This window comes from Vibrio penaeicida (genome assembly GCF_002933855.1).
Classification (GTDB): domain Bacteria; phylum Pseudomonadota; class Gammaproteobacteria; order Enterobacterales; family Vibrionaceae; genus Vibrio; species Vibrio penaeicida_A.
Window position 1 is genome coordinate 70,172 of sequence record NZ_BFAQ01000009.1, and the last position, 91,814, is coordinate 161,985.

Annotated in this window: 67 protein-coding genes; 18 read left to right on the forward strand and 49 right to left on the reverse strand. The window is 44.2% G+C overall.

Features of this window, described 5'->3' with window-relative positions; all coding sequences use genetic code 11:
• Positions 1 to 18: 18 nt before the first annotated feature.
• Both VPNCDNU1_RS03170 and VPNCDNU1_RS03175 read right to left on the reverse strand, forming a co-directional pair.
• On the reverse strand, positions 19 to 2,493 hold the full coding sequence (locus tag VPNCDNU1_RS03170) for a putative bifunctional diguanylate cyclase/phosphodiesterase (protein WP_104399022.1): 2,475 nt from the start codon (positions 2,491 to 2,493) through the stop codon (positions 19 to 21).
• On the reverse strand, positions 2,490 to 3,608 hold the full coding sequence (locus tag VPNCDNU1_RS03175; protein WP_104399023.1) for a substrate-binding domain-containing protein: 1,119 nt from the start codon (positions 3,606 to 3,608) through the stop codon (positions 2,490 to 2,492). Before VPNCDNU1_RS03175 ends, VPNCDNU1_RS03170 begins: the two co-directional genes overlap by 4 nt.
• Before the next feature lie 145 nt (positions 3,609 to 3,753).
• On the opposite strand from VPNCDNU1_RS03175, the gene VPNCDNU1_RS03180 reads away from it, so the two are divergent.
• Positions 3,754 to 4,803: a substrate-binding domain-containing protein gene (locus tag VPNCDNU1_RS03180; protein WP_104399084.1), complete on the forward strand. Its 1,050-nt coding sequence runs from the start codon at positions 3,754 to 3,756 to the stop codon at positions 4,801 to 4,803.
• Between the two features lie 135 nt (positions 4,804 to 4,938).
• On the opposite strand, the gene VPNCDNU1_RS03185 is transcribed toward VPNCDNU1_RS03180, so the two are convergent.
• The 3 genes from VPNCDNU1_RS03185 to VPNCDNU1_RS03195 are packed head-to-tail and all read right to left on the reverse strand — an operon-like array spanning position 4,939 to position 31,533.
• Complete coding sequence (locus VPNCDNU1_RS03185) at positions 4,939 to 14,145, reverse strand: non-ribosomal peptide synthetase (RefSeq protein ID WP_104399024.1); 9,207 nt, start codon at positions 14,143 to 14,145, stop codon at positions 4,939 to 4,941.
• Positions 14,138 to 26,323: a non-ribosomal peptide synthetase gene (locus VPNCDNU1_RS03190; protein ID WP_104399025.1), complete on the reverse strand. Its 12,186-nt coding sequence runs from the start codon at positions 26,321 to 26,323 to the stop codon at positions 14,138 to 14,140. Before VPNCDNU1_RS03190 ends, VPNCDNU1_RS03185 begins: the two co-directional genes overlap by 8 nt.
• Positions 26,323 to 31,533 (reverse strand): non-ribosomal peptide synthetase, encoded by a 5,211-nt coding sequence (locus VPNCDNU1_RS03195; RefSeq protein WP_104399026.1) that lies wholly within the window; start codon positions 31,531 to 31,533, stop codon positions 26,323 to 26,325. The genes VPNCDNU1_RS03190 and VPNCDNU1_RS03195 overlap by 1 nt, the downstream gene beginning before the upstream one ends.
• A gap of 178 nt (positions 31,534 to 31,711) precedes the next feature.
• Here VPNCDNU1_RS03195 and VPNCDNU1_RS03200 point away from each other — a divergent pair, with 178 nt between their 5' ends.
• Positions 31,712 to 33,028, forward strand: coding sequence for a hypothetical protein (locus VPNCDNU1_RS03200; RefSeq protein WP_104399027.1), 1,317 nt, complete (start codon positions 31,712 to 31,714; stop codon positions 33,026 to 33,028).
• Between the two features lie 18 nt (positions 33,029 to 33,046).
• Here the strand turns inward: VPNCDNU1_RS03200 and VPNCDNU1_RS03205 are convergent, their stop codons facing one another.
• A complete protein-coding gene (locus VPNCDNU1_RS03205) occupies positions 33,047 to 34,297 on the reverse strand; it encodes an MFS transporter (RefSeq protein ID WP_104399028.1) in 1,251 nt (416 codons plus the stop codon).
• A 261-nt stretch (positions 34,298 to 34,558) separates the two neighbouring features.
• Here VPNCDNU1_RS03205 and VPNCDNU1_RS03210 point away from each other — a divergent pair, with 261 nt between their 5' ends.
• Positions 34,559 to 35,506, forward strand: coding sequence for a cupin-like domain-containing protein (locus VPNCDNU1_RS03210; RefSeq protein WP_104399029.1), 948 nt, complete (start codon positions 34,559 to 34,561; stop codon positions 35,504 to 35,506).
• Between the two features lie 18 nt (positions 35,507 to 35,524).
• Here VPNCDNU1_RS03210 and VPNCDNU1_RS03215 read toward each other — a convergent pair whose 3' ends face one another.
• From VPNCDNU1_RS03215 to hrpA, 4 genes are all read right to left on the reverse strand, one after another.
• Positions 35,525 to 36,775 carry an MFS transporter gene (locus VPNCDNU1_RS03215; protein WP_104399030.1) on the reverse strand — a complete coding sequence of 417 codons (1,251 nt, stop codon included), beginning with the start codon at positions 36,773 to 36,775 and terminating at the stop codon, positions 35,525 to 35,527.
• A 240-nt stretch (positions 36,776 to 37,015) separates the two neighbouring features.
• Positions 37,016 to 37,495 (reverse strand): outer membrane beta-barrel protein, encoded by a 480-nt coding sequence (locus VPNCDNU1_RS03220; protein WP_104399031.1) that lies wholly within the window; start codon positions 37,493 to 37,495, stop codon positions 37,016 to 37,018.
• Positions 37,496 to 37,840: 345 nt separating this feature from the next.
• A complete protein-coding gene (locus tag VPNCDNU1_RS03225; RefSeq protein ID WP_104399032.1) occupies positions 37,841 to 38,296 on the reverse strand; it encodes a porin family protein in 456 nt (151 codons plus the stop codon).
• Between the two features lie 180 nt (positions 38,297 to 38,476).
• Positions 38,477 to 42,394: an ATP-dependent RNA helicase HrpA gene (gene hrpA, locus VPNCDNU1_RS03230; protein ID WP_104399033.1), complete on the reverse strand. Its 3,918-nt coding sequence runs from the start codon at positions 42,392 to 42,394 to the stop codon at positions 38,477 to 38,479.
• 181 nt (positions 42,395 to 42,575) lie between these two features.
• On the opposite strand from hrpA, the gene VPNCDNU1_RS03235 reads away from it, so the two are divergent.
• A complete protein-coding gene (locus VPNCDNU1_RS03235; RefSeq protein ID WP_104399034.1) occupies positions 42,576 to 43,079 on the forward strand; it encodes a YgjV family protein in 504 nt (167 codons plus the stop codon).
• Here the strand turns inward: VPNCDNU1_RS03235 and VPNCDNU1_RS03240 are convergent, their stop codons facing one another.
• Positions 43,080 to 43,547, reverse strand: coding sequence for a hypothetical protein (locus VPNCDNU1_RS03240; RefSeq protein ID WP_237324077.1), 468 nt, complete (start codon positions 43,545 to 43,547; stop codon positions 43,080 to 43,082).
• Between the two features lie 241 nt (positions 43,548 to 43,788).
• Between VPNCDNU1_RS03240 and VPNCDNU1_RS03245 the strand changes: the two genes are divergently transcribed.
• Together VPNCDNU1_RS03245 and VPNCDNU1_RS03250 are read left to right on the forward strand one after the other, a co-directional pair.
• Positions 43,789 to 44,373: an NAD(P)H-dependent oxidoreductase gene (locus tag VPNCDNU1_RS03245; RefSeq protein WP_104399035.1), complete on the forward strand. Its 585-nt coding sequence runs from the start codon at positions 43,789 to 43,791 to the stop codon at positions 44,371 to 44,373.
• 194 nt (positions 44,374 to 44,567) lie between these two features.
• On the forward strand, positions 44,568 to 45,584 hold the full coding sequence (locus VPNCDNU1_RS03250; protein ID WP_167404710.1) for a serine hydrolase domain-containing protein: 1,017 nt from the start codon (positions 44,568 to 44,570) through the stop codon (positions 45,582 to 45,584).
• A 79-nt stretch (positions 45,585 to 45,663) separates the two neighbouring features.
• On the opposite strand, the gene araD is transcribed toward VPNCDNU1_RS03250, so the two are convergent.
• The 12 genes from araD to VPNCDNU1_RS03310 form a co-directional block, all read right to left on the reverse strand.
• Entirely contained in the window at positions 45,664 to 46,368 is a 705-nt protein-coding gene (araD, locus tag VPNCDNU1_RS03255; RefSeq protein ID WP_104399037.1) for an L-ribulose-5-phosphate 4-epimerase, read from the reverse strand.
• Positions 46,361 to 47,239, reverse strand: coding sequence for an L-ribulose-5-phosphate 3-epimerase (locus VPNCDNU1_RS03260; protein WP_104399038.1), 879 nt, complete (start codon positions 47,237 to 47,239; stop codon positions 46,361 to 46,363). Before VPNCDNU1_RS03260 ends, araD begins: the two co-directional genes overlap by 8 nt.
• A gap of 1 nt (position 47,240) precedes the next feature.
• The gene (locus tag VPNCDNU1_RS03265; RefSeq protein ID WP_104399039.1) at positions 47,241 to 47,891 is read right to left on the reverse strand and encodes a 3-dehydro-L-gulonate-6-phosphate decarboxylase; all 651 of its coding nucleotides are present in this window, start codon (positions 47,889 to 47,891) and stop codon (positions 47,241 to 47,243) included.
• Positions 47,888 to 49,522 (reverse strand): FGGY-family carbohydrate kinase, encoded by a 1,635-nt coding sequence (locus VPNCDNU1_RS03270; RefSeq protein WP_104399040.1) that lies wholly within the window; start codon positions 49,520 to 49,522, stop codon positions 47,888 to 47,890. The genes VPNCDNU1_RS03265 and VPNCDNU1_RS03270 overlap by 4 nt, the downstream gene beginning before the upstream one ends.
• Complete coding sequence (locus VPNCDNU1_RS03275; protein ID WP_104399041.1) at positions 49,519 to 49,698, reverse strand: hypothetical protein; 180 nt, start codon at positions 49,696 to 49,698, stop codon at positions 49,519 to 49,521. The genes VPNCDNU1_RS03270 and VPNCDNU1_RS03275 overlap by 4 nt, the downstream gene beginning before the upstream one ends.
• 50 nt (positions 49,699 to 49,748) lie before the next feature.
• The gene (locus tag VPNCDNU1_RS03280; protein ID WP_104399042.1) at positions 49,749 to 50,879 is read right to left on the reverse strand and encodes a lactonase family protein; all 1,131 of its coding nucleotides are present in this window, start codon (positions 50,877 to 50,879) and stop codon (positions 49,749 to 49,751) included.
• 36 nt (positions 50,880 to 50,915) lie between these two features.
• Entirely contained in the window at positions 50,916 to 51,788 is an 873-nt protein-coding gene (locus VPNCDNU1_RS03285; RefSeq protein WP_104399043.1) for a carbohydrate ABC transporter permease, read from the reverse strand.
• The gene (locus tag VPNCDNU1_RS03290) at positions 51,785 to 52,705 is read right to left on the reverse strand and encodes a carbohydrate ABC transporter permease (RefSeq protein WP_104399044.1); all 921 of its coding nucleotides are present in this window, start codon (positions 52,703 to 52,705) and stop codon (positions 51,785 to 51,787) included. The genes VPNCDNU1_RS03285 and VPNCDNU1_RS03290 overlap by 4 nt, the downstream gene beginning before the upstream one ends.
• A gap of 80 nt (positions 52,706 to 52,785) precedes the next feature.
• Complete coding sequence (locus VPNCDNU1_RS03295) at positions 52,786 to 54,132, reverse strand: extracellular solute-binding protein (protein ID WP_104399045.1); 1,347 nt, start codon at positions 54,130 to 54,132, stop codon at positions 52,786 to 52,788.
• Positions 54,133 to 54,207: 75 nt separating this feature from the next.
• Positions 54,208 to 55,296, reverse strand: coding sequence for an ABC transporter ATP-binding protein (locus tag VPNCDNU1_RS03300; RefSeq protein WP_104399046.1), 1,089 nt, complete (start codon positions 55,294 to 55,296; stop codon positions 54,208 to 54,210).
• Between the two features lie 6 nt (positions 55,297 to 55,302).
• The gene (locus VPNCDNU1_RS03305) at positions 55,303 to 56,034 is read right to left on the reverse strand and encodes a FadR/GntR family transcriptional regulator (RefSeq protein ID WP_104399047.1); all 732 of its coding nucleotides are present in this window, start codon (positions 56,032 to 56,034) and stop codon (positions 55,303 to 55,305) included.
• A 593-nt stretch (positions 56,035 to 56,627) separates the two neighbouring features.
• Positions 56,628 to 57,962 (reverse strand): MipA/OmpV family protein, encoded by a 1,335-nt coding sequence (locus tag VPNCDNU1_RS03310; RefSeq protein ID WP_104399048.1) that lies wholly within the window; start codon positions 57,960 to 57,962, stop codon positions 56,628 to 56,630.
• Between the two features lie 204 nt (positions 57,963 to 58,166).
• On the opposite strand from VPNCDNU1_RS03310, the gene VPNCDNU1_RS03315 reads away from it, so the two are divergent.
• Positions 58,167 to 58,514 (forward strand): hypothetical protein, encoded by a 348-nt coding sequence (locus VPNCDNU1_RS03315; protein ID WP_104399049.1) that lies wholly within the window; start codon positions 58,167 to 58,169, stop codon positions 58,512 to 58,514.
• 44 nt (positions 58,515 to 58,558) lie between these two features.
• On the opposite strand, the gene VPNCDNU1_RS03320 is transcribed toward VPNCDNU1_RS03315, so the two are convergent.
• From VPNCDNU1_RS03320 to VPNCDNU1_RS03390, 15 genes are all read right to left on the reverse strand, one after another.
• Entirely contained in the window at positions 58,559 to 59,128 is a 570-nt protein-coding gene (locus tag VPNCDNU1_RS03320) for an OmpA family protein (RefSeq protein ID WP_104399050.1), read from the reverse strand.
• Positions 59,125 to 60,399, reverse strand: a complete 1,275-nt coding sequence (locus tag VPNCDNU1_RS03325) for a TadE/TadG family type IV pilus assembly protein (protein ID WP_104399051.1) — start codon at positions 60,397 to 60,399, stop codon at positions 59,125 to 59,127. The genes VPNCDNU1_RS03320 and VPNCDNU1_RS03325 overlap by 4 nt, the downstream gene beginning before the upstream one ends.
• 86 nt (positions 60,400 to 60,485) lie before the next feature.
• Positions 60,486 to 61,052: a tight adherence pilus pseudopilin TadF gene (gene tadF, locus VPNCDNU1_RS03330; protein ID WP_104399052.1), complete on the reverse strand. Its 567-nt coding sequence runs from the start codon at positions 61,050 to 61,052 to the stop codon at positions 60,486 to 60,488.
• A complete protein-coding gene (locus VPNCDNU1_RS03335; protein WP_104399053.1) occupies positions 61,045 to 61,587 on the reverse strand; it encodes a TadE family protein in 543 nt (180 codons plus the stop codon). Before VPNCDNU1_RS03335 ends, tadF begins: the two co-directional genes overlap by 8 nt.
• 12 nt (positions 61,588 to 61,599) lie before the next feature.
• Positions 61,600 to 62,787, reverse strand: a complete 1,188-nt coding sequence (locus tag VPNCDNU1_RS03340) for a tetratricopeptide repeat protein (protein WP_104399054.1) — start codon at positions 62,785 to 62,787, stop codon at positions 61,600 to 61,602.
• Positions 62,780 to 63,652 (reverse strand): type II secretion system F family protein, encoded by an 873-nt coding sequence (locus tag VPNCDNU1_RS03345; RefSeq protein ID WP_104399055.1) that lies wholly within the window; start codon positions 63,650 to 63,652, stop codon positions 62,780 to 62,782. The genes VPNCDNU1_RS03340 and VPNCDNU1_RS03345 overlap by 8 nt, the downstream gene beginning before the upstream one ends.
• The gene (locus tag VPNCDNU1_RS03350; RefSeq protein WP_104399056.1) at positions 63,652 to 64,563 is read right to left on the reverse strand and encodes a type II secretion system F family protein; all 912 of its coding nucleotides are present in this window, start codon (positions 64,561 to 64,563) and stop codon (positions 63,652 to 63,654) included. Before VPNCDNU1_RS03350 ends, VPNCDNU1_RS03345 begins: the two co-directional genes overlap by 1 nt.
• Complete coding sequence (locus VPNCDNU1_RS03355; RefSeq protein ID WP_104399057.1) at positions 64,560 to 65,825, reverse strand: CpaF family protein; 1,266 nt, start codon at positions 65,823 to 65,825, stop codon at positions 64,560 to 64,562. The genes VPNCDNU1_RS03350 and VPNCDNU1_RS03355 overlap by 4 nt, the downstream gene beginning before the upstream one ends.
• Positions 65,826 to 65,836: 11 nt before the next feature.
• On the reverse strand, positions 65,837 to 67,033 hold the full coding sequence (locus VPNCDNU1_RS03360; RefSeq protein WP_104399058.1) for an AAA family ATPase: 1,197 nt from the start codon (positions 67,031 to 67,033) through the stop codon (positions 65,837 to 65,839).
• A 3-nt stretch (positions 67,034 to 67,036) separates the two neighbouring features.
• Positions 67,037 to 67,468 (reverse strand): hypothetical protein, encoded by a 432-nt coding sequence (locus VPNCDNU1_RS03365; RefSeq protein WP_145959433.1) that lies wholly within the window; start codon positions 67,466 to 67,468, stop codon positions 67,037 to 67,039.
• Positions 67,469 to 67,545: 77 nt separating this feature from the next.
• Positions 67,546 to 68,850: a type II and III secretion system protein family protein gene (locus VPNCDNU1_RS03370; protein ID WP_104399060.1), complete on the reverse strand. Its 1,305-nt coding sequence runs from the start codon at positions 68,848 to 68,850 to the stop codon at positions 67,546 to 67,548.
• Positions 68,850 to 69,623: a pilus assembly protein CpaB gene (locus VPNCDNU1_RS03375; RefSeq protein ID WP_104399061.1), complete on the reverse strand. Its 774-nt coding sequence runs from the start codon at positions 69,621 to 69,623 to the stop codon at positions 68,850 to 68,852. The genes VPNCDNU1_RS03370 and VPNCDNU1_RS03375 overlap by 1 nt, the downstream gene beginning before the upstream one ends.
• A 72-nt stretch (positions 69,624 to 69,695) precedes the next feature.
• Positions 69,696 to 69,911: a Flp family type IVb pilin gene (locus VPNCDNU1_RS03380; protein ID WP_237324078.1), complete on the reverse strand. Its 216-nt coding sequence runs from the start codon at positions 69,909 to 69,911 to the stop codon at positions 69,696 to 69,698.
• 293 nt (positions 69,912 to 70,204) lie between these two features.
• Positions 70,205 to 71,071, reverse strand: coding sequence for a LysR family transcriptional regulator (locus VPNCDNU1_RS03385; RefSeq protein ID WP_104399063.1), 867 nt, complete (start codon positions 71,069 to 71,071; stop codon positions 70,205 to 70,207).
• A 920-nt stretch (positions 71,072 to 71,991) separates the two neighbouring features.
• A complete protein-coding gene (locus VPNCDNU1_RS03390; protein WP_104399064.1) occupies positions 71,992 to 73,035 on the reverse strand; it encodes a LacI family DNA-binding transcriptional regulator in 1,044 nt (347 codons plus the stop codon).
• Between the two features lie 353 nt (positions 73,036 to 73,388).
• On the opposite strand from VPNCDNU1_RS03390, the gene VPNCDNU1_RS03395 reads away from it, so the two are divergent.
• The 8 genes from VPNCDNU1_RS03395 to VPNCDNU1_RS03430 all read left to right on the forward strand — a co-directional run bounded on the left by VPNCDNU1_RS03395 (position 73,389) and on the right by VPNCDNU1_RS03430 (position 81,035).
• Positions 73,389 to 73,661, forward strand: a complete 273-nt coding sequence (locus VPNCDNU1_RS03395; RefSeq protein WP_104399065.1) for a hypothetical protein — start codon at positions 73,389 to 73,391, stop codon at positions 73,659 to 73,661.
• Positions 73,662 to 73,791: 130 nt separating this feature from the next.
• Positions 73,792 to 74,946, forward strand: a complete 1,155-nt coding sequence (locus VPNCDNU1_RS03400) for a TRAP transporter substrate-binding protein (RefSeq protein WP_101113692.1) — start codon at positions 73,792 to 73,794, stop codon at positions 74,944 to 74,946.
• Between the two features lie 71 nt (positions 74,947 to 75,017).
• A complete protein-coding gene (locus tag VPNCDNU1_RS03405; RefSeq protein WP_104399066.1) occupies positions 75,018 to 75,536 on the forward strand; it encodes a TRAP transporter small permease in 519 nt (172 codons plus the stop codon).
• Positions 75,537 to 75,545: 9 nt separating this feature from the next.
• Complete coding sequence (locus tag VPNCDNU1_RS03410) at positions 75,546 to 76,868, forward strand: TRAP transporter large permease (RefSeq protein WP_104399067.1); 1,323 nt, start codon at positions 75,546 to 75,548, stop codon at positions 76,866 to 76,868.
• A 179-nt stretch (positions 76,869 to 77,047) separates the two neighbouring features.
• Positions 77,048 to 78,352: a histidinol dehydrogenase gene (gene hisD, locus VPNCDNU1_RS03415; RefSeq protein ID WP_104399068.1), complete on the forward strand. Its 1,305-nt coding sequence runs from the start codon at positions 77,048 to 77,050 to the stop codon at positions 78,350 to 78,352.
• Complete coding sequence (locus VPNCDNU1_RS03420; protein ID WP_104399069.1) at positions 78,352 to 79,119, forward strand: SDR family NAD(P)-dependent oxidoreductase; 768 nt, start codon at positions 78,352 to 78,354, stop codon at positions 79,117 to 79,119. The genes hisD and VPNCDNU1_RS03420 overlap by 1 nt, the downstream gene beginning before the upstream one ends.
• A gap of 25 nt (positions 79,120 to 79,144) precedes the next feature.
• Entirely contained in the window at positions 79,145 to 80,143 is a 999-nt protein-coding gene (locus VPNCDNU1_RS03425; RefSeq protein ID WP_104399070.1) for an alcohol dehydrogenase catalytic domain-containing protein, read from the forward strand.
• A gap of 172 nt (positions 80,144 to 80,315) precedes the next feature.
• Positions 80,316 to 81,035 carry a GntR family transcriptional regulator gene (locus tag VPNCDNU1_RS03430; protein ID WP_101113686.1) on the forward strand — a complete coding sequence of 240 codons (720 nt, stop codon included), beginning with the start codon at positions 80,316 to 80,318 and terminating at the stop codon, positions 81,033 to 81,035.
• Positions 81,036 to 81,192: 157 nt separating this feature from the next.
• Here the strand turns inward: VPNCDNU1_RS03430 and VPNCDNU1_RS03435 are convergent, their stop codons facing one another.
• Together VPNCDNU1_RS03435 and VPNCDNU1_RS03440 are read right to left on the reverse strand one after the other, a co-directional pair.
• Complete coding sequence (locus tag VPNCDNU1_RS03435) at positions 81,193 to 82,359, reverse strand: UxaA family hydrolase (RefSeq protein WP_101113685.1); 1,167 nt, start codon at positions 82,357 to 82,359, stop codon at positions 81,193 to 81,195.
• Between the two features lie 17 nt (positions 82,360 to 82,376).
• The gene (locus VPNCDNU1_RS03440; RefSeq protein ID WP_104399071.1) at positions 82,377 to 82,664 is read right to left on the reverse strand and encodes a UxaA family hydrolase; all 288 of its coding nucleotides are present in this window, start codon (positions 82,662 to 82,664) and stop codon (positions 82,377 to 82,379) included.
• A 397-nt stretch (positions 82,665 to 83,061) separates the two neighbouring features.
• Here VPNCDNU1_RS03440 and VPNCDNU1_RS03445 point away from each other — a divergent pair, with 397 nt between their 5' ends.
• Positions 83,062 to 83,511, forward strand: coding sequence for a TerB family tellurite resistance protein (locus VPNCDNU1_RS03445; RefSeq protein WP_104399072.1), 450 nt, complete (start codon positions 83,062 to 83,064; stop codon positions 83,509 to 83,511).
• Positions 83,512 to 83,539: 28 nt separating this feature from the next.
• On the opposite strand, the gene VPNCDNU1_RS03450 is transcribed toward VPNCDNU1_RS03445, so the two are convergent.
• The 8 genes from VPNCDNU1_RS03450 to VPNCDNU1_RS03485 all read right to left on the reverse strand — a co-directional run bounded on the left by VPNCDNU1_RS03450 (position 83,540) and on the right by VPNCDNU1_RS03485 (position 88,554).
• On the reverse strand, positions 83,540 to 84,040 hold the full coding sequence (locus tag VPNCDNU1_RS03450) for a GNAT family N-acetyltransferase (protein WP_104399086.1): 501 nt from the start codon (positions 84,038 to 84,040) through the stop codon (positions 83,540 to 83,542).
• 47 nt (positions 84,041 to 84,087) lie between these two features.
• The gene (locus VPNCDNU1_RS03455; protein ID WP_104399073.1) at positions 84,088 to 84,564 is read right to left on the reverse strand and encodes a GNAT family N-acetyltransferase; all 477 of its coding nucleotides are present in this window, start codon (positions 84,562 to 84,564) and stop codon (positions 84,088 to 84,090) included.
• A gap of 17 nt (positions 84,565 to 84,581) precedes the next feature.
• Entirely contained in the window at positions 84,582 to 84,800 is a 219-nt protein-coding gene (locus tag VPNCDNU1_RS03460; protein ID WP_101113680.1) for a VF530 family DNA-binding protein, read from the reverse strand.
• Between the two features lie 193 nt (positions 84,801 to 84,993).
• Positions 84,994 to 85,626 carry a DUF2268 domain-containing putative Zn-dependent protease gene (locus tag VPNCDNU1_RS03465; RefSeq protein ID WP_104399074.1) on the reverse strand — a complete coding sequence of 211 codons (633 nt, stop codon included), beginning with the start codon at positions 85,624 to 85,626 and terminating at the stop codon, positions 84,994 to 84,996.
• Positions 85,623 to 86,423, reverse strand: coding sequence for an N-formylglutamate amidohydrolase (locus VPNCDNU1_RS03470; RefSeq protein ID WP_104399075.1), 801 nt, complete (start codon positions 86,421 to 86,423; stop codon positions 85,623 to 85,625). The genes VPNCDNU1_RS03465 and VPNCDNU1_RS03470 overlap by 4 nt, the downstream gene beginning before the upstream one ends.
• A 340-nt stretch (positions 86,424 to 86,763) precedes the next feature.
• The gene (locus VPNCDNU1_RS03475; RefSeq protein ID WP_104399076.1) at positions 86,764 to 87,126 is read right to left on the reverse strand and encodes a VOC family protein; all 363 of its coding nucleotides are present in this window, start codon (positions 87,124 to 87,126) and stop codon (positions 86,764 to 86,766) included.
• A 167-nt stretch (positions 87,127 to 87,293) separates the two neighbouring features.
• A complete protein-coding gene (locus VPNCDNU1_RS03480; RefSeq protein ID WP_104399077.1) occupies positions 87,294 to 87,911 on the reverse strand; it encodes a LysE family translocator in 618 nt (205 codons plus the stop codon).
• A 154-nt stretch (positions 87,912 to 88,065) separates the two neighbouring features.
• Positions 88,066 to 88,554, reverse strand: a complete 489-nt coding sequence (locus VPNCDNU1_RS03485; protein ID WP_104399078.1) for a GNAT family N-acetyltransferase — start codon at positions 88,552 to 88,554, stop codon at positions 88,066 to 88,068.
• Positions 88,555 to 88,773: 219 nt separating this feature from the next.
• On the opposite strand from VPNCDNU1_RS03485, the gene VPNCDNU1_RS03490 reads away from it, so the two are divergent.
• Positions 88,774 to 89,730: a transposase gene (locus VPNCDNU1_RS03490; RefSeq protein ID WP_104399079.1), complete on the forward strand. Its 957-nt coding sequence runs from the start codon at positions 88,774 to 88,776 to the stop codon at positions 89,728 to 89,730.
• A 39-nt stretch (positions 89,731 to 89,769) separates the two neighbouring features.
• Here the strand turns inward: VPNCDNU1_RS03490 and VPNCDNU1_RS03495 are convergent, their stop codons facing one another.
• Positions 89,770 to 90,435 carry a hypothetical protein gene (locus VPNCDNU1_RS03495; RefSeq protein WP_104399080.1) on the reverse strand — a complete coding sequence of 222 codons (666 nt, stop codon included), beginning with the start codon at positions 90,433 to 90,435 and terminating at the stop codon, positions 89,770 to 89,772.
• A gap of 163 nt (positions 90,436 to 90,598) precedes the next feature.
• Here VPNCDNU1_RS03495 and VPNCDNU1_RS03500 point away from each other — a divergent pair, with 163 nt between their 5' ends.
• A complete protein-coding gene (locus VPNCDNU1_RS03500) occupies positions 90,599 to 91,615 on the forward strand; it encodes an IS110 family transposase (RefSeq protein ID WP_104399081.1) in 1,017 nt (338 codons plus the stop codon).
• The last annotated feature ends 199 nt before the right edge of the window (positions 91,616 to 91,814 follow it).

A 91,814-nucleotide genomic window follows, 5' to 3' on the forward strand; every position in this document is an offset into this window, starting at 1 on the left:
TACTACGATTGGTATAAGTTATCCTTGTCTCTGTTTCTTCTGATCATCGGTCAGATAATCTAGCCAATCATCAACAGGTAATGGTTTGGCGAAGTAAAAGCCTTGAGCGCAGCGGCAACCGATTTTCAATAGTGTATCGACATGGCTTTTGGTTTCTACCCCTTCGGCTATCACCGCTAAATCCAGAACTTGAGCCATTTTGAGGACAGCGCTGGTAATTTCATAATCCAGCTTGGACGAATTCACATCTTGAATGAAGCCTCTGTCGAGCTTAATGCAGTCTGCTGATAGGTTTTTGAGAACAGAGAGTGACGAATACCCCGTACCAAAGTCGTCGATGGCAATCTTATAGCCTCGTGCTCTCAACGTTTCAATAGTGCGAACGCAGGTTTCAAAATCACGCATCATGTCTCGCTCGGTTATTTCCAGCAGCAATTGATGAGGCTTGCAGTCCGTTTCATCGAGGATACTTTGTAACTGTTCTGCTAAGTCCGTCATGTAGAACATTCTCGCTGAGAAGTTAACCGAGAACATGACGCCCTCTAAATTCGTTCCTTCGTTTTGCCATTCAGATATCAAACTGGCTACTTCCCTGAATACCCATTTGTCGATATCAATAATCAGGTCCGTTTTCTCTGCCACTTCGAGGAAATCAATAGGAGGAAGTAATCCCAGCCTTGGATGTTGCCAGCGCACCAAGGCTTCCGCTCCGATGACTTTTTGAGAATGTAAGTCAATCTTGGGTTGGAAATAAACAACCAGCTCATCATTCTTAATCGCTTGGTGTAAACCAACGTTGGTTTCAATCAAATCGGTCACTTCTAAGGTCATCTTATCCGCATACACTCGGTACTGATCCCGACCGTTTCGTTTGGCGTGGTACATAGCCGTGTCTGCATTTCGAATGAGGGTTTCACCATCTGCACCATGGTGAGGGAATTGACAAACCCCAATACTGGCCGAAACAAACACCGTTTTATCTTGAATGTAATAGGGTTTTCGTAACGCTTTGTTAATGCGATCTGCCAGCACTTCGCCACTCGATAAACTGTCTACTTTGGTCAAAACCACCATGAACTCATCCCCTCCCATTCGAGCGACGAATCCAATGTCCGTAATCAACTGATCAAGAATTTCCGCAATGCTCGCCAACAAGTTATCACCGGAAGCGTGACCTAAAGAGTCGTTGATCGTTTTAAATTCATCTACATCTAGGTACAGCAACAGAAATGATGTCTCTTCATCGGTCGCTTTGGTAATTTCCTCATCCAATCTTTTGGTAGCCAGTAGCCTGTTTGCCAAACCTGTCAGCGGATCGTGATGAGCCAAAAAGTCGAAATTTTTCTTCTCTTCATTCAAGTCGGAATACGCTTGAGATAGACGAATAGCCATCTTGTTAAACGCGTTTTCTATATGGCTCCATTCATCCGTTCTGCCTAGGTTGATCGGTTTATTCGCGCCTTGAGACTCTAGACCTTCAAACCCTTCTTTTAAATCATCCAGCGGTTTTCGAATATGCCGTTTCACGACTTGGCTGATGAGCAGTAAGGAGGTAAGAAATGCAAGAATACTGATGATGATTGCGTTAAATCTGGATTGGCTAATTTCTTGCTCTAATTGCTGGGTTAGCTGCAGAGCTTGCTTTTGCACACGTGCTTCTGTTCTTTCCACCATATCAAGCAATTCGTTTTGCGCGCTCACCAATGCTTTCATTACTACCCAACGCTGTTCCAAATTCGCGCTAATACGGCGTAATGCTGCGTTATAACGTCTCACCGTGCGCTTCATCCGCTTTTTTTGCGCTTTGACTTCACTGGTGGCGATGTCGACGTTTTCTAAGTGCAGCAAAAAGATGTCCAATTCTTTTTGAATCTCGATTATCAGCACTTTCTCTGTTTCTGGTGTGATACGGCTATGAATGCTCCCGACCATTTTACCAACGGTAAGAAACACTTCACGCAGCATGTTTACCAAGTCGAGTTCGTTGTTATAACGAATGTAGTTTGGTTCGCGGATATGGGTGAGTTTGCTGTCGGCGACAATCAATTCAAGTTGATCAAGCTGTACAGCTAAAGAGTCGTCAATTTCTTGGGTCTGTTTTAGGATTCGGTTCAACGCCAGTGAGCTACCCAAAAAACGGTGGAAGTTATCGATAAACGAGTCCATTTTCTTCGAGAAATCACGGTTAGTCGAAAGATCCCTTAAGCGTTGTAGTTGAAGATCGATATTGAACGCTTCTTCCGACAACGTAGTTTCGCTAAACAGAAACGTCTGCTCCAGTAATTTAACTCTTGAAGTCAGTGCGAAAACTCGGCGGCTGATTTCAGAATTCACCGTAAGTACGGAAACGTGCTCGGAAGCTTCGGTTTTCAGAGTAGATTCGACGTAATATAGTGAACGAATAACGGTGAACAGGGCAATACTAAGAATGGCCAATAGCAATAGATTGGAAAATATGAGGCGCTGAGTAATGCTAGCTTGATTCAATTTCATCGGCCCTTCCATATTTTTAGGTAGGCGTCACGGTAGCCGTTCTGCGGGTCATAGATACCCGTATCTTCCTGATTAATAAGTTCTGCTACGTTTTCCGGTGTCACTAAGTGTACTGGTGCCGAATACCCACTTGGTGGCATGCCATGAAAAGCTCGGTTTAGCTCATCCACTGTCTGCCACCCTTGTAGGTAAAGAGGCTCTGGAACGGTTGCTAACTGGAAATAGTCTTGGTCGATGCGCTTATACGCTGCCTTACTTCCATCACCTGCAGAAATATTGTCTGGAACGGGTTTTCCTTTCTCAACATTAGATTCCAGCGATGGGATTGCGTAATCGATGTATAAATCGTTAATAGCCAAAATATGAGTGATCTGTTCTTCATGCTTGTCCCAAAGGTACTCGAAGGTTTCTGGCATCTCCTCAGCTATTTTATCTAACGGCAGCGGTTGTACCTCCAATAGGTTACAAGTTTCGCAACGCTTGATTGTGTCTGCCATCACGTTGGCTTTTATAGTGGCAATCTCGTAGTTAGGGTCTGTAAACACCACAGCATTAACATTGCCGTTGGAATTCACAATAGCCAATAGCGCAGCCACTTCAGCCACATCAAGTGGATCAGTCGTTATGTTCATGTACAACCCAAGCTCTTCGTTTCCACCTGCTTGCTCGGTTGCATGCCAACCAATCACCACTATCCCTAAACTTTCTGCAAGTCTTAGGATTTCTTGATGACGTTGCGCATCTATCCCCCCAAGGACGATCGCATCGGGTTCAAACCCAATGGCTTTTCTCAAAGCCGCTCCCTGCCTCACTTCAGAACCCAATCCATCGATAAAGCGAAGATGCCAATCTAAATTGGAAATGGCTTGTGACATTCCTCGCGCCACGCCATACACACCTCCATTTCTGAGATCAGAAGCAATGAAGATGATGTTCTTATCATGGACCATTTTCGGGCCGTCTGTAGGGCCATCCCAATTCAGGTCGCTTGCCACCGCTTTTGCAACTTTTTCACGCGCGTAAGCGAGAAAATCCCCATCAAAAGTATTGGCTATACTGTATGAGCTATAAGCAACTATGAACCAAGAAACGAGCCAGCGTATGATTTTCTTCATATATTTGTATATTTAATTATTTTTTTGTAAGCATTTTTATATAGATTAACAATAATGTTAATACATAATTAAACAATTGGTAACAGTGATGGGTGACCAGATTTATAAATTTTTTCTTGCTGCAATATTCATAGCTCTAACAACCATGCCAATCGAAGGCTTAACCAAGGACAACAAGGGCGAGAACTCCTTTACACATCAAATAGATGCTAAAAAACTAGACAGTTTTCAAGTTACGGTAAGCGCCAATCCTGAACCGCTAACTAAAAAACTGAGCAAGTCCGTTCGCATTGCAATTATTTATCCAAGCGCCGATATCTCTGATTTTTGGGTACGTAACTTCATGGCAATGACAAAACGTCTGGAGGCACTAAACCTCCCTTTTGAAATCGATGAGTTTGCCTCTAAGCAGATAGAACACTCGTTGCAGACACAATATACTGAAACGGTTCTCAATTCAGACATTCCATACGATTTTGTCATTTTCGGACCATCTGAGCTTGGTATACAAGCCGAGAATATTCAAAAATTATCTGCATCTAAAGATTTTCAAACCTTTATTTGGGCGTTCCATACCCCTAACCCAGAATGGACGCATCAGCCAGATGCATGGTTCGATTTTTCTAGTGAAATGGGTGCAGAGGTACTTTGTGACTACGTAATCAATCACTTAGGCAAAGGGATTGAGTTTGCCGCTAACCGTGGTATACCTGGAATTACCGATACTCAACGCTCACAGGGTTTTATTGACTGCGTAGAAGAGAAAGGCGATTGGCTTAGTCTTTACGAACATTTCGGACAGTATCAGAAGCTCGGGGGAGCTGATGGTGTTCGTTTAGTTTTAGATAATTTTCCAGAAGTTTCTATGATTCACAATGCCAACACTGCAATGACAATGGGCGCTGTCGATGCACTAAAAGAAGCCAATAAACACAAAGATATTTTTGTGACAGGCTGGGGTGGAACGGCAAAAGAGATCGAGAAGATAAAACGCGATGAATTGGATGCCACACCCATGCGTATGAGCGACGATTTAGGTGTAGCAACGGCTGAAGCGATCAAATTTTACGTTGAAAAACGAGCAGCAGAAATCCCGCATATCTATCTCGGGCGTATTACTGTGGCTCACAGTGGTATGAGTGATGTCGAGCTGAATACACTCACACGAGAAGCTTTTCGTTACTCAGGTCAATAAGCAACTTACACAATTCGTTATCGCAATTGTTATTCATTTAAACCTAAACGCCCTCTCATTGAGCAGGGCGTTTTCTATTTCGGATTAACATTAGATTCCCCAATTCAACTTATGGGTGAAATGCGCTTTCCACTATTATTTGTGCTTCCCCATTTTAGATAACATATTACGCGATCCTGTTTCATTCAAAATCGAGTAATGGTCACCATTAATCTCATGAATATTGATATCGGGAAGAATGTTTAACCACGATTCCGTGACATCTGTTTTTTCAGATTGAGAATGCTCCGACGCCACAAACAACCAAGCTTGCTTAACGTGAATTTTGCTAGGTTTGTATTGCCTCAACGCATTGGCATTCTTCTGGCAAGCAGAAACAACGCGCTCCAAATACTGGCGTGCTTCACTACCATTTGTATGCATGGCATCGATAATGTCATTCACTGAACTGTGCTCGTTCAATCGCCCTTTAAGTTCAGGGTATTGTTGCAAAACCTCTTTAACAAAAACCGAATTAGCAAACTCAGGAAGATGCTGTGCAGGATGGTTGAGCGCAGGAGGGTCTATCAAAACGAGCTCCACATCGTCACCTAACTGCTTCACCATTTCCTGCGCCACTACCGCCCCAAAAGACCAACCAATCACTCGCTTTACTCGATGACGAGAAATTTGAGCGCAATACTCTTGAGCGCACATTTGAATATTGTTCAATGACGCCCCTCCTTCCAATAAAGGATCTCGAATAGCGATCAGCTCTCTACTTTTCGGATAACACTCTCGCCACTTTCGGTAACCAGATACATCACCGCCTACCGGATGAATCAGCACGTCTACGTGCCGGATTTTTTCTAACTCGCCGCTTTTTTCTAACTCATCGCTTCTTTCTAAATGGGTGTTCTTTTCTAAATGCCCGTTTTTCTCTAGATGGAGACCAGCTTCCAAATGAAGAGTAAGTGAATCAATAGAGACATTCTGATTCAGTTGCACCAAGGTAAAAGCATCAGTAAACAATTCGTTTAGTGCATCCAACAAATCGAGCACCGTTAGTGAATCTCCGCCTAAGTCGTAAAAGCAAACATCGGATTCAATATCGCTCTCTTCCATCCCCAACACTTCTGCAAATAACGCTGTTAGCTTAAGGCGAATGTCTAAATTATTGTTTGCATCCTCGACTACCGAATTATTTGAATATCCGCTATGTTCGGCGCTGTTTTTATCATTACGAGTACGGACGTCCCGATGATTTAGCGAATGAAAGAAATCGCGTGCATCGTCCTGATTTAAAGGCGACACATACAAACAACCTTCGAATAGGCTATTTATCACCCTGTCAAAGACCTTCAGCCCTTCTTGAGGCGTTATCGCAAAATCTGTTTCACTTACGTGTTTTGCCATGCCCGTTTGCAACCATGTCGGGAAATTAACTGAAATCATGCGTGTTGTTGAATCCCTTCGGCAAGTAGACATCTGATTCAGATACGCATTTGCAGCGCTGTAATCAGTTTGCCCAGCCACAGGATAAATGGAAGACATCGACGAGCAATACAAAACAAACTCCGGCTTCAACTTATCGAGCGAATAAGCCAGCTGAATAGCACCTAGCACTTTAGCGCCAACGTTTTGTTGAAGAGTATCGGCATTGAGCGTGTGTAGCATCGCACCACCAGCTTCTCCAGCGGCGTGAACAATGCCTTTTACGTAGCCATAGGTTTGGTGAATTTGTTCCAGCAGCGATTGCCATTGCGCATCGTTTGAGATATCGCACTGGATGTGTTGCTCTCTCGCCCCTTGCTCAATACTTTCTTGCTTTGCTGAGCGAGATAGTCCTATCACCACGTTTTGGCTATCTTGCGCTAAAAGGTGCTGGGTTAAATGCCGTCCAATGCCTCCTTTCGAACCCGTAACAATATACACATTGGATTCGCTGCTCTGCTTACGCAGATCTTGCTCTTTCGGCGAAGCAAACTTTGTTGATTCAATAGGCGATTCTAGGAAAGAACGCTGCCATAAATAGCCGTGCCGTAAAGCGAAAAAGGGCTCATTAGGCTGGCTGAAACTGGCGCTCGATGAACTGAATAGATGGGTCAAAGAAGCCGCTAAATCAGATGACGACTCACTTTCACTCACATCCAAACAGTACCCATTCATACTTGGGTTTTCTATGGTCATGGTTTTAACCAAACCATTCATTAAAGCGCTATCAGGGTTAACCCGCTCATTTCCCAAAACCTCTACTGAGTTCGAGTTTAAGAAAATCACTTGGAATTCATTGGTCGAGCTGCATGTTTGTATGGCTTGAACCAGCTCAACTCGCTGCCACAAGGGTTGTATAGAACCACTTCCTGAATGATCACTCTGGCTAAATACGACTACATTTAGCTGTGCTACCTCGTTGGTTTCAGTATTCAACCATGCTTGCAAGTCTGCGGAGTCGGAAACGTAAGTGACTTGATTACCTTGCTGCTGATAATGCGTCATTACCCCATTATGGTATTCACTTTTGTTACCAATAAAGAGGGTTTGATTGCTTATCCCTTTAACCGTTTTTACTCGAAGAACCCGCTGCCAGCTTTCTTCCAAAAACCACTGTTCAAATGGTGCTCGAATTCGCTCTGCCGTGTGCTGGAGTTCACCGATTTGAATGGGTTTTGCGTAATATGGACTCAAGTACGATTTAGTATTGAATGGGGTTGGTGGCATATCCCATTTGAGATCGCCATTGATACTGTCATCGAAAGATCCAAGGACCACATGCGCGTTTGTGCCTCCCATACCAAAACTGCTAACGCCAGCGAATCTATTCCGACCTTCCCATGCATGGGCTTGCGAGCTCAAAGCAAACCCAGCCGCTTTAAAATCAATGGCTTCATTCGGATTATCTGACCAAAGCGTAACGGGGTAATATTGGTGATATAGGCACAAAGCCGTACGAACGAATCCTGCCACACCAGCCGCACTGCCTAAATGTCCCATCTGACTTTTAAGGGATCCTAGCTGACATAACCCACTTGTGTCTGGCGACCTTCGGTTCGCTTCAAACGCGGCAGACAAGGCTTCCACTTCAATTGGGTCGCCTAAAGGTGTGCCAGTACCGTGCGCTTCTACATACTGTACTTGCTCGGAAAATACTTGGGCATTTCGCTGGGCTTGTACGATAACATCGCGCTGACCATGAACAGAAGGAGCATAAAAGCTGACTTTGTTTCCACCGTCGTTGTTTACGGCACTGCCTTTCACCACACAGTAAATACGGTTGCCATCTTGCTTTGCTAAGTCGAGCCTTTTGAGTACAACCGCTCCTATGCCATTGGCTGGAACCGTACCGCTCGCCTGATTGGAAAAAGGTTTGCAATGCCCATCTTCCGATAAAATCATCCCTTTCCTGAATGGGTAGCCATCTAAAGTCTCTAGATCAGCGTTCACACCGCCAACCAACGCAATGTCGCAATCCCCCAGTTGAATTTGCTGACAAGCCTGATGAATCGCCACCAAAGAACTAGAGCACGCCGTTTGAGCCGTAATAGCAGGACCAGAAAGGTTAAGGTGGTACGCAATACGTGTGGCAATGAAATCTTTCTCGTTCAACAGCGATAGATGGTATGGGTCGATTTTTTCTTCACCATGTTTAGCAATGGCTGGACCATATGTATTGTCACTAGCACTCATGAAAACGCCGACCTTTCGAGCGTCTTCTAATAGAGATAAATGGGGCTCGATATTGGATCCATTCGAATCAACCTTTGTCTTTAAGTCAGTATTCTCTATGCCTGCATTCTCTAGAGCATGTACGGCAGTCATTAATGCATGCCGCTGCTGGGGATCCATCAACTTTGCGTCGTGCTCGGAAATACCAAAGTAAGCAGGGTCGAAATCTGTTACACCTAGCATACTTGAACGGACAGAAACCCAATTTTCCTCATCAAACTTTTCGCTGTTTTTGTCTAATGGAATGCACTCAATACACTCCTTGCCATTTTTAATGACTTCCCAAAACTCCGATAAATCACTCGCCGCTGGCAAGTTCACAGCCATACCAATAACCGCAATATCGTGGCTTTTTTCTATCTCACGGTTAACGGCTTTGCTGCTTTCTTTGGTTTGAGTACTTCCTTTACGCGCATTGCTTTCATTACTTTCGAAGTCACCGCAAGAAGCCTCTTCTTGCATTAGAAATTCTGCCAGTTTACGGATACTAGGATAAGCAAAAAGATCCACCAAATTAATCGGGGGGAATTGAGAACAAAGCCATTCGTCTTGCAATAATTGGCTATGCATTTTCATAAGATTTAAAGAGTTAAAACCGGATTCAAAAAATGGGGTATTTGGATGAATTTGAGCGCCATTTTGTTGGCTGAACATTGAAATTAAATGGTTTACTAGGGGCGATTCTGAATACGCTTTTTCTTGTTCACCATTATTGATTTTTGGTGCCAAATCGGGAATGGGAAGCGTATCGCGATCCAGCTTGCCATTCGGTGTTTCAGGCAAAGTATCCACCGAACAAAAGTGGCTTGGTATCATGTGGCTTGGTAACTGTTTAGCCAACGTATCCATTACAACTTGCTGCTTATTGGCAAGCTGACTTTCACTGAGTTCGACATACGCCACCAGCATTGCGTTTTCGCTTTGTTTTAACGCCACAGCACTGCGCACATTAGGCAAAGCAAGCGCTAATGCGGCTTCGATGTCACCTAATTCAATTCGATAGCCATTAAGCTTAATTTGATCGTCTTCTCGCCCGCAGAATATAAGTTCTCCATTTGTATTCCAGTAACCAAAATCACCCGTTTTGTAACAACGCTGAATAGCACCATTGATATCCAAATGAACGAAACGTTCTCGGGTCTTCTCATCTTGATTCAAGTACCCCAATGCGACGCCACTTCCACTGATGTGTATTTCACCAATCACGTTCTGGGCACAGAGCTGTGCGTGTCGATTTAAGACATGAAGATTTACCCCACAAATAGGATGACCGATTGGCAAAGCCGCATCATCATATGAATTCACTTGAGGCTGAAAAACATAGGTAGAGCAACCGACCGTCGCTTCAGTTGGACCATATTCATTGATCAATTTTGCCGAAGGAAGCCACTGCTGACATTGCTTTGCAGTAGTGGTATCAAATGCTTCACCACCGACTACGAAGCGATGTGGCAGTTCTAATTGCTCTTTTCCCAAGTAATGATTCAGGGCTTTTAGGTGGGTGGGCGTTAATTTGAATACCATCGGCTCCGTAGCATTTTTGATGGTACTGGCTAGCGAGTGAACATCATTCCCGTCTTGCGGTATCAGCTTCACCGTTTTACCCGCCACCAAAGGCGCAAGTAACGTGGTTACTGTTGCATCAAAATTTACGGAAGAAGACACCACGCCAGCGCTCACTTGCGCGTCTTCAAAATAATGATTTGCGCAATGGTCGAGGTAATTCAGTAATGCATCGTGAGGTATCTCTACGCCTTTCGGAACGCCTGTAGAACCCGAAGTGTAAATCACATACGCTCTGCCGCTGCCCTGCTTTTCAATCACCTCTGGTGGTGTGGTGACATCTAAGCGTTCTGAGCTTTGCTGGGACTCTTTGTGCGGTTCTTTTTGAGTGAGTGGCTTCAACTCAAAACTCGAATTCAGACAATAAACAGGGCTAGAAATCGAATCGGCTTCGCCTTTATGGGCAAAGCTATTTAAATTGCCCTCCTCCGTTAACAGCAAATCGAGGTTTGCTAACTCACACATAGTGTTTAAACGCTGCTTCGGGTAATCAGGGTCGAGGGGAAGATATGCTGCGCCCGACTTTAAAATAGCCATGACCGCCACTACCAGCTCGATGCCCCGATAAAAGCTCAGCCCGACAATCGTCTCACTTGGAGCCTGTTGGTATTGAGCACGCAACGCAACGGCGAGCTTTTCACTTTTCGTATCCAGTGCTTGATAACTAAGCTGCTGCCCTTCCATCTCCACTGCAATATTGTGTGGCGAAACGGAAGCTTGGTAAGCAAACCAATCCTCGACGCGGTGCCAAGGTAAAGAAGGCGATCTCGATTTATGCTCCTGCAATTGAGGTTTCGAGAATTCAGCAACTTGTGCCAACTGAGATGGCGACAGATGGGGTACCTGTTGAATCACTCGATCTAATGATCGGAATAAATGGGTTGAAAGGGTCATAAATGAAGACACTATGGCATTGGCTGCCTCATTCGATATCTTTTTACCCTGATATTCCAATACCAATTCCGCATTGTCACCGCAGTCGGTCACGAACAAGGTAATGGGAAATTTTGCTTCACCACTAAACAACGTTTGTGCGTTTATCTCCGCCCCTTTGATGGCAAGAACACTAGGGTCGGTATTTTCCAAAACCAACATACTTTCAATAACATCATCGCTTATTCCACTTACAGAGCGCTGCTGCACTAAGCTCGCGACATCTGCAAAATCCACCTGCTGATGCTTCTGAACTTGCGTAACGTTATGATGCGTTTTGTTTAGAAACTTGCTGACTTCTAACCCTATTGGCATCTCAATGTTAAAAAGGCAGGTATTCGCACACATACCAACCAAGTTTTCAAAATTGCCGCCTTCTCGGTTTGCCACAGGGGACGCTATCGCGACGCGATCTTGATGAAAATACCGATTTAGCGTTAAGCCCCAAATACCTAGTAATGCACTAAACAGCGACATACCTCTATTTTGGGCATTACTTTTTAGTGCATTCCACTCTTTTGGCGTGAGCGTTTTTTTCACCACACCATCAGGTTCAACTTGCTTGCTCACCAAAGATAGTGACGAAAACAAACTCGGCACGGTGTTCAACGGCTGACTTCGCCAAAACTCGATATGCTTCTGATAAGAACTTGCGGCAATAGTCGCTTGTCTTTGCTGGCTAAAATGATGGTATTTTGAAGCTTTTCTATCTACTTTAAGCGCCTGATTCGATGTGCATGCTTCATACGCATAGCTTAAATCATTCAGTAGAACATTGATGCTCCACCCATCAACAATTAAATGATGAAAACAAAGAACGAGATGATAAGTAGCTTGCTCCTGACTCCCGTTCACTTCGATTAAATCGGACGTAAACAGCGGGGCAATTTCAATGTTGAAGTGCTGAGTCACACGAGCATTAATTACTTCATTGACGAGGTTTTCTGACAGAAGTTGGTATCGCAAGGAACCCATCTCACTTTGGAATTCGCATTCCTCGACCTTGACACCTATACTCGATGTTGAAAATTGACTTCTCAATGCACCGTGTTGTTTTACAACGCTTATCCACGCCCTCTGCAATGCTTCAATATCTACATTTCCGGTCAGTGTGAAAACAAAAGGGGCATTGTAAGCCGTTGAATCGGTATTTAAATATTGCAGTAACGCCAAACGGCTTTGTTCTGGCGAGGCTGAATAGACATTCGATTGAGTTTCTGTTCTCGACTCCATGCCACTTTCTGGGCTTTTTTCAGATTCCGATTCAAATTCAGATAACGCAGCATATTGCTGCTCTATGTCCGTCGCCAGATGAATCAAGCTTGTGCCCGCCATAAAGTCGCCGACACTGAGCTCTAGGCTCCCCGATAATTGCTTTCTCAAACGAGCAATAATTCGCATGGCTTTCAGCGAATCACCGCCGTTCTCGACCAAGCTGTTTTCCAAAAAGCTATTTTCTAAAAAGCGGCTATTTTGGTTGGGGCTGCTTCCTAACCTCAATATCTCGTGAACGACGGAAACAAATGTCTTACTGACCGTCGGTGCAAGCAAGCCAACCTGATCGCTAAGTTGTGCAGTCCTTTGCTCACTGACTAGTTCAACGTGCTCCATCTCTCTAAGCCGACGTTTGTCTAACTTGCCGTTTTTATTAAGAGGCGCTTGAGAGATAGCAAAAAAGCGATGCGGCACCATATAACTCGGTAAATACTGGCGGATGTGCTGCCTCAACGCCTCTTTAGACACTTGTGAATGCAGAGATAGATACGCGTAGATATCCGTTTCTTGCTCCTTTACAGAAACACAAGAAGCATGCAGCACATCAGGATGAGACTGAATACACTGCTCGATTTCAGACAACTCAATCCGATGCCCTCGAACTTTGACTTGTTGATCCGCCCGCCCCAAGAACTCGATGTCGCCTTGCTCGTTTTGCATACCCAGATCGCCACTGAGGTAAACGTGTTCCTTTAACCAAGGCAAATACACAAACCGTTCTGCGTTTCGGGTTTTATCACCATAATATCCTTGCGCCAGAGCAGGACCCGCAATAGCGATCTCGCCCACCTCACCAGACAGAGCTAGCCTATTTTGTTCCACCACAACATAGACTTGAGTACGATTAATGCCCTTACCTATTGGCACTCTCGCATCACGAATGTACTTTTTGACATTTTCGGGTAGCAGGCGATGGCATGCACTAAACGTCGTGCATTCAGTAGGGCCATATACGTTGTATAACGCGGGATAATCGCTACCTTCAAACCCAGCACTCGTCGCAGCGTCGAAAAACGGGGTGGCATTACTGGCGACAAACGCTTCACCACCAACGAGTAGATGCTTGATGTGCACAAGGCTTTGTGGGAACTCCAACACCATAAGATTGAAGAGCCCCGTCGTCATAAAAGCGACATCCAACGCAGACTCTTCAATTTTGCGTGCCAAAGCTTGAGGATCGTTGATCTCTTCTTGTGTGAATACCACGGCAGTAGCACCGTTTAGCAAAGCACCCCAAACTTCAAACGTTAATGCATCAAATGAAGGGTTCGCGAAATTACCGACGCGTTTTCCAGATGTCAGCGGCACGTAATTGGGTTGATGAACCACACTTTTAATGCCAGAATTTAGAACGGAAACACCTTTCGGCAACCCCGTTGAACCTGATGTAAAAAACAGGCAAGCCAGCGTATCGGGGGAAGCTGTAGACGTTTTGAATTCAACTGTTTCACCACTTTTAACTTTTGATAAGGCGTGGTTAAACTCAGCCTTGAAGTCGAACAATTCTGCGACAATGTTCTCCGCTTCTTCAAGACGCCATAATTCTATTTGCTCGCTATAACTCAACACAGTTCGAATATCGCATTGCTCAAACAGTGCTTGTCTACGGCTAACGGGCATACTCGGTTCTATAGGCACATAACAAGCACCTAGTTTGATCACCGCGACCATAGTTGCGATCAGTTCTGCGGAGCGAGGCAAACACAAGCCTACATGTGCCCCTTCATGAACACCTATGTTCGCCAAAGATGACGCTAACGCATTAGAAATCGAGTCCAGTTCTGAATAACTAAGGCTCAGGTTCCCATCTTCAACCGCGATTTGATTACCCTGTTCTGTCACCACCTGCATGAATTGCTCAATCATGTGAAAGCTCCTTCTCGATCATACGGGCGACAGAATCAATGTAAGGTGGCTCCAGCAACGTCGAGTGATCACCCTGAATGGTTTCCACTTGGATGGTCGCTGCGACTTTAGCGGACCAAAAATCTCGCATCAGTTGCAGGTGTTCCTCGTCTTTATCATCGGTTGCCAATACTAGGATCGTTGGGGCACTAGACACGTCGAGAGTCAGTTTTTTTAATGTATCTAGGTGGTGGTTATACAGGCGGTGATAGCGTTCAATTTGTTGGTCTTTAATACCAGGGTACATGCCGTTGTAAGTAACGAGTTTCTGACGAAACACTTCATTCGAAACAGGTTGAATTTTGGCAAGCGCCGCTCTATTTTCAGTGGCTTCGCTGTCGAGAACTACCGCCGTCGAGAACGAACATCCTCGCGCTTTCATTACCCTCGCCATCTCGAAAGACACGATTCCACCATAGGAAGCGCCAACAAACACATGGGGCTTATCCAACAGCGATTTAACTTGATCTAAATAGTAGTGAGCCATGGCTTGTACATCGGATAAAAAATCTTCATCCGTATCAACTCCCTTCGCTTGAATTCCATAAACCCCGTATTCTTCAGGCATGGCTTTAGCGAATGAAAGGTAACCAAATGCTGTACCACCTGCGGGGTGAATACAGATAACATTCTTACCATTTTGACTGGGTCGAAACTCGATCACACCATGGGGCCAATTCGACGACGGCTGCCGTTGATTGGATAACTGACGCTGATTGGATAGTTGAGGCTGATTGGATGCCTCAGCACGAACCAATCCGCCTAATGCCTCAATGGTTGGGTGAATAATAAGTTCCGATACTGGGATACGTACTGCGAACTGCTTATCAATAAAGTGCATCACTTTGATCGCAGCGATTGAAGAGCCCCCGACATCGAAAAAGTTATCGCGTATTCCGATTTCTTTCTCGAGCAGAATCTCGCGCCATATCCGGTATAGTGCCATTTCCACATCGTCTCTTGGCGCACCGGTATTCACTTGTTTCTGATTGCTGTTTTCGACCAATGTAGCTAACGATTTAGCGTCTACTTTTCCATTGGGCGTTAGTGGCATTTCTTCCACGGTAACCCAAAGTGTAGGCACCATAAAATTGGGTAATATGGATCCTAAAACCTCTTTAAGTTGCGTTAGTTTTATTTCTGAATCTTCAGCGTTTGCAAATTGAACCGCTGCATAAAGTTGTTTTTCTGTGCCTCGATTTAGAGTGCCAACATAAGCTGCCTCTACGCTGTCGCTCACTAATATTCGCAGTTGAACCTCTGAAAGTTCGAGTCTTTGCCCCCGAATTTTGACCTGATGATCGACACGAGAAATAAATTCCAGCTGACCTTCTTGGTTGTAACGCACCAAATCGCCCGTTCTGTATAGGCGTTCTATGTGGTTGGCACCAAGCTGTTGATGAGCAAAGCGTTCAGCAGTTAAATCGCTTCGACCAAAATAGCCTTTTGCCAATCCTTTCCCACCTACGTACAGCTCCCCCATTTGCCCTAATGGAACCAACTGTTGACGATGATTTAATACATACGCAGTGGAATTCGCCGTTGCGCGACCCATAGGGTAATCAGAACGAAGCTCGGTGATCTCGTAGGTAGAACATATTGTGGAGTTTTCCGCGGGCCCATAAACGTTTACAAGATGCTTAGGTTTTCCGTATTCAAATATCGATTCAATGGTTTTTCCGTTAACGGCTTCCCCACCAAAAAGAAGATACTCTACGTTCGCAAACAGATTCGGTTTGAGCTCCACTAATTGATTCATCAACGCGGTTGCCATGCAGAATACCTTGATGTTGTGAGTAGCTATCTGCTCAGATAATCGGTTCACGTCCTGTACTTCGTCGTCTTTTAACACCACGACGGTAGCGCCATTGATGAGCGCCCCCCAGATATCAAAACTAGAAGCATCGAAAGAGAAGTTACTCACTTGTCCCACTGTGGTTTCAGGAGTAATCGACACAAAATTAGTGTTTTTCAATAAGCGAACCACGCCATTATGTGGCACTTCCACGCCCTTTGGTTGCCCCGTAGAACCCGACGTAAAGATCACCATCGCACTGTCACCGAGGTCGCGTTTAACACTGCAAAAGCGGCTTGGCTGTTCCCATTTATTCATGTGTTGTGGGGAAATATCGATGACGTGGTAGCGCGAATTGCTTGAGAGAAATTCTGCATTGCCATCCGTTAGAATGCATTGTGTTTCCGACAACGAAACCAATAATTCAATGCGTTCTCTTGGGTATTTCGCGTCCATCGGCACATACAAAGCCCCGAGTTTTAATACCGCCAGTACCGCCAAAACCATCTCTGCCGAGCGCTCAACGCATACACCTACGCGATCGTTTTCTTGAATACCTTTGGATTGCAAATGATGGGCAATCCTATCTGCAGCCAGACTTAATTCGCGATATGTCCAGCACCTGTCGCCTTCAATTAATGCGGTTTTATTGGGTGTGCTCGCTGCAAAATGTTCCACCAATTCGTGAATAGATTGCGTTGGGATCTCTGTTTGCGTGTTATTCAACTCACGTAACAGGTAATGCTGCTCTTGTTCACCCAACATTGGAACGTCTCGCAATGCGGAGTGCGAATTACCTGAAAAGGCATGCAGTATATTTTCTAAATGTGTAACCAACTGCCGCATCTGCCAATCGGTAAACTTGCTGCAATCGTAAGTTGCAGACAATGCCAACTGGGAGGTTTTATTGTTCTCGTTGTCTGTAGAAGTAGGTTTGTACGCTTGAAGCGAAATGCCATAATTAGTGTGCTCTACCGATTCGACTGCGGAGATTTGCCAACTTCCACCATGCTGAGCATTCCTTGCTTCATCGCTCACAGGGTAGTTTTCAACTACCAAAATGCTGTCAAATAAGGCTTGAGAAGCACTGCCTGCTTGCGCTTGAATCTCGAACAAAGGCAAAAAGCTGAACTCTTCAGACTGCGCATTTTGAACGTGCAACTTTTGTAGCCAGAGGTTTAATGAAGCTGAGAGATCAACATCAACCACTACAGGCACCGTGTTGATGAATAGCCCTATCATGGTTTCAGAACCAGCCAATGATGCCGGTCGACCAGAAATCGTCGAGCCAAATACCACCTGTTCACACCCAGAATAGGTCGACAGCAATAATGCCCACGCACCTTGAAGTACGGTATTTAAAGTGCATCCCGATTCTCTTGCTAGTCGTTCTAATCCTTGAGTTTGCTGCGAAGACAACGACAACGGCAATGTTTTGAATCTTTGGTCGCCCTTGTTAGCACCTAAAGACTCGTTAGCGTGTTCCGAGAACGACTTTAAAGGCAGCGGTGTAGGTTCTTCAAAACGGGAGAGTTGATCTCGCCAATACTGCCGAGCAAGTTGATGATCTTGATTTTGTAACCAATCAATGTAGCGGCGATAAGGCTTGGCAGATGGCAATGCCAGCGTAGAAGCGTTCTCGCAAGCCGCATAACAAGCTCGAAGCTCGCTCACAATTATAGGCAGACACCAACCATCCAACAGTGCATGGTGGGTAGACCAGATCAGTTTCCCCCGAACCTTTGAAAGTTGTACCCAATGAAACTTAGTGAGTGTTGGTGACGACACATCAAAACCTTCCCACTTTTCTTGATGCGCAATGGCGTCCACTTTGTCTTTTAATTCACCGGTGCTGTTTTGCGCATCACAACCGTTCCCTGCACCAAGACTGGTTAGATTCGTATGCTGCCAGCGCAGTATCCCCTCTTTTGCAACACGCTGATATCGTGTTCCTTCCTCTGAAAGCGCGAACGACGTTTTTAAAATATCGTGTCGATTGATAACAGCCTGCCATGCCAATTTGAGAATATCGGGATCAACGTTATCCAATGTGAGGGTGAGCTGGGTAACATACGCATCTTTTTCCAGCTCACTATGGAACAACAAGCCTTGCTGCATACCTGTTGCCGGATATACATCAATCAAAGAAAGGGATACGTTTTTATGGGCAGCTTCCCAAGTGTCGATGTCTACTTGGTGTAAATCAGATGCGCGAAAATCGGAAGGAGTGCGGCGAGTTGTTTCTTGCTGAACACAGTGATCAATAATCTGCGTGAGTCGTTTTTGAAATTGAACGGAAAACGCGCTGACCTGCTCATGAGAAAGACAGCCCGTATCATAATCCAGATCGAACGACAGAACGCCATCGCTTACTCGACAATTAAACGCCATCGCACGTGGCGTCATCTGCCCTTTCGAACCGTCTTCGACTCTAAATCCCGATACGACTGAAAAGGCTATCTGGTTTTTTTCAATTGAATCTGGTGCTGTATCGCCACCAAACTGACCAAGAAAGTTAAACAATATGTCTGGCTGAGCGGCGTTCTTATCGAGCGAGTCCGTGTACGATTTTAGCCAACTGTACCCCACACCTTTGTCTGGCACACTGCGAACTTGCTCTTTTATCGAGCAAATCAGATCGGATATTTGGGTACTATTCCCTGACAAGTTCATCGGGTAAATGGACGTAAACCACCCGACCGTTTCACTTAAATCGGCATTTTTCCCATTTAGGCAAAGGTGCTCGGCATGTCGTCCGTGCGTCTCTAAGGCAATAGAAAGGTACGTATTTTCTCTCTTGCCTACATTGCCTCCTTCTTCAATCTTATCTTCTCCAAATTCGGTATCGCGGCCCAAACTGAGAAGCAAGGCGACCAATAGAATATCTTGAGTATTGGTCCCGTAAGCACGATGGGCAGATTGAGTCAGTTTTAGCGTTTGGCTCGCCCCAATATCGAATTCAATATGCGCCATCAATGGATTTTGTGTAGCGCTGAAACGAGGCTTAATCGAGGCTTCTACCTTTCTCCAATATGGGATTGCTTTCGTCCCTGTATCACCAGTAATCCATTCGAGATTTCGGTTTGACCAAGCCGAAAACGACAAGGTTTTAATAGGCCGGAAATCATCAGGATGGAGCAGCAAAGCTTGCAAGTCATCCAACAGAATTCGCCAAGATACACCATCAATAATCAAGTGGTGAGCGACCACAAACAGCTTGTTGGTTTGCGTGGACCGGTCGGTAATTTTTACAAGTCGGAACAACGGACCTTGTGTGATATCCAGCTCACCAATAACACGATCGCACACAGCGGCTAGTTCGTTTTGGCTCTGAACCGCGATATCGCTCAACGCCTGTTGTAACCAATCATCGGTTATTTCTTGGTGGGTGGCCCGCCATATTTCTGCATTTTCACTCTTCGAATTGTCATCATCCAAATGAAAAGAAAGCCTCAGCGCATCATGTTTGTTGACTAATGATTCCACCACAGAAACGTAATACTCATCGGTTATCGCTTGATGTAACTCAAGCAGAATAGACTGGTTGAACCGATGAAGGCTCTCTGCATTCTTGGCGTGGAAAAAGAATTCTTTTTGAACGGGTAGTAGCGGTATTTCACCGCTAACAGAAAGAGATGAGGTTGAATGTGAAAATTCGCCTTCTAACGGATTATCATCATGGACAGAAACAATATCCGCCAATGCAGCGACCGTCGGCGCTTCAAATAGCTGACGCACCGTGTAGCGAACGTCTTGCGCGGAACAGCGAGACACACTTTGCATAGCAACGATAGAATCGCCCCCGAGTGCAAAAAAGTTGTCATTCACATCGATGTTCTCCAACCCAAGCAGCCTTTGCCATACTTGGGCTATGACCTGTTCCACCCGTGTTTTAGAGGAGGAACTGTGAGCAGCATCATTTGACGATAAAGAGTGAGAAGCCCGTTGAATCGGTTTGGCGCTTGGTAATGTGGTTTGATCAATTTTCCCATTAGGGGTAAGAGGCCAAACATCCACGAAAGCCCAAGCACTGGGCATCATATAGTCTGGTAATGTATGTTCTAACTGGTTTCTTACCGAGAATAAGAACTCTGCGCTTACATCTTGCGTTGACTCCATCGCAGAGCTCATCGCTTTTAAGCTCGTATCCCACTGAATGTAAGCGTTTAAAACCAGCGTGCCTCTGTCATTTTTTTCTGCCAGCACTTTGGCCGACTTCACGCCTGAAACTCGTGAGATACAATGCTCGATTTCACCCAGCTCTACGCGGTGCCCACGAATTTTCACTTGATTGTCAGATCGCCCAAAGAATTCGAGCTCTCCCCGAGCATTCAGCCGAACCACATCACCACTGTCGTAATAAACGGTATCGCTGTTTTCCAATTTCCTGAACTTATCTTTTGTCAGCTCAGGTTTACCTACATACGCTCGTGCAACACCGGCTCCACTCAAATACAAGCGCCCTTTTGCACCTTGCGGTACAGGGAGATAAGAATCATCCAATAGTGCATAGCCAACGCCTGCGATCGGTTTCCCTATCACATTCGCGGCATCGCCTTTTTCATACCGATGAACAGTAGAACATACGCTGTTTTCCGTCGGTCCGTATTCATTGAAAAGCTGTGTTCGATTAACTAATGAATGAATCAGATCGGTATCTGTTGCCTCCCCCGACACCACCATTCGTGGAATCAATTCCCCCTGCCCAGACACATCCAGCTCTTTTAGCAACGCTGGAGGAATGTACACCACGGCATAACGATCTGGTTGATAGAGTTTGGCTTGCAACTTATCTATATCAAAGCGCTCCGCCTCCGAAACGATATGCAGCGGACGACCACTGGCTAGGGCCCCCCAAATACTGGCTACCGATGTATCGAACGCAAAATTGGTTAAGTAAAGAAAACCAGCGGAGTCGCTTATCTCCGATGCGCTCAGGTTTAAGTACTCATTTTGGTTTTGAATGTAATTCGCCACACCTTGGTGCTCGACCATCACCCCTTTCGGTTGTCCTGTCGACCCTGAGGTATAAATGATGTACGCCAGCTGTTTGGGGGACAATTGTTTATGAGGTAATTGGTGAGTTGGTAATTGTTTGGAAGATAAGCGACTAATCTGCTCACCCAAAAGCGATTCTAATTCGATGGGTATCAACCTTTCATCCGGCAGTTCAGACAAGGTAGTTTTCGCAAGCTTTATCGATGTCAGAACAAATTGTGCTCCGCTGTCTTCAATAATTTGGTTCAGCCTTTGACTCGGCTGGTTGCTGTCCAGCGGTACATACGCGCCACCAGCTTTTACAACACCAAGCATGGCAATGATCATCTCTGGCGAGCGGTCTAGCACAATGGCTATCGGTTCTTCCGGCTTCACACCTTCGCTAGCCAGCATATTCGCTAGCCGATTCGCCAGTGCATCCAAACGCTCAAAACTGATCTCACGCTCTTCACACACAAGCGCGATACCCTTTGGATGACGCTCTACCTGTTTGTCGAACAATGCCAATAACGTCGTAGATTGGTCGTCTGGTTGTGCGTTATCGGCTTCTATGTCGAACACGCTCCAATCAGCAAGGGCGTGTGTTTTCACCTTGGATTTAGGTTCTGCAACGAGCTTGGAAATCAATGTTTCAAAACTCACAGCCATAGACTCTATCGTCACCTGCTCAAAAATATCACTAGAGAAATTCCAAGAGAACGCAATCCCATCCGAGGATTGTCTAACACCCAACGTTAAATCAAACCTAGCCTCAGTAGAATTTGGGGATACTGCCGCTGCCTGAGTGAAACCAAAATCAATGGTCTCATGGCTTTCTTGCTCCATGGAAAGCATAACTTGGAAGATTGGAGGGCAATTGAGCTGACGGCGATGATTAACCAGCGAGATCATGTGCTCAAATGGCAAAGATTGATGCTCAAAATCTTGCAAAATGTGTTGATGATTTCGCTTGAGTAAGGACTCAAAGTTATCGGATGGTTCCACCTTTGCGCGAAGCGGCAGGTTGTTCACAAAAAAGCCGACCAAGTCGTCTAACTCTTTTCGCTCACGGTTTGCAACGGGCGTCCCTATAACGATCTCTTCAACTCCAGAGTAGCGTGTCAGCAAAAGAGAGAAAGCACTGTAAATAACGTTAAACAACGTCGTGCTGTGTTGCTTAACTGAGGAGGTGAGATTCGCCGACAATTTCTCCCCCAAGGAACGTTGGAACGCTTTACCTTGGTAAGTTGGTGTTTCTGGGCGCGCAAAATCGAGTGGCAGAGCGTGCTGTTCAGGGGAGTCTTTTAGCCGTTGATCCCAATAGGCTTCTAAACGATGTCGAAGACAGCTTTCATGACCGTACTGTTCCCGTTGCCACACCGCATAATCGCGGTATTGCAATGGTAACGGCTTTAAATCTTTGCACGAATGGTTAGAACAAAATGAGAGATAGTAATGCTGAAGTTCGTTTAGCAGTATCGATAAAGATAAACCGTCTGTCGCGATATGGTGAACCACTATAAATAAGCGACTCTTACGCTCTCCTAGTTTAGCTAACCCAACTCTGAATACTTCACCTTTAGCCAATTCAAAAGGTGTATCAACCATGTTCCTTTCGAACTCACCTAGCGCTTTCTCGTTGTTCAGATCGGTTTGCTCAGTTACATCTTCAGTAAAAAACTGGAATGCGTCTTCGCCCATCGTGATTTGTTCAGCACTCGAAGCTCCGTTTGAACCTTCGACCACTTGATACCCCGTTTGGAGTATTTGATGGCGTCGAATCAAAGCCAGACAGGCTTGATAAAGTGCCTGATGATTTATGTTTTCGTCCACATCATAAATTAAAGGTACCGCGTAAAATCGCCCTTTTGCTTCAAGTAAATCTAACGCCCATAAGCGTTGCTGAGAGTATGATAGTGGCGCAACACTCTTGGTCGCAGCTCTCGGAATAATGGGTATATGACCATTACTCTCTTGCTCTGACGAGCTGATAAGTTGCTCATCGAGAACCTCTGCCATTTGTTCAATTGTGGGGGCGTCAAACAACACTTTAAGTGACAAGCGAACACCAAAATGCTCCTGAATTTGGCTGATCATTTTGATCGCGAGAAGAGAGTGCCCTCCTAATGAAAAGAAGCTTGCCTCTATATTTTGGATATCTTGTTCGAGTAATTCCGACCATATCTCACAAAGCGAACGCTCGGTATCCGATGTGGGTACCTTGCTTTCGGATTGCAGGTGAAACGTAGGAAGAGGCAGTGCGCGACGATTTACTTTACGGTTGTCCGTTAATGGGAATTCAGGCAATACCACAATGAAATTCGGCATCATGTACCTTGGAAGCGCCCGTTCCAACCTTGATTTCAATGCTTCTTCTAGCTCAAGACCATCGGCTTGGCTCTTGATGTAGGCAACCAATATCTGCGGCTCACCTATTGATGGTTCAGTGCTCGTTATCCGGCTTTTAGGTATCGCAGTCACTAGGCTTTGTTCGACGTCTGAGTGCTGCCTTATTTGATGCTCAATATCACCCAGCTCAATTCGAATTCCATTCACTTTTACTTGGAAATCTTTACGCCCAACGATCTCGATGGTCCCGTCTGGCAACCATCTTCCTAAATCACCCGTTTGGTATAAGCGATGCTTTTCTTTTAGAAAAGGATCAATGCGGTATTTTTCAGTCGTGAGTTCTGGCTGCCCGAGATATCCTCTTGTGACGTTGTCACCAGAAAGATACACCTCGCCAATGCAACCAATTGGTCGGTGTTGATGAAAATCATCCAGAACATAGTAATGGTTGTTCGGAAACGCGCGCCCAACGTGAATGCGTGGGTTATCAAGAAACGCTTCGTTGCCGGAACAATAGACCGTGGTTTCCGTTGGTCCGTACAAGTTGTAAAATCGAGCCGTGCTTCCACTGCTCAATAGCTTATCGTGAAGTTGCCTACCAAGTGCATCACCACCCGTCAGCATTTTCAAACCATCGTATGGCTGCCAACCGTCGTCGATCAGCATTTGCCATGTAGAAGGTGTCCCCTGCATCATACTTATGCTGTGTTGCTGCTGGCATTGCGCGATAGAAGAAGGAGAGCGCGTTTGCTCCCAATTCAGCAGTACCACTTTTGCTCCCAACATTAACGGTAAGTACATTTCCGTTACATGGATATCAAACGCGGGTGGCGCAATGGAAGCGACGACATCCGTTGGTTCCAACTCGACCGTGTCTTGCAATGAAAACAGAAAGTTCGAAACGTTTTTGTGTTCAACCATCACGCCTTTTGGAACACCAGTGGAGCCGGACGTATAAATCACGTACGCAAGATGGTCTGGCTGCGATGCGATTCCCCGTTCACTAGGATTTGTATGAGCAAGCGGGTCTGACTGTGAAGCTGGGGAAAGCTCGGTCCAAAAATCGGGGTCACTTAAATCCACCACTGTATGAACGGATTGAGCCGTTGCTCTATCTAATTCAAAGGAACCTGCCACCAGCAGTACTTCGACAGACGCCAAAGACAGTATTTGATTCAAGCGCTGCTCTGGGTGATTAGGATCCAGCGGTAAATACGCGGCACCACATTTTAATATCCCCAAAATCCCAACCAAAGACGTATGCGACCAAGCATCAATCAGGCCGACACATTGATCGTATTTCACACCTCTATCAATCAAGTAGTTTGCAAGGTGATTGGCTTTTTCGTTTAACGCGTGATAGCTGAGGCTTTCAACGCCTCCATTGGCATTAGACCATTCGCACGCAACGCTATCGGGAGTTTTGGCGGCTTGTTCTTCAAACAGCGTGACAAACGTTTTGTCTAGCGGGTAGTCCCTGCCAGTTTGATTCCAAGACGCGATGGTTTGCTCGGCTTTCAGCGAAATCAACGGTAATCGATAAATATCGGATTCAGGGTCAGCCAATACACCTTGAATCAGTGCATTCAACGCTTCTTGCAGCGATGTAATGGTAGTTTCATGGAAAAGGTTATCAGCAAACACCCACGTCGCCTCCAACACCTCCCCTTTGTCCATGATGTGAAGTTCAAGTTCGAAGTTGATGTTGCTACGCTCAACCACCACGTTTTCACACGGAATACCATCGATATCGAGTTGAAACTCCCCTTCTTCGTGCAACGCAAACAGCACTTGTAAAATGGGTGAAAAGCCGCTTCTTCTCTCATGCCCTAGTTGTTGAACAATGCGCTCGAATGGCACATCTTGATGGCGAAACGCTTCCGCTATTTTGGTTTTTGAATGCTTGAGTAAACTCAGAAAGGTATGATCATTTTCGAGATTAAAACGAAGGGCTAAGGTGTTAACAAAAAAGCCAATAAGTTGTTCTGAACCCGACACCTGACGCCCAGCGACTGGCGTACCCGTTACAACATCGGATCGCTCTGTCCAACGCCCAATCAACAGTGAGAAAAACGTTTGAAGTAACGTAAATAACGAAACCCCTTGTTGCTGGGCAAAGGCTCTGAGTGTCGCGGTTAAATGTTTATCCAAAATTTGTCGGCTAATCGTGCCCGAAAACTCAGGCGTATCGGGGCGCGGAAAATCAGGGGTTAAGCTGTTGAGCTCTTCAACACCTTTCATTTGGTTAAACCAATACGCTTCTCTGGCTTTTAAAGCCGTATTACCTTCAGTTTGTTGCCATGCAGCATAATCGCCGTACTGATAATCTAAAACTTGTTCAATCTTCCCTGTAGACAAATACTCATTAAGGGCATTGAAAAAAAGTCGGTAAGACAAACCGTCAAACACAATATGATGGAATACAAACAGGATAAGAGTGCTATTCGAGTTTGAACTGGCTTTTGTGCTCACTCTGAATAAAGGGGCTTCAGATAAGATAAATGGTCGGCTTGCCTCTTCCGCCATCCATTCCTCATCTGTTACAGCATTGGAAATGCTTGGTGTATCAGGACATTCAGAAATAGTGAATAGAACGTCTGGCGATATAACCTGTTCAGGTATGCCATCCATAATCTGGAATTGCGTTTTGAGCACCTGATGCTTTTCGATAATGGCATTAATGGCGTTTTCCAGCTTCTTAATGCTTGGCTTACCACTCATTCGAAACGCTGTCGCCATATTGTAAGGTGCTTTATCTCCGTATAACGTTTCTAAGTAAAATAGCCGTTGCTGCGCAGACGTTAAGGGAAATCGCAACCTGTTGGCTTCTTTCTTTGGGGTACTGGTGCTTTGCTTTGTGTGTTGCTGCAAAAACGCAATCACTTCGGATTTACTGCTGCGCAATGCCGTGGCTAATTCTTTGCTCAGACCATTTTTGGCTTTATATTTTAAGGCGCCGTTATCTAGGTAAAGGTGTACACCTTGCGATTTCGCTAACCGAATCAATTCGTGAGCCATTAGATTTCACCCTCTTCCAAGAATTCGGAATCGGATCCTTCACCTTCAATCTCACCCCCACTTCCAGAGATGCTAGAGAACCCGTCGTCTTGAACCGCGAGAATACTCTCGATGTAACTCGCCAATTCACGCACCGTGCTGAATTCAAAAAAGTCACTCATTTGGAGCTCGACCCCTTGCTCCATTCGGATACGAGCAATAATCCGCATGGCCAAAAGCGAATGCCCTCCAATCGAGAAAAAGTTGCCGGTAACACTGAGCGAAGGCAGCTCTAAACATTCCAGCCAGATAGCGAGAATGGTTTCTTCCATAACGCCGCTGGCACTCTCAAAGGTGGTTTCTTCTTCAAACGGTGAAGGCAAACGACGTTTATTAAGTTTGCCTTGTTCGGTAAGTGGAAGGGAATCTAAGATCAGAGTGGCACTGGGGCGCATGTATTCAGGTAGGGTCTTTTTAAGAGACACGCGTACTTTTCTTGCTAGCTGGCGTTCATACTTGGTGCTGTTACTTTTCCATGCAATCGCATCATGCTCCGTTAAGGTTACATAAGCGTATATTGCGCCTTGTCTAACAACCACAGCAGCTTGCGCCACCTCTTCAAGTTGTAAAAGTTGAGCGCTAATTTCCCCTAAAGAAACACGATAACCTCGAACTTTAACTTCATCATTCAACCGCCCGAGATATTGAAGTTCACCGCTAGGTAACCAGCGAACCAAATCCCCTGTTTTGTACCACCGAATATCCGAAGCAAACGACGAAACATCCCCTAGGGAAAAGCGTTCTTGGGTTAATTCCGCTTGATTAAGATAACCATTGGCTATGCCAGCGCCCCCCATGAACAATTCTCCGGGAACACCGATGGGGGCTAAATAGCCATCGATAGTCACCGCCGCAAAAGCATTGGCGATAGGACGCCCTATCGGTGGTGCTAACGACTCCGGTCCATCATCACCCATTGTCTTAGGAGTAAGCTTGGCGAACGTCGCGTCGATGGTCGTTTCTGTAGGGCCATACAGATTGTAAAAGCTGGCATCAAATCCTTCAGGAAACACAACATTACCGAGTGCATCCCCACCAACTAGTAGGTTTTTAAGCGAGCTTGGCCATTTAAACTGGCTGGCACAAGCGGCTTCAAGTAACCCTGTCGGTAAACAGCTATGAGTGACGTTGTGGCTGTTCATGCAATCGGATAACGCTGTGAGGTTATCTCGATCTTTATCTTCAATCAAAACCACATGCCCAGCGGACATAAGCAAAGGAAAAACCTCGGCTAAAAAGGCATCAAACCCAGCAAAAGCAAGGCTCGTTCCGATACTATCTTCGTTCAATTTGAATTGGTCGATGTGCCAGCAACATTCATTGTGAAGCGACGATTGCGTCACCTCGACCCCTTTTGGAACGCCAGTAGATCCAGATGTGTACAACACGTAAGCACTGAGATTGTCTTCAAAAATAGGGGTTCGCCAAACACGGCTGGTACTATCACTGCCAAAGCATTGGGAAATGTCCAGCGTGAGCGGTGCTAACGATCCAACGGCTTCATTGTTGTCTTGATGAACCGAATCACGTCCATCAAAAAGCAGTATCGAAATATTGGCATCTTGCGCCATAAATGCCTGACGCTGACGCGGTAAACTCGGGTCTATAACCACCGCACAACCGCCTAACTTAAACACCGCAAGCATGGATGCCACCAGCTCAATGGATCGACCTGCTGCAATACCAACTCGTTCACCAGGTACAATACCCAGAGCATCCATATCAATGGCAATTTGGCTCGCTGTTCTATCCAGTTCTGCGTAGGTAATATTTTGATTCTTAGTACTCAGTGCCACTTTTTGTGGGAAGTTCTGAACCCCCTTTTCAATCAAAGCGGCAATGCTCGATTTGGTGTATTTGTGTCGAACAGAGTGAGATAGCGCACCGCCAACCCCCCAGCCCTCAACCAAGCACTTGGATTGATTAGGTGTTATCGCCGATACAGAAGATAAAGGCTGTGATGCCATGGATTCATAGCTTTCACTCAACTGCAAAAACAAGCAATGGAAGCTTTCCAAAAATACGGCGATTTCTTCGGGTGAATACACATCGCTCCGGTATTCCCACAAAAAATGAACCTCACCGTCTTGATTGAACGACTCGCCACGCGGCACAACCAAACAATCTAAGTCGAACTTGGAGGTTTCCGAAATCATGGTTTCATCTTTGTACCAGTCCAGATCAGGTATGGCATCAACATCGATAGGCGTATCGTGAAAACCCAAAAGAACATTAAAAAACGGATTACTGACGGAAGATCTATCTGGGTTTAACGCTTCCACTATTTTTGTGAACGGCAGCTCTTGGTTGTCTTGCGCCTCATCAATCACACGTTGGGTCTCGGTAAGAAAGTCAGAAACGCACAGCGTCGAATCCATCGCCTGCCGAAGCACCAAAGTGTTCACCAACATGCCGAGGGTACCGTGTGAATCTCGCCAATTTCGGTTAGCAAAAGCAGAGCCAAACGTGAGGTCTTGTTGCCCTGAATATCGCCACATACAGAGATAAAGTACAGCGGAAGTAAAGGCGAATGGCGTCATGCCGAGCTGCTGACATTGATGCTCCATTGATGACCACTGGGCTTTGGTAAACACCATTTTTTGATGCCCACCAGAAAAACCGAGGGAATGGGATTGCTTGCCAAATAGCGTGACACCTTGAGGGCTGCCTTCTAGCTTACCTTTCCAGTAATCCAGCTGTTCGGTTGCTTCTTTCGACTCTAACCATGCCTGTTGCGCCACATGAAAATCATAATATTGCGCGACAGGTTCTGGCGTCCATTTGGCATCGCTAGATTCCTTACCATGTGAGTAAGCGCGGTACGCTTCCATCATTTCCCGAGTAAATTCGCTGCCGCTCCAACCATCGTGAATAATATGATGCTCTTGGTGCAACAGCACGTGATCGGTAGGGCTAAATCGGATTAATACGAACTCGGCAAGAGGTAGCGCTGAAAGATCGGAAATACCTGGCAGTTCTTGAGTCAACACACGGTCAATAACGGCTTTTTTATCTAGGACTATGTTGCCATTTGAGCCAGCTTCAGCGTGCTCTATGACCGATTCGGCTTCAATTACCTTGAGCTTCATTTCGAAACTGGGCAGCACAGTTTGCATAGGTTCACCAGATTCATCGTTGAAAATGGTTCGATAAATATCATGACGAGCAAACAAGGCGTTGAGCGATTTTTCCAATGCATGAATGTTCAATTCACCCGAAAAGTGAATCGCCGCTTCCGCGAGGTAGGCTTTACTCTCCGGTTGCTGCTTGGACATATACCAAGCCACTAACTGTTGGCTTGATAAATCGAACATTTCTGGTCTGTTTTGGTGTTGAACTAAAGCTTTTGAAATAGCTTCGGTTTTTGAATTAGCACCAGTTTTTGAATTGGCATCGGCTATAGGAGTTAAACCCTTCGCAGAGATAAGATTCTCAATCCCTGAAATGGTTGGGTTTTCCCTAAACTCGCGCATGCTCAAGCTGCAATTGAAAACTCGGTTTATTTGGTTGATCAACCGAATGGATGCAATCGAGTCGCCCCCTTTCTGATAAAAATGATCATCATCGGCTAAATCTACTCCCCCAAGTTCTGATACAAACAGTGCTTTTAGAGCATTATCACTTTGCGTGACAACCTCTTTTGAATCAGCAAGATGAATGTTTTGAATAGCCAAGCGATCGACTTTCAAGTTTGCCGTTAGTGGCATGGAATCCAGCCATTGAAACACTCTTGGTAAATGGCTTTCAGGCAACATTTCGGTTAGTTGCTGGCGTACATGATCGGTTTCATCACCTGTGACTTTTTCGTTTCCGGAGATAAACGCCGCCAGATACTTATTGCCACCTGCGTCATGCTTGACCACAACACACGCGTTTTCTACCGTTTGAAGCGACTTGAGGCTTTGCTCGATCTCTTCAAGTTCCACTCGATTGCCACGAATTTTAACTTGATGATCTTTTCGCCCAACAAAATGCAGCTCTCCCTTCGAGTCCAATTTCACTAAGTCGCCGGTTTTATACCAAGTCCGACCATCTTGACGTTGTTCAAACGATTTGGCGGTCTGACTCGGGTTGTTTATATAGCCTAAAGATAACCCCACCCCAGTTGCCCAGAGCTCCCCTACTTCATCCGTATCAACGGGAGCGCCACTGTCCCCAACAACCAAAACCTCGGTTCGGTCAATTGGCTTGCCCAAGGTGATTGGCTCGGCATCCTGCACTGAATGTAACGAGGTACAAATCGACATTTCCATCGGACCATAGCCATTAAAAACGCTGCACTTTTGGGTCCATTGCCACAACAAGCTTGGGTCGGCAACATCTCCAACAGATGCCATGGCTTTTAATGCGTATGAACGGCTGATGTCCAAGTAAGGCAACATAGTTGAAGGAAAAATAGCGTGCGTGACCTGCTTTCGAGCTACAAATTCTGCCAACGCATCCGGTGCTGTGCGGTCATCTTCTGGAATGATCACCAATTGAGCGCCATTAGTCAGAGCCAACAGCCATTCAAGTGTCGCGGAGTCAAACCCTAACGATGCGTAATGGAGGACAGTGGAACTGGCATCGAGCCTCATCTTTTTGCTGAGTGAAAAACTGGTATTGAGTAAACCAAGGTGTGTTAATGCCGCGCCTTTTGGTACTCCTGTTGATCCAGAAGTATGAAGAATGCACGCCACATCATGAACTTTTGGAGAACGACCATCTGCAAACGAAGGGTCTTCCGAAACTCTTAAGTTTTTAATTAATCCTCTTTTCACATATGGGTCATCGCCGTGATTGGAGAGGTCACTAAATGTATTGTCTTCATCGCAAATCAGATAGTCGCAGTTCGCGTTTTCATACATATAACGCTTTCTGTCTGCTGGCTGGTTGGGGTCAATAGGCACATAGATTGCCCCAGCTTTAAGGACACCGAGCATGGCAATGATCATGTCATTTCCACGCTCAAGTGAAATACCAACAGACAACACAGAAGCCGACGATTCGTTTTGTATCAAGCTAATGTGATAGGCAACATTGTTGCTAAGAACATCAACCTGTGCATAGGTTAAAAATTCAACATTATCATCTAAGGCAGGGGAATCAGGAGAAAGACGTACGTTATCTATAAATATACTTACGATTGAGTCAGTTATGGATTTTTTGTTTTTTTTATCGTTTGAAGTCATCTGCCACTGCCTATCTTTTTGATACAAAAATTTACATATTCTTATACAATATCCCGAAGTTTGTAAACGACTTGTTAAAGTTTATAATGGTTTGCTCATAAAACTAATTTTTGTCTTACATCACCTGATTCATTTCAATATAAAACAATAAGTTAAGTGAATATCTCGGAGTAACAATATGCAATCAAGCACATTCTGGTTTGACTATTTTGAAGAGAATCCTTTGGCAGATGACTTGGCGGATGACATCAGACATAACGGGGCAAGCAGCCGATTTTCTCGTCCTGATTGGCATTTGCTGATGACACCTATCGTATATCCCAACGATGTGATTAAAAAACAGACAAATATGCTAAGCCAATTGTTCGGCATTATAGAGAGCCTTCCTAAGATTGCTTTTGACGGAAATGTGCGAGATTTTTTAGCCGCTGCAGGGTTTCGTGACGAAACAGTCATTTCCTTAGCAGAGCGGTTATCCTCTAGAACTGGTTTGATTCCTTGTCGATGGGATATTTTAGACAATGGAACCGATTGGAAAGTCATGGAAGTGAACGTAGGCGGAGCCATCGGTGGTTTTGCTTACGATGGCATTCAAACGCTATACGATGAGGCATTAGCTCAAGAAAAACAGGACACACCTTCAGTGGTTATTGAAGAGTATTGGCGATCGCCCTACTCCCACATTACACCCAAAATTGAAGACAAACTGGCAGATCTCGAAAAGCCACTGCTGATAGTTGTCGACGACGCGCTTCAGTTTCAAGAAAGCCCTCTAGTGGCAAACAGTGCGTCTGGAGCATTAAGTACACGGCTCAACCAAGACATCATCGCCATTCCCCATACAAAACTTAGTGATGTCATCGATTCACATGATGGCTGCGTATTGGTTTTCGAAGTGTTTACGTTAAGTGATATTGCACGTTCATCCGACGACAGCTATGCGCCGTATTTGGACGGATTAGATAGTGGGAAAGTTCATTCCGTTATTCACCCTTTAAGCGAAGTCTTCATGAGTAAAGCCATTCTAGGGTTACTTAGGGAAGAGCGTGTTCAGACAAAGCTCACTAAGGATCAAAACAACACAGTTGAAACCTTGATCCCCAATACGTTTATTGTATCTGAGGAAAATCTCAACCACCTTCTCGACTTGAACCAGAATGACTGGGTAATTAAAGACGCCATTGGCTACGGTGGACACGGCGTCTTTTGCGGTTGGGAGTGTAATCCTGAAGAGTGGGTCGCATTGCTAAATAAAGCGACGCTGGCAGAATCACCGACAGCCATTATGCAGCAAAGAATACAAGGCAAGCGCGAAGCTGCCATTTCGATGACCCCCAAAGGTGTTTTTGTTGAGTCGGACGAAGCCTCGGTGTTAGGCGTATTTATGTTAGGGGAAGAATTTGGCGGGGGTTGTGTACGCCAATCTCTTTCTGGAAAAGGCGTAGTATGTACGGCCAATCAAGCCGCGCTCGGTGTTATGAGAGTTCAGAAATGATGCTGGTTGGCTACGTCCTTACGTTGCCGCGTTTGCTGGCTCAGAAGCTTGGTTAAGCATAGGGCTTTTGTAAAAGAACAATGCCCCGATGGCAAGCACAATGCAAATAAGCCATATATTCACTAATCCGATGTAAGCCGCACCAAAACCACACATAAGCGATCCAATTACCCCTCCGATTCTCATCACCAAAGAATTGAGCGAGTCTACCGTCGAGCGCACACTGTCATCTGTGGAGTGATGCAACAGCTGGTTGTACGCAGACTTGCCGAGATGATTGGTAAAGTCGTAACAGATAAAAAGGAGCACAAACATCACAACGTTGCCAGACAACGCAAAAATAGTGGCAGCGATAAGGCGAATAGCGACACTGACCATAAGCACCTTACCCATTTGCTGATCAAACTTATCGCATAACCAATTCGTCATTACAGCCGCTAGACTTCCTAAGTAAAAAGTAACGGCATACGTTAATCCATAAACCCATTCTAATGGTTGCCCATCTGACAATTCTTCAAACCTAACTGGCCAAAACTTCTCGATGGCACTGGCGATGGGAATGGTAAGAAACATCGCGAACAATATTCGCCAAAGCACTGGGTGTTTCGCCGCATCAATCCCACTTTTCATTTGAGTCGGCACACTTGTAAGCAATGCAAATGAAAAAGGCTTAAACTCTCGCTGCTCTTTAATCCAAAGCAATGCGATAACGAACACCAATGCTAAACAGACCAATCCAGCCCACAAAGACACATCGTAAAGTTGCCGCGCCTCATAACCGAATTCAACGCCACCGTACATAATGCCAGCACCAATTAAAGCGCCAGTGGCTGCAAAAAAGCTGCTTCTAGCACTCACTCTCGCAAAACCCGCTTGCAAGGTAATATCCCCTTCACTTTCGTTAAAGGATTCAACAAACCAGGCTGTAAGTGTGCCAGAGCTAATGGCGATACTGGCTCCCCACAAAAACATCGAAACAACACCACCAATAAAGCTTGGGATAAACAGCAGCACAAGATAAGACAGTATGCTAAACAGAATCGAGATCAGGAATACTTTCTTACGCCCAACTTGATCGGCCAAACCGCCCGTTGGCAATTCAAGCACCATGACTGTAATCCCCATGGTCGCCATGATCATTCCGATTTGAGGGATACTCATCCCAAACCCCAAAAGCAGCGGTGTCATTATTGGAATCACTAAAAACTGGGAGATAAAAAATAGCCCCATAAAGAGACCATATCGATGACTAAGCTGAATTCGATTCATCCACGTATCCGTAAATTATTGGCATTTTCCGCTCACTTTGCCCTATTGGGAATTGGAGAAAAGTGGCATTTAAAGTTTTGATGATGAAGGTAATTACGATTAAAGATACAAAGTAACACCACTAGAGAATAACGCTTTGATCACAGTTAAAACAACATCAATTATCATTTCATTAAAAAAGGTATAACATTTCCGGCGATTAAAATTGAACCGTTTTCGGTCAAATGAGACGAATTCCTCACCTTATTGGAGCCAGTATTTATGGATACAGCAGAGAAAATAGCGGAAGAACACGTTTTCAAACACGTTCCAGGTATGGACTCGGCTCAGAATATTGAAACGGTTTATGCAGACAGTCTGACTCCTAAAGCGTTTTACTCTCAATACGTTGCCCAAAACAGACCTTGTCTAATTAAGGGAGCGATAAAGCATTGGCCGGCGATGGAGAAATGGCGCAGCCCCGAGTACTTACTTGAAAAATGTCGTGATGTCCCTACTCCTCACTACCCTCATATGAACTACGAAAGCCCAGAGCGAATGGGAGAAGGGCGAGAAGTAAAGCCTTTCCATGAAGTGCTAGAAATGCTGCAATCAAGTGATACAGGGATTCTGAGTGCTCCCTCGGTCGTATTGAGCGAAAAACCCTTTGATGTATTGTCTACCGACACCGATGGCTACCCTTTTCTACCCAACCCAAAGCCTCCCATTGCTTACCCAAAATCGAGAGCATTCATGTATAAGGGGGCAGGAACGGGCTGGCATTTTCATGTAACGGATGAAACCCTCATGAGCCAAGTAGTTGGTTCTAAGAAAGTCGGCTTACTACCGCCAGATAAACTCACCGATGATCTTGTGTTTGATGCATTTAAAGCCGATGCCTACCTTGAAAATGGTACCTGTTTTGATGCCAGCCGAGCTTCTCAATTGAAACCGTATACCGCAATAGTAGAGCCTGGTGATGCTATGTATATTCCACCCTTTTGGTGGCATGGTGTTGAACCAACTGACGGTAATTTTGGCATTACCGTCGCTCAATGTTGGCGCTCACCCCTGCATGTGATGGGCGATCTGTCTTACCCGACGGTGAGAAAAATATGGAAGAAGGGTTACAGCGAATTAGGAAAAGTGACCTTTCTTATTACGGGGTTAGGCATCGCCAGCTTGTTTGCCCAAGCATGGCGATTCATAAGTAAACCTTTTCGAACTTAGAAATTTGGTTCTGTTGATTTACGCAGTGACAGGTTCTTCAATCTTAGGTTGGTTAAGCACCCTACTTTTGTAGATCAACAGCGCACCTGCTGAAATAACGACACAAGCAAGCCACACGTTTGTTAAACCAATATGTTCTGATGCAAAGCCACAAAGCAAAGACCCAACAACGCCACCAAATCTCGTTGTCAGTGAAGAGACCGAATCGATAGTAGATCGGATTTCGTCGTCGGCTGATTGATGCAATAACTCGCTGTATGCAGAACCACCCAGTTGATGAAATAACTCGTAGCACATGAGAAAAGCGATAAACAAGTAGAGGTTCCCGCTTAAAGCAAACGCCGATGCAGCGATCATCCTTAGCAAAACACTCACAAATAGTACTTTACCCAATTGATGGCTAAGTTTCTCCGACAACCAATTAGTCATCATCGCGGCCAAGCTTCCTAAGCATAATATAGCGGTATAGGTTAAGCCATACGCCCACTCTAATGGGTTGTTACCGGACAGCGCTTCAAATTGAATCGGCCAGAATTTCTCGATTCCACTCGCAACAGGAACTGTAAGAAAGAGTGCCAATAGAATGCGCCACAGTACTGGGTGCTTTACGGCTTTCACACCACTGGTAATCTGGTTAGGTAACTGGGCAAAAACTTTCACAGAAAGAGAATCGAAGTTTCGATCTTCTTTAATCCAAAATTGAGTAATCACGATGACGGCAAAAATAATGACCATTGCCAGCATGATCAAAAAGTTGTAAAGCGTGATAGCACTGTATCCGAGCTTCTCACCAATGAACATAACTGCCGAACCCGATAACGCTCCTAATGCACCAAGTAAGCTCGAATGGAAACTCACACGCGCAAAACCCTTTTGCAGGGTCATCTTCCCTTCAGCTTTGTTAAATTGTTCAACAAACCAGGCATTTAAAGTGCCTGAATTAAGTGCAATGCTCGTTCCCCAGAGAAACATGCCTATCACTCCGCCAATAAAACCCTGAAACATAAGCAAACATAGATAAGCAAGAACACAAAACCACATCGAAAACGTGAACACTTTACGTCGTCCAATTTGATCGGCTAAGCCACCTGTCGGTAATTCAAGCAGAATAACGGTCATGCCCATAGTCGCCATGATAATACCGATTTCCGGTAGACTCATGCCAAAAGCCATTAATAAAGGAGTGAGTATCGGGATAAAAAGAAACAGTGAAAACAGGAAAAGCCCGGTAAACAACCCCATAAAGTGGCTTAGTTGCGATTTATTCATTGAGATTCCATTCTGAGAGAGGAAGACATCCACAAATCTCCCTCTGAACGGGGTAATTTATGAGATAGAACACATAACAGTGAGGCAATTTTATACCCCCACCTATTAATATCCAACTGATTTTATAAAGAACTTTCTTATTTGATTTAGTACGTATACTCAAGTGGTCTATAGATAAAGGTTCCAGAAAAAACAAAAGCCCCCTGATCTCTCAGAGAGCTTCAAATATCACCGATTGACTTACAAGAAGTGAATCGTAGCGTTCAGTGTAAATGAACCGATTGAATCAATGTTGTTCTCATCGAATTTGAACTGTTGGTAAGAACCACCTACAGACAGCATATCCATAACAAAGTACTCAACACCAACGCCGTACATCAACTTTGTGCCGTCGCCAGCTTTAGTGCCGTTGTTGTCCAGTTTGAAGTTGTGTATGCCGCCTTTCGCGTAAACATGCAAAGGACCAAAATCGATGCTTGGTTTTAGGGCAGCGTACACAGAACTTGCTTCTGTGCCACCATCAAATTTACCGTGATTCCAAAAACCAGCTTCTACGCCAATTATTGGAAGAATACCTGTGCCCACATGGGCGCTCATCGCTGTTGCTGCGTTGCCATTGAGATCAGATTGACCAGCGTTAATGCCACCGTACAACCATGAATCCGCGTTTGCAGTCGTTGCTGCGCCCATCAGTGCTAAAGCTAAAAGTGTTTTTTTCATTTCGTACAACTTTACTTAAGATCGTGCAAGCCTTCCCGCTACACACGTTTCTGATTACAACCATGATTCATCATGAACCACAAAACATACCCAAAAAACCTATAAAAAGTCGTTTGGGTATCGTTCTTCGTTAAGAAGATACTCAATAGTAGCTGAGGCGAGCTTATTCTAAGATTAACAACGGGATTTCGCCATACTAAGGTGTAAAACTTTTTAAATTTTTACTACGTTTTATACACATAAATGGCTTCAAGAGTGTTTCTATTGAAGGCTAAATAAAAATGCCAACCTAAGGCTGGCATTTTACATAATTACGTTACTTCTCTATTGCAACCTAAGCTTCTTTTACAAGAAGTGGAACGTTGCTGTAACAGTAAACGAAGTAATATCGTTAAAGTTGTCGCCGCGGTTGAATGATTGCCACGAACCACCAAGAGACAAATTGTCGATGAGGAAGTATTCTGCCCCCACGCCGTACATCAGCCCAGTGCCATCTCCGCCATTATCGCGATCCCATGAATGCAGGCCACCCTTGGCGTAAACATGAAGAGGACCAAAATCGATACTTGGTTTTGCTGCAACAAATAGTGAGCGAGTATCGTTTCCGTGGCTCCAGTATCCGCCTTCCAGACCTAAAATCGGCAATATGCCGGTACCCACGTGGAAACCATATGCCGTTTCTTTGTCGGTGCCGCTACCGAAGTCAGACTGACCGAAATTACCACCAGCATAGAAAAAAGAATCTGCGCTGGCTGTTGCCGCAATGCTCGCTAAACCTAGAGCCAACAATGTTTTTTTCATTTCCATTCCCTCAAATACATGATCAGAGAATAACGATTTATCCCCGGTGAATTGACGCAACACATTAAAACAACAGTCGTATTTACGTCAGCTTAATCATTGTCTTGCAAATAATAGACCAGAATTAGAATTTCTGATCAAAATCATACGCTACAGTCAAATATTGCTCTCACCATTAGATCAACATTCTGAAATCGCGTTTTTCACTCGCTTGTCTGATACAGGGTATGGCGTACCAAGTTGCTGCGCAAAGAAGCTCACTCGCAACTCTTCAATCATCCAGCGGACTTCTTTTACGTTGTCTGGAACTGCAACCCCCTTAGGAATCTTGTTCAGCAGTTCTTTGTAGTCGTTCGTCACCGACTCAATCTTCAACATATGCAGTCGATCCTTATTCGGATCTATCGGCAACTTCTCCATTCTGCGCTCTATCGCTTTCATGTAACGCAAAATATCGGGGAGCTTTTTCCAGCCACACTCGGTTGCAAAGCCTTTAAATATCAAACCTTCTACTTGAGCTTTAATATCTGAAAGCGCAAAAGCCATCGTAAAATCAATTTTGCCTTTTAGCTTTTTGTTGATATTGAACGCCGTCGTCAGGATCGTTTCCACTTGCTGCGCAATATCCACCACGGTATCGTCTAGTTCTGCTCTTACATGCTCTTTAAGCGCATCAAACTTATCGGACTCCCAAACCAGGCCGCCCTGCTCTTCAATCAGCTTATCAACACCACAAGCAATGCAGTCATCAATCAGGTCTAACACCTTGCCGTATGGGTTGAAGTACAGACCAAGCTTTGACTTGTTAGGTAAATTGCTGTGTAAGTATTTAATCGGTGAAGGCACGTTGAGCAAGACCAAACGGCGCTGACCAGCACGCATTGCCGAGATTTGTTCTTGCTCGGTTTCAAACAGTTTGATTTCAACGCTGTCTTTTGAATCCACAATAGCGGGGAATGCTTTCACATCGTAACCACCTCGCTTCTGCTGGTAGACTTTTGGCAACTCACCAAAGCTCCATGTACGCAGACCTTGTTGCTCAATATCGTCATCAGCAACTTTGGACAGGGTTTCCTGAACTTTGTCCTTCAAGCTTTCTTTCAGCTCGTGAAGATCGCGGTTCTCCTTTAACTTGCGATTTCGATGGTCAACCGCTCGGAATGTCACTTTTAAGTGATCTGGCACCTGCTCCAAGTTCCAATCATCGCGTAACACCTCAACGCCCGTCATCCGTCGCAGCTCTTTTTCTAACGAATCGAGCAATGGCGCTTCCATTGCTGCGGCACGCGCTAAGAATGCATCGGCGTAGTTAGGAGCGGGGACGAAGTTTTTACGCAACGTTTTCGGCAACGCTTTAATTAAGCTAACAATCAATTCGTGTCTTAAACCAGGGATCTGCCAATCAAAGCCTGCTGGCTCAATTTGGTTCAGAATCGGCAGTGGAACATGAACGGTTACCCCATCGCTGTCTTCGCCCGGTTCAAACTGGTAGCTCAACTTAAGCTTTAGCCCATTTTGGTGCCAGAAATTTGGGTAATCCAAATCGGTGATATGGCTTGCATCGCCTTTGAACAGCATCTCTTTTTCAAAGTTAAGCAGTTCTTTATTTTCAGCCGACGCTTTTTTCCACCACGTATCGAAATGACGCCCCGACACAACCTCGGTTCCAACGCGCTGATCGTAAAAATCAAACAGCTCATCGTCATCAACCAATATGTCTCGGCGGCGCGATTTGTGTTCCAGTTCTTCTACTTCTTGTAGCAGTTTTCGGTTTTGCTTGAAGAACGCGTGTTTCGTTTCCCACTCACCTTCTACTAGTGCGCTTCGAATAAAGATCTCGCGGCTAATCACGCTGTCTATATTGCTGTAGTTCACCAAACGTTTTGGCACGATAGGCACGCCGTAAAGCATGACTTTTTCATGAGCCATTACTGCAGCACGTTTCTTCGACCAATGCGGTTCACTATAGCTGCGCTTGATCAGGTGTTTGGCTAATGGTTCAATCCATTCGGGCTGAATCTTGGCGATAATGCGCCCCCAGAGCTTAGATGTTTCCACCAGCTCCGCCGACATGATCCACTTAGGCTGTTTTTTAAACAAACCCGATGCTGGGAAAATGTGGAATCGGGCATTACGCGCGCCTTGGTATTCGCTTTTTTCCTGATCTTTAACGCCAATATGAGAAAGCAAACCCACTAAAATAGCGCTGTGAACCGATTGGTAATTTCCAGGTTCGTCATTCAGTTTGAAATCCATTTCGCGCATGGCTTGATGGATTTGGAAGTACACATCTTGCCACTCACGCACTCGTAAATAGTTCAGGAAGTCTTGCTTACACTGTTTACGGAATTGATTGCCAGTTAAAGCCTTCTGCTGCTTTTGGATGTAATCCCAAAGATTCACAAACGTCAGAAAATCCGACTCTTCATGAAAGAAGCGACGATGTTTGTCATCAGACGACTGCTGTTTTTCCGACGGGCGTTCACGCGGGTCTTGAATCGATAAAGCAGAAGCAATAACCATCACTTCTTTCAAACAGCCATACTTAGGTGCTTCTAGGACCATTCGAGCCAAACGTGGATCGATAGGCAACCGAGCAAGTTGACGACCAGACGCCGTTAAGCGCTTCTTGGGATCGTTAGCTTTGTCGTTTATCGCACCCAGTTCTTCAAGCAACCTTACACCGTCTTGAATGTTGCGTTTGTCTGGTGCTTCGACGAACGGGAATGCTTGAATATCACCTAACCCCAGCGCTGTCATTTGAAGGATAACAGACGCTAGATTCGTTCTTAGGATTTCCGGATCGGTAAATTCAGGACGAGATTCAAAATCCTCCTCCGAATACAGGCGAATACAGATACCTTCTTCAACACGACCACATCGACCTTTACGCTGGTTTGCACTTGCTTGCGAAACCGGTTCGATAGGAAGCCTCTGTACCTTAGTTCGGTAACTGTATCGGCTAATACGCGCGGTGCCCGGGTCGATTACGTATTTAATACCCGGCACGGTTAATGATGTTTCTGCAACGTTGGTTGCTAGCACAATTCTGCGACCAGCATGAGGTTGAAATATCTTGTTCTGCTCACCTGCCGACAATCGCGCATACAAAGGAACAATTTCTGTATCGCGTAAATTACGCTTGCCTAACGCATCAGCCGTATCGCGAATTTCGCGCTCGCCGTTCATGAAGATCAGGATATCGCCCAACCCCTCATCACATAGCTCGTCTACGGCTTCAAATATGCCTTCAAGTTGGTCGCGATCGTTTTCATCATCGCCTGAAAGTGGACGATAACGCGTGTCTACCGGATACGTTCGTCCAGATACCTCGACAATAGGCGCACCACTGAAGTGGTTAGAAAAGCGTTCAGGGTCGATGGTCGCTGACGTGATAATCACTTTCAGATCAGGGCGACGCGGGAGCAATTCCTTAAGATAACCCAAGATAAAATCGATATTCAGGCTTCGCTCGTGCGCTTCATCGATAATGATGGTGTCATATTGATTCAAGAATCGGTCATGCTGAATCTCTGCCAGCAAGATACCGTCTGTCATCAATTTAACTTGAGTATTATCGGAGATTTGATCGTTAAATCGAACCTTATACCCGACAAATTCTCCCAGCTTGGTTTCCATTTCTTCCGCGATTCGGTTTGCTACTGAGCGCGCAGCTAATCGCCTTGGCTGAGTGTGACCAATCAAACCGTATTTGCCACGACCAAGCTCTGCACAAATCTTAGGAAGCTGAGTGGTTTTGCCCGATCCCGTTTCACCCGCCACGATCACCACTTGGTTTTCTGCAATCGCTTTTGCAATCACGTCTTTCTTTTGGCTGACGGGCAGGATTTCTGGGTATTCGATTGTCGGTTGTTGCGAACATCTTTGCTGAACCGTCATCATGGACTTCGCAATATTAAGTGCGATGTCGTCTAACGCGGCGTTTCGTGATTCTTCTTTTTTGATTTTGCTGGCACCCTGAATTCGTCGGCTAAAACGAAAACGGTCTTTAATCATGCATTCTTTTAATGCAGCTCTTAACTTAGATGGGCTGTTAGACGCATGATTTGCGGCAGCATTTTGCTGTGACGAGGTCAAAGCGATACCTTCTTTATTTATTGTCTTTCAAAACTGGCGCGATTGTATCACATGAGCAAGACAATGCTCCAAATCCAAAAGCACGACAGAAATAACTGCGTAACAATCTAAGAAATATGCGATTGACCAATCAATCATTAAGCTGATAGTTTTGCTAACAAATTACGCAAAAGGACTGCTCATGTCTGCTTTCATGTTGTCTCAGGTATTGGTGGGTTTTGCCATTGTTTTTGACCTGATGTCATTTCAATTCAAAGAGCGAAAAAAAATTGTTGGCTGTCTGTTCTGCGCTGGTGTCTTGATTTCTAGCCATTTCATATTGCTAGAACAGTGGACTGCCGCAAGCTTGATGCTTATTGCCACCATTCGGTATCTCAGCAGTATTTTCTCTACGTCTTCAAAATTGATGATCTTTTTCTGCGGCACATCTGCTATTGCTACTGTCGTTACCTTCTCTGGAATAACAAGTATTCTCAGCTGTTTAGGGTCTATGTTTCAAACCGTTGCTGCATTCAATAAAGACGACAAAAAGCTAAGAGAATTGATGCTCATTGGTACCAGTTTTTGGCTGATACATAATTACGTTGTTGGTTCTCCTACCGCTGTTTTGATGGAGGTGCTTTTTATCAGCAGTAACCTTATTGGGTATTATCGTCATTACTACAAAAACTGCGCCACTACGTAACTAATACCTTGGAATCGGTAACAAATCGGGTTCAACAAATTCCGCCCTTGCACGAGCAGAAAATAGGGTCTCTTTTTTGTAATGCGTCATCATAATTTCGGTGTCTAGAAGCGCCGGATTACGCTCGATAAACTCATCCGCCGTCGTGCATTTTTCCGTTTTATTCATGAAGTGATTGACTGCTAAAAGCCACGCTTTGGTTAACGTCTCGTGATATTTCCCTGATGGTTCAATGCCGTTGTATTTCAATAAGCTGTTCAATGTTTCTCGTACTTTGATTACCGCTTCTTCTAAGCTGTACTGTGCTAAATATAGATACGCCAACCTAATATGCGATTTGTGGTCAAATTCCGAAATAGGAAATAAACACTGCTCTACACGTTCGCAAAACATCCTGTCTTCGTTGGAAACACCCAGTCTATACACCATTTCTTCTTGAGTTGTTTGCTTAGTTGTACCCTGATTCATTGTTAACCCCTTATTCAAACTCCAATAATTTGACCGTATTAAGCCGTCGGAAAGTAAGGATGAACCCTAACCCTGTAGTCGGGTCAAATGCGATTTGAACAATGAAACATCTCGCGCCAAACTCCTTCAAAAAAATTGAACGACTTCATCGTTAATGCAGGATTATCTTAGCCTTAGCAATCTCCTAAAGTGTGCTTATTCCAGTTACCTAAAACGAAAATAGATAAACAAAGGACATAAAATGGCTCAAGTACTGATTCTTAAATCAAGCATTCTAGGCGCTCACTCTCAATCAAATGCGCTGATTGACGTTATCGCAAAAAACGCAACTGAAACAAATGTGGTTATTCGCGACTTGGCGGAAAACCCGTTACCCATTCTCGATCACAATGTATTAGCGGCGTTTGGTGGAGGCGAAGACTTAACGGAAGAACAACAAAACATCTTGTCGACCTCGAACCAGTTAATTGAAGAGATTAAACAAGCAGACAAATTGATCATCGCTGCGCCAATGTACAACTTTACTGTACCTACTCAGCTTAAAAACTGGATTGACCTGATTGCTCGTGCTGGTGTGACGTTCCAATACTCTGAAAATGGACCTGAAGGTTTGCTGACCAATGTGAAAGAAACCACTGTTATCACGACTCGCGGCGGTGTTCACAAAGATACAGAAAACGACATCGTCACCAGCTACCTAAAAACCACGCTCGGATTTGTAGGCATCCATAACGTGAACTTTGTTTATGCCGAAGCGCTAAGCATGGGTGAAGAACTCGCTAGCAAAGAGTTAACTAACGCGAAAGAGCAACTTCCAACATTGTAATCCCCTATCTCCACCGACATTAGTTCCATTAATAAACCTTGTCTTTGCCCACTTTCAAGTGGGCTTTTTTTATCGTTCTTAACCCACAATTAAGCCATCCCAAAGTAACTTCACTTTCAGATACTACAAAATGTATTTTTCACCCGAGTCGCTACCTCTGTTCTTTTCTCGTTTCACTGCTTAGGGTCATGGATATGAGCTTCACCAAACAAGACATAGAAACCATAGAGAGCACTCTCTTCCCATTTAACGACAACAACGAATTGGCGGTCGCGAAAATAGCGCACGGTCACGTCGATTTTTATGGTGCTAAGAAGCAAAATGGTTCGGTAGTGCCCGCAATTAATCAAAATTCCGTCTTCGAAATAGGCTCTATCTCCAAGGTTCTTACCAGTTATCTACTATGTGACATGGCGTTAAAAAGTGACATTCAGATTGATGACGCAATAAATACGATTGTTCCTGTCCCATTTAAAAATGATACGGTTATTACCTATAAAGCGCTCGCTTCCCACACATCTGGATTACCAAGGTTACCGCCCGGCTTGCTTTGGAGCGCTCTGTTTAAAAATCGTCAAGATCCGTACAAAGAGTATCAAGAACCTCAACTGCTGAATTACCTTGAGCATAAGCTTAAACTCAGAACAAAGAGTAAGCCCCTCTACTCAAACCTTGGAGCCGGTCTTTTGGGGTACGCCTTATCTCGCGTCGCAAAAACCTCTTATGAAGAGCTGCTTCAAAGAACGTTGTTTGAACCGCTTAAAATGACGCGTTCTAGCACTGATTTGGTTGCTTTGAAATCGTGGCTGGTTCAAGGGTTAGATGGGAAGGGGCGACCGGTTTCAAACTGGGATCTTGGCATTCTTTCTGGCGCTGGTGCGGTTCTTTCCACTGTCGAAGACCTCTCGACTTTTGTGCTTTCTTGTTTTGATCCAAACAACGCGGTTTTTCAGTTACAAAAACAACCTGTTTTTAAACACGCTCACATGACCCATGCACTAGGGTGGATTGTATTGAATTTGCAAGGTAAAGGAGAACACTTCTATTTCCATAATGGAGGAACAGGCGGATACAGCTCGTGCATGTTACTGGATACTCAAAATAACGTGGGTTTTGTAGCGCTTTCTAACATTACAGGAATGTCGAAATTTAAGGAGCCTGCTATGGATAAGCTGGTTTTTGATTTAATGGAAGACGCAATCTCTCAGTAGCAACTTAATAAAAAGGTAAGGGAAAACAAGTTCGCCTTACCTTTTTGCCTAAGCCAAAGTAATGTTACAACACTAGTCTTCACTTCGTGGATTGACCATAGTAGGCATTTTTTCCGTGTTTTCTTAAATAGTGTTTGTCTAAAAGTGGCTTTTGCATCGAACTGAGTTGCGGCGTTAGCTGACGAGAAAATAACCCCATGTATGCGACTTCTTCTAACACAACCGCATTATGAACGGCACTGTTTGCGTCTTTTCCCCAAACGAAAGGCGCATGAGCATTCACCAATACCGCTGGCATTTGGTTCGGGTTAAGTTGACGGTTTTTAAACGTTTCAATGATGACCTCCCCTGTCTCCCACTCATAATCACGCTTTATTTCTTCTTCAGACATCTTACGTGTGCAAGGGATTGAACCATAAAAATAATCTGCATGAGTCGTGCCCCAAGCCGGAATATCAAGACCGGCTTGAGACCAAATGGTGGCATGACGCGAATGAGTATGTACGACTCCACCGATATCAGAAAAAGCGCGGTACAAGCACAGATGTGTGGGTGTATCCGATGATGGATTCTTGTCGCCTTCAACCACGGCTCCCGTTTCCAAATCGACGATCACCATGTCATTGGCTTTCATCACGTTATACTCAACCCCTGAAGGTTTAATCGCGATCACACTAAGCTGACGATCAACGGCACTCACGTTTCCCCACGTAAACGTCACGAGTCCGTGTTTCGGGAGTGCCAGATTAGCTTCAAGGACTTCCTCTTTTAATGCTTTATACATTCCATCCTCCTTGCACCATTTTGTCTTCTATCCAGCGCCGAGCACTGATTAACTCGCTCACTGGCTCATCGGCTTTTTCTGTCCACATTTCGATCAAAAAGCTGCCTCGATAATTCAAGCGTTTTAGCGTCTTGAATACTTCAACAAAATCAACGCAACCCTCTCCAAAAGGAATGTCCCTAAATTGACCCACGCATGTATCGGTCACTGCAAGCGTATCTTTAAGATGTAACGCGGCTATCTGATTCATACCCAATTCCAGTTCCGCATTCACATCATTTCCCCAAGCCGAGAGATTTCCAACGTCGGGATAAACTGTGAACCATGGTGAGTCGATTTTCTCTTGCCACGCTTTCCACTTAGTGATTGAACTCATGAATGGGGTATCCATAATTTCAACCGACAGCATCACTTGGGATTTTGCAGCCAAATCGACCGCCCACTTTAGCCCTTCCTCAAAATGAGCGAGTGTGCTCTCATCTTGTGTTTCATAGTAAACGTCGTAACCCGCTAGCTGTATGGTTCTTATTCCCAAATCTTGGGCAAGCACAATGGCTTTTTCCATAATGGAGTAAGCTTGCTGGCGAACGTCTGAATCGTGGCTTCCGAAGGGAAAGCGGCGGTGCCCTGATAAGCACATAGACGGAATACGAATACCGCTTTCAATTATCGCGCTCGCCAGCGCTTTACGTTCTTGCTTTGTCCAGTCTAGGCGTGCGAGCCTTTCGTCCGTTTCATCAACCGACATTTCAACAAAATCAAAACCACAGGATTTTGCTAAAGCCAACCGTTCTGGCCAAGTCAATTGCGCTGGCAAAGCTTTTTCGTATATGCCGATTGGGTGGGTGCGTGAGGAGTCAACGTATGTCATGCTATTTTCTCCAGAGTGAATTCAATGTTTCTTTGAATGAAATGGCGGCCTTTTGCGGATCAGGAGCAGACAACAGTGCTCGACCAGCAATGAAAGTATCAATGGGTAGATGTTGGAATATGGGTAATAGCTCTGGAGTAATCCCTCCGGTCACTGACATGTTAAACCCCATATCACACATACGTTGCAACCAATCTAAATCCTCTTGGTGCCAAGTTTGCCCCTTTGCTTGAGCATCTCTTCCACGGTGATAAATCGCCTGGGTAATACCCAGTTTTCGCCATTCATGAGCTTGCTCAAAGGTCCACTCTCCAAACAATTCAATTTGGATGTCTCCGCCATACTCTTTTGCAACTTCTAATGCGCTTTCCATCGTGGCTAAAGGCGCTGCGCATATTACCGTCAGTAACGTTCCGCCCGACTTAAACGCCATCTCGCCTAAATCTCGTCCTGCATCGGCAAGCTTCATATCAACAACCAATGGTTTGTCCGGATGTTGCGATCGCAGCGAACGGACAACGGACATCCCTTCGGCAAAACAAATTAGGGTTCCTGCCTCTAGCACATCTACCACGGGTGCCAACGTTTTGGCTGCACTCAACGCTTCGGCTTCGGTTGTCACATCGAGTGCGACTTGTAATTTAGGGATCACGACAACTCTCCTTGGTTGGGTTTGTCTGATGAAATATTGATTGAAGTAACCTGACTCGAAGACACTTGGTTCGATGAAACTAGGCACGATGACTCTTGACGCGAAGAAACTGGGCTCGAAGAAACCTGCGCCGAAGAAATATGGCTTAGGTCATTCTCTAGCTGCGCTAGCGATTTGACATAAACTCGATACTTTTTCTTTTTTACTTGATAACTCTCAAAGGCTTCTTCGTCAGGCAAAACCGTTTCTTCTTCAATGTTCATAGCATCCATAGCGTCACTGGTCGAAGAATAAGTTTGGCTTCCGACCATTGCGACGATGGCCGCACCTAAACATCCGGTTTCTTCAATCTTTGGCAGTAATACAGGCAAGCCGCTCGCGTCTGCCAGAATCTGCATCCACTCTTTAGAACGAGCAGGTCCGCCACACACGACAAGATGTTTAAGATCAGGGTACAGAAGCCTGACATGGTCAAGATGCGACAGGTGGCTGAACACAACGCCTTCGTAAATGGCTTGGTATAAATGGGGTTTGGTATGGAGTGATTGAATGCCATAAAAACCACTTTTAACCCCCAATCCCGCGTTTGAACCATAGATAAAGGGCGCGAATAAAAGCTCAGAGCTCAACTTAGGTAATTCACTGATAGCGTGATTTATTTCTCCAAAATTTTCATCTGCGAACATTTCGGTAAACCATTCTAAATTACCTGCCGACGTTGGGCTGGCATCGTGAGTAATGTATTGATCTCTTTGAGCATGATGTCCGATCACATGCGGTTTTTGATTGGCTTCGCGAACATCAAACAGGCTATCGGTTACACCCGTTGTTACCGACCACGTCCCCATTGTTAGGTTTAAAGCGCTGTTATCCCTAACGCCGGAACAAATGGTGGTGGCAACAACATCAAACACACCACCCACAATTGGCGTGCCTTCTTTAAGCCCTGTCATGATGGATGCTGATTTCGTGACGGTTCCCGCTACATCCGTTGCACCGATGATAGGTGGTAACGCCTCCATAATTTCTGGAATACCTAGAATATCCGCCAATCCAGCATCGTAATCTTGAGTATCAAAATTGTATAAGTTGGATTCAGAAATATTGGTGATCTCGCAATGCTTTTCTCCCGTAAGGCACCATCTTATGTAATCGTGACTCATGAATACGGTGCCGATCTGGTTGTATTGTTTTGGGCGTTGCTCTTTTAGCCAGCGAGCAATAGACACAGGATGCCCAGTCCACAGGGTTTGTCTTGTTCTCGGGTGGATAGATTGGGGTACCCCTTCGCTCTGCCACCTTTTCACGACGTCTATCGACCGCTGGTCGGCCGATAAAATCGCACGCTCCATTGGCCTATCATTTTTGTCCAGTAAAAATAGCCCTTTCCCTTGAGCCGAGATACCAACGCTTTGAATGAGGTCCGAGTTTATCTGAGTGTCGGCAAGCACCTTTTTGATCACAGAACAGGTCGAAGCCCATAGCTGCGAAGTACTTCTTTCAACCCAACCGGATTGATCAGAAATAAGCTCAAGGGATTCACGTGCGACACCCATTTCTTTCCCACTTTTATCGTAGATACCCGCTTTAAGGTACGTACCGCCGCAATCCACACCTAACCAATAGCTCATGACACACCATCCGATTCTTTTGCAACCAATAAGTTCGAAGGCAACAAGAATGTTGGCAACGGTAAGTGTGTTTCTAAAGCGAAACCTGGCTCTAAAACTGTATTTGGCTCTAAAGCTGAACTGACTTCTAAAGCTAATTGTGGATCTAAAACTGAGGGTTTAAGTTCGGTATACATAATTGTCTCTATATCTTAGCGACGATTCTTGGCTATATTCGATGTTTGAATTACAGCGCCAAGAAGCGAATATAATTGGGAGCCGGTACCTCGATGACTTCATCTGTCTTCTTGATAAGACCAGTTTCGATATCTCTCGAAAAAACAATCACATTCCCTGAATCTTGGTTTGAAATAATCGCAGCGTGCCCACAAGGAGAAATGGCAAAGTGCCGCGGGAACTTTCCGTACGTCGAAGTGATATCGACCCGCTCTAGCTTTCCATCTTCTTGAACTTTAAACACAGCAATGGAGTTATCGCCTCGGTTTGATACGTAAAGAAATTGAGCATCTGGCGACAATTTAATCTCTGATACGTAACTAATTTGATCGTGATTATCCAGAGTCGATTCGTACTGAATTGGTATAAGGCGCGGTTTGATTTCCGATGGTTCTGACTTGTCTAACTCAGCAACACATACGGTGTTAAACAGCTCATTTGAAACGTAGCAAATATCCAAAGTTGGGTGCATAGCCATGTGTCGAGGCCCCGAACCCGGCTCGAATTCTATCCACGTTTCGCGAGTTAGCTGGCGGCTTTCTGCATCCCAGCGGTATTGAAATACTGCATTCTCACCAAGATCAGGAATGAAAATCCAGTCATGCCAAAAATGCGCGCAGTGTGCATGAGGTCCCACCTGACGATTACCCCAATGGTCTTCACGGTTTTCCACTTGTCGCCACTCGGTTTCAGGGCGATAAAACTGTTTAAAGGTTTGAATAACCTCACCTAACTGCCCATTTTCATCTACGTCGACAACATCAATAATGGCATCCCAATAGTTGATGACAATAGCGGCATCTTTATTTGGAGAGAAAGACAAGTAGCACGTCGACTTTCCATTTGCTTCGAAGTTAGAGAGCTCCTTTAGAGAACCATCTTCTTGAACTTCATATTGAACGATTGTGCCGTTTTCACGGATTGTTTCTAAAATAGCGTACAGGTATTTTTTGTCTGTTCCTGGGATAAGAACCGCTGGGTTTAACGACTCAACTGAGCCATTAACGACAAGTTTTCCTTGCTTGGTCAACGTCGCACAATACATTCCTTCACCCGGTTTTGGTGAGTAAGGCTGATGGGCTAGCGCGTCAATATCACTGTATGTTCCAATAACCAGCTGATAATCTTTCTCTAAATTCATATTAATACCTAAATAACCTATTGAAATAAATGTAAATTAACCTTTAACTGCGCCAGCAGTCATACCTGTAATAATTTGCTTGGATGCAACAAAGGTGAAAATGATTGGTGGTACGGCAAGCAACATTCCTGTCGCCATGATCACACCCCAGTCGATATCGTATTCCGTTAACGAATTGACAATGGTCACGGGCACAGTGCGGGTATCCCGTTGTAATAAAGCGTTGGCCAACAAGAACTCATTCCATGCAATTCGAAACGTAAAGATGGCTGCTGCTGCTAGACCCGGCTTGATAATGGGCAAAACAACCAAAAAGAATATTTGCAGCGGTTTTGCCCCATCCACTTTGGCAGCTTCCTCAAGAGGTAAAGGCACCTGCACAATAAAACTCTGAAGAATCCAAATCACGAACGGTAAGTTCATCGCAACATAGAGCAGTATGATTCCGGTAAATGTACCGTCTAACCCATAATCAAACGTCCAGATCCCGAATACAGGAACCAATAGAACAGCGGGTGGAACCATACGCATCATGAGTGTTGTTAAAGAAACCACACCACGTCCCATGAATCTAAAACGAACCAACGCATATGCAGCCATACAACCGATGGTGAGCGTAATCACTGTAGAAACTAGCGCGATGAAAATAGAATTTCCGAGTGAACGTGTGAACGTTGGGCTACAAAAATCAACGTGGTCCGGCGTATACCAAAGCACATCACACAGTACCGTTTCATAATTTTTCAGTGTGGGCGTGAAAAACAACCCACTGCTGTCGTTCATGATGTCGACATTCAATTTGAACGATGTCATCACCATCAGCATGATTGGGCCAAGTGACATCACTATCAAAGCAACTAACAAGGCATAAAATGCTGGGTTTTGCTTACTTTCGTTTAGTTTGCTCATTGTTCTTCATCCTTATTCGCAAACGCCTGCTTCTCGATTCTTTTTTCGTTAACTTTGTTGTAGATAAACATGGCCAGCGTTAGGAAAAGGAGCACAGCCAACAGAAGGTTCGACATTGCTGCCGCTACACCTAGCTCCCTAAACTCAGACGCCGTTCGAGAGATTCTTAGTGCGAGAATTTCGGTGGATAAACCAGGACCACCATTTGTCATGACTAATACAACTTCGAGGACTTTAAATGCGTCTATCAACCTAAGCAGTAAAGTCACAATGAGTACCGGCAGCATTAGAGGTATCTTGATGTATAGAATTTGCTGCCATTGCGTTGCTCCATCAATTTTGGATGCTTCTAATGTCGACTTCGGCAGTGATTGCAAAGCAGCAAGGGACAAAATAAAAATAAAAGGAGTCCACTGCCAAATATCGGCGATTACAATTGAATAAAGTGCCCAACTCGAATCAGATAACCAAGGGACAGATTCAAAACCAAGTGCATTTAATGTTCTGTTAAATATCCCTATCGTTGGGTGATACATATAACGCCACATTAATCCAACGACAATAGGTGCGATCATCATTGGTAATATAAAAATTGTTCTTAATAGAGACATTCCGCGAATATTTCTATCTAACAATAATGCAAGACCAACACCAATAAACATTTCTAAAACGACGACAATAAAAGCAAATTTTAAAGTTACGCCGAGAGATTCACGAAAAGAGTCATCTTGGAATAAATTGATATAATTTTTAAACCCAACCCAATCCGCCTCGCCAATTAATTGACTGGGGTTCCATTCTAAAAAACTCGCGTACATCATATATATTATTGGGTAAAGAAGCCCAAACAATAGAACTATACCCGCAGGAGCCAAGAATAAATAAGGGGTCATGCGATTTAGATTAATAGCTTTCATTTAAAACACACCAAGGTTGCACAGATTTAGGTGCATCTCGCCTTTGAGTTATTTCGACGAGATGCAACCCTATTCACTATTTATTTCTCATTCCAAGAATAATAGTTGGCATCAGCCATTATTTTTTCCGCTCGTTCAGCAACGCCATCTAACGCTTTTTGAATATCCAGATCTTCAGTAAGTACTTTCGATAAAGCTGTACCTAAGTCTGAGTTAATTTTCCCCCACACTGGAATAATTGGACGCCAGTCCGGATCGGCATTTTTAAGTGCTTCACCAAATGTAGCCATGTGAGGGAATTTCTTGTTCACTTCCGCATCAAAGTGGGTTGAGTAACGAGAAGGGTTCCCGCCCGCTAAAGCAATCAGCTTGTCGACTTTCTTGGAAGTCAGCCACTGCATCAATAAGAAAGCCGCTTCCTTATTTTGTGCGTTTTTAGGGATACCAATACCAAAACCGCCGGTTTGAGATCCTTTGCGAACGCCCATAGGGTGTGGTGCCCAGCCAATCTTTCCTACCACCTTCGACTTCGTCGGGTCATTCACTTGGCCAGCGAATACCGTAGAGTCAAGAAACATAGCAGAATGACCTTGTAAGAATGATGTTCCCGCTTCAGCAAAACCAAATGTTTTAGAGCCTTCTGCGCCACATTCAACAATTGTTTTCAGCGCTTGCGCTGCTTCAACGCCTTGCGCGTTGTTTACAATTGGCTTCCACTGGTCATCAAAGATACGACCACCAAGCGGTGCTAGGTGCAAAAGAAACGCATGCGATGCATGGTGACCAGAAGCAGCGCGAGACGCTAAACCACCCATTCCAGGTTCTAATTTTGGAATTTCACACGCCAAAGACAGCAACTCTTTATAGTTTTGAGGCACCTTAAGGTTGTGTTTTTCAAAGATGTCTTTTCGGTAACCCAAAATTGAGGTTTCAGCACCAAACGGTAAACCAAACAGTGAACCAGTTGGTCCTTTTAGATAGCCTTTCTTGCCCCCTGCTACACCAATATTAGATACATAACCATCAACCAAATCTTCTGCGTCAAAGTTAGGGTCAGCAAGTGATGGATTCATGAAATATCTTGCTAAATTTTCAAGTTGATCAGCATAAACATAGTCCGCTTTTGAAAAAACAACGTACGCGATAAGATCGTAGTCGCCTTTTCTTTTTGTTAATTCCAGCGTTTGCTTTTCACGCATACGAAGATATTGAAGTTGGTCTACTTCAACTTTTATACCCGTTTCTTTCGTGAATTCAGGTAATACCTTCATTACCGCATTGTAATGTGGGTGTGCTGGAAAATTCACAACCAACGTCGTATCTTTATATTCGTCGTATGGACTCGCATAAGAGAATGTTGTGATTGTACTAACGGCTATTGCTGTCAGCGTTTTTTTGCCAAAAATCCTTTTTAGATACGTAATCATTTTGCCTCCTAAGAGCAAGAGAATTAAGTTTATGTTCCAATTTACGTTATATGATTATTTCTGTGGTTATTATTATTAGTAAATAGCTTCTTCTGTTTGCTTATTGAATATATATATATCTTCAGGCGTTACTTTAAATCTTACAGTTTCACCGGCATTGAATTCATTTAATGAATCCACTTCAACCATAAATCGTTTTTCTTGAACATCAGAAATCAAAACCGTTTGATTTCCAATATATTCATTAACATTAATAGTAAATGTAATGATATTTTCTAATTCATCTGAATCGGTCGAGGTTAAAGCAGAAGGTCGAATACCGACAATAATCTCACCAGACTGGGGTATTTCTGCATCAGCGCTTAATTGAGGCAGCTCAAGTTTAAAATCCGAACCGAGTCCGTATAATTTTCCGTCTATTTCTTCAACGGTCATATTTAAGAAGTTCATGGGTGGCATTCCCATAAAACCTGCAACGAACTTATTACTTGGCTTTTCAAAAAGCTCTCTGGGCGTTCCATGCTGTTGAATATAACCATCTTTCATCACAACAATGCGATCAGCAAGAGTCATCGCTTCGATCTGATCATGTGTAACATAGATAATATTCTTCTTTATGTTTTTGCTCATCATTGCCAATTCTGCACGCATTTGCCCCCGAAGCTTTGCGTCCAAATTTGACAGAGGTTCATCCATCAATAGAGTTGATGAATTTCTGACCAATGCTCTTCCCATGGCAACACGCTGTCTTTGCCCACCAGATAACTCGGCAGGTTTGCGGTAAAGGTACTCAGTCAGCCCGAGCATTTCTGCTGCTTCCGTTACGCGTTTTTTAATGTCACTTTTTGGATGCTTAGCTAACCTCAATGCGAAAGACATATTTTTGTAAACATCCATATGCGGATACAGAGCATAATCTTGGAATACCATTGCAATGTCTCGATCAATGGGTTCAAGGTTTGATATAGCTCGATCATCCATTGTTATCTCGCCATCGCTCACCGTTTCTAAACCTGCGATCATTCTTAGCGTGGTCGATTTCCCACAGCCTGATGGACCAACGAATACGGTGAATTCATTGTCTTCCATCACTAAATCGATCTGATGGATCACTTCAGTAGACTGATATCTTTTTGTTAATTTATTCAAAGTTATTACAGGCATAATCCGTTACTCGTTGTCCTTATTTTGCATAATAAGTGTTGATTTGAAGATGCTATCAACATGCCCCAATATGGAACGTTCTGCGGCGTCTGGGTCGTGGCTTTTCAGTGATCTTAGAATTTGGTGGTGTTCTCGAAGGCTTCTAACCGTCGACTTTTCTTCCGCCAGTGCAGCCGTTCGGTGCTCCAACGCATAGGAATAAACATCGATTGCTATTTTCGACAACAAAGTATTTCGGCAAGACTGATAGATAATCGTGTGAAATTCTTTATCTGATACTTGGAAGGCGATGTGATCATCTAATACCGTTTCTTGGTATTCAATAAGGGAGGACAGTTTCTCGATATCTTCATCTTTAATGTTTATTGCTGCAGAACGCAGAATCGCCGACTCTATTACTTTTCTTGTTTCTACTACGGTAAAAGCATCATAATTTTGAATATCTTCCACTATATTGTTCGATTGAATTATCTCTGCCGATCCCTTGGTCACAATGCTTTTTCGTCCGCGAGAAACCGAGATCAACCCACGTTCACTCAGAATGCCCAACGAACCACGTATTGTTTCTCGACTCACATCATACGATTTGGCGAGTTCTCGCTCAGAAGGTAAAGCCTCTCCTTCTTCAATCATTTTTGACGCAATTAAAGCGCTCAGTTTGTCTGCTATTTGTGACTTAAGCGTAAGCCTAGAGACGTCCGAGCTGTAATTGGGCGTATCATTAAAGTCATCGGACATAATTTATTGATCCTTCATCGCTTACTACATTTACTATTTTGGTATTTATTCAGTACCAGATTTTTTTATTACCATAGTTAACGGATGTTTGGATCTTGTGACCAAATCGTTAACTCCATTCAGACTAAACGACAAACTGGTCTTTATTCAACCAGACCAGTTCGTTTTTTGCTCACTTTGTTGATGGAGTTATCAAAAAAAGATGCTTTATTGTCACTTACTCTCATCATTTTGGTCTGGTTTTAATACCAAAATAGCAACCAGTTGCACCACTTGATATGGTGCTAATCGCATATAAAGTGACTAAATTTCAATATATTCAGATAAGAAATTATGGAAGGGTGAGAGGATATTAGACAATTTTGAAAGGGAATTATTATTACTAACTTATTGATATAAAATAATTAATAAAGATAATGACAGTATAGATAATTAGAATTTTGCGTGGTTCTCTCTTGAATACGAGAATTTTTAAACTGGTATGGTCCACAAGATAAAAAAGAAAAACGAGGTGATAATTCACCTCGTTTTTTAATTTTCAAACATGTTTTTTACGTTTCAGACACGTTTTTATCTTGCCAACACGAGGTTATCTAAAAATCGTATTGCAGATACACAGTGTTGTAATTACTGCCGCCTTTAATTCGACCGAACTGCGAGGCTTTTTCAAATATTGAAGAACGGTGGTGTAAACCATAACCAATCCAAAGATGATCCCATTCAGGTTTTCCAACCATATCACCAACATTGAAGTCGAATGAGATATCCAAATAGTTCATCAGATTACTCATGTTATCGTATTTACCTTCCAGCTCACTGCTTTCAATGTAGGTAATATTTTGAACATAAGAAATCCCTTCCGCCGCTCCGAATTTCCAACGGAATGGCCATTCAAACGTGTAATACGCTTTCACCGCAATGACGTACTCAGGGCTGGCACTTTGGGTAGAACTGTTCCAGTGCCAAGCAGCGCCTGGAGTTAAGTAAATATCAATGGGGGCACCAAAGAGCTCATCGGTTAAAGGATGACCGTAGAAAAACGAGGTCATCTTGTTGCCGTTTTCATCTGGTTCACCCTTAAACTTAAATATGTCACCCATATCTGAAGGGGTGGCAAACCCTTGTGCGACACGAAGATACGGGCGCGTGGTTATGTCAGACCGAGAGGCGGTATTCTTGTCGTTAAAGAAACCGAAACCGACAAAGTACTCCTGACCCCACCGCTCTTTTACTGAGATGTTATCGTAGGCGTTGTCATCAAGCATCGTCGCATAAGCGCTACCTAATAAGTACAAGTTAGACGCGACACGATAGCGAGTTTCGAAGCCCACTTTAAACTCAACACCACCGCCAATTTGCTTACCAAAACCGGGGGAACCTTCTAAACCATTGGCTCCGTAGTAATAGGAGTTATAGCTGTCTGATTTGATTCTTAGCTCTGCGCTGGGTTTGAAATCCCAATTTTCGGTCGAGCTTTTCGCCGTTGCACGCACATTACCGAACAAGCGTGCGTCATCGTCGCTCATCAGTTCAGCATCAACATACCAATCAGAGTCTTGGAAGAAATGTCGATACTGGACACCCAAATCAAACGAATGACCACCATAACGGTTTTGTTGCGAAGCGGGTAAATCGACAAATCGAAGACGAGAGAACAAATTGATTTGGTAGTCATCCTGCTTATAAAGGTGTACACCACCTTCTAAGCCATCTAAGTAGGCGCTTTCGCCGTTGTAATAGAAAAGAGGAACAAAAGTTGATACTGAAGTATCTGATTCACTGGGAAGATTGTAAACAATGGATGCACTTCGGTAAGCCATCGCTACGCCCCATTCTTGTTCTTTTACTTTTTCTTCTGAAGCTATCGAAGGGAAAGTCATCGCACCCAAAAGCAAAACTGTTGGAGTCAGGTGTGTTGAAGCATGCATAGAAGTCGAGCACCTCAATTTATTAAAACATTGAACATTTGTACCTAGGTAACCTTAAGATGCTAGATCCAGTGATTATTCACTCTGACTTAGAGCTTTATTGAGTTACTGGCCAACAATCGTAGTAAAATCAGAGAAATTACTTTAAGATTCACGCAAAATTGCCGCTACACTTAGTAGAGGCGTACAGTATAACGAATCATTGTGAAAGTATCTGAATTATTGCAAATATTAAGTAAATTCTCCGATAACAGCGATCCACAAGTTGTGACGGGAGAAGAGTGGCTACCAGAACGTTTACTCACAACCAAGCTTGATGACGATCTTCTGTTCTTACATTTCGACCATCAACCTGCTGATCAGGGCGGTGACGAAGAAGGGCGCGGTTTTGTCGAGCATGAGATCTCAATGCTACGAGATAAGATTCGTACCATTGTTGAGGAAGAAGGAGACTCGAATATGAAAACAGAAGCGTTCCTTGCTCTGTTTCTTATTGGACATGAACGCTCTTCTTCTGAAGTAATCGAAATTCTAGAAGAAGATGTCGATTGATGCGTTAGCGGCGCATCTGAAATATTCGAAGCTTAAATTTAACTTCAAGTTTGAACTGTTAAGACAACACGGCGGTTGCACCCTTTCACCTTATTCTCTATTTGTTGACATATCGGCGCTGTTTCTCCGTAAGCACGCAAATCTACCTGTTTTTCTTTGCCGAAGGTTTTCTTTAAAAAAGTCGCAACGTTTCGAGCGCGTCGTTGTGATAACCCTCTATTGTATTCTTCCGTGCCGACTTCATCAGCGTGTCCCTCTACAGCAATGGAAACACTGCTATCCAACAAGTTAATGTAATCCAATAAAATGTGTTTATGTTCGTCACTAAGTTTGTCTTTATCGAAGGCATAATTCAAAACCAATGTCTGGGAAATACGGTCATAAATACATTCTTTACTCACTGAAAACTGCTCCTTAACGCTATCTTCACTTACGAACACAGGTTGTTCTGGCTGCGTAATGTGATGAGTAAGTAATTGACCCGATTGCTGCGTGCCCAAGTGATTATTCGCTAGCACACGAGTTGTTTTTAAATATACATTTTCTTCCGCTAAACAATTCGCTGCGGCTTGCCCTGATAACAGCAAAAGTACGCCAAACGCCATTACTCTCATAGTGAGCCCTCATTTCCTTTCAGTCGCCCTGTTTCTTCATTCAACAGGTTTAAAATATGCTTATAAACATCGCTGCCATTTTTGGCATGGAGGACGTTGTCTTCCCCTACACAATCAAAAAATCCGTTAACAGCTTGGTTCATTTCAAAGTCGATACCGATCACCCCAAAAGTGACCGATATAGGCTCCCCAAAACGGTCTGTCTTGTTTTCTAAATCCGACACCATATTTCTGCAAAGCCCATATTTCGTGAACTCTTTTAGTATCCGTGTTTTTCGCCAGCTGCCATCTGGGCTATGAATCGCCCAAGGTCTCTGGGTATCCTCACCATCGGATAGAACGATAATGACTTGTTGAGGGTTGTACTCTTCTTGGCTATTCGCGAGTTCAGCAACACGGAGTAAACCCTGCCAAGAATGAGTAAAGCCGCCCGCTTTAAACGCTTTAAACTCATCGCTGAACCCGCTGTAATCGTCGGTTAGATCGATATCGTGGAACAGTCGCCTCGGGCGATAGTTGTGCTGCTCAAGTTCGGGAGAGATAATTAGCGGATTTTTTTTGTCGTTACGATGGACAATTGAATCGTTCACTCTCTGCAAGACCACGTGTTCGAACACTTCGCGTTTACCATTGATTTTTTGATAGTTGAAGTGGTTGTACCCCACTAAAGCAACGCGGCTTTTGTGGCTGTTGAATCGGTTGAAGTTTTCAAGATCATCCAGAATCAAATTAATGGTGTTTTTCACCGTTGCGAGTTTACTGCCTCGCCCAGGGCTTGCTGAAAAACGTTCATTCATTGATCCGCTAAAATCGACTACAAAATAAATATCTACTGGTTTAGGTAGGTACTTTCGGCTTGTCGAGGCACCAGAAACCTTGAATTTTGGTTTTAACCCCAAACTGCTGTAGCTGATCCAAGAGTTATGTTCGGTTGTCGCCGTCACCACAAAATCCGCAAAAGGCGAAATCTCGCCAGCGTCTTGCACACACCCTGTGTCGTAGTCGCAGCGCGTATCGACTATCGATATTTCCACCTCACCTTCGTTAAACGGCATGTAATGATTGACGATTCGAGACGCCAGCTCCGTATCTGGGTCATTATTTCCGGTAGAAGATGAGATTAATCCAAGGCTTGCCACTTCTGCTGCCTCGCTTAGTTTGGCGTGCGCGTGCAACTGTTGCGTGGTTTGCATTGCCAACGCCAACATGCCAAACATAAACGGTAGACAGCACATAAAAATCAGAAACGCTGCTCCTTTTTGCTTGTTCATCGACCCTCTTTTCATTGGGTGCTGATTCTTTGAACACCGATTCTTTGAGCGTTGATTCTTTGAACTAAAGTTCTCTAAAGACATGGTTAAATCCTCGCAAACGAAAAGGCAGACGTAACAACATTGAGCAGCTCACCTTTACTCGCGCCCAATATGTTAAAGGGCGTTTGGTAGCAGAGTGACACTTTGTAGACGGGCAACTTACGGTTTCGAGACGTGGTTGGGATAATCTTGTCCACCTCTCTTAGCGGCGTAAAATTGCACCCTGTCACCCACCCCACTTCACGCATCGCGTAAACTTGTCGGTCGGGATAAACCACCAGCTCCTCAATTCGAATGCCAAACTTATTTGAGTCAAACTGATTCGACATGCGATTCATCGCCGAAATGCCCACGGCGTAGAGTTCCGCCGCCAGCAGTTCGCATTCCCCTGCGTACCGACATATATCACCTTCGTCACGGAACAACTCTCGTCGCTCAGACATCACCGACACGAGTGAATACGCAAGCCGATCCATTTGCCCTTTTTTGGCAGTGGCAACGAGAAAGTTCACCTGCATAACAAAAAAGCCCGTCACAAACACCAACACCAAAGCAAGCTCAATGGTAAAAGCGCCGCGCTGCACATTTGAATTGGAAGAACATCTAAGCACACGAACCTCCCTGACCTAACTTAAAGGTGCATCGCTCATATTCCTGAATCGCCATCACTTCACGGCGCATTTCAATGGATGGTAGTAGGAAGTTAAAAATAGGGGAATACTCAAACGCAACTTCGTAAAGTGCTAACGCTTTGTTTTGGGGTTCAGCGGATACACCTGCACACGATGAAAATTCCCTAACGGAGGTACTGCAACGGACGAGCGTTTGATAGCCATCGATGTAGTGAATACGAGACTGAATCGATTGGCTATCAATGACCGCGGGAAGAAAAATACCCCCGCTTCGACGAATCGCAGACCGAATGGCTCTGTCATAATTGATCGTGCTAATGGCATCTGCCCTGCCCAATTTTTTAGTGTCAGATACTGCACGGGTTATGGCGTGATCGGTCACCGCAATGGCGTAAACCATCAAACATAGTTCAAACCATGTCAGCACCATTAAAAGCAAAATCGGCAAACCAAAGGCAGCCTCTACACTGATGACCCCTTTTTGTTTCTTAAGTTGTGACGTTCCAATCGACATAATTAAAAATACCTACAGCTCTATGTGTCGATTTTTCGTGTAATCCACAACAAACGCCCCTTTCACCTTCATTCGGTTTAGGTAGGCCTTAGCCTCTTCAATGGAGCTAAATTCACCAATGCAGTAGCGTTTCCAAAGGTTATGAGAATACGCGTAAACCGTTCCATAATTCGTACGCAGATAATTCAGGTATTCACTCGAAATCGCTTTATACGTCGCCAGCACTTGGATCCGGTAAATCGACGGTGCTTTAGGTTTGAGGTTTTGCGGGTTGAATACCATCTTGCTGGCAACAGGCTGATGGTTTCCAGCATGGTCGACCGCCATAGCGGCAGTTTGTAGTTGGGTTTGTGGCTTATACACCGCACTTTCCTCCGCATAACGCGATTGATTGACAGGCCGAGTGGTGGCGCTGGTTGAATGAGTTTGAGTATTGGCGGAAGACGAACGAGCCATTTTTGGCGCAGGTTTTTTTTTCACCGATTTCATTAATTTGGTCAGTTGCGTTCTTGCCTCTTCTTCAGGATATTTTTCTCGAAGCGCATCTAAGGCAATATCTGGTCGGTTCGCATTCACGGATGCCAAGATTAAGTTAGAACGCACTTTTTCATCGTTTGGTTGATCGAGGTATAAGTCGTACAGCATGGTCATCGCGTCTTCATATTGCCCCTGCATGAGGTTTACGACGGCAATGCTATTTTTCGCCTCTCTATCCGACGCGCCAAGCTTTCGACTCTGCTCGAAATACTCTATTGCCGCCCCGTATTGCCTTTGCTGGGCTTTGATTTTCCCCATAAGAATGTGATGCTGATATTTATCACCGCCTTCATCCAGATAACGCTCTAACCATTGTTCACTTTCTGCGAAACCACGCTTCAGGTAAGCAATTTCTGCATTGGCTAGCATCACTTCTGGCTCGTCTTTTTCAGACTCATCGAATGTATTGAGATAAAGCTCCGCTGAAGACGTATCTTTCAAGTCGATATACACGTTCACCAGCTTGATTTTGTATTCGTCATTTTCCTTAATATTGGCTTTGTAAAACTCAACCAATTGCGTTTTGTCGTTGGTTCTCAGCAACAAGTCCTCTTTGGTATCCAACTCACTATTGGTGGACGCGCAGCCAGTTAAAGCAAGTGAGAGCAATAACGCGCACTTTACGTTGGTCCAAATTTCGATAGCCCGTCTTTCATTAGCCATTTGAAAACATCCTTAAAATTCCAGGGGCAGCAATCAGAACAACAATGGGAACCATGATGAACGTGATAAGTGGAATGGACATTTTTGCGCCCATTTTCCCTATCTTTTCTTCGAGATCCATCATGTTGATTTCACGTATATCGGTTGCCAATGTCGCAAGTACTGGTCCGACAGACGAGCCATACTGCAAACTCTGAGTCAGTGTCATGACAAAACTCTGCGCTTCAGTTGTAGGGACGATGTCATAAAACTCCGCCAACGCCTTTTCCAGCCCCACAACCCTTGCTCGCTCTGTGGTGCGCCTTAACACAAAAGCCAAATTTTCGTCCACCGTTGCGATTTCGTTACTCAGGAATTCCAACGTAGATTCGATGGTCATGCCGGTGTGAACACAGACGTTCATTAGATCGAGTAAAAATGGCAGCCGAGAGCTAATGTGCTTCACGTTCTTTTTTGCACGCGCCGCCACATAGGTATCCGGACCAATCAAAAATAGAACTAAAGCCACCCCCGCTATCATGAAGAATTCAGCAAAATCGAGGTCCCCAATAAAGAACCCGTAAAGCGTGCTTAAAAACACCAATAGAAACGGAATGAACTTAAACAGGTAGTAACTTTTAGCGACAAACTCATTGTAAATCCCTGCGGCAATCAGCTTTTGTCGGTTTTCTTCGTGGTTGAAACTGAATGCTTCCACTATCCGATTCATGATCGCCATTTGCCGTTTTTCTTCTCTGGTTGAACCGATAATTTGACTGGTATAGAACTTAGCAACCAATGAATCCCACATCTTGATAAGAAACCAAGCGAAAATAAGGGAAGCAGCAAGCGCAAACGCTAAGAAAATGGTGGTTCGTAGATCCATCAGTTCACTCCACGCAAAATCATGGAGATACAGAAGAAACCAATAAACTCGCTGATCAAGACGTAATAAAAAATGGGTTTCCCACCTTCTTCAAACATCACGAAGTTATAGTTTTCTGGGCTAGTGAATCTCAGAATGAGAAGAAAGATGATCGGCAAGCACGCCACAATTTTTGCTGAAGATCGCGCTTCGGACGTTAAAGCATTTTTCTTTTTTTCCATGGCCCGTGATTCAAACATGATGCGGTTGATTTTGTTGATCACGTTTTTAAGCTGACCGCCTCGACTCAGGTTGATTCGAATGGTCGAAATGAAAAAGAAGTACTCCACGTATGGGAAGGTGGTCGCGCTGCGTGACAACACATCGTCTGGATCTTCACCAATCAGTAAGCGTTCTGCCATGAATTTGAATTCACGCCCTACTTCGTTATCCAGCTTTTCGCCCACGTATTCAAATGCGTGAATGATGCTTTGTCCAGCAGCGATGGCACCCGACAAAATATTCAGCGCGTCTGGAAAGTCACTTTTGAATTTCTCTTCTTTGATGTCGCTGAGTTTGAACAGGAACACGATGAACAAGATAGGCTGCCCTATCGCCAAACAGACCAAAAAATCTTGGCTGAATAAGAACAAATTAACGGCATAAATAAGTGCCCCACTGGTCAGTAAAAACAGCACTATTTTTTTAGGTATATTGGGTTCCAACAGCTTTTTGAGCTTCTTAAAGATGAACTTCACTTGGATCCAAACACTGGTTTCAAACCGCTCCATATCGATGACCGTTTTGACACCTTCTATTCCATCGAACTCTGTTTCCTGATCGATAAGTGCAGTCACTTTTCGACTGGTTTTCTTATGTTGGAACCAAAACACAATGGCAACCACACACCAAATGGCGAATAACCACATCATGAGAACAGCTCCTCTAATGCGCCTTCTAAGCCGAAAAACTGTGCTCGCTCGTACACTATGGAGCGCTTAGATAAACCAGGAGAACGAAACTCGCCATCGATTTTTCCATCTTCCAATGTGCCTTTGTTCTCGAACCGGAAGATGTCTTCCATCACCACGCTATCGCCTTCCAACCCAACGACTTCGGAGATGTAGAGCACTTTCCTACTGCCATCGTGCAAGCGCTTAACTTGCACGATCAAATCCACCGCGCTCACAATGGTGCGTCGGATCGCCTGAATAGGTAAACTTGCGGTTGCCATCATCACCATGCTCTCTGTTCGAGCAACCGCATCCCTTGGTGTATTGGCGTGAAGTGTCGACATCGATCCATCGTGACCCGTGTTCATCGCTTGAAGCATTTCAAACGCCTCACCACCACGGCACTCACCCACAATGATTCTGTCTGGTCGCATACGCAGGGAGTTAATCACTAAATCGCGAGCGGTGATTTCACCCGTTCCTTCAACGCTGGCTTGGCGAGTTTCCAAGCGGACGATATGCGGCTGCTGCAATTGCAGTTCCGCGGCATCCTCAATGGTAACGATACGTTCCGTTTCGCCGATGTAGCCCGATAGCGCGTTGAGCAATGTGGTTTTACCCGAACCCGTACCACCAGAAATCAACACATTGCATTTGCAATGGCTAGCAATCGACAAAAGCTTTGCCATTTCGATGGAGAGAGCGCCGAATTCCACCAAGTTTTCGAGTTTTATTTTATGCTGTTTGAATTTACGGATAGAAATGGAGGTGCCGTCTATCGCAAGTGGGGGGATGACGATATTGACACGGCTGCCATCTTCTAAACGCGCGTCACAAAGCGGCTTGGATTCATCGATTCGACGCCCTACATTTGAAGCAATTCGTTTTGCAATGGTGCTGAGTTGCTTTTCGTTAACGAACTGAATCGGCGACTTCTGAACTTTGCCACCAATCTCGATAAAGATATTGTGCGGCCCGTTGATCATAATGTCTGAAATGTCATCGTTATCGAGCAACGCTTGCAGGGGCCCCAGCCCTTTTAGCTCGGCTAGTAGCGCTTTCACCAACTCTGTTCGCTGAGAGTTGGACACCTGCAACCCTCGCCTGTCGATAAGCAGGTTAACGGTTTCTTTAAGCTGGGCTTCCAGCTCTTCGTTACTTATTTCCACTAAGGTTGACGCGTCTAACGCATCAAAGATTTCGTCTCTTAGCTCTATGTAGATTTTATTAAACTGGCTCATCTACCCCTCGCTTATTTCTTGAACAAAGAAAATTTGGATTTAGGGCGGATGTTTTTTCCGGTGAGTTCTTTCACCATTTCAACGACTGGCAAAGAGAACTTACTTTTAATCACCGCTTTCATTCCCTGCTGGATCAATAGCTTTTCCAAGCCCGATTCATAGGCAAAAGAAAGCGCTTCTTTCCGCTTAACCCGTTCTTTCGCGTTCTCTAGAGGCACCATGTAGTCTTTCGCAGGGCGATTTTGAATGAACAACACTTGGTGTGCCGATTTGCCCATCTTTTTCTTAATAATGTTATAAGCGCGCAATGCCGCCACAGACGGATCGCAGATCAGGTATATACGGTGATATTTTTCACTCAAGTCTTGATCGTGTACTTCTTCAAAAGACGTCAGTGGCACAGAGTCGACAATAAAGTTGTAATTACTTTCAAGCTGATAGGAAAGGTTATGCAGTGTAGAGGCATGGTCTCCGACACAAGCGGTGGTTTTTTCGAGAATCAAATAGTCGAGCTTATCGTCTACCTTCGAGACATAGGTTTGAGCGATGGCACTGTCGATGTCTCTCTGATTCAAATCGATACTGTTGTGTCTTGGCTTTACCCCTTTCATGCCGAGAAAAATATCCGAGGTAAACGCACCAGAATCGTGATCCACCAGCAGCGTTTTTAATTGCGCTTCGGAAGACAAGCCGTACGCCACTAATGAAGATATGGTCGAGAGCCCAATTCCACCTTTGCAAGAAAGTAATAGAACGCGTTTTGCTACACGGGTTTTATTGACCAATGATCCGGTTGAAGATTCAGATACGCTCACGGCATTCAAGAGATCTTGTAGGTTTTCATCCCACAAGACGTAGTTCGCCCCAAGGGCTTGAACACGGTTTTTCAAACGAATGGAATCCGAATTGCTGATGGCAATAATGCGAATACCTACGTCCAACTTAGTGGTAATGTCGCTGATTTCTTCAACGACATTGTTCGACTGACGAAAATCCAACACCACGTGTTTGATTTTCTGCTTCCCTAAATTCATGTTGGATTGGCTGGTCAACTCTGGCATTTCAATCGGCGGTGGAAACCCTTCTATCGCATACAGATCCCTTACCGACTGAACAAACTCCGCATCGTCGGAAACCAGTAGATCGGAGAACTCGGATACGGCTTTTTTCGGTGACGCCGAGGTTTTAAATAAGTTGTTTAAATCCATTGCTTACTTAACACCTTTCAGAGGCTGACTCAGGCTGATCACGCGGTTGTATTCCACCGCGCACCCGAAATGGAAATTTTGCGCGTTACCCATATGAAGAGATTCACACTGTTTCTCATTAACTAAGGTGTACCGAGAAACAATTGAGACAGCTTTATCGGACAGCGGGCGTGACTCACTATCTGTATCACCTGATTCTTTTAACTTCGCGCTGATTCGATGGCGATCAATGCCTTTCGTTTTCGCCGATTCCAGCAATTCCGCAACGAATTCACTTTCATTAGGGTGGTAGAAGACTTCAAACTCCGACTTTTTGTGGTGCTTATTCACGTCGCCGATAAACCCCATACTGCGCTTCAATGCGATGTGTTTGTCTACAACATTAAATTCATATATCTGCTCTAACTCATCGACTTGGGTTAAGTTCGTAGACATCGGAGAACTGCAACCGATAAGCAAAAGAGGCGCTGAAATCGTCAAAATTTTTGAGACGAATGAGTGTCTTAAGAGCATTAAAAACCTCCTGCTTTTATGGTTTGTTCTACTTCTGGATCAGATAAGTTGATTCTAAATAGCCGCTCTAAATCGCTGCTCGCTTTGAATTTTGGCAACTTGATGTCTTGGCTTTTTACCGGATCAACTAAGTTAACGGTGGCCACTATGATCAATTCGGTTTTTGTGCGGTTGGATTTGGTGTGGCTAAACAACGCACCAAGAATTGGAATGTCGCCCAAGACAGGAATACGACTTAATGTTTCACGCTCTTCCGTTGTTAATAACCCCGCAAGAACAAAGCTTTGTCCATCTTTAAGTTGCACTGTGGTTTGTGCTTTTCGAGTACGCAGAGAAGGCATGTTGTAGAACGCGTTGCTTTGGCTATTCGATGCGTCAATCGAACTCACTTCAGGCAGAAGTGTTAATCGAATGTTTTCTGTGTCCGTTACTTTACCGACCATCGATAGTTTAATGCCGTACTCTTTGTATGAGATGGACACACCATCGCCGTCTCGCACCACCATTGGTAATTCGCCACCGACTAAAAAGCTCGCGGTTTCGCCAGAAATAACAGACAGATTTGGCTCTGCGAGCACTTGTCCGATGGAGTCGTCCTTACTGGCGGCAATCACCGCGACGATGTCCTCAGCCGAAAATTCTAAAATTTGTTTAACGTATTTACCGGGCTGACCAATGTTGCTGTACGAAACACCCAGTTCCGACAAAAAGTTGCTAGAGACTTCAGCGACAGTCAGCTTTACGTTTATTTGTTCGGTGGACAGAACCTTGAGGTGATTGATAATCCCTTCGAAAACGAAACTTTCGGTGTAATCCAACTCGTTATCGGATCGACTGTCTTCCAACTTAAACGTTTTTCTCGTGGATTTTTTCTTCAGCATTTCACCAACTAAGCGATAGATTTTCTTTTTCACTTCTTCGCTTTGAACAGTGCCGTCTAAAACCACCTGCTCACCGACATTAGTCACGTTGACTTCTTCATCCGGGAAATGAGCAACAAGCATCTGCTTAACCAAACGCAAACTCTTATTCACTACGATTTCTGAGTTGTAGATTTCATTGCCACCGCGATCAAAAACGATCAGACTCGCCGTGCCTACACTGACTCCATGGATCACGATTTTGGTTTCATCTATTACTTTGTAGTCGGCGATGTTTTGGTCGGACACAAAAACGGTATCTATCGTTCGATTGGTTTTCACCGTTTTTGCCGCGCCCTGATCTATCGACACCAGTTCAGCTGCGCCAATATTGAGGTGCGTAAATAAGGCAAAAATGAGAACGGCTACTTTTGTATTTTTCATTATTCACTGCCTGCTCTGAGTTCTCTGACCCCATGTTGTTTTTCAAGTAGGTCAACGCTGCGTACGGAAAGAAACTGATTGGTCATGTTGGAGGGCACAATACTGATCTGCCCGATTTGCTTAGCGATATCCAATTTCATTACCTGACGAATACTCAACTCAATCACCAAGCGTTTTGCTTTAACTTGACGCCCCTGCTCGCTGCTGGATTCGCCTGTATCGGTGACTTGGATAACCTTAGCGTCATGAATCAGAACTTCAGAAATCAGGTTGCCCACATCTTTAAATTCCGCTTCATGAATATTCGAATAGGAATTGGTGGTGGAGATGAAGCTGACTTTGTCACCCGCATAGGTGCCAATGGCATCTAACACACTTTTCCCATCGGTTTCGTAGTAGTAAGGCACGTGATCTTTCGCCAAGGTAAAGCTGATGTAATCATCATCACCTGGGAACGATAGCTGGGATCTTTTAAGCAGCGTTCCTTCGCCAAGTTGAGCTCTAAAAAGACTACTTTTTGGAATCTTGCTGCCTTGAACCAGCAAGCCATTTTGCTGTGCTTTTGTTTCTGTCATCTCAACCCATTCCACATTGGCCAAGCTGTATTGAACCCCTTTTTCTACAGGCTCAACTAAAGTCAGAACGTTAACCGTCGCTTCTTGTGTTGAAGCGGGTATTACTGGGGCTTCACTAGCAAATAAAATATCTTTGGAATAAAACAGCCCTAGAAATAACAACGCAGAAAGTAAGATAAAGAGAACAGGTTTACTCATGAAGCGTAACTCTTATGATTGTGGGTAGGAAAAGCCTACCCATATAGGTAATTACTAGAATTTTTTTATCTACTAATTAGATTTTGGTGTTGCTGCTGCATCAGTAGCCGTTCCCAGTTGAGTTGTAATTTGACCAATTGCGCTTTTAATGGCATCACCTAAACCACTGTTAAATGCCGCCAAAATAATGCCCGAAATAACAACTGCAATGATCGCATATTCAACTGCAGTTACACCGCGCTCGTCTTGTTGGAATTTAGCCAATAGGTTTGTAATTGTGTTTAACATTGTCATTTAATCCTTCTTTGAATGAACCGAAGTGAATATAACAATGAAAGCAAAAGCGACAATTAATAGTTATTTATACAACTATTAATTATGCTTATAGTTGTATGTGAGAAACCATAGCCATTAGGATTTTCGCTATTGGTTATAAATTTTATTTCTAGACACATTAGATCTTTTTATTGAAATAAAAATAAGCAGAGATAATAAAAAGGCGAGCATTGATTTGCTCGCCTTATTTTTTAATTTTTAAGTTTAATATCCAGTTTTAATTACCGAAAATTTTGGGATAAATATCACATTGTAACAAGTTGTGGTTCTGACTGAATAAAAAGCTCTTTGATTTGATTCGTCAAACCTACTTGGCTTAGCTCTTTAAATGTCGACTCACTACACCATGCGAAGCAGTTCACGATATTAGATGTTTTATGCACCCTAAGATTATTCGATTGAATACTCCAACTTGGGCAAACTAATACCGTACCAGGTTCTTCCATTTCGCCTTTCATTAGCCTTGAAGAACTCGTGTTAAACCAGCTTTGTATGTTTGCTGTTCCAATGCCCACCTCCTGCAGCAAGCTTGAAACTTGCTCCCTTTCTATAGAACTGCAATGTACAATGCGAACAGGATTATTCTGGATAATTGGCTGATCCGTTAATCGCTGACACACCACGTATTGCGTCCTCTTTACTTTCACCATTTGCCCTGTTCGCGAGGGCTCTGAATTTACCCCTAGAATAATGTCATATTTACTGGCATCTAAATCTCTCGGGTTACGAAAATTGACCAAACTAAGATCGAGATGGCTTAATATACGAAACGCCTTTACTACCTCATCAACTAATTCAGTTGAAAAAGAATCCGATACCGCAATCTTATAATGTTCTTTATTTTTAGTTTTCCCTAGCTCTTCGAAAAGCTGATCGTAAAGCTCTAAACTTAGTTCAGTATACTTTAGTAAGATCTTGCCCTCCGTCGTTAACTCAAAACCTTCTTCCCTGTCGAAAATACTTGCACCTATATGAGCTTCAACCTTTTTAATATGTTGTGAAACAGCGGGCTGAGTGATAAACAATGACTCAGCTGCAGCCGAAAAGCTCTTACATTTTGCGACACATGAGAATGTTTTTAAGTATTTAATTTCTATCACATTTCTCAGCATTTTATTTTACTCTTACTATTTAGTGCCATTATAAACCTAGCCTGTACTGCTACTCATTCAATTAGGTTTTATATAAATGGGGGCAAAGAAATATTGTCTATACCCAACTTACAATACGCGAAACCGAATCTATCAGACTAAGTCAATATCTTTCGTTTGAACGTGAACGGCGTGTGTAACCAATTATAACAACCTCTCGATTTAACTGATTAAATTTCAAACGACAAACATTACTTCCATAAGATTTATAAAAAGCATGATAACAAACATTCTTATTTTATAATCTAATTTCACATCACATATATATGATTTTCTTATAAATTTTTGTAATAGCACGATAACACTTTGTAATACCTAGCCATTAATGGGTCGATAGACGGTTAAAAACCCTTAATTTTCATTAGATTACAAATCGTACATTGCTTTGTCCATTTTTTTGAACAAATGTATCATTTCTAATGTAACAATAATTTTTACCACACAGCAGACACTAATTATTTTTTAATAATTTATTTTTTGCTGTGTAATACAAAGAAATTCATTTATTAATATATTTGTAATTCATAAAAAAATAATAGTAGGTCACATCATGTAAATGAATCGTTAAATTAATTGATATTTTTACTTCCAAATTCGGGTTGTTTCACTTTCAATCAATGATATAAAAAACTTCCCCACTCGCCGTACGCTTACCTCTAAAACATGATAGTTACCTTGAAAGCTCAATTGATACAACATTAAATCAATATCAATCCATTCATATCGAGCAGCGAAAATTCATGCAATAAGGCAAACATAGAGTCGAACAAAAATTCAAGGCGCGCATCCAACTATCGTCTAGATGATGAGGCTAGGCGTGTAGCTTGTGCAAAGTGAGAAATGAAAGGGGCAATGAATGAAATATAGTGTTTACAAAGAAATCATTTAGGAACGGAAGTGCTTTCTCTTACAACCAGTTGAGTTGGAACCTCGATATGTGTTGCCGATTCTCGACCGGCAATTTGGTCTAAAATAAAATCGGCGGCTCTTTCACCCATCATTTGAGACGGAACGCGGATAGTGGTGAGGCTTGGCGAAAGGTGTTCGCACAAAGGTAGATCATCAAAGCCTGTTATCGACACTTGCTTTGGAACCGAAATGCCTAACTTATCGCATTCGGTTAAACAGCCGAAAGCTAACACATCGTTTCCACAAATTAGAGCGGTCGGTCTTTCTAATTCTGATTTACCCAGTAGATGTCGGCATGCATTCCTGCCTTCCCATATATCGTATCGGCATTCAACAACGTCTTGGGGATGAAGGAAGATACCTGCTTTTTTAAGCGATTCTTTTGCCCCTTCTAAGCGCGCGGTTGCTCTATCATTTCCTTTTGTTATTCCTGAAATAAACCCAAAGCGAGTATGCCCCTGATTAAGAAGATACTCCGTAACTTGTTGCGCTGCGGTGAAATTGTCAAACCCAACACAAGGGTGTGGGCTGGTCCGGTCCAACGCCCAAAGATTGGCAAATATCTGGTTGTGTTGCTTCAAGATGGAATACGTTTCTGGTGCATGATCATTTCCAACTAGCAGCAACCCATCAACCCCCTGCTCCATGATATCGCGAACCTGTTTGAGTTCATGTTTGGGATCATAGTTGCTGACAGCCAACATAAGGGTGTAGCCCTCTTCGTATAAACGGCGTTCGAGTGCATTAATGCCAGATGCGAAGATTGCATTATCGATGGTCGGAATAATCGCGCCTATCATGCGCTTTTTATTGGAAGCAAGTGCTCTTGCAGCACCATCACGCACATAGCCAAGCCTGCTAATTTCGTCTTCAATGCGAATCCGCAGAGTTTCTTTAACTTGATGAGGTTGATTAAGCGCACGTGAAACCGTGGCGGTGGAAACCCCTGCCGCTTTAGCCACATCGCCCAGTGTCGGCTTGTCTGAAGATTTACGTAAGCGCTTACCTTTAACCATGTTTTTCCAACAGTTAACCAATACGTTTGTCAGTATAAACTTTATACGTATTTATATCAGATTGACTATAGCGAACTGTGACTAAGCTTAAGTTCAAAATGAGTACCAGCCACAAAAAAAGTGAAAATAGTCATTATATTACAAGAATATAGAACATAAATTATAAAAACCTAGCAAACTTAAGGTGAAACCAATTGATTATAAAACCATCAAATTCCGTGATCATCATTGAAAATATTGACTAACTTTCATCCTAATTGTAAAAATGTAAGCGCTTACAGTTGACTATTATTTAGCCGGTAAATAAGGTGGTGTTAATGAGTTGTTAATTAGACCTCGCAAGGATGGTAGCCATGCCTACATCGATATCACAAAAGTCATCTGGTGCATCACAAAAATCTTCAAGATCTCATCCCGTGCCTATTACCGTCGGAAGTCGCAAGTATTTGGTATTCAGTATTGTTTCTTTTGTCCTTTACCTCTCTAACATTTTTGTGGGATGGGCTTCCATTCGACACGACTTTCCTATTCCACCTTTAGACGTAGTACCAGAAGCACTGCTGCTTGCCGCTGGTGCTGTATTTGGTGTCATTTTTATTTTGCGGCAAGAAAAACAAACAACCTAAGAACTCAGTTTTGAATAGATGGTCGACGCACTCGCCCACCAGCAGTAAAGCGTTGCCAGTGTTAGGCACTAAAACAGGTTCGTAGACAACAATCCAACGTCATTTCAATCACGTGAAAATGGAGTCAAAAATGAAAGGAATCAACGAAAGCGACCAAATCGAGTCTATCGAGCGTCGGAAATTCTTTGAAGTTGCAGGTAAAGCCGGTGTCACTGCCGCGATAATGGTGGGTGCTGCGGGCGCTTTAATGAGCCCAACAGCCGCTGCTGCTATCTCAAAAGAAGAGCGAGAACGCCAAAAAGCCGCAAAATACACGATGACCATTGCAACCGCTTACATTCTCGGTGCATCTCGTGGCTATCCAATTATGCAATTGGATTTCAAAGAAAATATCCAAAATATGACTAACGGTCAGGTCTACGTGAAATTAGCGCCAGGTGGTCAACTTGGTGCTGGGGGCGCACTTGCTCAGAAAGTACAACAAGGCACCATTCAGGCTGCGCAGCACTCGCTCTCTAATTTCTCATCTTTCGCACCGGTTGTGGACTTAATCAATATTCCTTATTGGTGTGGTGAAAACCAAAAGTTTGTCAACTTGGTGAATTCAGCAGCGTGGAAAGCAGAAGTGGATCCTAAGCTTGAAGAACGTAACTTTAAAGCATTGTGGTACGTAACCATCGATCCGCGTGTTGTTGCCCTTCGTAAAGGCAGAGACGAAATCATTAAAACCCCAGATCAAATGGAAGGCATTAAATTCCGCGTTCCGGGTTCTAAAATCCTTCAACAGTTTTACCACTTGCTCGGTGCGAACCCGACGCCAATCGCTTGGGGGGAAACACCCTCTGCTATTAAACAGGGTGTCGCCGATGCACTGGATCCGAGTGTAGAAGCGTTAAACATTTTCGGGTTTAAAGACGTGCTTTCTTCTGTGACTTTCATCCGTTCCGTACCGGATGCTCAAGTGTTCTCATGTAACTTGCAGTGGTTTAACAAGCTACCAAAAGACGTGCAAGAAGCAATTGAAGCCGCGAGCGAAGTAACAGCGCATCAAAACCTCGCCAAAGTGCCTGCTGCAAGGGCCTATGCGATGTCTGAACTGGCTAAGAATAACGTTCAATTCTACTCCCCTACACCTTCAGAGCTTGCGCAATGGCAAGAAAAAGCAGGGCATCAACTGGCGGTTTGGGATTCAACGAAAAAGTCACTGGCGGGATCACTGGACACTTTCGACAAGTTGCTTGAAGCAGCGAACACGAAAGGACGTTACTACGTCCATGACGTGTAGGGCGTTGGCAGCCGTAGTTTACTTTGCGGCTGCCCTTTTTCTCTTTTGTTTCCCTTATCAAGGTGTAAAACATGCAACAAAGTCGGTTTTCAACCATAGAGCAAAATCTGGAGCGATGGCTTTGCCTAATGTTCTATTCAATGATCGTACTGACGATCATCTCTGAAGTCACCAGACGATTTGTGCTCAGTTATTCCTCCATTTGGGGAGAAGAAGTCGCTCGTTACTGCTTTATCTACCTAGCTTGGATTGGCGCTTCACTCGCGGTAAAAAACCGCGCTCACATACGCATAGATGTTTTGTTGGGTTTCTTACCAAATCGCGCCCAAATTGCTGTGTACTTGTTCAGTGATTTTCTCACTTTGATCCTTGCCGTGATTTCATTAGTCGTCTCTATCGGTCCCGTATTAACGTCTCTCGAATACGGCTCAGTGACTCATGGTTTACGCATCAGCCAAGTTTGGTTTTTATTTGCTGTTCCCTTTGGTTTCACCTTAATTGTTTTGCGCTTGCTTCAGTCCATTAGAAGAGATGTAAAAGCACTGCTCAACAACGGACAGGTTTACCAAGGCGAACGCTTGATCGATTAGGAGGAAAAAATGAATAACTACTATTTGCTCGACCAAGCCTCCGCCGCCTCTTATGGCATCGCTGTTTACGGTCCTGTTATTGCCATGGTGGTCATGATTTTCTTAGCCGTACCGATTTGGGTGGTTCTGGGTTTAGGCTCTATCGCCATGTTGGTCTTTACCGATGTACTGCCACTTTCCCTAGTGGGCGAATCGTTATTTGACGGTATCGATGCCTTCGCACTTATCGCCATCCCATTGTTTATTTTAACAGGTGACGTGCTAGTAAGAACGGGGCTTTCCAATAAACTGCTGGACGTTGCAGAAGCCTCTACGGGCAGTGCGAGATCGGGCTTAGGGACATCAACCGTTTTGGGGTGTGGCTTTTTCGCCTGTATATCCGGATCCGATGCGGCTGGCGCGGCCGCCGTAGGCCGAATGACGATTGATCGCTTAGTCAACAGAGGTTACCCAAAAGCGTATGCGTGTGCCCTTGTTGCTGCTGGTGCCTGTACGGGAATTCTGATTCCACCGTCTATCGCTTACATCATTATTGGTTTGATTTTGGGTATTTCAGCCTCAACGCTGTTTTTGGCTGCTGCTATCCCAGGCTTGCTCATCATGATTTCTATCATGGCGACCAATGTTGTGCTTAATGCCATTAATGGGTACGAAAATTCAAAGACGGGATTTTCACTAAAGCACTGGTTTGCCACTATCTATAACTCACGCGATGCACTAATGATCCCCTTCATTATTCTCGGAGGTATCTATTCAGGCATTTTCACACCAACTGAAGCGGCTGCGGTTGCAGTACTTGTAGGCTTGAGCATCGGTTTATACCAACGAACCGTTACTTGGCGTGATTTCCCTAAAATGCTTTACAGTTCAGCGAAAATTAATGGAATCATTCTGCCAATCATTGCGATGTCACTTCCTTTGGCACAAACCTTGGCGGTATTGGAAATTCCGCAAAGCTTCGTGACTCAGATGACCAACATCACGGAAGATCCGGTGTACCTAACGCTGATTATGATTGGAATCCTAATTCTGGCTGGATGCGTCATGGAAACTACACCCAATATTGTGGTGCTTTCCCCCATCTTGTTGCCTTTGGCTCAATCAATCGGCATGGATGAAATTCACTTTTGTATCATGATGGTGACCGCACTGGGCGTCGGGTTCATCACACCACCATTAGGGTTGAATCTGTTTGTTGTTTCAGGGGTTACCCAGACACCGGTTTTGCAAGTGGCTAAGTACGCAGCACCATACGTACTGTCGATGCTACTAGTGGTTTTACTCTTGGCATTTGTTCCAGAGATTTCACTATGGGCACTCCAATTTAACTGATTCGCATAACGCGTTAATTCATGTAACTGAACTAGTCGTGCAACCGAACTAGTCACGTAACAGAACGACTCATGTAACAGAACTACTCATGTAACAAATAGCTTTAAACGTGCAGCGATCGCTGTAGGGGTTTCTGCACGCCAAATTTTTGAAAGAAGCACATTTCCAAGGAGATAATAATGGCAATTCAATATAAGAAAAAGGCGATAAAAACAGCTTCAACTGGCGAACAAGATACAAGCCGAATCGTCAGCGACATGCTCGCTAAAATTGCAGAAGGTGGTGAACAACAAGTCGTCGACTTCACAAAATCCTTCGACGATTGGGATGGCGATATCCTTGTTGGTGAAGAAGCGATTCAAGCTGCCGAAGAGCAACTCACCGATCAGATGAAGGCGGACATCAAATTTGCTTACGACCGAGTCAAACGATTCGCTCAAGCGCAATTAGATTCTTTAAAAGAGTTCGAAGTGGAACTATCTCCTGGCTTATACGCAGGGCAAAAGCTTATCCCAATGAACACTGCGGGCTGTTATGTACCGGGAGGACGATACTCTCACATTGCGTCAGCCATCATGAGTATCACCACCGCCAAAGTAGCGGGCGTAAAGAATGTTGTGGCTTGCTCTCCAGCTCGACCAGAGGTTGGCATTAACCCAGCGGTGCTCTACACCATGAAACTGTGTGGCGCAGATTATATGTTAGCGCTAGGTGGCGTTCAGGGTATCGCGTCTATGGCGAATGGCCTATTTACCGGAAACAAAGCCGACATATTGGTGGGACCAGGTAATCGGTTTGTCGCGGAATCTAAGCGTCAACTTTACGGTCAAGTCGGTATCGACATGTTTGCCGGTCCGTCTGAAATTGCAGTGATTGCGGATGAAACAGCGGACCCTGAAATCGTCGCGGTTGACTTGGTAGGCCAAGCCGAACATGGCTTCGATAGCCCTGCTTGGTTATTCACAACGTCTGATTCGCTTGCAGAGCAAGTGATGAAGCGAGTTCCGGAGCTGATCGCCGACCTGCCAGACACAGCCAAACAAGCTGCGACTGCCGCTTGGGATGATTATGGTGAAGTCATTGTGTGTGATACGCGCGAAGAAGTGGTTCAAATCAGTGACGAATACGCCTCGGAGCATTTGGAAGTTCAAACTGCCGATCTTGATTGGTGGCTAGAAAACTTATCGAACTACGGCTCACTTTTCTTAGGAGAGGAATCCACTGTCGCATTTGGTGATAAGTGCTCAGGGCCTAACCACATTCTTCCGACCAAAGGCGCGGCGAAGTACACCGGTGGATTGTCGGTCAGCAAGTTCATTAAGATCTGTTCGTTCCAACGCCTGAGCGAAGAGGCGAACCGTGAGGTTGCCGCCGTTACCGCGCGTATTTCTCGTCTTGAAGGTATGGAAGCGCATGCCAGAACAGGTGATGCTCGATTGGCAAAATACTTCCCTGAAGAACAGTTTGAGTTGGGATACAAATAATGAGCACATCGGCGAATTTCTCTATTGAAGGGCAAGTGGCACTGGTCACTGGCGGCGGTTCCGGTATCGGCCACCAGTTTGCCAAAACGCTTGCGGCCGCTGGTGCTAAAGTTGTCATCATGGGCAGGCGTGATTCTCCCCTCAAAGACACAGTGGCAGAGATCGAGATGGAGGGAGGAACAGCCAGTTACATTCGTTGCGATTTAACACGCTTTGACCAGTTAGAACAGCATATTGCGCAGTGCAAATCCATCTATGGTGCGCCGGATATTTTGGCGAATGTTGCAGGTCAGAACTTGCGCCAACCCGTTGATGAAGTTGATGAGACGAGCTGGGATAGCACTCTCAACATAAACCTAAAATTGCCCTTCTTTCTTGCAAGAGCCTTGGTACCAGACATGAAAGAAAAGGGATACGGAAAGATCATCAATATCGCCTCACTGCAAAGCGAGCGTGCGTTTGCCAACAGTGTGCCTTACGGCGCATCTAAAGGCGGCGTATGCCAGCTGACTCGTGCCATGGCAGAAGCTTGGTCTGGTGACGGCATCACGTGCAACGCCATCGCTCCTGGCTTCTTCCCGAGTGAATTGACGCAACCCTTGTTTGAAGATGCAGACAAACTGCAAGTACTCGCCAATCAAACGGCGATTGGCAGAAACGGTGAAATGGAAGATTTAAATGGTCCCATACTGTTTTTTGCTTCACACGCATCGGACTACGTAACGGGTCAAACCTTGTTTGTGGATGGTGGGTTTACGGCTAAGTGACGGCGAATTTAAAAAGGATAGAATCATGAAAGCACTCGTTTATACCAATAAAAACGAAGTCACCTTTGAAATGCAAAACACGCCTACCCCGCAGGAAGGCGAGGTATTGGTGAAAATAGAGAAAGCGGGCATTTGCGGTTCCGATATGCACGCTTATCACGGACACGACCCAAGACGCGTACCCCCTTTGATTCTTGGGCATGAAGCCTGTGGTATTGCCATGAATGGTAAGTACTTGAACAAGCGAGTTGTCCTTAACCCTTTGATTACATGCATGGAGTGCGCCGACTGCTTAAGCGGCAGAACTAATTTGTGTGAAAATCGAACGGCCATTGGGTTAAAAATGCCAGGTGCGTTTGCCGAATATACGGTGATACCGGAAACCAACCTTATTCCAGTGCCTGAGGGTATGAAACCAGAACATGCCGCCTTAGCCGAACCCGCAGCAACGGCTTTACACGCCATAGCGCTGGTGGAAAAACACATGCACCGGACGTTAAGTGAAAGCACTGCAATGGTCATTGGTGGCGGGTCCATCGGGTTGCTTTGCGCTCTTTTTCTCAAACTAAAAGGCGCAAGACACATTATTTTGAGTGATACGAATGCGCAAAGGCTCAACACCGCTCGGGTTTCTGGAATTACTGACTTACACAACCCAGCTAAAGACGAGCCCGTTGATGAATCTAGTATTGATGTGGTTGTCGATGCAGTAGGCTCTAGCCATACACGCAATGCAGGGATGAATGCGGTTAAACAGGGTGGCGTATTCATGCATGTGGGGTTACAAGATTCCTTTGGTGAATTCGATGTACGGAAAATGACCCTTCAAGAAGTCGCTGTTTTGGGTTCATTTTCTTACACTCAACTGGATATGATTTCAGCCGTAGATGCTTTACACCGTGGTGCATTGGGTGAGTTATCGTGGATTGAGGAGCGCCCTTTAAGTTTGGGAAGTCAGGCTTTTGATGATCTTGATAACAACCGAACCGCAGCAGCCAAAATCATTCTCGATGTAAGTGCCTAACGCAACAAACCGTTCCTAAAAAATCCCTAGAAAACCACTAGGGATTTTTCTAACTGGTATCACACCTAAATTCGCTCAAAACACTGTATTTATTCCATTCCACTACAGACAGCTTACCTCTTGATTGTTAATATGAAGCTTAAGAAACGAACGAGTAAAGAGCACACATCTCATGAATAAACCCACCCACTTTCTTCCTTTGTACATGCAAGTAAAAGAGCTTTTGATACAAAGATTGATCGATAAAGTGTGGTTACCGGGTAGCCCTTTACCCAGTGAATTTCAATTAGCGGATGAGTTGCAAGTCAGCCAGGGTACTGTAAGGAAGGCCCTGGATGAATTGGCAGCGGAAAAGTTGGTGGTTCGTCGACAAGGTAAAGGCACTTACGTAGCCGAACACACACAAGAACAACCGCTCTACCATTTCTTTCGATTAGTTGATTTACAAGGTAAACGTCATCTTCCTGAAAGTACAATACTCGACTTTAATCGCTACCCTGCCACTCTTCTCGAAAGCGAATCGTTGGATTTATCCGATGAAGAACAAGTTATTCGAATTACTCGAACTCGCGCACTTGAAGGTGTTCCTGTCATATACGAGACCATCTCTCTGCCAGAAAAGCTGTTTGCTAATATGCCGCTAACCGATGAGCTTCCTAATACGCTATATAGCTTTTACCAGCGTGAATTTGGGTTGTCTGTGGTTAAAGTTATCGAAAAGCTGAGGGCCGTTTTGTCAAACGAGATAGAAGAAACTCACCTAGAGATAAAAACTGGAACACCACTGCTAGAAGCCAAACGTGTGGCATACGCTTTGAATGGAGAAGCGGTGGAACTTAGGGTCACGCGCTGCCATACCGATCAGCATTGTTACTTGAACGAACTGAGCTAGAAGAACACCTCATAAACTTACGTCGATATCCCTCAGCCAATTCTGTAAGGTATTCGTTTCTGTAGAGCACTTGCTCCCTCAAGCAAGGACGAAAAAGCCTTTCTAAAAAGAAAGGCTTGGGAGTGATTGATATAAGTGACAGTGGATTCGAAAATCGCTATGCGCTTCGATACAACTTCGTGAGTGAAAACTCAACATGACCAAGAACTTCAGCACAGGTATTACGACCATTTGCTGTGTCTATAACCATTTCGATCAATTCATCTCCAGCTTCATCCAACGTCATTTCGTGGCGTAAAATTGCAGACACATCGTGATCAATATGCTCACTCATTGTACGCACTGTTCTTGGGTTTCCAGTGATCTTAAGCACAGGCATAATTGGGTTGCCAATTACGTTACCTTGCCCCGTTGGGAATAGGTGAACCGCATAGCCACCAGCGGCTTGTAGAGTATTACATTCTGCTGCGGCAGAAGAAGTATCCATAAAGTACAAACCAGGGCCTTTCGCTGGTGTTTCAGCTGGCTCTAACACGTCTACATACTGTGTTTTCTTACCGATTTTTTGCACGTTACCGAGCGCTTTCTCTTCAATCGTGGTTAAGCCACCTTCGATGTTCCCTTTCGTCGGTTGCGAGTCAGAAAGATCGTTCGTTTTCTCTGCCAGAATAAACTCGTTATAGGATGACCAAGTTTTCATGAACTTCTCACCAGCTTCTGGCGTAGCCGCACGACCTTTAACAATCTGCTCGGCACCCGTGATTTCCGATGTTTCTCCAAAGCATGTTGTCGCACCCGCTTCGTTCATCTTGTCGATGAAGTTACCCACAGTTGGGTTAGCAGATAAACCAGATGTCGTATCCGATTCACCACATTTCACAGCGACCCATAAGTCACTAATTGGGCACTCTTCTCGGCTTAATGCTGTCGCGTAGTGGACAAACTCTTTTGCCGTACGAGACGCCGCAGCCACAGTGTTAATGTCGCCGTTTTGCTCAATCGAAAACCCTTTTACTGGTTTGCCCGTTTCAGCAATGCCATCCACGACCTTCTGTGTCCAACCTGGCTCGATACCAATGACCACTACAGCAGCAACGTTTGGATTCGCACCCGTTCCAATAATGGTTCTAAAATGCAAATCAAGATCGGCACCGAATTGCAAACGACCATATGCGTGTGGAATCGCGATGGTGCCTTTAATGTTATTGGCAACGGACTCACACGCTGCGTTTGAAATATCATCCAACGGAAGAATCAGTACATGGTTGCGTACGCCCACTCGACCGTTTTCGCGACGGTAACCCATAAATGTATTACGTTTCATTTTTATCACTCCTTTGATTACCAGCGCTTGGTTTTAATATTGTGAACGTGAGCGTGACCGCCAGCAGAGATAGATTCCACGACTTTGCCCATGTCTTCGTTGTACTTGATAATGGTGTCGCCCACATCAAGATCCCTCAAAGCAATTTTATGACCAAGGGGAATGTCATTCAGTGCGGTCAAAATGATCTCTTCATCGGTATCCATCATGTATCCGGTGACTTGCATGCCTTTTACAACATTCTCAACCACCATTACGCCCACGCTATCGTTTACATCGTGAACTAGGAAGTGTGTTTCGCTCATATCTCTGTCCTTAGTTGCGTTATTTAGACCACCTGAAAACCCTCGCTCAGGCATATGTTCTTATGACTTATTGATGTTGAGATCCAAAATACCAATCGATTAATTTGCAATCAATAGGATTTGATATCTTATGTCTTATATAAGACATAAGATATATGGATAGAGTTCATTTTAAATATTTATTATTCAATAACCTATTAACAAAAAAATCTTAGAAATACGTCATTTACCCAATTTCAATAATCGTGATTTACTTCAAATTATCATTTTCATCCAAGCCAGTATGAGAGGATCAATGTTTGGATCATTGACTATCGCAACTTGCAATTGACGGTCTTTGCCCCAAAGTTAATCAGAGCTTCAAGTTTAAATAATGCCCAATCGTTAGGAGATAAAGATGATCTCTACTCTATCTAAAATTTTTAAGCAGCTTACTGAAGGCAGCGATCTGAATTCAGGCGAATCGACCAACCCCAATTTGGCCATTGCCTCCCTGTTTTTTGAAGTGTCTGGTGCGGATAGCCATATTGATGAATCGGAAGAAAAAGCCACTTTGTCCATGCTAAAGAAAGTGCTCGAAGTGGATGAAGCAGAAGCGAAAGCCTTATTGGGTCAAGCTAAGAATCAGTCAAAAGATGTCTCTTCTCTCTATGAGTTTACTTCTCAACTCAGACACCTTGATCAACCAGAACGCATTGCTGTCATCAAAGCTTTGTGGGAGGTCGCATATGCCGATAAGCATTTGGATCCTCTAGAAGAATCCGTCATCCGAAAAGCGGCTGAATTACTCTATGTTGATCATAAAGATTTCATCAAGACTAAATTGGAAGTGACGGGAGACAGGTGATAGGTTCCCCCCGACTACGACGGGTTACCTAAAGGAACTTTTCAATCAATATTTCATCTATTAGCTTGCCACGCATTTTTGCATGGCTTTTTGCTGTCCCGATGACTTCAAACCCGTGATTTAGATACGTTGACAGCGCCCTGTCGTTGTCTCCTCTCACGTACGCAAACAACTTCTCGTACCCCTTATCTTTCGCTGAATAGAACGTCGCTTGAAACAATTGCTTTGCGATACCTTGCCTTCGAAATTGGCTATCCACGAAAGTACCGATTACACCAACATGATCGAATGCGTTAGTGTAAGCGGCAAATGGCTCTACATTTTGAAAACCGACCACAGTATTGCACTGTTCTAATACCGCGACCTGAAACACACCACGCGTTGGGAATTGTCGAATAAACGCTTCTTCTTCCTTCAAAGAAAAGGTTTTATCCAATATGGTGAAACGCCCCTCTTCAATGATCGGATTCAGTATGTTGATGATGCCCAATGCGTCCGACACCTCTGCTTCCCTAATCACGATATTCAACGTTTCGTCACCTGCCAACTCACACCTCACACCTCATGTTAAACCCACTACTTTGTATTTATGAGCCAATGGAAATAAGGTCTCTCCCCTTCCCATCGCTCAATGGTTGCACCCAGCCCTACATAAAATTGATGAGCACGTTTATTCAACGGGCTTGCCGTCCACGAAATATGGGAAACGGAATGCTCTTCGGCGATTTCAAATAGGGCTTTCAGAATATGACGACCATATCCTTTAGATCGATACTCTCCCACAACCAATAGATCATCAAGCCAAACAGAAGGTGTGCCGCTAAATGACGAATACCGATAATGGTACAAAGCAAAACCATGCACACGATTATCTACTTCAAGCAAAATGGCATGAGCAAAAGGTTGGGGACCAAATAGTGTTGATTCGATTTTGTTTACGGTTGTCGTAACTTCACCAAAGAATCCTTTCATTTGGCGATCAAATTCTGCTTTTTCCTTAATCAAATCAAGTAAGAGGCTGGCATCTTCTACTGTGGCTTTCCTTATCCGCACTCCGTTTCTCCTTCAATTTAATTGAATGTTTGGATATAAAGAGACTCGACTTTGTCGCGGGCCCATTGGGTCTTTCTTAAAAATTTGAGTGACGACTTTATCGATGGGTCATTGTAAAAGCAGTTCACATTAATCTCGTTATATAACCCATCCCAGCCGTAGTGCTCAACAAGCCGCGTGAGTATTTTTTCTAACGTGAGTCCGTGAAGTGGGTTATTTGGTTGAGATTGAGTCATGGAGCGTTATTCCTATCAACATGCAGTCTGAAATGGCACAAAGAACGCATCATATCAGGCATTGAGTGGCTACCCACGCGTTTTGTTCAGCGCTCCAAGCTTTTATTTAACGCTCCAAGTTTTGATTTAACGCTCGAGCTTTTTTTTCGCCCTCGAAGCGTTGTTTCGCCTTCCAAGTAATCGAACGAGAGCGTCATTGAGTAAAAAAGGCATCCGCGGGTAAACTCAGTGCGATTTCTTCGGTGACACCGTGCTGTTCTATGTATTGCGCAATTAAGTTGAAACCAACCCAATACCCAGCATATCTAGGAAATCTTCCGTTATCGGTACCAAAGAAATATTCAGCAAAATTAAAGTCTTTGCTAGCCAGATTAGGCTCCATTTCTTCAAGTAGATTGCGCCAACGTACGTCTTCCATGCCAGTAAACAGTGATGGAATCACACCACCATTAAACCTTTGTTCGAAGTGACACGCTAACCCCTCGTAAACCAAGTTTTCAGCTAACGTATCTCCAGGAAGCCCCAACTTCATACGTTCGATATGGTTTACTTCGTGTGCCAGAACTGCCCCAAACTCTTTCGCAATGATGCTTTTGACGTCATCTCTGTCGGTATCCAACATGATTTCGATACGATAACGATTGATCGCCCATCCACCAATACCTGAGTTCGGTGCTTCCCCTTTTTCATAGGGGCTTAGCGTAACGTCGACATCATCCAAATCGAAATATTTGCATAATGGTTTAGACGCGAGGCGAAAGTAGCGTTCCAATTCTGTATCTAGACCATCAAGCTTTCCCGATGCAGTTAGAATCGTTAGTTTCACCTAACGCTCCCTTTCGGTTTGCTTTGACTTTCGCAAATCAAATTTGAATCCAAAAAGACTTGTTTAAGCCTTGATTTTGCTTTGTCGAAAATGGCTTGGTTGATCTCGGGAACTGTTTTGCTCTCCCACCCTTCGCTCGGTAAATAGTTGGTGTAACGCAGCTCAATTTGAATGGCTTCAACATTTGGGTTGTTGCAGTATTTTGCAATGATATACCCTCCAGTGAACACATTGTTTAACTCAGTTTCAAAACCATTGCGTTCAAATGAGGTGTTTAGTTTCTCTAAAAATTCCGGTGAAGAGCTTTTTCCATGAACATTGCCTAGGCAAATATCACAGCTCAAAGGTCCCATAAAACTGTGTAAGTCAATTAGGTAGGCAACGCCAAAACGCTGTATAGCGCTTTCTATCAGTTCATCCAGTGCGGAATGATAAGGAAGATAAAAGGATTCGATTCTCTTAGAAACTTCAGAGGTAGAAGGTTTTACTCGGTAGATCTCCTCCCCCCAAGTATTTCGCTCGTAAACGATGGCTTGTTTAAACTCGCCAAACGAATCTTTTTTTAGCTCTCTATTTAGGTCGACCACATATCGACTCATGCTCGTGGAAATGATGTTTACGTTATATTCATCGAGAAAATCATAAAGCTCATTTAAGTGCCAATCCATATTGGGTAGAGAGCGTCGACCTAAGTCTGATAAGTTGTTAAGTGCTTCTTCACACAGCTCGACACCGCTGTGAGGAAAGCTAAATATATAAGGGGATGAAGGATCTTTCTTTACTTTCAGCCAATGCAATTATTCACTCCTTGATGGTCATCCATCGAATAACTTGGTTGTATTGGGAGGAGAGGAGACGCGGAGAAACCAGCTACCTCAAAACTCATAGGTATTTAATGGCGGCAATCATACTCACACTCTGTATACACAGTTAATCACATCAAAAAAATTCATAGAAATTTTGAGAAGCACATCGAAGAACTAAGAAAGAGCGATTTATAGCTAAGTTCAGAAAACAAAAAGCTTCTGCGCTGGATTGGCACAGAAGCTCTGGAGTACCTTTGCTATTGGGCAAACCACCCAGTCAGCTATACAAAGCATCGGTAAGTCGAGTCTTAAATGTTAAGAGCCTATCGACCTAGTCAGCAAAAACCAGTTTATTCTTATCGAGATCCCTAACATACGCAGAAAAACGAGGACCACGCTGGTTTGGCTCCCCTTCACAAGTACCACCTAATTCAATGGCTTTTTCATAGAGCCTTTTTACTTCATTGGTGGATCCAACACTAAATCCAACCATTGTTCCGTTTCCATTTGTGGCGGCTTCCTTATCAAAAGGGATAGCCACTGCAAACGTAAAGTCTTGGTTTTCATCTTGCCAGTACGTCATTCTATCTGTCGCCAATACTTGGCTAAGCCCTGTATTTTCGAATAGCGAATCATAGAATGTGTTCGCGGCTTCAATGTTATTGGTTCCTACAACAAAATAGTTCATTTTCATAGCTTGATACTCTCCACTAATTTGAAAACCAATAATGAACCGTTTCCCTGACAGACGGTGTCAGTAGCGATATGATCGTAATACTAAATTCGATGCCAAGAGACGGCGTAATGTGGACAAAGAGAGCGCCAAAAATTAGCTATTGACGCCGTAGTCTCTTGTTAGTTTTATTGCTGGCGACTTAGTAACAAGCTTGCTCCAGACATAGCCAAAAAAGTTGCGCAACCTCTATTGAAGCGCTTTGCCATTTTCGGCTTCGTAAACCACGGCCTTAAGTACATTCCAAATATTGCATAAATCGATATTGCACCCATTTCTAAAATTAGGAACGTAGCCCCTAAAACGAAGAACTGTTCATTTACACTCGCTGAAACATCGACGAACTGTGGTAGAAAGGCAGTAAAGATTAAGATCGCCTTTGGGTTGCCTGCAGCTAACAAGAATTCTTGTTTAGCTAAACCTAATCGACTGCGAGTGTTTTCTAGCTCAGAAACAGGGCTTGCTTCCGAACGCCAAAGATTCAAGGCAATCCACAACAAGTAAGCTGCGCCCACAATTTTAATCGTTAGAAATAGAGTCTCAGAAGCATAGAGAACAACTGCTAAACCGGAAGCAACCAAAGCAATCATTGCTACGAATGCAGCAATACGACCAAGACCAGCAATGAAAGCAGATTTAAAACCGTAACAACGCGCATTGTTCATGGACAATAGATTGTTTGGACCAGGAGTCATATTGAGCGCAAAACACGCAGGTATAAAGAACAACAACTTCCAGATTTCCACAATATTTCCTCCATAAGAATAATGCCTGATGAAACCGCAGACAACGCATAAATCAAGCCGCTGCACTGCGCCTTAAACACAAAAATCACTGCAAACCAAAAGTACCACGCGTTGACTGTCGGTTTGAAGCTTTTGTTATATGTAGCCCCCAATACTAAAAGTATGACGGCATTGGTGCTTCAAAGCTAGATTGATCACTAGAGATACACATACAGTCCGTATCTTGAATGCTAGTAAAGCCTAACTTTCTGTAATATTTACGGTTGATATCGCTGTGAAGATAAATTGCACTTGCCTTGTGAATATTTAAAAGCTCATCCCTTACTAAACTGACCAGTTGTGCCCCATGACCCTTTTGGCGAAATTCGGGAACGGTCGCAAGCGAGCCTATTCCAAAGCAATTCTCTTTTAGCCCAAACAGATTTGAATATACGATTAGTGAAGAAACTGGATTGATACCTGACATAAGTACGTACCAAACTCCAGAACGGTACTTTTTACTAGCGTGGCAACCTTCGAGGTACTCCTTCATGGAAACTCCCCTACCCCATGCATCGAAACCCATTGAATATATTAAATCAAGTTCATGACTCTTAGCTTTTCTCGCAAACACTTTTGTAAACTTCCCAACTAAATCAGCCATATAACGCCAGCTTAAACCGCAAACAACGCACAATACAAGCCGCTGCAATACGCTTTAGACACTAAATTCACCGCAAAACGTGTTGTTTGTCGGTTTGAAGCTAGGCTCCTCTGTCGAGAGACCGATAACAAACATGAACACCACATAGAACTCCAAGCACCACACTCGAATAGTCTTCTGGGTCTCGAGCTCGCATTTGCAAGCAAGGGTTAGCTTATTATGAATACCAATACACTTCAAAATATTAATGTCGGCGTGGATACCGGTAAGTCACAATTAGATATCTATATCCGCCCTCTCGATATTTACTTTACTGTCCCTAACAACGACAAAGGCATAAAAGAAGCCGTTAAAACCATCAAAAAACACAAACCTCAACGCGTCGTTATCGAAGCGACTGGGCGATTAGAAATGCCCTTTATTCTTGCCTGTGATAAGGCAAAACTTCCTTATGTTATTGCCAACTCTTTGAGGGTGAAAAAGTTCGCTGGCGCTATCGGACAACGCGCTAAGAATGACCGTTTGGACGTTGCTCTGATTGCCCACTTTGCTGAACGGGTGCAACCCGAACTCACCAAGATTAAAAGTGAAAACATACGCTTAATGAGTGACTTAGTCACAAGGCGAAATCAACTGCTCTCCATACAAGCCATGGAAAGAAACCGACGACAAATATTGCCTAAGAGCATTGCACCCACCATCACACCCATTCTCAATGCGATAAAAAATCAGATTGAAAATGTGGAAGAAAAGATAGCAAAACTCATTGATAGCTCCCCTGAATATCAGCTCAAAAATGACATCCTTCAAAGTATGCCTGGCGTCGGAAAAGTCCTTGCGGCTTCCTTAATTAGTAATGTGCCTGAGTTAGTTTATATCACCAATAAACAAGCGTCCTCTCTCATTGGAGTCGCACCAATCACGCGAGAAAGTGGACGCTTTAAAGGAAAGCGCATGATACAAGGAGGTCGTGCTCAAGTGAGAACTGTTATGTATATGGCGATGATGTCAGCCATACAATGTAACCCCGTTTTTAAGGCGACTTATGAACGATTACTGGCTACCGGAAAACCGAAGAAAGTAGCGATTGTTGCCTGTATGAGAAAGATGGTTGTGATATTAAATTCGATGTTAAGAGACAGCGTAATGTGGGATAGAGAGAGCGCCAAAAATTAACTATTGACGCCATAGTCTCTTGTTAGGTTTTTTGTTTACTTAGTATTTCGCTTCAAGTCTTGCCTTTTCCTTTTCTAGTGCAATAATTTCTTGTGCAATTTCTTTTAAGCGATTTAGATCCTCTTCTGACATTTTTCGTGAATTACCACCAACATCACACGCTTTTAGAGTTTTAGCTGTCATTTTTGTGAACCCTCGTAAACTTGCTGTGAATTCCGTAAAATCACTCTTCGCTCTGTCATTTGCACGAACACGAATCTTATAGCCTGCCCTAGCCTGAGAAATAAGAGTCTCTACTTTTTTCTTATTTTCTTCATTCATACGAACAAAACCAGCACGATACGAGTTAGAAAATAATTTGGCATCAAAGTAAATTGGCGCATTCTCATCAATCTTTATGGCAAGGTTTACTCGTGTGTTAGGCGTTGCTAATGCAGATTTACCATTGAACTTAATCATAAAGTTCTGTTCACCTGATTTATCCACATCACAGCGAACGCCGAATGTGTGGTCAAAATCGCTTCGGTATCTTGCCTTAGAATATTTTGTAGCTTCAGAGTAGTACCCAGCAACACCATAAGCTGAATATGTAATTTCACCAGAGAACTCATCAGTTTTCTCACTTTTATACCACGCTTGCATCGGATCATAAGCAGAAGCACCAAAAGAAAGTAACGCTAAGAGTAAAAAGAGAGTTTTGTTCATTTCATTTACCTAAACAAGAAGAGAAATAGAACATCATACCATATAATTAATAACTCCAAAAACATAACGCCGCATTAAGGTGATGAGATGGTCTCCCCCTACCACTTCACATGACTATAAGCCATGCTTGGAGTGTTCAGGTCCAAAGCAAAAGGAGAAGACCATGAATCAGCATAAAATCATCGGCATCGATTTAGCAAAAAATATTTTCTTCCTCTTTGAAATTAATCATAAAGGTAAAAATATTTCCCGTAAAAAACTTCAACGAACTAAACTACTTAATCACATCGCAAACCTCAATCCCTGCACCATCGCCATGGAAGCCTGCTCCGGTGCACACTACTGGGCTCGCGAATTCTCTAAGCTCGGACACCAAGTCCTACTCTACGCACCTCAACATGTCAAAAATCAAAGACGTAAACAAAAGAACGACTATAACGATGCCGAAGCCATCGCTGAAGTTGCCCTCTATAAAAGACCTCACCCTGTCCCTCACAAATCTGTTGAGCAACAAGACATTCAATCGCTTATTCGCATGCGTCGACTCATGGTGACTGAGCGCACCCGACTCATTAATCAAGTTCGCGGTCTCGTCGCTGAATACGGCATCATTATGTCGAAAGGAAAAGCCGCATTCAGAAAAGCCATTCCTGAAATACTCGAAGACGGGGAAAATCAACTCTCTCCTATTCTACGAGAACTCTTATCACGCCAATATGAACGATATCTCTATGTCGATGAGCAGATAAAATGGTTCGACGAGAGACTCAACCAAACCGCTCACCAATTCGACAACGCCAAACGCCTTATGTCTATTCCTGGATTTGGTCCCCTTACAAGTCAAGCTGTCGCCGTATGGCTTGGCTCTGGGCAACAGTTCAATACGGGCAGAGATGCCTCCGCTGCCATGGGGCTTGTACCCAAGCAAGATACAAGCGGCGATAAGGTCATTCTTCTCGGCATAACGAAGCGAGGCAACACATATATTCGCTCCTTGCTCGTTCACGGAGCAAGAGCCGCATTGAGGCGAGCCAAATTTAAATCCGATAAACTCAGCAAATGGATGCTTGAACTTCAGGAGCGGCGAGGACCCAATAGAGCCGCTGTCGCTCTAGCCAACAAGCTCATGCGAATAGCATGGGCGCTCATCACCAAAAACGAAGAGTATCAGCCAGCATAAAACAACCACCATCACCAACCCTTTGCAAAGTACGTAGTGAGATGAATAACAGGATAAATCCTACACGTTGAAAACCTTCTGCTCACTCTGGCTTTTAAAGTCGATAAGGTGATTAGGACTTCGTGTTCGACTGCCTCATCTTGGCCAAGGCAATAGCCGCTTAAACAGGCCGTATATATGGTAGTTAACCTGCGCTTTT

What these genes read in the sequence shown, in the direction of transcription:
- VPNCDNU1_RS03170 (WP_104399022.1), bottom strand. Translation starts at nt 2,493, where the DNA reads ATGAAATTGAATCAAGCTAGCATTACTCAGCGCCTCATATTTTCCAAT.
- VPNCDNU1_RS03295 (WP_104399045.1), bottom strand. Translation starts at nt 54,132, where the DNA reads ATGATTACGTATCTAAAAAGGATTTTTGGCAAAAAAACGCTGACAGCA.
- VPNCDNU1_RS03390 (WP_104399064.1), bottom strand. Translation starts at nt 73,035, where the DNA reads ATGGTTAAAGGTAAGCGCTTACGTAAATCTTCAGACAAGCCGACACTG.
- VPNCDNU1_RS03215 (WP_104399030.1), bottom strand. Translation starts at nt 36,775, where the DNA reads ATGAATAAATCGCAACTAAGCCACTTTATGGGGTTGTTTACCGGGCTT.
- VPNCDNU1_RS03290 (WP_104399044.1), bottom strand. Translation starts at nt 52,705, where the DNA reads ATGAAAGCTATTAATCTAAATCGCATGACCCCTTATTTATTCTTGGCT.
- VPNCDNU1_RS03435 (WP_101113685.1), bottom strand. Translation starts at nt 82,359, where the DNA reads ATGAAACGTAATACATTTATGGGTTACCGTCGCGAAAACGGTCGAGTG.
- VPNCDNU1_RS03360 (WP_104399058.1), bottom strand. Translation starts at nt 67,033, where the DNA reads ATGGATTTAAACAACTTATTTAAAACCTCGGCGTCACCGAAAAAAGCC.
- VPNCDNU1_RS03260 (WP_104399038.1), bottom strand. Translation starts at nt 47,239, where the DNA reads ATGACATACGTTGACTCCTCACGCACCCACCCAATCGGCATATACGAA.
- VPNCDNU1_RS03350 (WP_104399056.1), bottom strand. Translation starts at nt 64,563, where the DNA reads ATGATGTGGTTATTCGCCATTTGGTGTGTGGTTGCCATTGTGTTTTGG.
- VPNCDNU1_RS03320 (WP_104399050.1), bottom strand. Translation starts at nt 59,128, where the DNA reads ATGAGAGTAATGGCGTTTGGCGTACTTTTGCTGTTATCAGGGCAAGCC.
- VPNCDNU1_RS03355 (WP_104399057.1), bottom strand. Translation starts at nt 65,825, where the DNA reads ATGAGCCAGTTTAATAAAATCTACATAGAGCTAAGAGACGAAATCTTT.
- VPNCDNU1_RS03385 (WP_104399063.1), bottom strand. Translation starts at nt 71,071, where the DNA reads ATGCTGAGAAATGTGATAGAAATTAAATACTTAAAAACATTCTCATGT.
- VPNCDNU1_RS03325 (WP_104399051.1), bottom strand. Translation starts at nt 60,399, where the DNA reads ATGAACAAGCAAAAAGGAGCAGCGTTTCTGATTTTTATGTGCTGTCTA.
- VPNCDNU1_RS03190 (WP_104399025.1), bottom strand. Translation starts at nt 26,323, where the DNA reads ATGGCTCACGAATTGATTCGGTTAGCGAAATCGCAAGGTGTACACCTT.
- VPNCDNU1_RS03180 (WP_104399084.1), top strand. Translation starts at nt 3,754, where the DNA reads ATGCCAATCGAAGGCTTAACCAAGGACAACAAGGGCGAGAACTCCTTT.
- VPNCDNU1_RS03430 (WP_101113686.1), top strand. Translation starts at nt 80,316, where the DNA reads ATGAATAAACCCACCCACTTTCTTCCTTTGTACATGCAAGTAAAAGAG.
- VPNCDNU1_RS03410 (WP_104399067.1), top strand. Translation starts at nt 75,546, where the DNA reads ATGAATAACTACTATTTGCTCGACCAAGCCTCCGCCGCCTCTTATGGC.
- VPNCDNU1_RS03245 (WP_104399035.1), top strand. Translation starts at nt 43,789, where the DNA reads ATGGCTCAAGTACTGATTCTTAAATCAAGCATTCTAGGCGCTCACTCT.
- VPNCDNU1_RS03425 (WP_104399070.1), top strand. Translation starts at nt 79,145, where the DNA reads ATGAAAGCACTCGTTTATACCAATAAAAACGAAGTCACCTTTGAAATG.
- VPNCDNU1_RS03440 (WP_104399071.1), bottom strand. Translation starts at nt 82,664, where the DNA reads ATGAGCGAAACACACTTCCTAGTTCACGATGTAAACGATAGCGTGGGC.
- VPNCDNU1_RS03420 (WP_104399069.1), top strand. Translation starts at nt 78,352, where the DNA reads ATGAGCACATCGGCGAATTTCTCTATTGAAGGGCAAGTGGCACTGGTC.
- VPNCDNU1_RS03220 (WP_104399031.1), bottom strand. Translation starts at nt 37,495, where the DNA reads ATGAAAAAAACACTTTTAGCTTTAGCACTGATGGGCGCAGCAACGACT.
- VPNCDNU1_RS03495 (WP_104399080.1), bottom strand. Translation starts at nt 90,435, where the DNA reads ATGAACAAAACTCTCTTTTTACTCTTAGCGTTACTTTCTTTTGGTGCT.
- VPNCDNU1_RS03490 (WP_104399079.1), top strand. Translation starts at nt 88,774, where the DNA reads ATGAATACCAATACACTTCAAAATATTAATGTCGGCGTGGATACCGGT.
- VPNCDNU1_RS03400 (WP_101113692.1), top strand. Translation starts at nt 73,792, where the DNA reads ATGAAAGGAATCAACGAAAGCGACCAAATCGAGTCTATCGAGCGTCGG.
- VPNCDNU1_RS03200 (WP_104399027.1), top strand. Translation starts at nt 31,712, where the DNA reads ATGCAATCAAGCACATTCTGGTTTGACTATTTTGAAGAGAATCCTTTG.
- araD (WP_104399037.1), bottom strand. Translation starts at nt 46,368, where the DNA reads ATGTATAAAGCATTAAAAGAGGAAGTCCTTGAAGCTAATCTGGCACTC.
- VPNCDNU1_RS03475 (WP_104399076.1), bottom strand. Translation starts at nt 87,126, where the DNA reads ATGAAAATGAACTATTTTGTTGTAGGAACCAATAACATTGAAGCCGCG.
- VPNCDNU1_RS03365 (WP_145959433.1), bottom strand. Translation starts at nt 67,468, where the DNA reads ATGTCTACGAACTTAACCCAAGTCGATGAGTTAGAGCAGATATATGAA.
- VPNCDNU1_RS03375 (WP_104399061.1), bottom strand. Translation starts at nt 69,623, where the DNA reads ATGAGTAAACCTGTTCTCTTTATCTTACTTTCTGCGTTGTTATTTCTA.
- VPNCDNU1_RS03500 (WP_104399081.1), top strand. Translation starts at nt 90,599, where the DNA reads ATGAATCAGCATAAAATCATCGGCATCGATTTAGCAAAAAATATTTTC.
- VPNCDNU1_RS03300 (WP_104399046.1), bottom strand. Translation starts at nt 55,296, where the DNA reads ATGCCTGTAATAACTTTGAATAAATTAACAAAAAGATATCAGTCTACT.
- VPNCDNU1_RS03460 (WP_101113680.1), bottom strand. Translation starts at nt 84,800, where the DNA reads ATGACTCAATCTCAACCAAATAACCCACTTCACGGACTCACGTTAGAA.
- VPNCDNU1_RS03240 (WP_237324077.1), bottom strand. Translation starts at nt 43,547, where the DNA reads ATGAATCAGGGTACAACTAAGCAAACAACTCAAGAAGAAATGGTGTAT.
- VPNCDNU1_RS03405 (WP_104399066.1), top strand. Translation starts at nt 75,018, where the DNA reads ATGCAACAAAGTCGGTTTTCAACCATAGAGCAAAATCTGGAGCGATGG.
- hisD (WP_104399068.1), top strand. Translation starts at nt 77,048, where the DNA reads ATGGCAATTCAATATAAGAAAAAGGCGATAAAAACAGCTTCAACTGGC.
- VPNCDNU1_RS03345 (WP_104399055.1), bottom strand. Translation starts at nt 63,652, where the DNA reads ATGGATCTACGAACCACCATTTTCTTAGCGTTTGCGCTTGCTGCTTCC.
- VPNCDNU1_RS03310 (WP_104399048.1), bottom strand. Translation starts at nt 57,962, where the DNA reads ATGCATGCTTCAACACACCTGACTCCAACAGTTTTGCTTTTGGGTGCG.
- VPNCDNU1_RS03205 (WP_104399028.1), bottom strand. Translation starts at nt 34,297, where the DNA reads ATGAATCGAATTCAGCTTAGTCATCGATATGGTCTCTTTATGGGGCTA.
- VPNCDNU1_RS03235 (WP_104399034.1), top strand. Translation starts at nt 42,576, where the DNA reads ATGTCTGCTTTCATGTTGTCTCAGGTATTGGTGGGTTTTGCCATTGTT.
- VPNCDNU1_RS03335 (WP_104399053.1), bottom strand. Translation starts at nt 61,587, where the DNA reads ATGTCGATTGGAACGTCACAACTTAAGAAACAAAAAGGGGTCATCAGT.
- VPNCDNU1_RS03305 (WP_104399047.1), bottom strand. Translation starts at nt 56,034, where the DNA reads ATGTCCGATGACTTTAATGATACGCCCAATTACAGCTCGGACGTCTCT.
- VPNCDNU1_RS03275 (WP_104399041.1), bottom strand. Translation starts at nt 49,698, where the DNA reads ATGTATACCGAACTTAAACCCTCAGTTTTAGATCCACAATTAGCTTTA.
- VPNCDNU1_RS03175 (WP_104399023.1), bottom strand. Translation starts at nt 3,608, where the DNA reads ATGAAGAAAATCATACGCTGGCTCGTTTCTTGGTTCATAGTTGCTTAT.
- VPNCDNU1_RS03210 (WP_104399029.1), top strand. Translation starts at nt 34,559, where the DNA reads ATGGATACAGCAGAGAAAATAGCGGAAGAACACGTTTTCAAACACGTT.
- VPNCDNU1_RS03445 (WP_104399072.1), top strand. Translation starts at nt 83,062, where the DNA reads ATGATCTCTACTCTATCTAAAATTTTTAAGCAGCTTACTGAAGGCAGC.
- VPNCDNU1_RS03195 (WP_104399026.1), bottom strand. Translation starts at nt 31,533, where the DNA reads ATGACTTCAAACGATAAAAAAAACAAAAAATCCATAACTGACTCAATC.
- VPNCDNU1_RS03270 (WP_104399040.1), bottom strand. Translation starts at nt 49,522, where the DNA reads ATGAGCTATTGGTTAGGTGTGGATTGCGGCGGTACGTACCTTAAAGCG.
- VPNCDNU1_RS03250 (WP_167404710.1), top strand. Translation starts at nt 44,568, where the DNA reads ATGAGCTTCACCAAACAAGACATAGAAACCATAGAGAGCACTCTCTTC.
- VPNCDNU1_RS03370 (WP_104399060.1), bottom strand. Translation starts at nt 68,850, where the DNA reads ATGAAAAATACAAAAGTAGCCGTTCTCATTTTTGCCTTATTTACGCAC.
- VPNCDNU1_RS03280 (WP_104399042.1), bottom strand. Translation starts at nt 50,879, where the DNA reads ATGAATTTAGAGAAAGATTATCAGCTGGTTATTGGAACATACAGTGAT.
- VPNCDNU1_RS03395 (WP_104399065.1), top strand. Translation starts at nt 73,389, where the DNA reads ATGCCTACATCGATATCACAAAAGTCATCTGGTGCATCACAAAAATCT.
- VPNCDNU1_RS03185 (WP_104399024.1), bottom strand. Translation starts at nt 14,145, where the DNA reads ATGATTGAGCAATTCATGCAGGTGGTGACAGAACAGGGTAATCAAATC.
- VPNCDNU1_RS03225 (WP_104399032.1), bottom strand. Translation starts at nt 38,296, where the DNA reads ATGAAAAAAACATTGTTGGCTCTAGGTTTAGCGAGCATTGCGGCAACA.
- VPNCDNU1_RS03285 (WP_104399043.1), bottom strand. Translation starts at nt 51,788, where the DNA reads ATGAGCAAACTAAACGAAAGTAAGCAAAACCCAGCATTTTATGCCTTG.
- VPNCDNU1_RS03485 (WP_104399078.1), bottom strand. Translation starts at nt 88,554, where the DNA reads ATGGCTGATTTAGTTGGGAAGTTTACAAAAGTGTTTGCGAGAAAAGCT.
- VPNCDNU1_RS03340 (WP_104399054.1), bottom strand. Translation starts at nt 62,787, where the DNA reads ATGGCTAATGAAAGACGGGCTATCGAAATTTGGACCAACGTAAAGTGC.
- VPNCDNU1_RS03380 (WP_237324078.1), bottom strand. Translation starts at nt 69,911, where the DNA reads ATGTTAAACACAATTACAAACCTATTGGCTAAATTCCAACAAGACGAG.